At 35.5% G+C, this 102,680-nt stretch carries 88 protein-coding genes and 8 pseudogenes (1 of these 96 cut by a window edge); 21 read left to right on the top strand and 75 right to left on the bottom strand.

Features of this window, described 5'->3' with window-relative positions; all coding sequences use genetic code 11:
- The 9 genes from coaE to ACPLOV_RS01715 form a co-directional block, all read right to left on the bottom strand.
- Positions 1 to 163 carry the start of a dephospho-CoA kinase gene (gene coaE, locus ACPLOV_RS01675; protein WP_424908943.1) on the bottom strand. Its footprint begins 443 nt before the window's first position, so 163 of the gene's 606 nt are visible here — the first part of the coding sequence; the start codon lies at positions 161 to 163; its stop codon lies off the left edge, out of view.
- Positions 164 to 181: 18 nt separating this feature from the next.
- On the bottom strand, positions 182 to 2,818 hold the full coding sequence (polA, locus tag ACPLOV_RS01680) for a DNA polymerase I (protein WP_424910434.1): 2,637 nt from the start codon (positions 2,816 to 2,818) through the stop codon (positions 182 to 184).
- 12 nt (positions 2,819 to 2,830) lie between these two features.
- Positions 2,831 to 3,847 (bottom strand): SPL family radical SAM protein, encoded by a 1,017-nt coding sequence (locus tag ACPLOV_RS01685; RefSeq protein WP_424910435.1) that lies wholly within the window; start codon positions 3,845 to 3,847, stop codon positions 2,831 to 2,833.
- Complete coding sequence (locus ACPLOV_RS01690) at positions 3,816 to 4,649, bottom strand: purine phosphorylase (protein WP_424910436.1); 834 nt, start codon at positions 4,647 to 4,649, stop codon at positions 3,816 to 3,818. The genes ACPLOV_RS01685 and ACPLOV_RS01690 overlap by 32 nt, the downstream gene beginning before the upstream one ends.
- A gap of 79 nt (positions 4,650 to 4,728) precedes the next feature.
- Positions 4,729 to 4,935, bottom strand: coding sequence for a hypothetical protein (locus tag ACPLOV_RS01695; RefSeq protein WP_424910437.1), 207 nt, complete (start codon positions 4,933 to 4,935; stop codon positions 4,729 to 4,731).
- Positions 4,905 to 5,888: a UDP-glucose 4-epimerase GalE gene (gene galE, locus ACPLOV_RS01700; protein ID WP_424910438.1), complete on the bottom strand. Its 984-nt coding sequence runs from the start codon at positions 5,886 to 5,888 to the stop codon at positions 4,905 to 4,907. Before galE ends, ACPLOV_RS01695 begins: the two co-directional genes overlap by 31 nt.
- A 63-nt stretch (positions 5,889 to 5,951) precedes the next feature.
- Entirely contained in the window at positions 5,952 to 6,902 is a 951-nt protein-coding gene (locus tag ACPLOV_RS01705; protein ID WP_424909642.1) for a hypothetical protein, read from the bottom strand.
- A complete protein-coding gene (locus ACPLOV_RS01710) occupies positions 6,899 to 7,396 on the bottom strand; it encodes a PTS sugar transporter subunit IIA (RefSeq protein ID WP_424909641.1) in 498 nt (165 codons plus the stop codon). Before ACPLOV_RS01710 ends, ACPLOV_RS01705 begins: the two co-directional genes overlap by 4 nt.
- Positions 7,396 to 7,515 (bottom strand): CAT RNA binding domain-containing protein, encoded by a 120-nt coding sequence (locus tag ACPLOV_RS01715; protein WP_424910439.1) that lies wholly within the window; start codon positions 7,513 to 7,515, stop codon positions 7,396 to 7,398. Before ACPLOV_RS01715 ends, ACPLOV_RS01710 begins: the two co-directional genes overlap by 1 nt.
- 213 nt (positions 7,516 to 7,728) lie before the next feature.
- Here ACPLOV_RS01715 and ACPLOV_RS01720 point away from each other — a divergent pair, with 213 nt between their 5' ends.
- Complete coding sequence (locus tag ACPLOV_RS01720; RefSeq protein ID WP_424909639.1) at positions 7,729 to 8,685, top strand: aldo/keto reductase; 957 nt, start codon at positions 7,729 to 7,731, stop codon at positions 8,683 to 8,685.
- Positions 8,686 to 8,707: 22 nt separating this feature from the next.
- On the opposite strand, the gene ACPLOV_RS01725 is transcribed toward ACPLOV_RS01720, so the two are convergent.
- Complete coding sequence (locus ACPLOV_RS01725; RefSeq protein ID WP_424909638.1) at positions 8,708 to 10,720, bottom strand: methyl-accepting chemotaxis protein; 2,013 nt, start codon at positions 10,718 to 10,720, stop codon at positions 8,708 to 8,710.
- Positions 10,721 to 10,947: 227 nt separating this feature from the next.
- On the opposite strand from ACPLOV_RS01725, the gene ACPLOV_RS01730 reads away from it, so the two are divergent.
- Entirely contained in the window at positions 10,948 to 12,582 is a 1,635-nt protein-coding gene (locus ACPLOV_RS01730) for an HD domain-containing phosphohydrolase (protein WP_424910440.1), read from the top strand.
- A 269-nt stretch (positions 12,583 to 12,851) separates the two neighbouring features.
- Here the strand turns inward: ACPLOV_RS01730 and ACPLOV_RS01735 are convergent, their stop codons facing one another.
- The 19 genes and pseudogenes from ACPLOV_RS01735 to ACPLOV_RS01825 all read right to left on the bottom strand — a co-directional run bounded on the left by ACPLOV_RS01735 (position 12,852) and on the right by ACPLOV_RS01825 (position 35,572).
- Positions 12,852 to 18,008, bottom strand: coding sequence for an S-layer homology domain-containing protein (locus ACPLOV_RS01735; RefSeq protein ID WP_424910441.1), 5,157 nt, complete (start codon positions 18,006 to 18,008; stop codon positions 12,852 to 12,854).
- Between the two features lie 420 nt (positions 18,009 to 18,428).
- Entirely contained in the window at positions 18,429 to 18,962 is a 534-nt protein-coding gene (locus ACPLOV_RS01740) for a permease (RefSeq protein WP_424910442.1), read from the bottom strand.
- Positions 18,959 to 19,438, bottom strand: coding sequence for a permease (locus ACPLOV_RS01745; protein ID WP_424909298.1), 480 nt, complete (start codon positions 19,436 to 19,438; stop codon positions 18,959 to 18,961). Before ACPLOV_RS01745 ends, ACPLOV_RS01740 begins: the two co-directional genes overlap by 4 nt.
- 4 nt (positions 19,439 to 19,442) lie before the next feature.
- Complete coding sequence (locus ACPLOV_RS01750) at positions 19,443 to 19,823, bottom strand: helix-turn-helix transcriptional regulator (RefSeq protein WP_424909297.1); 381 nt, start codon at positions 19,821 to 19,823, stop codon at positions 19,443 to 19,445.
- Between the two features lie 147 nt (positions 19,824 to 19,970).
- The gene (gene gap, locus ACPLOV_RS01755) at positions 19,971 to 21,011 is read right to left on the bottom strand and encodes a type I glyceraldehyde-3-phosphate dehydrogenase (RefSeq protein ID WP_424910443.1); all 1,041 of its coding nucleotides are present in this window, start codon (positions 21,009 to 21,011) and stop codon (positions 19,971 to 19,973) included.
- Between the two features lie 185 nt (positions 21,012 to 21,196).
- A complete protein-coding gene (locus ACPLOV_RS01760; RefSeq protein WP_424909296.1) occupies positions 21,197 to 21,592 on the bottom strand; it encodes a HEPN domain-containing protein in 396 nt (131 codons plus the stop codon).
- Entirely contained in the window at positions 21,585 to 21,896 is a 312-nt protein-coding gene (locus ACPLOV_RS01765; RefSeq protein WP_424909295.1) for a nucleotidyltransferase domain-containing protein, read from the bottom strand. Before ACPLOV_RS01765 ends, ACPLOV_RS01760 begins: the two co-directional genes overlap by 8 nt.
- A 42-nt stretch (positions 21,897 to 21,938) precedes the next feature.
- Positions 21,939 to 22,130 (bottom strand): hypothetical protein, encoded by a 192-nt coding sequence (locus tag ACPLOV_RS01770; RefSeq protein ID WP_424909294.1) that lies wholly within the window; start codon positions 22,128 to 22,130, stop codon positions 21,939 to 21,941.
- A gap of 122 nt (positions 22,131 to 22,252) precedes the next feature.
- Positions 22,253 to 22,384: pseudogene (locus ACPLOV_RS01775) on the bottom strand (HEPN domain-containing protein); the annotation flags it as partial.
- 131 nt (positions 22,385 to 22,515) lie between these two features.
- A complete protein-coding gene (locus ACPLOV_RS01780; protein ID WP_424910444.1) occupies positions 22,516 to 23,148 on the bottom strand; it encodes a cyclodeaminase/cyclohydrolase family protein in 633 nt (210 codons plus the stop codon).
- 35 nt (positions 23,149 to 23,183) lie between these two features.
- Positions 23,184 to 24,083 (bottom strand): glutamate formimidoyltransferase, encoded by a 900-nt coding sequence (ftcD, locus tag ACPLOV_RS01785; RefSeq protein ID WP_424909292.1) that lies wholly within the window; start codon positions 24,081 to 24,083, stop codon positions 23,184 to 23,186.
- Between the two features lie 35 nt (positions 24,084 to 24,118).
- Positions 24,119 to 25,348 carry a sodium/glutamate symporter gene (gltS, locus tag ACPLOV_RS01790; protein ID WP_424909291.1) on the bottom strand — a complete coding sequence of 410 codons (1,230 nt, stop codon included), beginning with the start codon at positions 25,346 to 25,348 and terminating at the stop codon, positions 24,119 to 24,121.
- A 200-nt stretch (positions 25,349 to 25,548) separates the two neighbouring features.
- Complete coding sequence (locus tag ACPLOV_RS01795; protein ID WP_424910445.1) at positions 25,549 to 26,919, bottom strand: sigma-54-dependent transcriptional regulator; 1,371 nt, start codon at positions 26,917 to 26,919, stop codon at positions 25,549 to 25,551.
- Complete coding sequence (locus tag ACPLOV_RS01800; protein ID WP_424910446.1) at positions 26,916 to 28,544, bottom strand: transporter substrate-binding domain-containing protein; 1,629 nt, start codon at positions 28,542 to 28,544, stop codon at positions 26,916 to 26,918. The genes ACPLOV_RS01795 and ACPLOV_RS01800 overlap by 4 nt, the downstream gene beginning before the upstream one ends.
- A 199-nt stretch (positions 28,545 to 28,743) precedes the next feature.
- Positions 28,744 to 30,159: a 2-amino-4-oxopentanoate thiolase subunit OrtB gene (gene ortB / locus ACPLOV_RS01805; protein WP_424909288.1), complete on the bottom strand. Its 1,416-nt coding sequence runs from the start codon at positions 30,157 to 30,159 to the stop codon at positions 28,744 to 28,746.
- A complete protein-coding gene (ortA, locus tag ACPLOV_RS01810; protein ID WP_424909287.1) occupies positions 30,152 to 30,475 on the bottom strand; it encodes a 2-amino-4-oxopentanoate thiolase subunit OrtA in 324 nt (107 codons plus the stop codon). The genes ortB and ortA overlap by 8 nt, the downstream gene beginning before the upstream one ends.
- 118 nt (positions 30,476 to 30,593) lie before the next feature.
- On the bottom strand, positions 30,594 to 32,045 hold the full coding sequence (locus tag ACPLOV_RS01815) for a Na+/H+ antiporter NhaC family protein (protein ID WP_424910447.1): 1,452 nt from the start codon (positions 32,043 to 32,045) through the stop codon (positions 30,594 to 30,596).
- Positions 32,046 to 32,199: 154 nt separating this feature from the next.
- Entirely contained in the window at positions 32,200 to 33,558 is a 1,359-nt protein-coding gene (locus ACPLOV_RS01820; protein ID WP_424910448.1) for a sigma-54-dependent transcriptional regulator, read from the bottom strand.
- The gene (locus ACPLOV_RS01825; protein WP_424910014.1) at positions 33,548 to 35,572 is read right to left on the bottom strand and encodes a transporter substrate-binding domain-containing protein; all 2,025 of its coding nucleotides are present in this window, start codon (positions 35,570 to 35,572) and stop codon (positions 33,548 to 33,550) included. The genes ACPLOV_RS01820 and ACPLOV_RS01825 overlap by 11 nt, the downstream gene beginning before the upstream one ends.
- Before the next feature lie 369 nt (positions 35,573 to 35,941).
- Here ACPLOV_RS01825 and ACPLOV_RS01830 point away from each other — a divergent pair.
- Positions 35,942 to 36,238: pseudogene (locus tag ACPLOV_RS01830) on the top strand (ISL3 family transposase); the annotation flags it as partial.
- Between the two features lie 242 nt (positions 36,239 to 36,480).
- Here ACPLOV_RS01830 and ACPLOV_RS01835 read toward each other — a convergent pair.
- The 6 genes from ACPLOV_RS01835 to ACPLOV_RS01860 all read right to left on the bottom strand — a co-directional run bounded on the left by ACPLOV_RS01835 (position 36,481) and on the right by ACPLOV_RS01860 (position 42,676).
- Positions 36,481 to 37,650, bottom strand: a complete 1,170-nt coding sequence (locus ACPLOV_RS01835) for a M20 metallopeptidase family protein (RefSeq protein WP_424910449.1) — start codon at positions 37,648 to 37,650, stop codon at positions 36,481 to 36,483.
- 4 nt (positions 37,651 to 37,654) lie between these two features.
- Complete coding sequence (locus tag ACPLOV_RS01840) at positions 37,655 to 38,761, bottom strand: mandelate racemase/muconate lactonizing enzyme family protein (RefSeq protein WP_424910450.1); 1,107 nt, start codon at positions 38,759 to 38,761, stop codon at positions 37,655 to 37,657.
- A 13-nt stretch (positions 38,762 to 38,774) separates the two neighbouring features.
- Entirely contained in the window at positions 38,775 to 39,551 is a 777-nt protein-coding gene (locus ACPLOV_RS01845) for a serine hydrolase (protein ID WP_424910451.1), read from the bottom strand.
- Between the two features lie 11 nt (positions 39,552 to 39,562).
- The gene (locus ACPLOV_RS01850; RefSeq protein ID WP_424910452.1) at positions 39,563 to 40,372 is read right to left on the bottom strand and encodes a carbon-nitrogen family hydrolase; all 810 of its coding nucleotides are present in this window, start codon (positions 40,370 to 40,372) and stop codon (positions 39,563 to 39,565) included.
- 74 nt (positions 40,373 to 40,446) lie between these two features.
- Positions 40,447 to 41,751 carry a Na+/H+ antiporter NhaC family protein gene (locus tag ACPLOV_RS01855; RefSeq protein ID WP_424910453.1) on the bottom strand — a complete coding sequence of 435 codons (1,305 nt, stop codon included), beginning with the start codon at positions 41,749 to 41,751 and terminating at the stop codon, positions 40,447 to 40,449.
- Positions 41,752 to 41,830: 79 nt separating this feature from the next.
- Positions 41,831 to 42,676 carry a MurR/RpiR family transcriptional regulator gene (locus tag ACPLOV_RS01860; protein WP_424910454.1) on the bottom strand — a complete coding sequence of 282 codons (846 nt, stop codon included), beginning with the start codon at positions 42,674 to 42,676 and terminating at the stop codon, positions 41,831 to 41,833.
- A 185-nt stretch (positions 42,677 to 42,861) separates the two neighbouring features.
- Here ACPLOV_RS01860 and ACPLOV_RS01865 point away from each other — a divergent pair.
- A pseudogene (locus ACPLOV_RS01865) lies at positions 42,862 to 42,956 on the top strand (ATP-binding protein); the annotation flags it as partial.
- An 84-nt stretch (positions 42,957 to 43,040) separates the two neighbouring features.
- Positions 43,041 to 43,169, top strand: a pseudogene (locus tag ACPLOV_RS01870) (zinc transporter ZupT); the annotation flags it as partial.
- A gap of 106 nt (positions 43,170 to 43,275) precedes the next feature.
- Here the strand turns inward: ACPLOV_RS01870 and ACPLOV_RS01875 are convergent.
- From ACPLOV_RS01875 to ACPLOV_RS01895, 5 genes and pseudogenes are all read right to left on the bottom strand, one after another.
- Positions 43,276 to 43,488 (bottom strand): annotated as a pseudogene (locus tag ACPLOV_RS01875) (adenine phosphoribosyltransferase); the annotation flags it as partial.
- A gap of 218 nt (positions 43,489 to 43,706) precedes the next feature.
- Positions 43,707 to 45,161, bottom strand: coding sequence for an ATP-binding protein (locus tag ACPLOV_RS01880; protein ID WP_424910455.1), 1,455 nt, complete (start codon positions 45,159 to 45,161; stop codon positions 43,707 to 43,709).
- A gap of 204 nt (positions 45,162 to 45,365) precedes the next feature.
- Positions 45,366 to 45,638, bottom strand: a complete 273-nt coding sequence (locus ACPLOV_RS01885) for a tripartite tricarboxylate transporter permease (RefSeq protein ID WP_424910505.1) — start codon at positions 45,636 to 45,638, stop codon at positions 45,366 to 45,368.
- Between the two features lie 237 nt (positions 45,639 to 45,875).
- Positions 45,876 to 47,420, bottom strand: coding sequence for an AAA family ATPase (locus ACPLOV_RS01890; RefSeq protein ID WP_424910456.1), 1,545 nt, complete (start codon positions 47,418 to 47,420; stop codon positions 45,876 to 45,878).
- 160 nt (positions 47,421 to 47,580) lie between these two features.
- Positions 47,581 to 48,690, bottom strand: coding sequence for an AAA family ATPase (locus ACPLOV_RS01895; RefSeq protein ID WP_424910457.1), 1,110 nt, complete (start codon positions 48,688 to 48,690; stop codon positions 47,581 to 47,583).
- A gap of 373 nt (positions 48,691 to 49,063) precedes the next feature.
- On the opposite strand from ACPLOV_RS01895, the gene ACPLOV_RS01900 reads away from it, so the two are divergent.
- Entirely contained in the window at positions 49,064 to 50,713 is a 1,650-nt protein-coding gene (locus tag ACPLOV_RS01900; protein ID WP_424910458.1) for an AAA family ATPase, read from the top strand.
- 23 nt (positions 50,714 to 50,736) lie between these two features.
- Here ACPLOV_RS01900 and ACPLOV_RS01905 read toward each other — a convergent pair.
- A pseudogene (locus ACPLOV_RS01905) lies at positions 50,737 to 50,988 on the bottom strand (PD-(D/E)XK nuclease domain-containing protein); the annotation flags it as partial.
- Between the two features lie 3 nt (positions 50,989 to 50,991).
- Positions 50,992 to 51,132, bottom strand: a pseudogene (locus ACPLOV_RS01910) (AAA family ATPase); the annotation flags it as partial.
- Positions 51,133 to 51,389: 257 nt separating this feature from the next.
- Between ACPLOV_RS01910 and ACPLOV_RS01915 the strand changes: the two are divergent.
- Entirely contained in the window at positions 51,390 to 51,629 is a 240-nt protein-coding gene (locus ACPLOV_RS01915; protein WP_424910460.1) for a type II toxin-antitoxin system Phd/YefM family antitoxin, read from the top strand.
- Entirely contained in the window at positions 51,613 to 52,017 is a 405-nt protein-coding gene (locus ACPLOV_RS01920; protein WP_424910461.1) for a putative toxin-antitoxin system toxin component, PIN family, read from the top strand. The genes ACPLOV_RS01915 and ACPLOV_RS01920 overlap by 17 nt, the downstream gene beginning before the upstream one ends.
- A 29-nt stretch (positions 52,018 to 52,046) precedes the next feature.
- Here the strand turns inward: ACPLOV_RS01920 and galU are convergent, their stop codons facing one another.
- The 18 genes from galU to ACPLOV_RS02010 all read right to left on the bottom strand — a co-directional run bounded on the left by galU (position 52,047) and on the right by ACPLOV_RS02010 (position 72,827).
- Positions 52,047 to 52,913 carry a UTP--glucose-1-phosphate uridylyltransferase GalU gene (galU, locus tag ACPLOV_RS01925; protein WP_424910462.1) on the bottom strand — a complete coding sequence of 289 codons (867 nt, stop codon included), beginning with the start codon at positions 52,911 to 52,913 and terminating at the stop codon, positions 52,047 to 52,049.
- Entirely contained in the window at positions 52,910 to 54,424 is a 1,515-nt protein-coding gene (murJ, locus tag ACPLOV_RS01930; protein ID WP_424910463.1) for a murein biosynthesis integral membrane protein MurJ, read from the bottom strand. The genes galU and murJ overlap by 4 nt, the downstream gene beginning before the upstream one ends.
- 152 nt (positions 54,425 to 54,576) lie before the next feature.
- Positions 54,577 to 55,692: a glycosyltransferase family 4 protein gene (locus ACPLOV_RS01935; RefSeq protein ID WP_424910464.1), complete on the bottom strand. Its 1,116-nt coding sequence runs from the start codon at positions 55,690 to 55,692 to the stop codon at positions 54,577 to 54,579.
- 95 nt (positions 55,693 to 55,787) lie between these two features.
- Complete coding sequence (locus ACPLOV_RS01940; RefSeq protein ID WP_424910465.1) at positions 55,788 to 57,092, bottom strand: glycosyltransferase; 1,305 nt, start codon at positions 57,090 to 57,092, stop codon at positions 55,788 to 55,790.
- Complete coding sequence (locus ACPLOV_RS01945; protein WP_424910466.1) at positions 57,067 to 58,005, bottom strand: glycosyltransferase; 939 nt, start codon at positions 58,003 to 58,005, stop codon at positions 57,067 to 57,069. Before ACPLOV_RS01945 ends, ACPLOV_RS01940 begins: the two co-directional genes overlap by 26 nt.
- A complete protein-coding gene (locus tag ACPLOV_RS01950; RefSeq protein WP_424910468.1) occupies positions 57,998 to 59,443 on the bottom strand; it encodes a hypothetical protein in 1,446 nt (481 codons plus the stop codon). Before ACPLOV_RS01950 ends, ACPLOV_RS01945 begins: the two co-directional genes overlap by 8 nt.
- A 109-nt stretch (positions 59,444 to 59,552) precedes the next feature.
- On the bottom strand, positions 59,553 to 60,524 hold the full coding sequence (locus ACPLOV_RS01955) for a GDP-mannose 4,6-dehydratase (RefSeq protein WP_424910469.1): 972 nt from the start codon (positions 60,522 to 60,524) through the stop codon (positions 59,553 to 59,555).
- Positions 60,521 to 61,873: a UDP-glucose dehydrogenase family protein gene (locus tag ACPLOV_RS01960; protein ID WP_424910506.1), complete on the bottom strand. Its 1,353-nt coding sequence runs from the start codon at positions 61,871 to 61,873 to the stop codon at positions 60,521 to 60,523. Before ACPLOV_RS01960 ends, ACPLOV_RS01955 begins: the two co-directional genes overlap by 4 nt.
- Before the next feature lie 49 nt (positions 61,874 to 61,922).
- Entirely contained in the window at positions 61,923 to 63,107 is a 1,185-nt protein-coding gene (locus ACPLOV_RS01965; RefSeq protein ID WP_424910470.1) for a LegC family aminotransferase, read from the bottom strand.
- Between the two features lie 6 nt (positions 63,108 to 63,113).
- On the bottom strand, positions 63,114 to 63,749 hold the full coding sequence (locus ACPLOV_RS01970) for an acetyltransferase (protein ID WP_424910471.1): 636 nt from the start codon (positions 63,747 to 63,749) through the stop codon (positions 63,114 to 63,116).
- A gap of 23 nt (positions 63,750 to 63,772) precedes the next feature.
- Positions 63,773 to 64,399, bottom strand: a complete 627-nt coding sequence (locus tag ACPLOV_RS01975) for a sugar transferase (protein ID WP_424910472.1) — start codon at positions 64,397 to 64,399, stop codon at positions 63,773 to 63,775.
- A gap of 29 nt (positions 64,400 to 64,428) precedes the next feature.
- Entirely contained in the window at positions 64,429 to 66,318 is a 1,890-nt protein-coding gene (locus ACPLOV_RS01980; protein WP_424910473.1) for a polysaccharide biosynthesis protein, read from the bottom strand.
- Positions 66,319 to 66,434: 116 nt separating this feature from the next.
- On the bottom strand, positions 66,435 to 67,160 hold the full coding sequence (locus ACPLOV_RS01985) for a CpsD/CapB family tyrosine-protein kinase (protein WP_424910507.1): 726 nt from the start codon (positions 67,158 to 67,160) through the stop codon (positions 66,435 to 66,437).
- Positions 67,156 to 67,875 carry a YveK family protein gene (locus ACPLOV_RS01990; RefSeq protein WP_424910474.1) on the bottom strand — a complete coding sequence of 240 codons (720 nt, stop codon included), beginning with the start codon at positions 67,873 to 67,875 and terminating at the stop codon, positions 67,156 to 67,158. The genes ACPLOV_RS01985 and ACPLOV_RS01990 overlap by 5 nt, the downstream gene beginning before the upstream one ends.
- A 25-nt stretch (positions 67,876 to 67,900) precedes the next feature.
- On the bottom strand, positions 67,901 to 68,437 hold the full coding sequence (locus ACPLOV_RS01995; RefSeq protein ID WP_424910475.1) for a hypothetical protein: 537 nt from the start codon (positions 68,435 to 68,437) through the stop codon (positions 67,901 to 67,903).
- A 58-nt stretch (positions 68,438 to 68,495) separates the two neighbouring features.
- The gene (locus ACPLOV_RS02000; RefSeq protein ID WP_424910476.1) at positions 68,496 to 70,886 is read right to left on the bottom strand and encodes an S-layer homology domain-containing protein; all 2,391 of its coding nucleotides are present in this window, start codon (positions 70,884 to 70,886) and stop codon (positions 68,496 to 68,498) included.
- 82 nt (positions 70,887 to 70,968) lie between these two features.
- A complete protein-coding gene (locus ACPLOV_RS02005) occupies positions 70,969 to 72,027 on the bottom strand; it encodes an S-layer homology domain-containing protein (RefSeq protein ID WP_424910477.1) in 1,059 nt (352 codons plus the stop codon).
- On the bottom strand, positions 72,024 to 72,827 hold the full coding sequence (locus ACPLOV_RS02010; RefSeq protein WP_424910478.1) for a tyrosine-protein phosphatase: 804 nt from the start codon (positions 72,825 to 72,827) through the stop codon (positions 72,024 to 72,026). The genes ACPLOV_RS02005 and ACPLOV_RS02010 overlap by 4 nt, the downstream gene beginning before the upstream one ends.
- A 264-nt stretch (positions 72,828 to 73,091) precedes the next feature.
- Here ACPLOV_RS02010 and ACPLOV_RS02015 point away from each other — a divergent pair, with 264 nt between their 5' ends.
- Positions 73,092 to 73,214, top strand: a complete 123-nt coding sequence (locus ACPLOV_RS02015) for a hypothetical protein (protein WP_424910479.1) — start codon at positions 73,092 to 73,094, stop codon at positions 73,212 to 73,214.
- 16 nt (positions 73,215 to 73,230) lie between these two features.
- Here ACPLOV_RS02015 and ACPLOV_RS02020 read toward each other — a convergent pair whose 3' ends face one another.
- Both ACPLOV_RS02020 and ACPLOV_RS02025 read right to left on the bottom strand, forming a co-directional pair.
- Positions 73,231 to 78,741, bottom strand: a complete 5,511-nt coding sequence (locus tag ACPLOV_RS02020; protein WP_424910480.1) for an S-layer homology domain-containing protein — start codon at positions 78,739 to 78,741, stop codon at positions 73,231 to 73,233.
- A 273-nt stretch (positions 78,742 to 79,014) separates the two neighbouring features.
- Positions 79,015 to 79,185 (bottom strand): annotated as a pseudogene (locus ACPLOV_RS02025) (HTH domain-containing protein); the annotation flags it as partial.
- A 146-nt stretch (positions 79,186 to 79,331) separates the two neighbouring features.
- Here ACPLOV_RS02025 and ACPLOV_RS02030 point away from each other — a divergent pair.
- From ACPLOV_RS02030 to ACPLOV_RS02040, 3 genes are read left to right on the top strand one after another with little or no spacing between them, the layout of a single operon-like run.
- Positions 79,332 to 80,186, top strand: a complete 855-nt coding sequence (locus tag ACPLOV_RS02030; RefSeq protein ID WP_424910481.1) for a sulfurtransferase — start codon at positions 79,332 to 79,334, stop codon at positions 80,184 to 80,186.
- Between the two features lie 23 nt (positions 80,187 to 80,209).
- A complete protein-coding gene (locus ACPLOV_RS02035; RefSeq protein WP_424910482.1) occupies positions 80,210 to 80,503 on the top strand; it encodes a nucleotidyltransferase family protein in 294 nt (97 codons plus the stop codon).
- Positions 80,500 to 80,964 carry a DUF86 domain-containing protein gene (locus ACPLOV_RS02040; protein ID WP_424910483.1) on the top strand — a complete coding sequence of 155 codons (465 nt, stop codon included), beginning with the start codon at positions 80,500 to 80,502 and terminating at the stop codon, positions 80,962 to 80,964. Before ACPLOV_RS02035 ends, ACPLOV_RS02040 begins: the two co-directional genes overlap by 4 nt.
- A gap of 70 nt (positions 80,965 to 81,034) precedes the next feature.
- Here ACPLOV_RS02040 and ACPLOV_RS02045 read toward each other — a convergent pair whose 3' ends face one another.
- Genes ACPLOV_RS02045 through ACPLOV_RS02055 form a run of 3 tightly spaced genes read right to left on the bottom strand, consistent with a single transcriptional unit; the run spans position 81,035 to position 82,297 of the window.
- The gene (locus ACPLOV_RS02045; RefSeq protein ID WP_424910484.1) at positions 81,035 to 81,448 is read right to left on the bottom strand and encodes a hypothetical protein; all 414 of its coding nucleotides are present in this window, start codon (positions 81,446 to 81,448) and stop codon (positions 81,035 to 81,037) included.
- A 25-nt stretch (positions 81,449 to 81,473) separates the two neighbouring features.
- Positions 81,474 to 82,004, bottom strand: coding sequence for a toxin-antitoxin system HicB family antitoxin (locus ACPLOV_RS02050; RefSeq protein WP_424910485.1), 531 nt, complete (start codon positions 82,002 to 82,004; stop codon positions 81,474 to 81,476).
- A gap of 14 nt (positions 82,005 to 82,018) precedes the next feature.
- On the bottom strand, positions 82,019 to 82,297 hold the full coding sequence (locus tag ACPLOV_RS02055) for a hypothetical protein (protein WP_424910486.1): 279 nt from the start codon (positions 82,295 to 82,297) through the stop codon (positions 82,019 to 82,021).
- A 217-nt stretch (positions 82,298 to 82,514) separates the two neighbouring features.
- Here ACPLOV_RS02055 and ACPLOV_RS02060 point away from each other — a divergent pair, with 217 nt between their 5' ends.
- Together ACPLOV_RS02060 and ACPLOV_RS02065 are read left to right on the top strand one after the other, a co-directional pair.
- Positions 82,515 to 83,075: a hypothetical protein gene (locus ACPLOV_RS02060; RefSeq protein WP_424910487.1), complete on the top strand. Its 561-nt coding sequence runs from the start codon at positions 82,515 to 82,517 to the stop codon at positions 83,073 to 83,075.
- Complete coding sequence (locus ACPLOV_RS02065) at positions 83,072 to 83,359, top strand: hypothetical protein (RefSeq protein ID WP_424910488.1); 288 nt, start codon at positions 83,072 to 83,074, stop codon at positions 83,357 to 83,359. Before ACPLOV_RS02060 ends, ACPLOV_RS02065 begins: the two co-directional genes overlap by 4 nt.
- A 307-nt stretch (positions 83,360 to 83,666) precedes the next feature.
- Here the strand turns inward: ACPLOV_RS02065 and ACPLOV_RS02070 are convergent, their stop codons facing one another.
- From ACPLOV_RS02070 to ACPLOV_RS02100, 7 genes are all read right to left on the bottom strand, one after another.
- Complete coding sequence (locus ACPLOV_RS02070; RefSeq protein WP_424910489.1) at positions 83,667 to 85,916, bottom strand: O-antigen ligase family protein; 2,250 nt, start codon at positions 85,914 to 85,916, stop codon at positions 83,667 to 83,669.
- Between the two features lie 75 nt (positions 85,917 to 85,991).
- A complete protein-coding gene (hepT, locus tag ACPLOV_RS02075) occupies positions 85,992 to 86,414 on the bottom strand; it encodes a type VII toxin-antitoxin system HepT family RNase toxin (RefSeq protein ID WP_424909775.1) in 423 nt (140 codons plus the stop codon).
- Positions 86,411 to 86,869, bottom strand: coding sequence for a type VII toxin-antitoxin system MntA family adenylyltransferase antitoxin (gene mntA, locus ACPLOV_RS02080; RefSeq protein WP_424910490.1), 459 nt, complete (start codon positions 86,867 to 86,869; stop codon positions 86,411 to 86,413). Before mntA ends, hepT begins: the two co-directional genes overlap by 4 nt.
- Before the next feature lie 12 nt (positions 86,870 to 86,881).
- Positions 86,882 to 88,105 (bottom strand): Wadjet anti-phage system protein JetD domain-containing protein, encoded by a 1,224-nt coding sequence (locus ACPLOV_RS02085; protein ID WP_424910491.1) that lies wholly within the window; start codon positions 88,103 to 88,105, stop codon positions 86,882 to 86,884.
- Complete coding sequence (locus ACPLOV_RS02090; protein ID WP_424910492.1) at positions 88,095 to 91,463, bottom strand: ATP-binding protein; 3,369 nt, start codon at positions 91,461 to 91,463, stop codon at positions 88,095 to 88,097. The genes ACPLOV_RS02085 and ACPLOV_RS02090 overlap by 11 nt, the downstream gene beginning before the upstream one ends.
- 98 nt (positions 91,464 to 91,561) lie before the next feature.
- The gene (locus ACPLOV_RS02095) at positions 91,562 to 92,191 is read right to left on the bottom strand and encodes a DUF4194 domain-containing protein (RefSeq protein ID WP_424910493.1); all 630 of its coding nucleotides are present in this window, start codon (positions 92,189 to 92,191) and stop codon (positions 91,562 to 91,564) included.
- A gap of 2 nt (positions 92,192 to 92,193) precedes the next feature.
- Entirely contained in the window at positions 92,194 to 93,576 is a 1,383-nt protein-coding gene (locus ACPLOV_RS02100) for a Wadjet anti-phage system protein JetA family protein (protein WP_424910494.1), read from the bottom strand.
- Positions 93,577 to 93,815: 239 nt separating this feature from the next.
- Here ACPLOV_RS02100 and ACPLOV_RS02105 point away from each other — a divergent pair, with 239 nt between their 5' ends.
- Complete coding sequence (locus ACPLOV_RS02105; protein ID WP_424910495.1) at positions 93,816 to 95,210, top strand: ATP-binding protein; 1,395 nt, start codon at positions 93,816 to 93,818, stop codon at positions 95,208 to 95,210.
- 104 nt (positions 95,211 to 95,314) lie between these two features.
- Positions 95,315 to 95,905, top strand: a complete 591-nt coding sequence (gene prxU, locus ACPLOV_RS02110; RefSeq protein ID WP_424910496.1) for a thioredoxin-dependent peroxiredoxin — start codon at positions 95,315 to 95,317, stop codon at positions 95,903 to 95,905.
- A 49-nt stretch (positions 95,906 to 95,954) separates the two neighbouring features.
- Here the strand turns inward: prxU and ACPLOV_RS02115 are convergent, their stop codons facing one another.
- Positions 95,955 to 97,958, bottom strand: coding sequence for a methyl-accepting chemotaxis protein (locus ACPLOV_RS02115; RefSeq protein ID WP_424910497.1), 2,004 nt, complete (start codon positions 97,956 to 97,958; stop codon positions 95,955 to 95,957).
- 284 nt (positions 97,959 to 98,242) lie between these two features.
- Between ACPLOV_RS02115 and ACPLOV_RS02120 the strand changes: the two genes are divergently transcribed.
- The 5 genes from ACPLOV_RS02120 (at position 98,243) to ACPLOV_RS02140 (ending at position 100,128) form a co-directional block, all read left to right on the top strand.
- Positions 98,243 to 98,467: a DUF1659 domain-containing protein gene (locus ACPLOV_RS02120; RefSeq protein ID WP_424908981.1), complete on the top strand. Its 225-nt coding sequence runs from the start codon at positions 98,243 to 98,245 to the stop codon at positions 98,465 to 98,467.
- 39 nt (positions 98,468 to 98,506) lie between these two features.
- On the top strand, positions 98,507 to 98,728 hold the full coding sequence (locus ACPLOV_RS02125) for a DUF2922 domain-containing protein (protein WP_424910498.1): 222 nt from the start codon (positions 98,507 to 98,509) through the stop codon (positions 98,726 to 98,728).
- Between the two features lie 94 nt (positions 98,729 to 98,822).
- Positions 98,823 to 98,978, top strand: a complete 156-nt coding sequence (locus tag ACPLOV_RS02130; RefSeq protein WP_083947333.1) for a YvrJ family protein — start codon at positions 98,823 to 98,825, stop codon at positions 98,976 to 98,978.
- A 14-nt stretch (positions 98,979 to 98,992) separates the two neighbouring features.
- Positions 98,993 to 99,517, top strand: coding sequence for a peptidoglycan recognition protein family protein (locus tag ACPLOV_RS02135; RefSeq protein WP_424910499.1), 525 nt, complete (start codon positions 98,993 to 98,995; stop codon positions 99,515 to 99,517).
- A gap of 68 nt (positions 99,518 to 99,585) precedes the next feature.
- The gene (locus tag ACPLOV_RS02140) at positions 99,586 to 100,128 is read left to right on the top strand and encodes a competence protein ComK (RefSeq protein WP_424910500.1); all 543 of its coding nucleotides are present in this window, start codon (positions 99,586 to 99,588) and stop codon (positions 100,126 to 100,128) included.
- Here ACPLOV_RS02140 and ACPLOV_RS02145 read toward each other — a convergent pair.
- Complete coding sequence (locus ACPLOV_RS02145) at positions 100,108 to 101,154, bottom strand: protein-glutamate methylesterase/protein-glutamine glutaminase (protein ID WP_424910501.1); 1,047 nt, start codon at positions 101,152 to 101,154, stop codon at positions 100,108 to 100,110. The two genes, ACPLOV_RS02140 and ACPLOV_RS02145, sit on opposite strands and share 21 nt — an antisense overlap.
- A gap of 102 nt (positions 101,155 to 101,256) precedes the next feature.
- Positions 101,257 to 102,606, bottom strand: a complete 1,350-nt coding sequence (locus ACPLOV_RS02150; protein ID WP_424910502.1) for a sigma-54-dependent transcriptional regulator — start codon at positions 102,604 to 102,606, stop codon at positions 101,257 to 101,259.
- Positions 102,607 to 102,680: the final 74 nt, after the last annotated feature.

Raw genomic sequence — 102,680 nt, forward strand, 5'->3', positions numbered from 1 at the left:
GACCGAAATGCTTCACTATCTCAAGATAAGCCGGTTTTCCCGGTTCAACGAGGGCCTTTGATATCTCATCGGCATCTATTATATATGCCCCTTTTTCGCGTAAAATCCCGGAAACGGTGCTTTTACCGCTGGCAATTCCCCCGGTCAAACCAATGACCTTCAAAGCCCTCTCCCCCTTTTTTTATTTTAGCTCCTCCCAGGTATAACCTTCCTTTACATCCACAATGAGAGGAACCTTAAGTTCCACCACCTTTTCCATATGGTACTTCACCAGATTTTTTACAGCATCCAGCTCCTCTAAAGGTACGTCAAAAATCAATTCATCATGTATTTGAAGCAATAGCTTGGTTCTATAACCCCTTCTTTTCAATTCCCTGTAAATCTTAACCATAGCGAGTTTTATTATATCAGCGGCGGTCCCCTGAATGGGGGAATTCACCGCAGCCCTTTCGGCAAAAGACCTTAGATTGAAGTTCCTGCTCGTTATTTCCGGAAGGTAGCGCCTCCTGTTAAAAAGGGTGGTAACGTATCCGGAAACCCTCGCTTTTTTAACCGTATTTTCAATGAATTCCTTAACCTTTGGATATCTCCTAAAATAATTTTCTATATACTCCTTTGCCTCTTTTGTGGGTATGTTAAGGTTCTGAGCAAGGCCAAAATCGCTGATTCCGTAAATAATACCGAAGTTTACCGCTTTTGCCCTGTTTCTCATCTCGGGGGTGACCTTTTCTATCGGAATTCCAAACACCTCGCTGGCCGTCCGGGCGTGTATATCCTCTCCTTTGACAAAGGACTCTATAAGTTTTTCATCCCCGGACATATGAGCAAGGATCCTGAGTTCAATCTGGGAATAATCGGCGGACAATAAAAGATGATCGGGGCCATCGGCAACAAATACCCCTCTTATTTTCCTGCCGATTTCGGTTTTTACAGGAATGTTTTGGAGATTGGGCTCGGTGCTGGAAATCCTTCCGGTAGCCGTAATTGTTTGGTTGAAGGAGGTGTGAATTCGCGATGTTTTTTTGTCTACCAGGTTCAAAAGCCCATCCGCATAAGTGGATTTCATCTTCATCAAAAACCGGTATTCCAGAAGTTTTTCAATTATCGGGTGTGCACCCTTCAGCTTTTCCAGAACCTCCGCATCGGTGGAATAACCCGTCTTTTTCTTCTTTACGGTCGGAAGCTGCAGTTTCTCAAAAAGTACTTCTCCCAGCTGTTTAGTAGAGTTTATATTGAAAGAGGTACCGGCAAGTTCATAGATTTCTCTGGTTAATTCCATAAGCCTCTCTCCGAATTCTGCGGAGAGCTTTTTTAATTTTTCCCGGTCCACCTTAAAGCCGGTCATTTCCATATCTGCCAGTATATGGCAAATAGGAAGCTCAATGAAATACAAAAGGCCTTCCATTCCGTCATTTTTTATTCTCTCTTCAAGAATCCCTTCTAAGGGTATCAAGGTAAAGCATTTTTCTTCGTCAGGCTTATCCTTTAGCTCCACCCCTAAGTACTCATAGGCAACGGTCTTTAAATCGTATCTATTTCGAGAAGAGTTTAAAAGATATGCGGCAATCATCGTGTCAAACTCATAGGAAAAATCGATTCCATTCCTTGCAAAAAACTGTATTAACCCCTTGCCATCGTGGGCAATCTTTTTTATACCGTTCATGAGAAAAAGCTCTCTTAGTATATTTTTTATATCCTCCTCTTTAAGGAAAGACTTTTCCAGGGAAAAAACCTTTCTCCCTTCGGAAAAAAGCACCCTTTCGGGAGTTAAAAACACGGAAACAACCCCGGCGCTTTTTGCATCTTCTTTCAACCGGTATATATCCTCTATATCCTTTATCACATAGGCTATTTCTTCCCGCTGTTCATTATTGCCTTCTTCTTTGTAAATCTCTTCTATTTGTAAAACCTTCTCCAGCTGTTTCCTTTCTCCGGAACCGTCGGCAGATTCCGCCAATCTTTTTATCAGGGTGTTAAATTCCAGCTCCCGGAAAAGATTTATAAGTTTTTCCCTGTCCGGCCCCTTTATTTTTAACTCGTTGAAATCTAAATTTAACGGTACATCCCGTATAATAGTTGCTAAACGCTTTGACTTTAAAGCCTGCTCCTTATAGGCTAACAGGTTATCCTTTAACTTGCCCTTAACCCGTTCATCTTTTTCTGCCGAAAGCGCATTATAAAGATTTTCCAGATTTTGATATTCTTTCAAAAGCTTAATGGCGGTTTTTTCACCCACACCGGGCACTCCCGGGATATTATCCGACGCATCCCCCATAAGACCTTTCATATCGGGTAAAAATTGCGGGCTGAATTCGTATTTGTTAACGAACTTTTCCGGGTCGTATACTTCCATTTCCGTAATCCCTTTTTTAGTAAGCATAACATGGGTTTTTTCGCTTACTAATTGAAGGGCATCCTTATCTCCAGTAACTATGAGAGTAAAAAGGCCTTCCTCTTCGGCTTTTTTCGAAAGAGTCCCCAGCACGTCATCCGCTTCAAAACCCTCTATTTCCAGGAATTTTATGTTCATGGCCGATAAAATCTCTTTTAAAATAGAAAATTGTCCTAAAAGTTCCTCCGGCGCTTTTGCTCTTGTCGCCTTATACTCTTCAAACTCCAAGTGTCTGAAGGTGGGAGCCTTTTTATCAAAAGCCACGGCTACAAAATCCGGCTTTTCCTCTTTTAATAGTTTAAAAAGCATGTTGGTAAACCCGTACACGGCATTGGTGGGAACCCCTTTAGAAGTCGTAAGGGTCGGAATGGCGTAATACGCCCGGTGCATCAAGCTGTTTCCATCTATTAAAAGAAGTTTACCCATAAAATCCCTTCCCTATAAATAAAAAATTTTTTCCTGCGGTAAAAACTTTGATAACTCTCGTACTGCAAAATCAACCATTTTTTCTTTTATACTTTTTTCTACGGAAAACACCTTTTTTCCTTCTTCGTAATAAAAATAAAAGATTTCGTCATAGATTCCGCAAGACCTTATATTTTTCAAATAATCCTTCGGTATGCGGAATACCCCGATACCTGCATCCATTACCCATGATTTATCTATATAATTAAATACGTATTCTAAAAGTTTACTAAACTCATCTTCAAATCCCTTGTAATATATTAACGGGTCAAAGCAAAGCCTCACCCTGAAACCCAACTCTTGCGCCTTTTTCATCGCCATTACCCTTTTTTCTATACCGGGCGCATTTTTTTCATAAGTTTCGGCAATAAAAGGAGTGGATATTGTCCAGGAAAGTACAGCATTTTCCGCCGGTAACACATCCTTTATAGTGTCAATGTTGGCGCTCTTTGTCCTTAATTCTATAATTAAATCCTTTTTTCCCCGGCAAAAATCTATAAAACGCCGGGAATACGGCACGATTCGCTCCATCGCTAAAAGATCCGTCTCATAAGAGCAAGCGATATATAGATTTTTCTTCTCCCTCCACAGTTTTTCTATTTCCTCCAAATAATCTTCAATATTAACGAAAATCACTATATTTGAAGAAGGATACATGCCCTTTAAAAAGCAGTAGCTGCAGTTGTAGGGGCAATTCAGTACGGGCGATGTGTAGTAAAAATTACTAAAACCGAAATCATGACATAATTCTGGTGCTTCAAAGAGAAATTCTCCTTTTTTTACCGCAAGGATAAGTTTGACTGCTTTTTTTTGAAGGTTAAAGTTCTGCCGGGGTCTTGTAAAGACCTCCCTGTAATCGCCTATTAAAACTTTATTAGAATTTAAAAACCTGGACGTTATTTCCCGGGTAATAGGATATTCTAAGGCTTTTTCTTCTATATATAAATGGGAAAACGGACTAAACCGAAAGCCGCTTTTTAATGAGCTCAAAGTAGTATTTCACTTCCCTCTTGGAATCTGGTTTTATATTTAAAAATTCTTTTAAAAAACTCAGATCCTTATCCTTTTTAACAATTTTATAGGCTAATGCCAAATTGTAGAGCCTCCGCTCCATTGTAAAGGTTAATTTTAAATTTTGGGCTATCTTTTTTAATATTTTCTCATCCTCAAAGGATAGAGGATTTTTAATAAGTTCATTGGCTTCCACTAAAGCCTTTATATAATAATCTATATTTTCCAGGTTATCCCGGATTATCCCGTAAATTTCTTCTTTATTAATACTCAAGTCATCCAGTAAATCGTAAACCACCTTTATTAACTGAATGTTATGCACATATAAAAAAGAAGAAGCCGCTTCAAAAAAGCCCGCCCCTTCCATATCCACAAGATCGCCCTTATTAAAGACCTTCTCCTTTCCCCTGACGGGACGGGGATATGTAAGCAAAGTTCCCTCTATAAAAGGATGCTTCACCAGAATATCCGGGTAAAAACACCTTTCGGAAAAAGTATTGACTACCTTGTTGCAGAGAATGGCCTCCCCTTTCCGGTAATTAGGATTCACCGCCCCGGCTATCCCTATATTAAGAGCCACATCGGTTTTTTGCGCGGAATAACCGGTCAAAATGTGAGAAACCGCGGCGGAGGTAATTACCGTTCCCATGCCGGTAATAATTAAAATTATATTTTCTCCCTCGTATATATCGAATTTTGACGCATAATGATTTTTTTTCAAACCGTAAAAATCTATAACAGGTTTTGCTTCGGCGTAAAACGCACAGCAAATAAATACCATCTTTTACAGTTTCCCCTTTTTTATAATTTATAATATCACAAACGAAGTAGGAGGGCAATTACCTCCTACTCCGTAACTTTTACAACTCCGTGGCTTTTAATTCGGAAGCTACAAAAGCTTGAGAAACCGTTGCCACCTTAACCCCTGAAGGAACCGATAAGGGTGTAACCCTTAGCTGGTATCTCACCGGTGCAGGTATTACGCCGCCCCCGGCAAGGGGATTATCGTCCAAAAAATAAAGGCTCGCAGAAAGCCTCAGCTTTGCGAGCCTATTTTTTTCTCCCATTCGAAAGCCGTTTTAATAATAAAGGATAAATCATCGTATTTGGGAACCCAGTTTAATACCCTCTTTATCTTTTCGGTGTCCGCCACCAGCTGAGCAGGATCACCGGGTCTTCTTTCCCTGTATTCTACTGGAAAGTCTATCCCCGTTACTTTTTTTGCCTCATTTACCACCTCTAAAACCGAAAACCCCCTGCCGTATCCGCAGTTTAAAATCTCACTTTTGCCGCCTTCTAAAAGATAATCCAAAGCCTTTAAATGAGCCTCCGCTAAGTCCATGACATGTATATAATCCCTGATACAGGTGCCGTCCTTTGTAGGGTAATCCGTTCCGAAGACAAAAAGTTTATCCCTTTTACCGCAGGCGGTTCTTACACACATGGTAATCAAATGGGTGGCGTCCTTTTTTGTTTCTCCTATTTTGCCCTCCGGATCCGCACCCGCTACATTGAAATACCTTAAAGATACGTAGCTAAAATCCTCGGTAAAAGAAAGGTCCTTCAGGATGGTTTCTACAAAAGCCTTGGATCTGCCATAGGGGTTAATAGGGGAAAGGGGAAAATCCTCTTTTATAGGCATTTTTTCCGGTTGACCGTAAACGGCGGCGGTAGAAGAAAAAATAAACTTTTTAACTCCGGTTTCCCGCATCGCTTTTAAAATATTCATGGCTCCTGCCGTATTGTTCTCATAGTACAAAAGCGGTTTTTCTACCGACTCGGGCACTATAATCTTTGCTGCAAAATGCATCACCGCATCGGGTTTAAAATCCATCATAGCTTTTTTTAGGGTTTCGTAGTCCAAAATATCCCCTTTTATTAGCCTGCCGTAAAGTACAGAAGAAGAACTTCCGGTAGAAAGATTATCGAAAACCGCCACTTCAAAACCCTTTTCCCCGAGGAGTTTAACCGCATGGCTCCCAATGTACCCCGCTCCTCCGGTCACAAAAACCCTTGCCATAACACCTCTCCCTTAAATCGTTTTTCTTTAAAATCATTTTAACATATTTTTACAATAATTTCTTTACTTTCTCGAGGAATATCCCATTCTCCTGTAGGTGTGCCTTTTCCCCCTGATGGTTATGGAAAGCTCCATTATATTTTCAGGAAAGGCCATTCCGGAAAAACCCGCATCTCCGATATGCTGAATATCAGCACCGGCCATCTTTGCTAACAGCGCTATATTTTTGATGGTCTCCCTATCCGCACCTTCCTGGGAGGTGCCTATGGCGGTCATGGCAAGGGCTCCCTCGCTATGGATTTCCCGTATTAGCCTTTTTGCCGTATCCATATCCATGCCGGGAACGGTGCCTGGAGCCGGAATTAATACCACATCTGCACCGTTTATCGCAAATCCTTTTACGACCTGAGGTTCGAAAATGTTTTCCCTTCCCGCTGCATGCATTTTACCGGCGATTATGATAACTTCCTCCCCGAGAATTTCCCGGCATAACTCAAGGCTTTTTACTATGTCTTCGGATGAAACACCCGTATTAGGATTGGCAGTTATTACCACATAATCAAATCCGTAAAATCTTACTTTTTCCAGATTCTCCTTTGAAACCCTTCTACCGTTGGGGAAATTTTTAACGCTTTCGGGTACCGGCTCCAAATTTACGCCTATGAACCTGCCCGTTATGCTTTTTACCCTTTTTATGTAATCGGCGTTCATCCTGTTTTCTTCAATTTTTTTAATATAATTTTTAATAAAATCCTCTGTATCAGAAAGCGATATTCCTTCATCGTCAATACCGAAAATAAATGGCTTTTCAAAATCAAAGGTGTTTAATGTTATCATATCCGCTCCAAAGGAGGCGGCAAGTTCAGCATTGCTCACCCCGTAAATTAACGGCGGGCACGATATCACGCACTCCGCCATCACCGTTCTACCTTCCGAATGTCTTATGGTTTCAAGAATTTTCCTCTTTCCCATGTTAAAAAAATCGTTAAAAGTAAGTTCAAAAATCCTTTTCATAGAATCACCTCTAAAATCACGTTTTCTCCCCTTTTTACCTCTTCCAGTTCCGCCTTAATAATCCTTCCCGCGCCTTTCATATCCGGAATAATAACGGGTGTTAGAATACTATATCCCTTTTTCTTTATAAATTCCCTGTCGAAGCTCAAAAGAACCTGCCCTTTTTTTACATTTTCCCCTTCCTTTGCGTAAAGCTTAAATCCCTCCCCCTTTAAGTTTACGGTATCTATTCCCACGTGTATCAGCAGGGGAATACCCATAGATTCCAGTACAATGGCATGCCCGGTGGAAAAAACCTGTTTTACCCTGCCGTCAAAAGGGGAGACTAGCTCCCCTTCTGACGGTTCCAAGGCAATACCATCTCCCAACATTTTTTTCGAAAAAACCTCGTCTGGAACCTTTTCAATATCCAAAACTTTTCCTGTAAGTGGAGCAAACACCAGTAATTTTTCATTTTTTGCTTCTTTTTTTTCTTTAAAAATATTGAATATCATTAATATGCCTCCTTTTCAAACCCTATTCCCCTTCCCAGCAGGACCGCTTCCCTGTTTCTTTCTTCATCTATTGCCATAACCGCGTTGTTATTTAATACTTTGAGTATTTTAAAGCCCATATCATCACACCTTGTATTTTATATAAAATTTTCCAATCAATTTTCATTATACGTTCTTATTACCATTTCCTCAACGTATTTTTACAAATACCTCAGATTCAAAAATATTTTTCTTGAGAAAATATTCTATTTTAAAAGGAAATACCTTGAAAAAATAGAATATATAATTAAAATATCATAATATACAATTCTGTAATGGAAGGTGGCAAAGCGATGAAGAAGAATTTTCTTGGAAATACTGGTCTGGAAGTTACGGAACTTTGTTTTGGAGCCCTGCCGATGGGCCCTTTGCAGAAAAACATGGATGTGAAAGAATGCACCGAAGTGATAGCTCATGCTTTGAGAAAGGGCATTAATTTTATCGATACCGCTCAAATGTACAGGACCTATGACCCTATTAGAGAAGCCATAAAACAAACCGGAATTGATCCTGTAATTTCCACTAAATCCACTGCCTCCACCTATGAGGATATGGATAATGCCGTAAAAGAAGCCCTGGAAAAGCTTGATAGAAAATACATAGACATTTTCTTTCTACATGCAGCCAGGGCTGAGACCGATGTATTCGAAGTCAGAAAAGGAGCCCTGGAATGTCTTTTGGATTACAAAAAAAAGGGCATAATTAAGGCCGTAGGAATTTCCACCCATAACGTGAAAGTAGTGGAACTTTCCGCTTTAAGGGAAGATATCGATGTAGTTTTCCCCATAGTGAATAAAAAGGGTATCGGCATTCTTCAGGGCACCGTCGAAGAAATGATTGAAGCAATAAAGCTATGCCATCAAAAGGGAAAGGGCGTTATGCTGATGAAAGTCCTGGGCGGCGGGATAATGATCAATGAATTTAACGAATCCCTTAAATTTGCCAGGAGCATTGAGGGTTACCACTCCATCGCAATCGGAATGGTAAGCAAGGAAGAAGTTGATTTTAACGTGGACTACTTTAATGGCCTTTACGACGAAAAAAGAACACCATCCCTATCCGGATATTCCAAAAGGTATTCAGTAGTAGATGTACTTTGCAAAGGGTGCAGGTCCTGCGTAGCGGTATGCCCGGGAATGGCTATGGAATTTGACGAGGAAAGAAAAAAGGCCTATATCGTTCAGGAAAAATGCCTCACCTGCGGTTACTGCACATCGGCCTGCAGGGAATTTGCCATAAGGGTAATATAAAAAGGCGGTTTTAACCGCCTTTTTATATCTTAAACTTCTTTACATTTTCAATTAAGTCATTTGCAATAGAATTTAATGTCTGAGAAGATGCCGCCACTTCCTCTGAAGAAGCGGAAAGTTCTTCGGAAGATGCGGAAACTTCTTCCGAGGCAGCAGAATTTTCTTCCGCCACAGTGCTTACCTTTTCCGCTTTATCGAGAACATCATCCTTTGATCTTGTTATGTTGTTCATGGCTTCATAAACTCTCTCAATTAAAGGTGCTACTTTCAAAGCTGATTCCAAAATTTCATTGAAAGATTGTACCGTACTATTGACAGAATTTGTCTGCATTTCTATAAAGTCATCCACATTCTTCACAGTCGTAATAACCTCTTGTGTTTCTTTTTGAACCGCACCCACCAGTTTATTTATTTCCTCAGTGGATTTTTTCGTTTCTTCTGCCAGTTTTCTAACTTCTTCCGCTACTACTGCAAAACCCCTGCCTGCTTCTCCCGCCCTTGCTGCTTCAATTGCGGCGTTCAGTGCAAGGAGATTGGTTTGAGCAGAAATTTCGCTGATAGTCCCGGTAAAAGCCTCTATGCCCTGTATGCTGTTTGTCAATGTGTCGATTTTTTGTATTACCACTTTAAAAGCATTTTTCACATCTTCTATAGTTTTTATCAATTTTTCCATTTCCTTTTTGCCCATATCTGCCTTGCCGGAAGTGTTCTCGGTTTCATCTTTTACACTGCTTAGCTCTTTAAAAGCATTTTCGATGTTATTACTCAAAACATCCATGAGTTTTACTATTTCCATCAGGTCATTAGCTTGAGAGGTAGCACCCTCCGCCACCTGCTGTACTGTTTTGGCAACTTCCTGGGAAGAAGCTGCCATTTCTTGGGAGACCGCCGAAAGGCTTTCCGAGTGAGCGGCAAGCTCTTTGGCCCTCTGTGTAAGGTTACCGATAAGAAATCCAAGGGAACTTTTCATCTCGTTCATGGCTCTGGCAATATCTCCTATTTCATCTTTTCTATCTAAGTACCTTTTATCTACTTCAAAGTTTAGCTCTCCTTTTGCTACGCTTTTTAGTCTTTCCACCGCAAGTTTAAGAGGATTTGAAATCCTTTTCACTATAAAGGAAAGAAGTATAACCGAAAGTAAAATCATTAATACCGTATAAATTACCGAGCTAAAGAGCATTCCTTTCAGCACACCGGTAAAATCATTTACAGGTACCGTAGCGCCAATTATATACCTTCCCGCGGTTTTATATCTCATAAAATATAAGGCATTGTCGTAATTGTATTTAAATCTTCCTTCCTCCCCTGCCAATTGCTTGCCCCAGGGAAGTTCATCGAGTTTTTTACCTATCATATTTGAATCCCTGTGACTTAGAATAGCACGGGTATCTTTATCCGCAACCAAAATAAATCCGTTCTTGCCAAATCTGTAAATTTCAGACACTTTTTTAATATCAGCCTTTTGTAGTTCTTTTTGTAATCGCTCGGGCTTCACCCCAATCTGAACTATTCCGGGCTTATCCATACGGGATACACCTATGTACTGAAAAAGCACTTTGTCCGTTCCCCTCTGCTGGGGCTCCTGAGCGAGTTCAAAATTTTTATCTTTTAAACCCTGTAAAAAAGGTTTAGTTTGTTCCGAAGTGTTAAAATCAAAACCGTAAAATTCCGGTACAGTTCCCCACTTTAAAACCCCATCGGAATCTATTACGTGGATTTCCTCCACATCCATGCTCTTTGCCAGGTTTACGAGCTTTTCCCTGGAGTTTATAATTTCAGGTTTTTCAGCAATTATAAAGGCCACCGTCCTTGCTTTGGTAATGTAAAGGGCGTTCAATTCTTCCTTTAATTCCTTTATTCTCTCATCCTGATTTTTTACGTAATTTTCCACTTCCTGCACCTTTTGCGCAGCAAATTCATCCATTTGCCCCGATACCATATTAGTCGTAAAATAATAAGAAATTGCCGTAAGTATTAGAGTTGAAAGTATTACTATAATCGCAACGGGTATTGTGATTTGTTTTCTTATATCCATAAACATCCCTCCAAACAAAGTTTTTTGTGAATTTTAAACAATATTTGGACTCATTTTTTTGTAATATTTTAACTATATTTGTTATTTTTTAATATGTTTAAATTATATTACAAAATTCGACAAAAAATCAATAATTTAGTTTTTCTACATAAAATTTGAAGGATATTTGTCATAATATGTAGAATTATATAAAAGCTATTCTTTACTTTCTGAGCGGCGGTGATAGGGTGAATTTTAAAAAGTTTTACATAATTTCAACCGTCATTTTATGCATATTGCCCATGATTTTTTTATTTTTATACGTTGTAAGAATACTCATCCCTGGCTATGAAAGGACAATTACCAATTACCATATAGTTGAAACCCAAAAAAATTTAGAAAAAATCATCGGCAAAAACCTGGAAGATTTAAAAATAACCGCCCGGGATTATTCTGTTTGGAGCAATATGTACGAAGCCTTTCAGATAAAAGATATAGAATATATTAAAAGAAACTACAGCGGTTATCTCCCTGATGAACCCTATAACCTTTCGCTAATACTGGCGGTGGATCTAAATAAAAACCCCCTTGATTTTTATTCCGATCAGCCTTATTCCGTTGATTCCCTTCTTCAAAATAAAGAAATAGACATCCTATATAAGAAAACCTTAGAGGATTTAAAAAATGGCGGGTTGAATGCCGCTATAAAATCAGGATACATAAAGTTAAATAATTATATTTACGCCTTCGGAATATCCCCGATTCTCGACGATCGGGATTTTTCAAAACCTCCTATGGGAATACTGCTGATAGGGCGTGAAATTAATGAAAATTTTCTCGGAAAGGTAAACTCTTATATAGAATCCCCTTTAATTTTCTGCAATGAAGATAAAGAGCATCCTCCATTAATAAAAGGTTTTTTAAAAAGAGAAATCCCTGTCTTTGACATCTGGGGTCATCCCTTGGGGCGATTTATCTCATATTTCAACCTGGGAGTTTTAAGAACCATATACCGCAACTTCTTTCTTTTCTTTATTATCTTCTGCATATTTATCTTTTCTTTAGGAGTATTGTTTGCCATTTCTTTTTCCTCATATTTTGCCAGACAGTTTTATGATCTTGAAGTAAATGCTTTGAAAAGTTTATCTATAAATAATAGTGAACGCATCTCCGGAATAATTGCCCAGAATATCAAAAACCCTTTCAAAAAGGTCTCAATGGTGGTCGATATTCTTTCAAGGGAACTAAAAGAAAAAATAGCGGTTCTGGAGGCACAAAGAAAAAGACTCCTTACCCTTTACGAATCGGAAAAAAGGCAGTTTGAAGACACTATAAAAATGCTTGTCTCAATAGTAGAATTAAAAGACCCTTACACCAAAGGCCATGCAGAAAGGGTAAGTAAAATAGCCGTAAAAATAGGCGAAAAGCTCGGAATATCACCTTCCGAGCGGGAAAATCTTGAAATAGCAGGGCTTTTACATGACATAGGCAAGATAATCATCCCTGAAAACATACTAAACAAAACCGGAAAACTTTCCAGGGATGAGTATGAGTTAATAAAACTGCACACCACTTACGGATTTCATATATTAAATGAGAACCAGACCTTCCGGCACATTGCAAAAATAGTTCTTTTCCACCACGAAAACATTAACGGCACGGGCTACCCCAGAGGCATTAAAGGAGAAGATATTCCCTTAGAGTCAAAAATTATTTCTATTGCCGATGTTTACGATGCCCTTACTACGGACAGGCCCTATCGAAAAGCTTATTCCAAAGAAGAAGCCCTAAAAATTATGGAACAGGATGCGGGGAAAAAATTTGATGAAAAGATTTTTGAGGTGTTCAAGGAAGTAATAAGGGAGGGCGATATCCATAGTTAGTTAAGTCTATATAATTGTGTAAAAAGGGATTGAGCCTCTCCCACCCTCTGGTTAGAAGATTCAAAAATATTTCATCACCTTCTTTTAAAAAAACTAAAGATGAAGGAATGGCTAAACTTTTGGAATTAAAGCCGAACCTTAAACTGGATTTGAACAAACTAAAACGTGTTGTATAAAATAAAGGATATATTCATTGCACTGTCCTTTAAAGCCTTGGAGCCCCTAACTCTCACTAAAGAGGCAGGCTTTTAGCCTGCCTCTTTTAGTCCCTATTCTCCATTAAAACTTCCCATAATATATAAGCTCTCTTTTGTTAATATTGAAATATTTTCTTTTACATCGATTAAGTTAATATTAACTCTAAATAATCCCTCTATGTTACATATTATATAAACTTGAGTAGTTGATTCATAAACTGCAGGTAATTCAAATCCATTTAACGGTCCCCATCCAGTTTCAACTATATTATACCAATTCCCTGCAGTATCCTTTGCCCAGAGCTGTATTTTTTCAGAAGCATCTGTCCAACCATAATTTTCATCATATACTTCAACTGATACCGTCATTCTTACAGCATCATAACCTAATAAACCTTCTTTAACAGTTTTAAGCGTTATATTAATAGGCGTTTTGTCATATACAAATTGTTCTACAATTTCATTCGAAATTGGAATCCCATTATTTTCAGGTAATAAATCACCAGAATAAAATGTGATATTATCAAGTAACTCTATTTCGTATTGAGAATGTTCATCTATCCAAAAATCAAACCAAGTTAATGATAAATCTATTTTACTTTCTCCATCCTTGCCATATAAGTTCCCCTCTATTTTAAACCTTCCTGATTCAGCTACAGCTATATAAACATCCCAATAATTAATATAATTTGGTGCAATTTCTTCGTTTATTTGAAATTCATAACCTATTAGATTGTACCATTGATCATTATCTTTCAACCATACTTGAACTTTTTCATTAGCTAAAACCCAATTATTCTCTCCAGCTTCTTGATATGCTTTTACTTCAACAACAGCACCATTATAAGGTAAATTACCTAAACAATTTGGATCTGATTCGATTATTAATTTGATTGGCAAAATATTATTAGAAGTTAAAATAGTTTTAATTTCGTTTTCTTTAATTAGTCCTTTATTTATTATCAAATTGTCTCCCCAATCGAACCCCATTTTATATAGCGAATGAGCATTTAACGTTAATTCTATAAACTTCTCATCTATTGTTTTATTTGTATTTAAATCGTATAACTTTGTTTTAACTATATATTTTCCTGGTTTTTTTACGATTACATGTATTGGTAAAGTTATTTCCTCTCCAGAAAATAATGCTATACCTTCTTGAGGTCCCCACCCATTGGTAATAATGTTTTCCCAATCTCCTGCCGTATCCTTTGTAAAAAGCATCAATTTATCTTCTCCAGGAACATAATTTTCTCCATCTATTTCATAAACATATTCTATTACAATTCGCGCACTTTTATAATTTTTTTCAGATATTATATCCCCATAATCCGACATAAATATAGGTTGTATTTTCAAATTTATTGGAGAATATCCTGCAGATAATTCATTCATTAATCTATTTAATTCATCTTGATTTTTATAATTATTTTCAAAATATGGTTCTATAGCAAAACTTACAAAACTATCTAAATTTGCTATATTAAATTCTGGATATTCTCTAAAAGAATAATTTACATTTTTGGAAATTATTAGGAATTTATGGCTATTTATAGGTTCTTCCCATAATTCAAATTGAATCTGATAATTACCGTAATCTTTAATAATAGGATATATATACATAGTTACTGTCGTTTCTGCCCCTAAGTTGCCAATATTATACCAATTTGAATTTTCATCATATTTTTGAGCAATATCTATCCACCCTGCTTCTTCATTATATACCCAAAGTTGAACATCATTATATGGTTCAAAATTTTCATTAACCACCATTGCCCTCATTGAGACATTATTATATGGATTCCCTGATCCTATTCCTTTAATTGTGATTTCGATTGGTTTAATTTCTTCTAAAATATTTTCACTAAAATCTTCAGGCACTGGCAATGTTTCAACCTTTTTGAATGAAAAGTTATTATTTATCTTAATATCCGGCTCAATATATATTTCATTTTGAACTGCTGTCACATTAATTTCTATTTCATTTGATGTGATTTCAGCATCATTATTCTGTGTATCAACAAGCGTAAACTTTATTTTACACTGACCTGCTTCTTTAAATGATACTGAAATATTGGTGTTGGGATTATAATCCTTTAATATAAATGTATTTTGGTTTCCTCCTTCCCTCCACGGTTCCCAATACCATATTCTATTTTCTTTGATTACAGTTCCCGGAGCAAAAATTTCTACAGTGTCCTCAGCTATTCCTTCTGGTTTTTCAACCTCAATTTTCATCTTCGGATTTATATATCCAAATTCTCCTCTGTTTTCCAAGTCACAGTATAAATAAACATTTATATCTTTATATTCATTTACTTTTACATCATTTGGCCCTGAAATTTCAATTGTATATTTTGGTTTTTGGAAGTATATAAGCAAGCCTTCTCCACTGGATATTCTTTCTGGTAATGCCTTAGTATCTATGAGATACGCTGAAAATTTATCAAAATATACATTGTCTTCTATAGTATCTTTATCATAGTATAACCTATACGGTATCTCGATTTTTTCACCATATACATAGTCTCTTATATCTAAGTATTGTATCTTTGATTCATTATTAAATATCATCCTTTGTTTTTCATTGTTATTTTTATCGTATACAACAAATATTACATTTAAATCATCAGGTAGTGTTTCCCATAATTCTAATTCTAATTTTACATCACCACTATTTATTAAATCACTTAATTTTATTTCACCTTCTTTATAAGGTCCACCGATAAGTGTCCTTATTTCATTATTTTCAATAGTACCAAAATGATAATATGGTACCGTATCAAATTTTATAGTATAAACTTTACCGATTTTATTTGTATATTTATTTTTTACATTAATTTTTATTTCATTATTATTAAAATCTTTTACTATTTCTGCATATGTATTTGGATCCTTTGTAACAATTTCTTCTATGTTATAATTGTCTAGGGTCAAATATTTCCCGATTAAATTATTATTTTCATGAAATTCTTCTATATAAGGTATATGAATTGTAATGTTATCAGGAATATCTCCGCTATAAAGTTTTTCGAAAGTTCTCTGTTCGTTATACCAAATAAAGTTAGCGGCAATTTTAAATGATTTTAATGTATAATCAGTATTATCAACAACATTAAGCGTAAATGTTACCTCCTCATTTTCGTTCCCAGCTATGTCCTTTACCGCACCTGCTGCTACTTTAAATGTAAATGTCCCTACCAAGCCGCATACCTCATTACCTGTATCCGGTGTCACTATCAATGTCTTCTTTGTCGTGTCTGAATTGTCAAGGGATAGAACACCGTATCTTACGTATCCATTTCCAAGATTTACTTTAACAATCGGTGTGCCTACTACTTCCACTGGCTCACTTACTTCTACTTTTATCGATGTTACTTTATCCCCTAAGTTGCAGGTTAATTTTCCATCTGTCGATGTTATTACTTTTCCACCTTCAAAAGTAGCGGTTAGAATCTTCATCGTGGGTTGTGTTAAATCTACAAATCTCGCTTCTATTGTATGTTTCTCTTTTATATTGCTGAATGTGTAAGTCATTGTCGTATCATTCGTAATTTCGATAGGTGAACTATCTACAAGCACCTGGGATATCTTGTATCCGCTGTTTGCTGTAATTGTAAATTCTTTTGAACCACCATTGGCTACGGCTATTTCTCCAGATGGGGTTATGGTTCCGCCCTCTCCTGCTGTGGCGGTTATGGTATATGTAGTAGGTGTAGAAGGACCTCCTCCAGTGCTACCTCCTCCTGTTCCCCCTCCACCACCTGATCCACCGGTTTCTGATTTTTGCGGCTGACTTTGGGTTGTGCTTGTTACTTCCGTTCCACCTACAACAGCTTTTACATCGTTTTCGACAACTACATTTTTAACTTTTTGCTCAATTACTACCTCATTAGCCTTTACAACAGCTTTTTCAATTGTTCCCTGACCCTCTATGTTTGCCTTCGCATTTACTTCCACAGTTTTAACTACAACATCTCCAGCAAGGACTAACTTTGTTTCCTTAGCCGTTTCGGCAACAACTAAGTTTTCTATAACAGTATTTTGCACCACAACTTGAGCGCTTTCAGCCTTTACTTCTACATTTTTAATTTCAACCTTTTCAAGCGCAACCAATTCTACATTTTTTACCTGTTCAGAAATAAAAAGATTTGTTATGGTACCATTTGCAATTTCTATTTTAACACCTTCTGTTTCTACCTTAAGGGTTTCTACTTGTGTAGCTATTACAGCTTTTTCCTCCGTTGCAACGAATACATTTTTTACAACCGCTTCCTGAGTATTTTCAGCTTCTATCTTTGCTCCTGAATTTAATTCCATATTTTCAATAACAGTTTTACCCTGTATTGCTATTCTAATATTTCCGCCTTCTTTTTCTATAGTTACATACCCAAGATTTGAATCTTTTATAATAATACTATTTTGCCCACCGCCAAAGACTAAGGTTTTCCCTTTTACCACAACGTTTTCTAATACAACTTCTCCTTCACCTATGCCATGGGCTAAATATAAGTTTCCATTAATTACGGCATTCTTAAAAGTTACATTAGGTCTATTTATTATTACATTTTTATATTCCGTTTTTTCGTTTTCTTTCCCATATACTCCTTCTTTATTTATTACATAGCTAAATGCATTATCAAGAACCTTTATAACCTCAGCTCTCGTAGCTTTACCTTCTGGCTTGAAAGTGCCATCGGTATATCCATTCATATAACCTTCTTTCACTATTGCACATACAGCACCCTTAGCCCACTGTGCAACCTTATCTTTATCCTTAAAATTTTCTAATAAACTATCATCGTTTATCTCGTTTAATTTTACAAGCCTACCTATTATAGCGGCCATTTCCTGTCTTGTAATCTCATTATTGGGTTTAAAAGTATTATCACTATAACCGTTTACAATTTTTGCTGCAAAAGCTTTTGCGATTTCATCATAATACCAGGAATTCTTTTCAACATCTTTGAAATTTATTTCCGCTTTTTTATAAAACCCGAAAACCCTATTTATTAAAGTTACAAACTCTGCTCTTGTAATAGTTTTATCCGGTTTTATTGTTCCATCGGAATAACCAGATAATAAACCATTTTGATTCCATTTTATTAAAACATCTTTCGCCCAATGAGTTTTTAATTCAGGATAATCTGCCGCTCTTGCTGTAAAGGAAAATAAAAATAAAAATACTAAGGTAAACATTGCTGTAATTTTTATAATTTTGCAGTTCAAATAAAAACCCCCCTTTTGTTGTATATTTTCTAATGAAAAATATTAATAAAAATAATTCAACACACCCCCTTAAGGCTAAAATAAAAAACTGCCGTAATAACGGCAGTGCAAAAAATCTTATTAAGAAAAAATACGAATTAAAACGACAAATTTTTACATTAAATGACAAAAATATGTTGCCAAGATTAAAATAATATATTAAAATAATATATTATTATAAAAACAAGGGTATATATGCACTGCCCTTATCTTTTGACCTTTGGAGGCCCCAACTCCAAGGGTCTTAATATTTTTAATTATAGTTACAAATATAACAAAACAATTCACAAAAACACATGTATAATATTCTTCAATTTTTTTTAAAATCCTTCTGTAAAAATATAATATTTCTAATTTTTACAATAAATAAAACAAGGGCTTCTATGCCCTTGTTTCATATCTTTCATAAATCATCCTTTTCTCTTCACCGCTTATAATTCTATCTATTAAGGCCGCGATTAATATTATACCCACCACATCCACTATCCATCGAGTTATCGCAAACCTGCTTCCAAGAGAGGTCATTTCAAATAAAAACATAGGAATTTTAAGCGTGGACCAGGCTCCAAGAAATATCAATATGTTTGATAGCTTGGCGCCTTTTTTAATCATAACCTCCGCTACCGGAAAAGTTCCGTATAAAGGCCCCGCTGCGGCCGATCCTAAAAATATGCTGAGTATTATCCCCTTTATTCCCGACCCTTCTCCAAGGAGTTTTATAATCGTCTCTCTGGGCACCCAGGTGTCAAGAAGACCCAGAAGAAGGAATATTGGCGGTATCACGGCCAGCATATTTAAGAAGTTATTTTTAGTACTTATAAAAATCTTTATTCCGAGTTTTTTATCCATAATAAAAATTGCAATATCAATAAGCATTATAAATATAAACAGGGCGTATTTTTTTATGAATTTCATTTTACCACCATCCCTATTATTAATGCTACGATAAAGGAAAATATATAACTTAACGCATTCCTCAAAAATGCTATCCTCTTCCCAAAATAGCTTATCTCAAGGGGCAATGTAACAAACCCCACCATCATTAATGTAGATATAAACACCGCTATCTGCATAACCCCGGCTCCCTTTTGGAGAAGGGAAGCGGCGAGGGGAAAGGCCACAAATCCGGGTATCAAGGTTATGGAGCCAATAATTGATGTTAAAAACATTCCTAAAAAACCCGTATTGGCACCAATTATCTTTGAAATGATATCCGGAGTAAGTACAGTCAAAACAAGCCCAATTAATGCAAGTACCCCCGCAAAAGCCGGCAAGATGTTTTCAAAGGATTTCCATGCTTTTTTGAGAGCCATTTTCGTTTTTTTCCTGTCTTTAAAAAAGGAAACAATCAAAAATATTACAGCAAGGATGTACATAACTACCGTAAACAATATTTCACCTTCCTTCACCAAAATTTTCATTAAACCTTTTCAAAAAATATTCCATCCGTTTAATCTGCCTTTTAACGTGTTCAGCCCAGGTAAAAAGGACTTCCTCGCCCTCACCGGTAAGTTTGTAAAGTCTTTTGGCAGGACCCTTGCCTTCTGTATCCCACTCGGAGATAATAAGCCCTTCATCTTCCATTTTTCTTAAATTACGGTAAACCGCCCCCGGATCAATGCATTCGTTAAATCCAAAATCCGAAAGCCTTTCCATCAATTCGTAACCGTGAGAAGGTCTTTCCTTTAATAACAGCAAAAGGCAGGGCATCATAAATCTTTCTAACTTAAAGCCGGGACATCCTCTCTTTTCATGGTGTCTTTCTTCATCGCACATAATTTCACCCCTATTATGTTTTTTCATATATATGTTTATAACATATATATGTTTAATATTAATTATACTTTATAAATATAAATTTTCAAGAAGAATAAAAAAAACCGCTCTCAGGTTTTATATCCTAAAAGCGGTTTTTATCATTTATTATACCATCACCTCATTATTTTTACTTTCAACGATTAATTTTCCCACTAACTGCGCAAGTTCCAGAGCCCTCATGGTATAGCCGTATTCGTTATCGTACCAGGCGACCACCTTAACAAGTTTATTGTCTATCACCATTGTAGAAAGCCCATCTACGATAGAAGAATGCGGATTTTTGATAAAATCGGTGGAAACAAGGGGCTCCTCTATATAATCCAGAATCCCTTTTAGTTTTCCTTCCGCTGCTTTTTTAAGGGCTTTATTTACTTCTTCCTTTGCAGTTGGAATTTCCACACTCGCGGTAAAATCTATTATAGAAACCGCTGAAGTAGGCACCCTGTATGCACAACCGTTTAGCCTTCCTTTTAAGCGGGGAATTACAAGACCTATAGCCTTTGCCGCACCGGTGGTGGTGGGAATGATCGACATGGCAGCAGCCCGGGCTCTCCTTAAATCCTTATGAGGTTTATCCACCAGGTTCTGATCAGCGGTATAGGAGTGAACTGTAACCATGGAGCCGTTGATGATATTAAAATTTTCATCAAGGACCTTTACAATGGGTGCTAAACAATTGGTGGTGCAGGAAGCATTGGAAATGATGTAATCCTTTTCAGGGTCAAAATCCTTTTCATTCACCCCCATTACTATCGTCCTGTCCGCATCATCCGCCGGAGCAGTGATAATCACCCTTTTTGCACCGGCTTTCAAATGTTTTTCTGCATCACCCCTGTTTTTTATCTTGCCGGTGGATTCAAGGACCACATCCACATCAAGCTCCTTCCAGGGCAATTTCTCCGGGTCTTTTTCTGCAAAAAAAGGAATTTCCCTGCCATCTATAATCAGCCTGTCATCAGAGGCATCCACCGTTCCCGGGTAGATTCCATATATGGAATCGTATTTAAAAAGATGGGCATGAGGCCTCGGCCCGCTGGTGCTGTTTATTGCCACAATTTCCACATCCTTTGCTTTCCCTTCCAGCCAGATTCTTAAAGCGTTTTTCCCAATCCTTCCGAAACCATTTATAGCGACCTTTATCTTCATTAAAAGTAACCTCCTTGTGTATAATGTATTCTTACAAACGAAAATATTATATCATATTATTATCTATTGTGCTATATTATATTTTATTTGTTATTCTATTGTGTTATGATATATATGAATTTTTCTATTTTTTGATATAATGTTTTGCAAAAATTCAAAATAAAAAACCCGCTAAAGCGGGCTTCTTAATCTTTTTCTTCAATTATTGAATTTATTAATTCCATAATCCTCTCAGCTATTTTTATGCTTTCTATTACATCCTCTTCATCGACTATAAGAGGATCCTCTGCCGGATACCTGGTTTCAATATAAAATTGATTTAAAAAAGCACAGTCCTTGATAATATTTTTAAATCTATTATCGAATTGATACGCTTTTTTACAAAGTTTTGTTAAACTATGTCCGTCATGAAGCATGCCAGTTTTATATATTAAATAACCCTTTAAATATTTTTCCACCGCCTGCTGACAGTGAAAGCATATAATCCCTTTATCTCCTTCATATTCGTATAAAATTTTTGCCGCGTCGAAATCCTTTTTTGCCCTATCAAACCATTCTTTATACCTCGCCGTGTCAATCAAGTAAACTCACTCCAGTCCTTTTTATTAGACCAGCAAAAGTAGAAGGGTCCTCACTGTATTTTTTCCACTCTTCCAAGGTATAAACAACTACATCCAAATCACTTTCACATTCCACTTCAAGAATTATCCTTCTTGCCATTTCTCTTTTTTCTTCCTTTTTTATATCCATTATTACGCATATATCTATATCGCTTCTTTTGGTTATCAATCCTTTAGCGTACGAACCAAAAAGAAATATATCTACCGGTTTAAATTTCTCCATTATTTGCTTTTTTATTTTATCTATTTCTTCGGTATAAATCATATTGTACCACTTCTTTAAAATTTTATTTTAGAATAGAAAAGCTCAAGGATATACCCATTTTACCTCTTCCTCTACAATTTTATAAAATTTTGCATTGCTGTTTTTCATTTTTTCAATCTCGTCCTCGGTATATATTAGCAAATCAACCGGAACAGGTATTTTGCTTAAATCCCACTTTTCTGAACGCTTATCAAAAGGAATTTCGGTATTTTTCATTACTATAATAACATCCACGTCGCTTCCTACTCCCCAATCGCCTCGAGAGTAAGAACCAAAATATCCTACTTTTTTTTATATCTCGCTGGCTTTTTGCAATTTCTTCTACCCATTCCTTTAATGAATTTACCACACTTTTTTCATCGGGCCATTTGAGCACGGACGAATTCAAGGATCTCACCGGCATATTTTACAGCCTCCTCACTTTGCAAAAAACTATAATGTTCAAAAGGCGCACCTTCCGGATTACTATCAGGATACCTCGCCGGTATAATTTTACCATTTTTAAGTTAAATGGGTCAATGCACAGGATTATACTTTAAATTATAATAATTTTGGGTATAATTATACCTTGCAAAAATTGGATATCTGCTTTAAAGGGAAAAAGTGGGAGGTGTGATTCTTATCCAATAATACCACAAACTTTATCATAAATTTTTTCAGACAGTCTAATTCCTTCTTTCAGCAGTAGATCTCCTTTTTCATTATATTTTCTTACAAAGTCCGGATCTTCTATGGAACAGATATTTATCCTAACGTTTAGCCAAGCGCCTAAAATTGCAGCCTTCAAGCACAGGATCCCAACTCCTATATCACTTGCCGCATTTTTATTGAAATTATCCACTATCCTTTCATAAAGTCTTATCAAATCAACGCAGGCTTCGATTACCGAAAAAGGAACTTCGGCAGCAATTTTTAGCGCTTCCTGAATCGCTTTTTTCCTTTCAAGTTTTTGTTCTTCTTTTTCCTTTGGCATCTTATATGCTTCTGATACTTTGTTAAACGCTTCTGTATCTTCATCCACCTTTTCTTCCAGAATATGAAGTAACCTTTTTGATTCATTTATAATTTCTTTCAATACAATTTCTTTTTCTTTAAAATTTTCTTTTCCTACGGTCAATTCAGCCACCATTGACAAAAGCGCCGCCCCGGCAGCGCCAAAAAGTGCAGAGACCGAGCCGCCGCCGGGTGCAGGTGCCTTTGATGCTAAAAGTTCAAGGAATTCGTTTATTTTCATCTCTGATAATCTCATCATGTTTTTCCCTCACATCAAAATTTTTCTATGGCTTTTTATACTTCATCTAAATTCAATTCCAATACCTGTTTTCTATTGAAATTCTCAAGCCGCAAGTAAAAATCAGCCACATCCAACAAAGCATCTACTGGTACCAATCCCACTATCTCGCTGCCAACAACATTTACTCCGTACCTTGCCGCCTCAGACTTTACTGTTTCGAAAACCCTATAAAGCGGCGTTCCAGTGTAATTTGTCATGTTTATAGAGACTTGGGCTTGGTTTCTCTCTTCAATCATTACACCCATAGCTCTAACATACTTATATCCGCCCTTAGCTTCTCTTATCGCATTGGCTATTTTTTTTGCAATAGTAACATCATTAGTATCTAAGTTTATATTATAAGCTATAAGGAACTGCCTTGCACCGACCACAGTTGCACCAGCTGTCGGATGCATCCTGGCCGGACCGTAGTCAGGTCTCCTTTCAGGTTTTGTTATCTCATCTTTTAACCCTTCGTATTCTCCCTTTCTTATGTTAGGCAAGCTTCTCCTCTCCGGGGTTCTTGCCGCCTCTTCATATAGATACACTGGTATTTCCAATTTTTCTGCTATCTCCTGCCCAAGCTCGTTAGCAAGATGAACACATTCTTCCATAGTTACTCCGCTCACCGGAATAAAGGGAATTACATCTGTAGCGCCTATACGCGGATGTTCCCCCTTGTGTTTTTCCATATCAATTAATTCAGCAGCTTTTGCAGTGAGGTTGAAGGCAGCTTTTTTTACTGCCTGAGGTTCTCCAACAAAGGTTATTACCGTCCTGTTATGGCTTTCATCGGACTTTACGTCAAGCAGTTTTACCCCCTCAACCTTTCTTACTTCATCTACAATGGCTTCAATTACTTCTTTTCTTCTGCCCTCACTGATGTTTGGAACACATTCGACAATTTTTTTCATGTCTTAGTCCTCCTGTCAATTAAAATGTTTTACTTTCATTTTACTAAGTAATTTATAAACCACACTATGTTGGGAATACCAACAAGGTCAATAAGAGCTGCACCGCAAAGGGGCACAATTAAGAAAGCCTTTTTAGATACAACACCATATCTTTCGCAAACCGCATTCATATTTGCTAATGCATTTGGCGTAGCTCCTAAACCGTGACCTACTAAACCTGAACACATTACTGCTGCATCGTAATTTCTGCCAAGCAAGGGAAAAAGCAAAAATGCTGCATAAAGCAAGATGAATATAGTCTGAACCACAAGGATTATTACTAGAGGTAGTGCTAATGAAGCAAGCTCCCAGATTTTTAAAGACATCATGGCCATTGAAAGGAAGATCCCCAAGGAAAAGTCAGAAATAACATCAACCGTATTCCATTTAATATTTACTAATTTCAAAACATCGTTTATATTCCTGAATATCACCGCAATGAACATTGCGCCAATATAGCCTGGAAGTACAAAATTGGTAATGTTTTTAATATATCCTGCTATCAACTCTCCCAGCACCATAATAACCAATATGAGGCCCGACATGTTAATTAGGCTGTTGCTTGTGACGGGTTCGGATTCACCTTTGTCAATTTCGTAAGAAATTCCTTCTTCCTCGTCAGTTTTGATTTCAAGATTAAAGCGCTCTATAAGCCACTTTGCGAGAGGTCCACCCAAGAGTCCTCCTGCTATTAATCCATAAGTCGCTGAGGCAATAGCAACGACAAATGCTCCATTAACACCCATATTTTCTACAGTAGGGCCAAAAGCCGATGCCGCTCCGTGACCTCCTTCCAGCGAAACAGCCCCAGCCATTACGCCTAAGACAGGATGTATCCCAGTAAATTTGGCCACTGTAGATCCTATCAAGTTTTGCGAAATTGCCAGTATCCAACATCCAACCAGATACACTATAAGGGTTTTGCCGCCCTTTTTGACAAGTCCCAAGCTTCCCGCAAGTCCTACCGTAGTAAAAAATGCTATCATCAACGGTGACTGGAGAGTGGTATCAAAGCTAAAACCCAAAATCCCAGAAGATCTTAAAAGCCATGCCAAAAGGGCAAAGCTAAATCCACCAATTACTGGTGCAGGTATACAAAATTTGACAAAAAAGGGGACTCTTTTCCTTATTAAATTTCCGAATAAATATAAAACAACTGCCAAAGCAGTAGTCCCTACAAGCGAAAGTTTCAATGTCAATAAACCCTTTATCACTTCAAACGACATATTCACCATCCTTCCATAATATTATTGACTTTAAATTTCAAAAAACTTTTAAAGTTTTTGGCATCACCTCCTGTTTACTAACCAATAACTTATCCAACTAAATACGCAATTCCCATACCAAATTAAAAAACCTCCAAATAAACGTCTTGGAGGCTCACAATAAACGGATATTTTTGCCGCACCTGCAAAATTTGCAGGATTTAGTTTTTTTCTTCCTCCTCATATTCCTTCAATTTGTATCGTAGGTTTCGCTCACTTATTTTCAGCATTTTTGCTGTTTCCTTTCTACTCCCTTTGCAATACTTTAATGTATAAAGTATTACCTTTTTTTCTACACTCTGCAGATCTTCTCCAACAAAAACCGGAATTAGATTTTTAAACTCATCAGAAAATTTTTGGGATAAAAGTACAACTTCCGTAGGAAGGTCTTCAACTCCAAGGATTTTTTTATCTGAGAGTGCAACCGCCCTTTCTAATATGTTTTGGAGTTCCCTTACATTCCCTTTATAATCGTATTTACAAAGTATTTCTAAAGCTTTATCATCAATACCTTCTACGTTTTTACCCATTTCCTTGCTATATTTTTTTATAAAATAACCAGCTAACTGCGGAATATCTTCGCGCCTCTCCCTTAATGGCGGAATGTGAATGTTTATCACATTTAGTCTAAAAAATAGATCTTCCCTAAACCTTCCTTCTTTTACTTCTTTTTTTATGTCTTTATTTGTTGCAGAAATTATCCTCACATTTACCTTTTTCCTCTTTTCTGAACCCACAGGCATTATTTCTTTTTCCTGGACAACACGAAGCAGTTTTGCCTGTAAACTTATATCCATCTCTGTAATCTCATCTAAAAATATTGTGCCTCCATCCGCTATTTCAAAAATCCCTTTCTTTCTGTGTTCTGCTCCAGTAAATGCTCCTTTTTCATACCCAAAAAGCTCCGCTTCCAGCAGATTTTGCGGTATGGCTGCACAATTCACAGCTTCAAAAGGTTTGTCCTTTCGCCTCCCGCAAAAATGAATGGCTCTCGCAACAAGTTCCTTACCCGTTCCGCTTTCGCCGGTTACCATTACATTAGAATCTATTTCTTTTACCTTTTCTATAAGCTCAAATACCTTCTGCATAGCTTTTGAAGAACCAACCATACCTGATAATTGGTACTCATAAATTAATTTTTCATTTAAATATTCTACCCTCGATTTTAAATTAATGTATTCTAAGGCTTTATTTAATAAAGTTTTAAGCTGAATTAAATCTATCGGCTTTGTGATGTAGTAATATGCTCCATTTTTCATAGCTTCCACCGAAGATTCTATGCTTCCGTATGCCGTCATTATAATTATTGCACTTTTGGGACTTATCATCTTCAATTTTTTTAGTGTCTCTAATCCGTCATTTTTCCCAAGCCTCAAATCAAGGAGAATAATACCAAAATCCTCAACTTCAGCAAGGGAAAGTGCTTGTTCTTCACTATTTGTCGTATATATGAGAAAATCATCCTCCAAAGCAAATTCCAGTGAAGAACAGATAGCATCATCGTCATCGACAATTAAAAGTTTTTGCTTCATCGATCACCCTCCTCATTTGCCGGTAAACCTATAAATACCTTTGTCCCTCTTCCCAACTCACTTTCAATCCATATATTTCCCCCATTCTCCTTTAAAAGCTTGTAACTAACCGAAAGCCCCAATCCGGTTCCCGCTTCTTTAGTCGTAAAAAAAGGATCAAATACTTTCTTAATATTATCCTCATCAATGCCAATTCCATTGTCTTCGAAAACCACAATTACTTTTTCATGATTATCTATAGCAGAAATTTGTAGCTTACCATCTTTTATGCTGCCTAAAGCTTCAATAGCATTCATAACTACGTTCATAAAAACTTGAAGTATTTGATTTCGGTCTACATAAACTTTTAAATTCGGATCTACAGTAGCAACAACATTGATTTTTTTTCTCTTAAAAATAGGATCAAATAAAATTAGCATATTCTCGATTATTTCATATAAATTTTCATTTTTCCTCACCGGTTTTTGGGGCTTAGCGTAATCTAATAAGGAATTCAATAATGAATTTATCCTTTCTATTTCCCTCGGCAAAAAATAACTTATTTTTTCCCTGAATAAAGGGTTTTCATATTTTTCCGGCAGAAGTTCTACAAATGTCTTGATTGATGTAAGGGGAGTCCTGATTTCATGAGCAATACCCGCAACTAAATTCCCTAAGGCTTCCATTTTATCTTTAAATGCAATCTTTTCCATGAGTTTCTTCTCTATGTCCATCCGCCTTTTAACTTCCTTCTGAAGAAGGTAATTTAAATAAAACATAGCTGATGCAATTACAAACATTAGACCAAAACCATACAACATTAAAATAGCCTGCTTTTTGTAATATTGCAGGGGATAATCCAGTGGCTTCCCAAACCATTTTTCATAAATCTTATCGTAAATTCCATTCTTTTTTATCTCATATAGCCCTTTGTTGAAAATACTGAGCAGCTCTATATTTCCCTTCCTTACTGCAATAGCATACGCCTGTGGATCTATCTCCTGACCAGCCAACTTTACCATATCTATTTTCCTTTTTTGTTGCAGTATATACTGCCCTACAAGTTTATTCCCCACCACTGCATCAACTTTTTTTGAAAAAAGCATCTCAAAAGCCTTTTCCTGATCTTCAACCATTATTAATTCATATAAGTTAGAATTTTGCAGTTTTTGAAAGGCTGCATCCCCTTCTTGAACCGCTACTTTTTTCCCTACAAGATCCGTCATCCTCACCACAGGCGAATCCTTCAAAACGAAAACCGCTGAAACGTTCGTTATATAGCTATCCGAAAACTCATATTTCTTTGCTCGCTCTTCACTATATTTCATTCCCTGAATTGCATCTATCTTTCCTTCATCCAATGCCTTTATAGCATCAGCCCAAATCATGGGACGAAACTCAATTTCAATTCCGGTTTGCAATGCAATGGCCTTCATTATATCGACATTAAAGCCACGATACACCTTTTGGCCGTTTATATCTATCATAAACTCATATGGAGGGAAATTTACATCCCCGCCAATGATATACACCCTTTTTTGCTCATCCGCCTTAGCAGTACAATCGCAAAAACATATTCCATATAATATAATAAATATAAAAAGCAAACTAAAAAGAAAAAAGCTTTTAAATTTATATCCATCCACCAAGATTCCTCCGTTATTGAGGGTTATATAATATATCTTCTATTTTTTCAAAAAGAATTCCTTCAAAAATTAAACAGAAGTTTTAGGTCGCGAGCATGCCACGCACACAATAAAAATAGCCCGCTTTTATAGGCGGGCTAAAGCTTATATTTATAAAATCCATTTAAAATTAAGTAAGAATAGAGCTTATTTACTTGATCTATTTCACTTTTACACTAAATTCATTTAATATTTTTATAACATTTTCTTTTGTCCACTTTATATCCTCAGCTAAAAATTCCACATCTACTTCTTCTACTTCTTTTACATCATAGGTATTTACCGCATTTCTTATATAGGATTTCCTGAGCTCATTAAGGTCAATTTCCTTATATCCCATCTGCCCCAAGTTTTCGGGTATTACTATCGTCTTTCCCGGAATGTTTTCTACAGGGTTTCCAATTTTTACTTCAATCCCGTTTTTTCTTGCAAAACTAAGCTGTGCAAGAGGATGCTTCCCTGCTCCTGTATATTCGGTCTCCTGCACTACGATAATTTGATCTTCATCCATTTCTTTTGCTAAGGCAATTGCCGCAGCAAGCGAAGTATTGCCAGCAGGCCCTCTTTCCAACCCTTCCAATTGAGCTAAAAGTTCAGTAGTATAAAATACCTCCCCTTGAGTTACCGTAACATATCTATCAAGATACCTTAAAGGCCTTGCCGCATTTCTCGGTACATCAGACCTATCGGGCCAAACGGCAAAAGGTACGCCAAATCCCGTGTGCCCGGTGGTGAATGACTTTTTATTAAAATCATTATCGGATGCCATGTGAAGACCGGTCAAATCCACAGAAGCTCCTATAATCTTAGTATCCTTCGCTCCCGCTTTTAATACACCTCTTGCTGTCCCCGTTACATTACCTCCACCTGCATGGGTAATTACTACCGCATCGGGAAATTTTCCTTCCCTTTCTTTAATCTCAGCAGCAACCTCGTAACCTAAGGTTTCAATACCTGCTATACTGTAAGGCGTATATAGCGAAGCGTTAAAATACCCTGTTTCTTCAAGAAGGGTCAAGAATACATAAAAAAGCTCAGGCCCTACCGTAAGCTGAACAACTTCAGCACCGTATGCCTCGCATTTTCTCGCCTTCTCAAGAATTTCTGGCTGGCCCACTTTTCTAGAATCGTATACTTCTTGTACCACTATACATTTTATTCCCCTTTGGGCAGCCTGAGCTGCCACCGCAGCACCGTAATTTCCTGAAGTCGCAGCTATAACTCCTTTAAAACCTATCTTTTTAGCATGGTATACGGATAAAGATGCTCTCCTGTCTTTAAATGAACCCGAACAGTTTGCCGCTTCATCTTTTATAAAAATCCTTGCACCCTTACCTTTGGGAGCATATTTTCTCACAAGTGCGGTTAAATTTTTTAGTTCAAATAGTGGTGTTTTACCCACCTTGGTTTCCGATTGAATTTTTGCAATATCCTCGAGGTCATAAGGGACATTTTTCATCAGCCCTTCGTAGTCAAAGGAAAGTCTTCCATATTCTAATACTTTATAATCTATACCTACCGATTTTTTCATTATTTCATTTTTTCTGCTCATTACAGCTTGATAAGATTTATTCATTACATCCTGCCCCCTTTATAACCTCTGAAAGCTCCCTTTTTACATTGTATCCCGAGACCAAAAGCTCTTCCACACAATTTCCAAAATCGTGAATATGCCTTGGATTTATCTCTACAAGAGTTCCTTTCACAATTCTATCCGTCAAAGTTTTTATCATCACTTCGTCGCCAATTTTAGCTCGTTCGTCGATCAAAAATCCTCTTACCCACATTTTGAGCGGAACCTTCTTAGTATCCTCCGGCAGATGAGGTGCCCTCTCCTCAGGTGTCAAAACAGTATTTTCTATTTCTACCCACATCCCTTTTTTAGCCTCCAATTTTTTTACCTCCTTTGCAGAATTTTACAATTAGCGTATCTTAAAACCAAAGTTTAAGAAAATATAAAAAAATTTATCAGAAAAACTCTCCTCTCTATTAAGAGGAGAGCTTTTCTATTTAAGCTGTTTTATAAACTTTATTTTCCTTTGCTTTTTCCATATTATCGTATCTTCCTATTCCGAGAATTATGCTTATAAACATTACAGCTAACATTGCGTAGGCATACAACACATATGGAGTTACATCTAACGCTGCAAGAGGATGTGCACTATCCCTTGCAAACCCTATTGTAAATATAACAGCCGGCGTCCACGGTAATGAGTAAACCAGTGTACAGGAAGTAGCATCAAGAAGGTTTGCCGTTCTATAAGGACTTATACCATATTTTTGTGAAAGAGGTTTAGCAAAAGATGCACCTACTGCAAGTATGGCCGGGGCATTAAGTCCCATAAGTGAAGATAGTATAATTACCATTATTGATATAACTATTTCAGTGCCAACCGGCCCTTTTGCGACCTTTTCAAGAGCATTGAGAAGTTTTACGTCACCATGGCCTGCTCTCATAATGGCTATGGAACCAAAGAGTAGAAGTGCAAGTATGCTAACCTGAATCATGCTGTTAATACCCGTATAAATAACTCCGCCCACCGTTCTGTCAAGACCGGAGCCTGTAACCTTTATAAGAGCATCTTTAACTACATCTTGCCCCGGGTCAATTTGTATAAAATCGATTAATCCTGCGGCAACTGCTGTAGCCCCTGCAATAACCGAACCTATAGTAGTAGCAATTATAATATCTCCTGTTTTTATTGCAATCCATACCGTTATCGCAACGGGTATAAGCATGAATAATGTGTTGGGATTATATGAAATGTTCTGAACCGCTCCCACTTGTCCTTGTCCGGAATATCCCATACCGATTATTATTATACCTATTATTGTTAAGATTCCTGCTGCAGCAGCATATTTAAAACGCGAACGCACTACACCAGGAACATCGACTCCCTGGGATGTTGCCGAACATATTGTTGTGTCTGATACGGGAGCTAAGTTGTCACCAAAGGCTCCACCGGAAACTATTGCCCCTGCTAATAAGCCCGGATGCGCACCAAGAGCAATTCCTGCAGGATAAAGGACCCCCATTCCTGCCGCTATAGTACCAAATCCAGTACCGGATGCTGTTGCAAATAATGCAGAAGCTATAAAGGATATAACTATAAAAAGTGTACCGCTGATACCCATTGAAGCAGCAAGGCCTGCAATTCCAGCTGCTAAGCCTGAGGCTCTAAGTATCCTCGAAAATACACCGGCAAAAATCCAGCATACAACCGGAATTATTGCTTCCTTGCTTGCCATACCGTTAATTATTGTCTCGGCATAAAGAAACTTGTCCTTTGCAAAGAAGAATGCTACCACTAAAGCTGTGAAGGCAGGCACCCATAGAGCACCATCGGAAATTGAACCAAAAACAAAGGTTGTAAGAATAATTAATGCGATAAAAACGGCAAAGGGAAGAAAAGAGACCCACTCACCACCATAAAATTCCAGTTTTTTTGACCCGTTAGACAATTTTTAGTCCCTCCTTTTGTTTAATTTTTGTTAAATCCTATAACGCAATAAACATGCCAAAATAAAAAACCGCAAAAATGCGGTTTTTCGGTTAAAATTAAATTTTATGAATAGGAAATATATTTCATACCATTGGAAATAAATTTCTCAAATCTTATTTTAAAGAAAACTTTTTTACTTTATTGAATACCTGCCTCCTGCTCAATCCCGAAAGCTTTGAAATTGCACTTAGATTCCCCTTTGTATATTCATAAAGCCTTTTGAAATATTCCCTTTCAAAGTTTTCTTTTGCCTCTTCAAAGGTTAGTATCTCTTTTTTCTCATCAAAATCTTTTATTTTATTTTGGTTTTTACTTTGAATGCATCTTAATATATCATCTCTTGAAACATTTTCTTCACATAAAATAAATATCCGCTCAATTATATTTTTTAATTCCCGTATGTTTCCCGGATACTCATAATTCATTAATATGTCAAGTACATCGCTACTAAAATCTAAAACTTTATTCATTTTCCTTGAAAATTTATCTATAAAAAAATTTATCAAATTTGGCAGGTCATTTTTTCTTTCCCTTAGCGGAGGTAAATGCATAGATACGGTGTTTATACGATAATAAAAATCGAGCCTGAAATCCCCTTCTTCTATTGCTTTTTCCAAATCTCTATTCGTAGCACTTATTAATCTGAAATCAATTTCCCTTTTTTTATTAGCCCCCAATCTCTCCACAGTTTTTGTTTCAAGAACCCTTAACAGCTTAACTTGAATTTCCTGATCCAATTCCCCTATTTCATCGATAAAAAGTGTTCCCCCATTGGCTTCTTCAATTTTTCCAGCTTTGCAGGCTAAAGCGCCGGTAAATGCCCCTTTTTCATAACCGAAAAGCTCGGATTCTAATAATGTCACAGGATAGGCCTTACAGTTTATGGGTACGAAAGGCGCTATACTTCTCTTACTCCTTTTATGAATATACTTTGCAATAACCTCCTTGCCTGTCCCCGATTCTCCTGTTATAAGTACGCTGCAGTCACTATTTGCCACCTTATCTATAATATTATAAATTTCTATCATCTTGGGATCGGTGGTTTTTAAAAGGACATCATCCTCCGAAAGTCCGCTTTTAAGGGTAAAATTCTCCTCTTTTAACTCGTATATTTTTTTTGCTTTTTCAATTTCAGAAATCAATGACTCGGGATTCGAACTTTTAATATAATACGAAAAGGCACCCAGTTTTATTGCGTTAACGGCATTTTCGATTGTACCGAATCCAGTTACAATTATTACCTCTACACTGTTTCCAAACCGGGATTTTACCTTTTTCAGAAATTCAATTCCATCCATTTCCGGCATAACCAAATCCACCATTACCAGAGGATAATACTCATCATTCAAAATATCAATAGCTTCTATCGGAGAAGTTACACCCTTTACTTTATAACCTCTTTGCTTTAACAGCAAGGAATATACCTCTACAAATTCATTTTCATCATCTACAATAAGCACCTTAAATTCCATTTCTTATTTCCCTTCCCTTTGCCGGTATAAATATTTCCACTTCAGTTCCTATATTCTCTTCGCTTTTTATAGTAATACTCCCGTTCAATTTTTTAATTTCAGTATAAGTAATAAAAAGCCCAAGCCCAGTCCCTTTCCCGGGAGATTTGGTAGTGAAAAAAGGGTTAAAAATATGTTCCATATGCTCCTTTTTGATCCCTTTACCTGTATCTTTTAAGTAAACTTTAAATCCATTATCCACATCTTTAATTGCGATACTTATTGTTCCTCCCTTATCGCTCATTGCATCTACAGCATTCTTGATTATATTGGTCAATATATGATTTAAGCTGTCGGGATTCGTTAAATAATCATGTTTTGTTTCGTTATTAATTTCTACAATAATGTTATTTCTTTTTATATAAGTATAAAGCACCTCAAGGATATCCCTGATAAATTTTTCCAAATTTACAAATTCACAATTTTCTCCAGAAATACGGGAAAAGTTTAATAAATTGTTTACAATCCTATCTGCCCTTTGAACAGCTTTATTTATTTCTTCTAAAGCTTTCTTAAATATCTCTTTATTAAAACCTGACTGCTCAAGTAAATATGTATAAGTACGGATTATACCCAGAGGATTTCTTATCTCATGCGCTACTCCCGCTGCCAGTTGCCCAACAGCCATCATCTTGTTTGCCTGTAAAAGTTGTATTTCATTCAATCTCCTTAAAGTAATATCATCGATAATAAATAAAATTTTCTTCTTGTCCAAGTTTTCTTTAAGAAAATAGGTATTTAAAAGATAGATATAATCCCCTACCTTAATTTCATGATTTTTAACAGGCTCGTTTATAGCCTTTATAAAAATACAGCTATCACAATTTTTTTTACATAAAAATGAAAGCGCATCACACAGTTTTATATTATTAAAATTGAAGTGAGGAAAAAAATTATTTAAAACATATTCTTTAAATTTTTTATTCCCTTCTTTTATACTTAAATCCTCATCAACTACAAAAAGCATTTGTTCTATACCATCTATGATAGTCTTCAACTGATTCTTGCCATCTTCAATTTCTTTTGTTCGAATTTCTACCTCTTTTTTTAGGGAATAATTTAATAAACCCAAAAATAATACTATTATTGCAAAAAATAACATTAAAAGTAAAACGAAGTTTTTTAGTCGGCTGTTCAAGTCTTTTCTAATTATAATGGTTGTTGAAAGCCCGAACCACTTTTGCTGTATTTTTTCCAAAACATTTTTCTGATTTATTTTTTCTATACCTTTGTTTAAAATAGAGACCAATTCAGGTTTATTTTTCGGCACTGCAAAAACTACGGGTTTCTCGTACAAAGGAGTCTCCAAAATTTCAATATAATCAGAAAGTCTCATTTTATTTATAAAATAAAGTAAAACGGGTTCGTCCCCAGCAACCACTTCAACCTTTTTATTAATAAGCAAATTTAAGGCTTCTCTTAAATCATTAACGAAGAATATCTTTGCATCCTTATAATTCTGATTAAAGTATTCGTTAGTATAATCTCCTTTTTGAAGCGCTATTTTCTTTCCTTCAATATCTTTTAAATCATTTATATTTGAATTTCTCAATACCGCAACGGTACCCCTTAAATTGTATATGGGCTTTGTAAAAAGATACTTTTTTGCTCGTTCCGGGCTTTCAAACATATCACACATATCTGTTTCGCCTTTTGACAATTTTTCCAGTGCAGTTGCCCAGACGAAAGGCTTAGTCTCTATATTTATGCCAAGTTCCAATGACAAAGCGTGAAGATAGTCCAAAACAAGGCCTTTATACTGTCCATCCTCTGTGTCAAGGTACCTCAGAGGAGGCGCATTTATATCAGCTCCGTAAATTATTTTTCCTTTATTCTTTAAATAATTCATTTCTTCCACGCTTAAATTATTGTATTCCCCACCTGTTATTTTCAGTATCTGCCATATTAATACAGCAATTAAAAATATAAACAAAATTACATAAATATTGAGAACCTTTATTTTTGGCTTAAACATAATATCCACCTTTATAAAAAAGTAACATCATATTTAATATTTTATCATATCTAAAAGCTATTATGTTGGGGTAATTGACAAAAAAAATATCCCCCGAGCAGTTATAATGGAATTTAAGGTATCTGAAGAAGTATAACTATCTAATCCTTAGAAAACGAAGATCAGTTTGTCCTTCTTGGGGGAAACGCTTCTATGAAAAATTGGATTTCCTACCCCGTTATCATAGAATGACTAACCGCTCAGCTTCTTACATAATTCATGAATTAGCCAATGTTAACAGTATGTCTTTCGTCGCTTCTAAAGAAGCAGAAAGTTATTACTTGCAAAGTATGATACCTTAGATGAAGATTCTAAAAGAAAGCTGATATTATGCTTCTTTACAATGATGAGTTAAGACAGGCACATATTTTAAAAGAACAGTTTTACAATATTTCTAATACTAAATCTTCTTCCGAAGCAAGAAAGCTCCTTAAGGATTGGATTAATTCTGCAATAAATAGTGGAATTTATGAGTATGTAAAATGTGCTAAAGTTTTATGCAATTGGTTCATCGAAATTGTTAATTCTTTAAATGTCCCTTACACTAATGGATTTGTTGAAGGATTCAATAATAAAATTAAAGTCATTAAAAGAAATGCTTTTGGTTTAAGAAATTTTGAAAGGTTTTAGGAACAGAATTCTTCTTTGTTGTAATAATTAACATCTGTAATTTTTCTATTAATTCTATAACTATTTTAACAAGCCAACATTAGTTGGTGTTTTTGTGATGCTCTTTTTTATGGTTTTCCATTACGTTAAGTTTTTTTTATTAAAATTTGCCCTAAATTAAGTAAGGGTAGGCATTTGAGTAAAATGCCCACCCAACTATTGACATAGCGCCAAAATAATTAAGTTGTTTTATATCATTTTTATATATTACCATTTAAAATAAAATTAGATATAGCCTTTATACCTACTGGTATACATTTTTCATCAGGCAAAAATAAGCTTGAATGTAATGGTATTTCACTTTCACATCCAAGGAAAAAGTATACTGCTGGAATCCTTTTTGCATAAAATGAAAAATCTTCTGAAATCATAGTAGGTCTAATATCAGTCAAAACATTATTAATCCCTAATATTTCCTTCGAAGTTTCTATAAATTTTTCTGTCATTAATGGATCATTTTTTAATACGTCATAGCCTTTTATTATATCTACCTTACAATTTCCATCAAAACTTTTTACTAAATTATTTATTACTACCGGTAATTTTTCTTTAATATAAACTCTTGTGTTTTCACTTAATGTTCTTATAGTTCCATCCATAAATATTTTGGGACATACAATATTATATCTACCTTCAGATTGAATTGATCCAATAGTCATAATCACATTTTCATAAGGATCTATATATTTAGCCCTAAAAGAACTTATTAAATTAATGACCTGTCCTGCAATAAAAATTGAATCTATACCCTTTTGAGGTTCTGCAGCATGAGATGATTTCCCCTCAATCAATATTTTTATTCTATCTGAAGCCGCCATTGCATTTCCCTCTATTGCCCCTATTGTACCAATAGGTAAGTCAGGCCATACATGCAACCCTAAAATAGCATCAACATCATCTAAAACTCCATTTTCAATCATTAATTTAGCTCCACCCTCAGGGCTACATTCTTCAGCAGGTTGAAAAATGAATTTTATATTGAATTTTAAATAGTCCTTTAAATTTGATAATAAGTTTGCAACTCCCATAACTACAGCAGTATGTATATCATGTCCACATGCATGCATTACTCCATCATTTTTTGAAGCAAATTGTACTCCTGTTTCTTCTTGTATAGGTAAAGCATCAATATCTGCTCTAATTGCTAATGTTTTAACTGCCCCCGGTACTTTTATCAAACCAACAGCACCTGTTTCTGAATATTTAGTTTCAACCTTAATTCCAAGATTTTTAAGAAATTCTACAATTAATTCTGTGGTTTTATATTCCTGATATCCTAATTCCGGGTTTTGATGAATTTCTTTTCTAAGATTTATTATATTAGGTAATATTTTGTTTAAATTATCTTCTATGATCTTACATTTAATCATTTTTTCAACTCCTAAAAATCTCTGTATCCACTTCCACTCCTAATCCGGGAAGTTCAGGGCATTTTACTTTGCCATCTACAAAATTAAATCCTTCCTTAATTATATCATTTTCATGTAAGTCTATGCCAATATATAAATCATGAGGATAGGATAAAACCTTTGAACTTGCAACAAAATGTATGCTTGCAGCTATACCAATTCCTAATTCCAAATTACTCCCAGCAGTTGCCCTTAATTCAGCAGATTCTAAAACATTGCTGATTTTTTTTGCAGGCAAAAGCCCACCTACTTTACCAACTTTTATATTTACTATGTCCGCAGCATTATTTGAAATAACATTATACACATCATGAAAATTGGATACTGCTTCATCTGCCATTATTGGAGTATTTAGTTTTTCTCTAAATTTCCTTAATCCTTCTATATCCCATCTTTTAACGGGCTGTTCTATGCTTTCTATATCAAACTTCTCCAATTCTTGAAAAAGTTTAAGAGATGTAGGATAATCGTATCCTTGATTTGCATCCAGCCTTATTTTAATTCTATCTCCAAAATAATTTCTTATAGTTTCAACTAATTGATAATCTTTCTCGGGCGAATTGCCTACTTTTAATTTTATAACCTTATAACCCATATTGACGTAATATTCGGCTTCTTTAACGGCATCTTTTAAGTCTTCTTTTATTCCTACTACCCATGTAAGTTCAATATCCTCTCTAACCTTCCCGCCTAACAATTCATAAACGGGTAAATTTAATGTTTTACCCATTGCATCATATACAGCCATATCAATACAGGCTTTGGCTGCATAATTACCGTATATGGCTTGGTCCATAATTTCGTGTATCTTTTCTATATCGAAAACATTTTGGCCTATTAACCGAGGTTTTATATACTTTTGTATGATTAGTTCAATTGTATATGCTGTTTCTCCCATAAAAGCAGGAGCCGGTGAAGCTTCCCCGTATCCTTTTATCCCATCTTCCGTAATTACCTCAATAATTGCATGAGGCCTGGTTTTCGTCCCGTAATATGATATTTTCCATTCATTTTTTAAAGGTATTTCTACAACTGTCGTATTTATATCTTTTATATTACTTTTTATAACCATGATGCATTACCTCCTATTTTGATGAAAAATAATCATAAATAATAGAGCCTAATGTGTTATGAGTTTTTATCCCTTCCAAATTATTTTTAAGATTACTCATCATTACAACAACAATGACCTCTCTATCATTAATATAAAGAATACCAGCATCATGCTCTACCGAAGGTAGATCTCCAGTTTTATGAGCAAATTTTATACCTACTGGCATTAATAAGGGTAATTTATTATTACACTGCTGTTTTAAAAGTATATCTATCATTTCCTTTCTCGAATCTGATAACATATCTTTACTCTCTGCCATATTTTTTAATATCATATATGTATCCTTTGCAGAAGTAAAATTATCCAACCCTTTTGCCTTTGCTTCCAAATCCATCATTTTTCTTTGAAGAACAGTATCATTCATTCCTAATTGTTTTATTTCTTCATTAATATGCTCCATGCCTAATATATTAATTAATATATTTGTTGCAGTATTATCGCTTAAAATTATCATCAAAGTAGCTAAGTCTTTTATTGATAAATTTAATCCGGCATGAAGATATTGAATAACTCCAAAACCCGGTGCTTTATTTTCATCTTTTAATATTATTTCTTGATTGAGATTTATTTTCCCTTTTTCAGCTTCTTTGTATAATTTCCATAAAATCCATAATTTAATTATGCTTGCAGCAGGATAAATTTTGTCTTCATTAATAAAAACTTTTTCATCATCTTTCAAATCATGAATTATTATACTACATTCACCTTCAAGCCCTTCCAAAGTTTTCTTTATCTTATCTTGTAACATACTTATTCACCTCATGCTTTTAATATATCATCAGGATAATATTGGGGTTTCCTATCATAATACATAGGTATTAAGGATCGTACTTTGTCTAATGCTGAAAAATCTATATCAGCTAATATAATGTTTTCCTCCTCTTCTGCTTCTGCCAATATTTCTCCCCAAGGATCTATAACTATTGAATGCCCAAAATAACTATTAACACCAGCAGAACCAACCCTGTTGCAAGCCGCTACAAAAAGTTGGTTTTCAATAGCCCTTGCTTGTAATAATGTTCTCCAATGATGAACTTTTGGTTTAGGAAAGTTAGCAACGGTTATAATAATCTGTGCTCCTCTAACTGCATATGTCCTGCTTAATTCAGGGAACCTTATATCATAGCAAGTCATCAATGCTATTTTCCCAAACTCTGTTGAAAATACCGGCATTTCACTTCCATTTTTAAAACCTTTATCCTCTCTCATTGCACTATAAAGATGCATTTTTCTATATTTGCCTATAATTTCACCTTTTTTATCTATAAAAAATATAGTGTTATACGTATCTTTCCCATCAAATTCCGGCAGTGAACCTCCAACTATATATACTCCGTTTTCCTTTGCCAAATTTCTAAGCAATGTAACAGAAGGGCCATCTTCTTTTTCAGCATAATCCATTATATTATCAAAGACCTCTTCAGAATAACCTGTAGTCCATGTTTCAGGTAAAACTAATATATCAGTATTTAACTTACTTGCTTTTGATATTAAATCTTTTACTTTTTCTCTATTAGCTTCTGGATTTTTATATTCTATAGCAAACTGCAAAATCCCCAATCTAAACATTAAAAATTCCCTCCTTTTTTGTTTTTTAGCCTATATAGCCCTGCACGAAATTATCGGCAGGGCTATATGATTAATTAAAACTTATACAGGAAAGCTCTGACAACAACATAGAGCACTGTAAATATTGTTATCAAAATACCATTTTTTATCATGCTCTTTAAATCTTTGGACCTAGCAAGACCCATTTGTCCGACCATATCACCAGTTGGATACGCAAAAAATGTAATTTGAGAACCTACTAAAAGTACTAAAGCCCATAGGTGCATCGGGAAATTAAGTTGATTTACAATTGGTAAAAATAGTTCATGAATAACCTTTTCTTGAGCCACCGCAGCACCAGTTACTCCAAATACACCAACTAAAGTGCTTATAATCATGAATAGTTTTGGTCCACCAACATCTATTAAAGGTTTTAAATATCCGGCCAATGCATCAAAAGCTCCAGATTTTGTTATAAAATTAAGGAACGGATCGTATAAGACAAATAGGAAAAACAACCAATACATCCTCGAACTGCCTTTTATTAAAGCTTTTAAGACATCTTCAGCTTTCAATCCTGCAACAATACCTGTCAAAAATCCAACTATACCCATTACAACTATTACATAAGCAGCACCTGCTTTGGCTATTATACCGTATATTATTAACGCAAGCATGGAAACCAAAAAAACATTGGTTGCTTTTACTACCTTTTCATTAGGTTCAAAATTGATAATGTTAACCTTATCTTCTTCTGAATAAGAGAATTTGCCTTCTGTTGCCTTCTGGGTCTGTTTTGCAACGAGAAAAGTAATTATCCAGACAATTATAGATATGGGTATACCTACATGCAACAAGTATTGACCATAAGTTATACCTGTTAACCCTAATGTTGTAACAACAGGTGGTACAAAGGGTCCTAAATATAAACCCGTAGCACCTGCACCATGTAATAAAACCCCTAATGTATTTGGAGTTATATTAAAGCTAGCAACGATTGGAATAATGATTGGGGCAAGTATTGCATTAGACCCCGCCATAGAACCTAGTAAAGAAACTAAAATTACGGAAGATACCATAGTAGCTATCATTGCTTGTTCTTTATTTTTCACACCCATTTTTGTTATTACTAGCCTAACAATGTTTTGAGCAACACCCGTTTGGCTTAATACTTCTCCAACCCCTGCTCCCATCAAAATAATAAAACCGATTAAGCCTAAAAATGAACCTAAAGCGCTAGATATAGCTACACCCAATGTTACCGGAGTCTGTTTTGTAAGTATCGCACCTAACACAACGCAGTATAAAACTACCATTAAAATATCCTTACCTCTAAACGATAAAATAATGTAAAGCAATAGAGGTAAAAAACCAAGAATTGCAGGAAGACCAAAAATCATTCTTTTCTCTCCTTTCTTTAATTAATTCGGATTTTACTATTTATCAAATATAAAATTTAATCACAGCCCCCTTTCTTGTTTATTCATAAACCTTATTCTCAAGAAGAATAGCTTCCTTTTTCTTCATTTTCTCTAAACTATAATCTTTATTTTTAGCACCGCAGGCGACAACCAAAGCATTGCAAACAGTCATAGCAGATACGAAAGAAAAGGCATTTGAAACGTTTTTTGCTATAAGGGTTATATCCGAATTTACAGCGATTGGCGAGGAAATATTGTCTGTTATTCCTATAACCTTGATTGACCTGTTTTTGCAGTATTTTGCAACTTCCACAGTAAGAGCAGTATACCGGGAATACCCTATTGTTATTAATAAATCATTTTTATCTGCATCTGCTAAGTGATCGTAAATATCCCAAGAAGAAGTATTTAATAATATTACGTTATCCATAAACTGTTTCAGCATAAAATACAGGTAATAAGCGGGTGAAAAAGAGGATCTAAGCCCTAAAATATATACTTTTCTTGCCTCCATAACAGCATTTACTGCTTTTGAAAATGATTCTATAAGATTTTCCGTAAGAGAAACTTTTAAACTCTCTATATTTGCATTAAAAATACTTTCTAATATGTTGTATTCTTTATCCATTATTGAAATTGAATCTCGTATCTCTTTCATTGGCATAACTTCATTTTTTACTAAAACTTGAAGTTTTTGCTGCAATTCAGGGTAACCGTTTAATCCTAATTCCTTAGCGAATCTAGTTATACTTGCAGGACTGACATTAATCTTTTCACTTAATTCTTTTATCGAAATAAATGAAACAGTTAAATAATTTTTTGTAATATAATCAGCAATAACTTTATTTGTTTTTGAAAACTCTTCATATTTTTCAACGATTTTATTTATGATACTTTTCTCCACTCTTTTTCCTCCTGCATTGAATATCTTTTTTTAGATTTTTTATTTTCTTTAAATTTATAATTCTATATGTTTTTGAAAATTCCTTCTCATTTTTTATGATTTTTGAAAAATTTTTTTCAATAATTTTTTTTAAAAACATGCCTAAAATAAAGACCTCAAGAAGGCACATAAAGAAAACCGTTTGGCTTGCAACTGCAGTGTTTGACAGCTATTACACCATGCCCATATAATCAACATAAGGAGCAACAGCTATCGCTTGAAGGACAGGCTAAAAACCTAATAATTCACATAACAATACTTAGATCTTAAAAAAGCCGGAGTGGCTCAATTTAAATCTGTTGATAATGGGTCATTTTAATTCGCTATTGACATATTTATTTCTTTTGACGAACTACTCCCCTCAGCTCATGAATACGGCGAACATCATCTTTCTATATATGGATTTGTTGCCGGAATGGCAGTCATGGCGTTAAGTTTATTGATGTTTGTATAATTAGAATATAAGGGATAGGCACAGTCTAAAGTAGCTATGCCTATCCCTTTAATTTAATATTAGTACTCTATTTATATTCTTACCTGTAAGACAGTTTTGTAAAAAATTATTTATTATAGAAAAGAGGAAGTTCTTTTATATAAATGATATCATCTCGCTTAACAGCATCTCCTTCTGCAAGAATAGCTGCCTTTGCAACAACTATTCCGCCTACCTTTTCAACAAGTTTTTGTGTTGCAGCAATTAATTCACCAGTACTAACCACATCATCAATAATCGCTACTCTCTTCCCCTTAATTTTAGCAACATCATTGCTATCCAAATATATAATCTGCAGCACAAACCAGTTCGGTATCTCCCAGAATAACAAAACTTGCTATCTACTTTCACTATCAAGGACGCAAGCATGCTCCGCGCACATATGAAAAGCCCGCAATTACGCGGGCTTATTTTCATTTAATTTTAAGTTTTATCTACATAGTAATAAGGTTTACCATTTATAAAATTTAAAACAATTTTTTAAAGAAAAATCCTTTACTAATTACATGCAAACTTTATTTTTTCCAAATAACCCAAAATATACAAAAATGCAAAAGCAGGTATGCGCATTACTGGGACTTTTGTATCTACAGGTAACTTCCCGTAATCTTCCGCCTTTTTGGTAATTATAAATGATCCGATTACTTCACTGCTATTCTTAGACATTTCTATAATCGCATCGCTTTCCTTAATCACGGGGTTTTCTCTAAATTTCACCTCAAAAAGAACCTTCCCCTGGGGAAGCTCAACAACAGCATCCACTTCCTTTTCATTACCCCCTGTCTTTCTATAATATCCAATCTTCGCCCTTACTCGGTTATAATAAGAAACTAAGTGCTTATAAACCGTGGTTTCAACCATTATTCCCATCTCTTCCGGTTCGATCAGCACATTATCCAGCATTAAAACTGCGCTTCTTATTGCAGCATCAGCAATATAAATTTTTGGTTTTGCTTTTAATATTTGCTTTCCGTCAAGACTAACCGGGTAACTAATATATATAAGATTCGCTTTTTCCAAATACTCTATATAATTAGATAAAGTTGCTGAAGGTGTATTGTCAAGCTCCTTGCTCATAGTAGCTATATTTATTATATTTGATGAATTAAAGCAAAGATATAAAAATACCTTTTCCAATACCGAAGCATTGCGAATATTAAATAAGGATGGTATATCCCGCTTCAAAACTTTATCAACTACATCCTCCCTCAAAATCCTTTGAGCAAAAAAATCATCTTTCGACAAAGCCAATTCGGGGAATCCCCCAACAATTAAATAACGAAAAAAATACCTTTGCAGCGGAGAAAGAGCATTCATAATATTATTTATCTCATACCTGTTCAGTTTATTTAATTCTAATATGTCATTTACAAACTCAGTAAGCTTACTCTCTACATTTAAAAGTTCACAATATTCATAAAAAGAAAGCGTAGGAACATGAAGGACGGTCCACCTTCCTACACCGCTTTCGCTGGCACCTTGAACCAATACAGGGCTTGCAGAACCTGTCGCAACAACTCTCCAATTAGGTTTTGTGTCATAATATACCTTTAACCAATTTCCCCAGTCTGGAGCATATTGAATCTCGTCAAAAAATAGAAAAGCATCCTCCGATGATGATATATTTGTTTCATAAATTTCAATTATATCGTCTAATCTACAAAATTTTAAAAGCGGATGATCAAAGGAAATATATATTATTTTTCTTGGTTCAATCCCTTTTTCCAATAAAGTTTCAATAATTTGATAAAGTATCGTAGTCTTTCCTACACGCCTCGCCCCCGAAAGAATTACGAACCGTCTTAATTCGGGATGTATAAACATTTTCATGGCTTCATAATATGCTATCCTTTTTACAGGCTTTACAAAATCTCCGGGTATCTTTCCATTTCGCCACCACGGGTTATATGAATAAAGCAATTTAAGTATGTTATCAGGAGTTACAATTGCCAATATTATGCACCTCCTATATATATTATAACCGTATTTATGATTTTTACAATAAAAATATAAATTATAGTTATTATTTTTTTGCTTATTTTATGAAATATATTTCATATTTTTGAAAATGTAGCCTTTTGATAAGGCAGCTTATAAAATTTTTAAATTATCCGAAGAAGAAAAAATAGAGGCTTTCATAGCCTCTTTTGCCATAAACTAAATATGATAAAATTTCCTCTGGACATTATGATTTTCAGCCATAGGGCCTAGGATGAGTGCAAGAACGATAGGAGATGCCGGGAAGTCAAGTTTCATAAAAATATACCCTATTACTCCGCTCACCAGCATGACTCCCACATCGAAAAAGCTATTGTTCATCGCATATGATCCCACAATGCACAATATGAAAATAAGCGGAGTAAGGATATTTTTAGGCACAGAAAGCACCTTTATAAAAAGCCTTATTCCAAGCAATCCAGTTATCAACATTATGATATTGCGTACTAAAAGGCTTTGATTAACAATATCTGTCACAAATCCCTAATAACTGTAACTATTGGTTCTTATATACTTTTAGGTTCTGCTAAAACTTTAGAAGGATTTATCACCGCCGCCTTTTTTGAATTTATTGTAATGTATTTTCAAAAAATGGGGTTTAGCATCGATATTATAATTATTTTAGGAATAGTGCTTTAATATAAAAAAGCCCGCCAATGCGGGCTATTTTCATTTAATTTTTTCCACATTAAAACTCACTATATTCCTTTCATCCTTGCTAAACTCCACTCCAATAAGATATATCTCCTCATATTCCCCCAAATACTTCTCAAAATATCTTTTTTCCTTCAATTGAGCCAAAGCACTACCCTGTGGAATATATTCTAAAACTTTAAACTCAAATATATAAACTTTTTTATTAATAATAACGCTCATATCTATTTTCCCATAATTTGTTGCATCTTCAGCAATTACTTTAAACCCTAAGGATGAAAAATAACAGTAAAAAACACTCGCATAATATCCTTCATACCCGGCTATATCATTTTTCCTATACCATTCCGCAGGTATCGAAGCAAAAAATGAGTAGAAAACTTCCTTCATTTTTTCAAAATCGTTTTCTAAAACCGATTTAAAAAGAGCGGTTCTATTTATTTCCTTCCTCCTGTAGTCCTCCACAAGATAATTCAATAAATGATTTGTGAGGCTATACCTTACCTCTAAGTTTGGAAAACCGAGTCTGTATCTTATTAACCCCTCGTTCCCAAGCTTTTCTTTAATCGTCAAATATCCCGCTTGAAATAAAAGATTTTCAGCATAAATTTGTTCCACATCAAAGCTGCCTATAAGTTCCTCTCCGGCTTCTAAATCTTCCATGGAAGGTATGTAATATTTATTGCCAATCATTAGTTTGATCAAAAAAGTAGGAGTGCCCGTCTCAAACCAGAAAGGGCGGAAGTTTTTTTCGCTTAAGTACAAAAGAACATCGAAAGGATTATAAACGGATTCTCCCAGCCATTTGTAGCCATTGTACCATTCCCTTACCTTTTTTAAATCAACCCCTTGCAATCTATCCGAAAATACCTTTTCAAATTCCTGCTGCGTATAACCGCAAATGACAGCATATTCGGGATTTAAAGTTATATCCTGCAGATTGTTTAAGCCGCTGAATAAGGATACTTTAGAAAATTTGCTTACCCCCGTTATGAAAACAAATTTAATATATTGATCCGCATCTTTTATTACGGAATAGAAACTTTTAAGCTCTTCCCTGATTGCCAAAGCCGATTCTTTTTCTTCAATACGGTCCAGAATCGGTTTATCGTATTCGTCTATAAGTATAACGACCTGAGCATTATACTTTTCGTATAATTTTTGTATTAGTTCAAAAAACTTCCCCGTAACGGATTCAAATTCTAATTCGATTCCGTACTCCCTGCAGTTTCTCAGTATTATTTCTTTTTCTATTACCTTTAAATCTTCAACATTACTTACACCGCTGCTCCCAAAGCTGATAGATATTACGGGGTATTTTTTATCCCAATCCCAATTATTTTCAAGGTAAAGGCCTTCGAAGTATTCCCTTTTGCCAAGGAAAGCCCACCTTAACGTATCCACAAATAAGCTCTTCCCGAATCTCCTGGGTCGAGATAAAAAGTAATACTTCCCATTGTCAACAAGTTTTTTGACAAAAAAAGTTTTATCAACATAGTAATAAGGTTCTTCCCTTATTACCTTGAAACTTTGAATCCCGATGGGCAACTTTTTATTCATTATATCCACCCCAGAAGCCGAATTTTTGCTGTCTTTTATACTCCTAAAAATAGGTAAATGGTGAAATAGCGCAGGTGTAATATAAGTTTAAATCCTCTCTATACTACACTCCCTTAAATTCCGCTTTTCCTCGTCGATCGCTATTCCTACTAAATTTACATTACGTTCCCAGCATAATAAGCTTAGAAAAACTATCCTTTACTTCCTTATTTGGAAAATCAAGTAAATATCCTTTCTTTTCATTTCTATCCTTAAATGTTAAATACCCCGATTGAACGAAAAAAATACTCGGGGGTGCATTCTCTATCTCATACGTCGTCAAATCATAGCTTTTGACATACTCTCCTATTATATCATCTATCTTAACCTTATTTTCTTTAATATACTCAACCAAGAACGATGGTGCTCCACTTTCAAACCAATAATTGTCAAACCTCCTTTTGCTAAAAAAATTCAATATAGAAAAGGGATTATATACAAAATTTTCCCCATCAAAGGAAAAACCATTGTAATTATGCTTTATCTTCTCCAATAATTCATCTCTTGTAGCCCTCAATTCTTCCGATACCTTGTTTATATATCCTTCAAAATACCTTTCAAGCTCTTCCTGCGTATACCCCATCATTTGAGAGTATTCTCTATCTATGGTTATATCATTCAAATTATTCAAAGAAGAGAATATCCCCGCCTTCGTAAATTTTGATATCCCCGTTATAAACACAAACCTCAAATACGGGTCCAAATCTTTTATCGTTGAATAAAAAAGCCTCAGTATTTCCCTTACCTTTTTTGCTATCTCTGGTTCCATTATATGATCAAGTATGGGTTTGTCGTATTCATCTATTAATATGACTACTTTCCCCCTCTTTGATAACTCATACACAAGGTCACTAAACCTCACTATTATATCATCCGTGCGAACTTTTAAACCATACTCTTCATATATCCTTTCAAGCTTCAACAATAACGTTTTTTCTACACTATCTGCATCCGTTGAGTTTATCTCGGTCATACTTATCTTTATAACGGGATATTCTTTCCATTCCCATTTATCGTATATATAAGTCCCTTCAAAAAGCTCCTTTTCTCCCTTAAACAAATAAAAAAACGTTGACACCGTCAAACTTTTACCGAATCTCCTTGGTCTTGATATGAAATACGGCGTTGACGATGAGGCCAATTCGTATATAAATTTAGTTTTATCTACGTATATATAGTCCCCTTCAACCAGTTTTTTGAAATCCTGTATCCCTATAGGAAGCTTTTTCACTCTTTTCACCTCTATTTATACAGTTCATCCATTTAATAAAAAAATTCTCTTAGTATAATTTTACCATTTATAAAATTTAAAACAATTTTTTAAAGAAAAATCCTTTAATAATTGTACTGACCCCCGGTTATTTGGACTTAAACGACCAAAACACCTCGACTCGCAGGAAAAAGCAAAAAAGGTCAAAATAAATGGGAAAAATAATGAAAACTATAAAATTCATTATTCCCTTTTTTCAAAGAGAGGATTTTCAAAGGAGTTTATAGAATATGCTAAAGAAAATAAAAATATCTATCTTTTTACATTAGAAGATATAAAGTGATGAATAATATTGTGATATAATAATCTCAACCAAATATTAAGGGGTGATAAATTGCTTTTACCTTCAGGTATAGATGATTTTAAAACCATAATCGAGGGAAATTATTACTACGTAGACAAAACCGGGCTCATTAAAGACCTGCTCCTTGACGGTGCAAACGCAATCCTAATTACCCGCCCCAGAAGATTTGGAAAAAGCCTCAACTTTTCTATGATAAAATACTTCTTTTCCAATGAAAAAGACTACTCCTACCTTTTCAAAGGCATGAAGATATACAATGACCCCATCGCTTCAAAACATATGAATAAATACCCGGTAATACATATCACTTTTAAGGATGCTAAAGCAAATTCCTGGGAAGATACTTTCGAAGTTTTAAAAAGTGCTATATCAAAAGAGTATGATAAATTTAGCTACCTTTTAGAATCAGAAAAGCTAAAAGACCATCACAAAAAATATTTTTTAAAAATACTGCAAAAAGAAGCAGAACCTGCGGACTACCGGGAAAGTCTTTCTAATCTATCGTATTACTTAGAAATCCATTTTCAAAGCAAAGTAATCCTCCTCATTGACGAATACGACGTTCCTATAGAAAGCGGATATGTAAACGGATACTATGAAAAAGCGGTTGACTTTATGCGGGGTATGCTCACCGCCGCCCTTAAAGGAAACACATCTTTATTCAAAGGTCTCTTAACAGGTGTCTACAGGGTCGCAAAGGAGGACATCTTCTCGGGCCTGAATAACCTCGTAGTATACACAGTCCTCGACGACTTTTATTCCTCTTATTTCGGCTTTACCGACGATGAAGTAAAGAAAATGCTCTCAGACTTTAACATGCTGGATAGATATGAAGAAATAAAGGAATGGTATAACGGATACAAATTCGGTAATACCGACGGCATATACAACCCATGGAGCGTTATAAACTACATTTCTCTTAAACAACCCCAGGCTTTTTGGGTAAACACTTCCAGCAATGATTTGATAAGAAACCTTATTGTAAAAAGTAGTACGGATATAAAAGAACAGATATCAAAACTTATATCCGGAGAAGTCATAGAAAAGGATATAAAAATCTCTACAGCCTTAAGGGATATAACTTACGACAAAGAGGCTATATGGAGCTTATTCCTATTTGCGGGATATCTTACCGCACAGGAAAAGTCTATAAAAGGATTAAAGGCCTATTGTAAAATTTTAATACCGAACAGGGAGTTAAAGGAATTATACGTTGATATATTTGAAACATGGCTAAAAAGCATGAATCTTGAGCCTAACAGCGTTGAAAGGCTTATTGAACACCTTTTTTCCCAAGATGAAAAATCCTTCGAAAGGGAGTTTAATGAAATCCTTATAAAAGTTTTAAGCTACCACATGTTAGGAAATGAAGCGGAAAGGGTGTATCAGGCTTTTGTCCTCGGGATGCTGAGCGTCCTCGGCGACAGGTTTGAAGTAAAATCCGAAAGGGAAAGCGGATTTGGGCGATATGATGTTGTTGTGATAGATAAAAAATTGCCAAGAGCTGTAATAATAGAGTTTAAAGTATCAGAAGATGAGGATTTAGAAAAAACAGCTTTAAAAGCCCTGGAGCAGATTGAAGAAAAAAGATACGACGTAGATTTAAAGGAAAGGGTTAGCGAAGTTGTTAAAGCCGGTATTGCTTTAAAGGGAAAAAGTGGGAGGTGTAAGATAGTGTAAAAGCCCGCCAATGCGGGCTATTTTCATTTAATTTTTTCCACATTAAAACTCACTATATTCCTTTCATCCTTGCTAAACTCCACTCCAATAAGATATATCTCCTCATATTCCCCCAAATACTTCTCAAAATATCTTTTTTCCTTCAATTGAGCCAAAGCACTACCCTGTGGAATATATTCTAAAACTTTAAACTCAAATATATAAACTTTTTTATTAATAATAACGCTCATATCTATTTTCCCATAATTTGTTGCATCTTCAGCAATTACTTTAAACCCTAAATATAAGCTTTCCCCGAATCTCCTGGGGCGGGATAAAAAGTAATACTTCCCATTGTCAACAAGTTTCTTGACAAAAAAAGTTTTATCAACGTAGTAATAAGGTTCTTCCCTTATTACCTTGAAACTTTGAATCCCGATGGGTGTTTCTTATACACTCTCCTAAAGCTATGTATTTAACATTATTTACAGTATAATTTTACCATTTATAAACAATTTTTTGCAAAAAATCTTTCTAACCAAATACCGCAAATCACATCAAATTATATATTATAGTTTTAACCATTTATTCGAAAATAAAATAGAATAAATCAGACTCTACATAATGGTTATTTATATATTGATATAAATAGTCAATTTGCATATAATAATATTAACCAAAATAGGAGGTGTGATTGATGAGAGTGACCTCATCAGAATTTAAAATGCGAGCGGGTAAGTATTTGAAACTCGTCGAAAAAGAACCTATTATAATCACCAAAAATGGTAAAGAAATAGCCAAACTCGTCCCAATAAATCAAAAAAATAAAAATAAAACCGATTTTTTATATGGACTTCTAAAAAATTACAAAGAAAAAGATTATACTTTGAAGCAGATCCGAAATGAAAGGATAAAAAAATATGAAAATAATGATTGACACAAATGTAGTCCTCGACCTTCTGCTAAAAAGAAAACCTTTTGATGAGGCAGCTTATAAAATTTTTAAATTATCTGAAGAAGAAAAAATAGAGGCTTTCATAGCCTCTTTTGCCATTACCGATATTTATTATTTTATAAGAAAAGAACTCTCTCATGAAATTTGTATAGAAGCTATAACTACCTTAATGGAAATTGCAAAGCCGGTTAGCATCGCAAAAAAAGACATAGAAAAAGCGCTTAGATTTTCAGAATTCAACGATTTTGAAGATGCGCTCCAGTTACAGTGTGCAAAAAAAATAAAAGCTGATTATATAGTAACAAGAGACGAAAGATTTTTAAAACTAACTAATAAAGCAATTACTCCTGATGAGTTTTTAAGACTCTAGGAAAAATAGCCCGCTTTAAAAGCGGGCTTTTACTTTCCAAGCAGATTGATCAAATAATCCCTGAATATTCCGTTTAAATCCTCCCTTTTTAACGCAAACTCCACCGTTGCCGCAAGGTATCCCATCTTGTCCCCCACATCATATCTTTTCCCTTCAAAATTGTAAGCGTACATCACTTCATAGTCCAAAAGCCCTTTTAGGGCATCGGTGAGCTGTATCTCCCCGCCCCTGCCTGGCCTGGTATTTTCGAGGATCTCGAAAATCCTGGGTGTTATTATATACCTTCCTAGTATCGCAAGGTTTGACGGCGCATCCTCAACGGAGGGCTTTTCCACCAAGTTTTCCACCTTATAAATCCTTTCATCTATGGGCTTTGCATCTATTATCCCGTATTTTGTAACATCCTCCCTTTTTACCTCCTGCACCCCTATAATACTGCAGTTATATTTTTCATAGACCTTTATCATCTGCTTTAATACGGGCACTTCTGAATCTATCACATCATCACCCAAAAGCACCGCAAAGGGTTCATTTCCCACAAACGTTTTTGCACAGTAAACCGCATGCCCGAGCCCCCTCGGCTCCTTTTGCCTTATGTAGTGGATATCCGCAAGGTTTGATATATCCTCAATGAGTTTTAAAAGCTCGCCGTTTCCCTTTTTCTTGAGCTCAAGCTCCAGCTCCACATTCCTGTCAAAGTGGTCCTCAATAGCCCTTTTATTCCTGCCTGTGATTATAAGTATTTCCTCTATGCCCGACTTTACCGCTTCCTCCACAATATACTGTATCGTGGGCTTGTCTATGATAGGAAGCATTTCTTTAGGTTGAGCCTTGGTTGCAGGCAAAAACCTCGTCCCAAGCCCCGCAGCGGGAATAACCGCTTTTTTTATCTTCACGAAAAATACCCCCTCACCTTTGATAAAATAAAATCTACCTCTTTTATCCTCATAAAAAGGATAATTATAAAATACACAGCCGCCCCAACAAAAATGGCAGATAAAAGCGAAAAAACCCCTCCGAGTATACTGTAACATTTAACATAAAATAACTTTGCAACTGCCCCCATCACCAACGAAGCAGTAACTACTTTTAAAAAGGTAAATACCATATCCTTCATTCCATAAGAGCCTATCTTCTTTTTTAAACTCAAAAACAAAAGTCCGGTGCAAAAAAGGTTGGAAATACTCGTAGCAAGGGCTATACCGCTTATCCCCATAAACTTAGAAAGGGTAATGTTTAATATTATATTCAAAACCACCGCATACACCGAATTTATCATCGGGGTCCTGGTATCCTGCAGGGAATAAAAAGCCCTTGAAAGAATAGTCCTTGCCCCTACCCCGGTCATCCCCAAAGAGTAAAAAAGAAGCGCTCCGGAGGTTAAAACCAAAGCCCTATTATCAAAGGCTCCCCTGCCGTAGACAAGCTTTGTTATGGGAACGGAAAAAATAAAAAGCCCGACGGTAGCAGGTACGAGGAAAACATTTATCAAATTTATATTCTCCCCTATAACCCTCTTAAATCCTTTTATATCCTCCGATGCCACCATCTTAGTAATCAAAGGGTACATTACGGTAGAAAGGGAATTTACAAAAATATCCTGTATAAAGCCGTTCAACCTGTTTGCATAATTTAAAGCAGATATACCGCCCACCACTATCCCCGATGCAATGGTCCTGTCTATTAAAACATTCAGCTGGCTTACCGATGTGCCGAGCATAACGGGTATAGAAAGGCTTATTATCTTTTTTAAATATTCATCCTTAAAATCCAAAAAAAATCTATAAAAAAAACCCTTTTTCAAAGAAAAAATAAAGACCAGAAGAAACTGAGAAGCAATGGCAATAACGCTTCCGAAAGATAGTATATATAAATAATTCAATTTTTTACTCAAAAATATGGATAAGATAACCAATATACTGTATGGAAAACCAACAAGGGCAGGGATTACAAAATTCCCTTTAATCTGCAAAAAACTGCTGAAAATATATGTAAGCCCGGTAAAATAAACTCCGAATACCGCTATCTTCGTGAAAGCAACTGCCATTTTAAAAGTTTCCTCTTTAAAACCCGAAGCAAAAAGCCTTACCACCGGTGCGGTAAAGGATAAAACAAATAATGCTAAAATTGTTGCAATTAATATAACAAAATTTACAATGTTATTCGTAAACCTTAAGGCTTCCCTTTCGCCTTTTTCTTTTGCAATACTTCCCATCAAAGGAATATAACTTGTCCCAAGGGCACCACTCAAAAAAGAAAAAACCACCGCAGGGATGGTTAGGGATATCAAATAAGCATCACTTATGTTTGACGCCCCGTAAAAATACGAAAGCACCGTTTCCCTTGCAAAACCCATAAACTTTGATGTTATAGATATTATAATTAATATAAATGCTGTTTTTTGCAATGGTAGACACCTCGAATGTTTATTTAAATACATTTTCTATAGTAAATACTTAATTAATTAATTTACAACTACTTCTCGCTTAATATATTGTTTAAAAATATATTTTTTTATCTTAGATAAAAAATATAAAATTTAATTTTCTCATTAACAATCTAAATTAACGACATTGTCTTTAAAATAATATTATTAACCGTATTTACATCATATTTCATTTCCGCAATTTTCCTACTTTCTTTTCCCATTGAAATTATTAAATCAGGGTTTTGAATAAATTTTTCCATTGCTCTTGCAAGTGAGTATGGGTCTTTTGTAGGAACTAAAAAACCATTAACTCCTTCTTTTACTGTTTCCTTGCATCCTGGTGCATTCGTAGTAATTATAGGCCTTCCCATAGCCATAGCCTCGAGAATAGAACGCGGTGTACCCTCTCTATAATAAGATGGCAAAACGTATACACTTGAATTTGCAATATATGGCCTAACATCTTCTGTTTCTCCTAAATATTCTATAATACCTTCAGAAATCCATTTTTCAACATCATTTTTTTTAATAGCCGCTGGATTACTATCGAAAGGCCCAAGTAGTTTAAAAGAAACTTCTGGATGACGAGATTTGAGCTTTCGAGCAGCTTCTACATATACTCCAATTCCTTTATCCCATATCAATCTGGCAATAAGTAAAAAAGATAAAGGTTTAATTGGTGGGCTCACGTAATAAAACCTATCTATGTTTACTCCTGAACCATTTATCAACACAGCTTGTGTACGATTGTCTAATATTTTCTCGCTTCTAAAAAATTCCATATCGTCAGGATTTTGGAAAAATACAGCTTTATTATTTTTCAAAGCTTCTTTGTATAAGATTTTTACAACTTTCTTTAAAATACCCTCTTTTCCTTTGTCTCTTGTAAACACATAACCTAATCCAGTAATCATTGAATAGACTGCCTCAACCTTTAAAATTCTTGCGGCAAGAGAACCGTAAATTACAGGTTTAATTGCATATGATAAAACAATATCAGGTTCAATTTTATTAATTACTTTTATCAAACTTAATAATGTCTTTAAATCTTTAGCGGGATTACCTCCAGTTCGATCTAAGGGTATTTGAATAAACTCTGCTCCCAGTTTCTTCAATTCATTTTCATAACCTTTTTCCGGCCCTAAAGCAATTACATCATGCCCAAGCTTTGATATAGATTTAATTAAATCCCCTCTAAAATTTATCAAAGATTTAGTATAATGGGATACTACTATAATTTTTGCCAAATAGAAATCCCCCCTCCCTACAAGACATATAAAATTTATCATGTGTAAATCGAAGGACCAAGAAGATTTAGTAAAGATCCTTCCGAAAATAACTACTAATAAGGTTCTTCCTTCTTAATAAATTGCTGGACAATTTCTGAAAACTTTTGAGTAATTCGAGACCATGCATATGGCGAGTCATATCCTATACCTTTTAATCTTGAGATCACTCTATGCCTAGATAATACACTCCGCAGAGCTTTTAAAATCTGTTTTTCATCATTCATAACTATTATAGAATCCTCTGTACTTAATGTAATTTTCACAGTGGGATCTGCTTCAAATAGCTTTATCATAAAAATCGGGCGTCCTGATCCTAAATATTGGTAGATTTTACCAGGTATTTGCACACCACCTCTGTTGCCAAAAAGCAACAGAAAATCTGCTGCCTTCATCCATGCGATGCTCTCCCGGACAGGTACCCAGGGGATAAATTTAATTACATCTTTAGCTGGCAATGTTAACATATATGCTTTAATAGAGTCTTCCACCTCACCCACAAAGTACACCTTTATTTTATTGCGGACATTAGGATCATCTTGCAAGAGAATTGAAAGGGCATTTACAAAAGCTTTAGGATCTCGAGCCTCTGAATAAAGTCTTCCTGTATGGACGAACCAAACTAGTTCTTCTTCTGCTGCTGGGCGTGGTTTAGGTGAAATATTTTCAAAGTCTTCAGGATCAAAACCCATAGGTAAGACTTCTATTCTTGATGATAAAAAAGGAAATAAACTTAAATAAAGTTCCTTGGTGGCGTCTGTAGTAACTGTTACTATATCACACAAATGAAGGAGCACACGTTCTAGTTGATAATCTATCCATTTGCGCCATACTGGTCGCGGAAGCTCACTTATAGGGCTTCCAGACCAAGGATCACCATAATCAGCAACCCAGCATATTTTAGGATAGCATCGTTTAAGCAATGCTCCTACTATATGAATTGAAAACGGGTATCCAAATGTCAGCAGCACATCTGGAGCAAAGCTTTTAATTTGATGAACCCCTTCACGAAAAAAATTTAGGATGCTATCTATATGAGGATCTGGAATCAATAGAGACAAAAAGAGATTGTTTTTAGCATTTTCTTTAATTTTACATTTTTCTTCATAGCTTCCAGCTTTTTGCCTTAGAATCCATTTTCGCAGAGGTCCAGGTGAAACACGCTTAACTTCAACTTCTAAAGGTACTTTTTCACTCAATGAAACATCAGGAGGCGAAAAAACAGTTAGAGTATTTGTATCATAAGTTATAACGTTAACTTTATGTCCTTGCCGCTTAAGATATTTAACAAAATTAACTGGCCGAATAGCAGAAGAAGCCCCTCTAGGTGCAAAATTAGCAGTGATAATGAGGATTTTCATGCTTTGCCTCCTTTAAAAATAGTTTAACAACGAGACCCCAAATAAATCCAAAAAACCTTGATGCCTGAATGCAAAAAGCAATTGTATAAGCTAATGGCAAGTTAGTAATCTTTATAACTTTGCGGCGGATTATCCAAATAAAAGGGTATAAAAAAATTGGTAAAAGTAACCACCATTCCAAAATTAGGGATGAAAAGATCGCGGTCCAGTATATACCCTGGAGCACAAGGTGAGAACTTGAGAAACGCGCGGCTAGTCCATCCCCAAAAGCATAGCGAAAATGCTGCTTGATTGCAGCTCGAAAACTAGAACGTACCTCCCAATAAACTACTGCATCAGCTACTACTACATATCGTGCACCTGTTTTAAGACATAAGCAATCAAATAGTGTATCTTCCCCCCACGGAAGCCATTCAGGATAACCACCAACTCGCTGCCAAAGTGTTTTAGTGAAAGCTACCGAGCGACTAGATGGTAAAAAATTAGGTGTTGGATGAGTAGATGTAGTTAGACTAGCTAGCACTTCCTGGAAGCGAGAATGAGCCACAGGTCGATAAAATCCACCTACAAAATCCGCTCGGCCTGCCTCTAATGGCTCTACTAGTCGTTCAATCCATTTAGGATCCAAACGGCATCCAGCATCAGTAACAACTATATAAGGTCCTTTAGCTATTGAAATGGCCTCGTTACGACCGCGAGCGATGTTTGCTCCTAGCAGTACTTTTATCACTATGCGAATACCAGCCCACATTAACAATTCTGAATACTCGCGTATTAAATCTACTGTCCTGTCGGTAGAACCCCCGTCTACAATCACTAGTTCATCCGGCTTCCTTGTCTGCATAAGAATATCTTTAAGCAAAAGAGTAATTGTTTGCTCTTCATTTAATGTAGTTAAAATCAAACTAACCATAAGTCCTCCGCAATGTCCTCCTCAATTTAAAATTATTATAAAGCCATATAAACATTTTAGTAATAAGACTAAATATCCAAATAACTAATGCAGATTGTTGTATTGCCACTAATGGAACTGCTGCATTCTGTTCAAGACCCAGCAGTAACCGTACATAAACGGATGCTAAAAAAAAGAAACCCCAGTTACCCAAGCTAAATCCTAAACGATAAATCAAAAATACTACTAAGATCCAAATAATCTGAATAATCAGGACTCCCAATATCCCAAAATTCATCATAGCATCACCCCACAACGTAATAGCCCCTTCTGACCGGGTGTTGTATGTCCATCCTAGTACTGTACGACCATACCAATTCCCAACTGACACCTGTGGTTTTTCAGGCCATACTGCTCTTGGAATCCACCAGAAAAAAATCGGTAGATAGCTTCTACCATACCACTTCTCTTGTAAAAGTGTAGGTTGTTCTAATAAAGCTCCGTAATAATAAGCCCAGTTCAACCGATCGAGCACATTATCAAAAATTTCTCCTAAATTACTAACTAAGTTAGTAATTATATTTTCATCTTCTAGAGTTGATTTAAATGCTACAATAATTAACTGAAATGAAAGCCCTTTCCCTAAACTATATTTCTGCACTACAATACGATAATCTTTTACCATTTGAAAAAATAGAATCATTAAAAATAATAGGCTGATTATTATTATTAAAGATTTCCATCCAACACGATATTTACTTTTATAAAAGTAAATAAATATTATTGGTAGTAACACATAAAATATAGCAGCTTTAGACCCAGATATTAGCATCCATACAATTTCTCCTATTATCATAATAAAAACTATCAAATTAGGCTTTCGTCTACTACTAAATATAGCATATCCAATCAATGCTAATAAGCCAATATTATTTAGCTGGCCTATAATATTGCTAAAAGTTGTAATCATCAGCTGCGTAGCAAAGAAAGTACCATAAAATAAACCAGATGACAATGAATAAACACGAAATAGCCAACCCATAAAATATATAACTACAAAAAAGTAAGAAGATACTGGTGCGCGATTTCGAGTGAAATCGATTACTGGAATATTCATAACTTTTGGAATAAAATATGCCACAATATCCATTGTTATAAAGAATGAAAGTACAGTGAGCAAAATAGTAACATAAGTTTCTTCTGAAAAGTTGATCCCCTTTATAAGTGATCTAGGTATCTGTAATACCATAGTTACCATTAGTACCAAACGATAAGCAATATAGGGATTAAATGGGTTGCAAAATATATTATGCCGACCTAAAAAAGAAGTAAATATTAAATATATAGATACAAAGAGATAAAGAAAGCGAATAGTTAAACTGCCTGGAGTAACTAAAGTAATTATTATGCTTCCGTTTAAGCAAATAAATAAAAATAGAATTCTATCATAAACATTCATATTTCTTTGTCTCCTTATTATAAAAAAACTATGTCTTTTTCATTCTATCTCGGTAATTAACAAAATTGAGAGATTAGAATTACGATTGATCTCCAAATCTTTGAACATTTTAAACTAAAAATTTTTTATGATTCATATGATTATTAAACCATTCTATAAACCTTCGGATCCCTTCTTTATAGGATATATTTGGAATAAAACCTAAAATTTCTTTAGCCTTCTCCACATCTGCCCATGTCTGCGGAACATCTCCCGGCTGTGGAGATAAAAATTCCAGCTTTGCTTTAATTTCAAGAGCTTCTTCTAATGCTTTTACCATCTCCAACAGACTTATCGTATGGTTGTTTCCCAGATTTATAACTTCGTATATTGTCCTATCATAATCCATTGCAGATCTTATACCCCGAATTATATCATCAATATAAGTATAATCCCTCCTGCTTGACCCATCTCCATATATGGGAATGGGTTCGCCTTCTATTATTTTCCTTGCAAATTTATGTATCGCCAAATCCGGGCGCTGGCGTGGGCCATATACTGTGAAAAACCTGACAGCGATAAAACGAATACCATACAAATGACTGTAAACATGGCCCATAAGTTCGCCACTTACTTTGGTACTGGCATATGGGCTTATGGGCATCAGCACATGGTCGTCTTCCTTCCATGGTACATTTGGATTTATACCATAAACGCTACTAGACGAACCAAATATAAACTGCTTTACCCCCAAGTTCTTTGCAAGTTCCAACAAGTTCTGTGTACCCTTAACATTTACTTCCTGATAAGTTATAGGATCTTCAATTGACGGTCTTACACCTGCTTTAGCAGCAAGATGTACTATTACATCATAATCTCCAGTTAATTTTTCCTTTAAAGCATCAAAATCCCTTATATCAATTTCGATTAAAGTATAATTATTATAATCGAAATGCCCCTTTATATTTTCTTCTTTTATTGTCCTATCGTAGAAGTTATCGAAGTTGTCTATATTTGTTACTTTCCATCCTTCAGCAAGCAGCTTATCAATAAGGTGGCTTCCTATGAAGCCAGCTCCTCCTGTAACCAGTGCATGTTTCACCTTCCTACCCCCATGTATGTAAATCCTGCTTTTTTAACTTCTTCAGGCTCATAGAAATTCCTTCCATCAATAAACAGCCGTGTTCTCATCTTACTCGCTAATTTTACAAAATCCAAATTTGCCCATTCGGGCCATTCAGTTGCAAAAATTGCCGCATCCACGCCTTCTACCGCCTCATAAGGATTTGTGAAAAAATTGATTTTTTCATTTATTCCAATAGCTTTTTTAGCGTTTTGGAGGGCTACCGGATCGCAAGCCTTCACTTTTGCTCCTTCATTAAGAAGAATTTTTATTATATCTAATGCAGGTGACTCTCTTACATCATCAGTTCCAGGTTTGAATGCAAGCCCTAATACTGCAATTGTTTTTTCTCTTAAATCACCGTAATAGGTTTTTAATTTATCAATTACTGCTTTCCTTGCCCTTTGATTTACTTCTCTTGCTGCAGATACAATTGGCATGTTATATCCTATCTCCTTTGCAAATTCCAAAAGTGCTAAAGTATCCTTTGGAAAACAGCTCCCCCCCCAACCTATTCCCGCATTCAAAAAGCTAATCCCTATTCTTTTATCCGTACCGATTCCTCTTGCAACATCCTTTATATTTGCACCAACTTTTTCGCATAATCCAGCAATTTCATTAATAAAACTAATTTTCAATGCAAGAAAAGCGTTTGCAGCGTATTTTATCATTTCACTACTTGTAGGATCTGTAATTATTAGATGTGGTAAGTTAAATGCATTAGGTTTATTTATAAATGAAGGTGGAGTAAACGTTTGCTGTAAAATAGGTTTATATAATTCTTGTAAATCCGATATAGCTTTTGCTGATAAAGAACCAATTACTATTCTATCAGGATATAACGTATCATATAATGCCATACCTTCTCTTAAAAATTCCGGGTTCGATGCTAAATGAATTTTACTTTCAATTCCTTTTTCTCTATAAAATTCTTTAATTATATTATCTATTTTATTATTTGTCCCAATAGGAACTGTAGATTTTATCGCAAGTGTATAATCTTTCTCTAAATTTATTTTTTTTAATATATCTCTTATAGCATCTTCTAAATAACTTAAATCCGCTTCTCCGTTTTTTTTAGGTGGAGTCCCTACTGCAATAATAACAATTTCTGCTTCTTTAATTACTTCATCAGGTTTTTCCCAAAAATTTATATTATCTTTTACCAATTCTATTAGCTCTTGTACACCTTTTTCGTAGATTGGACTTGTTTTAGACTTCAGTTTGTTTAATTTCTCTTTATTCTTTTCAATAACATCGACCTTATGTCCAACATAAGCTAATGCAAGGCCTGTAGTTAAACCTACATAGCCTGCGCCAATAATCATTACTTTCAAATTGCATCCTCCTTAAATCTTCTCCCCTCAATCTAAGGAATTACATTTCTCCGTCTTTTATATCCTTCAAAGCTTTTATTACTATCTCCACATCTTCTTCGGTTAAATTACTGCTACACGGTAAATTAATCACATTCCTTTCATAAAACTCGGCTTTTTCTATCTTATATGCCTCATTTTCTTTATAGGATTTTTGTTTATGTATTAATCTCCAAAGAGGTCTTGTTTGAATGTTATTTCCATTCAACTTTTTCAAAAGTTCATCTCTATCTATCCCATATTTTTCTTTATCCACTACAACAGAATAAAACCAATAATTTGGTCTTGTATCTTCCCTAAAAGGAAGAAGGGTTAAACCTTCTATATTTTCAATTTCTTTTTTGTATAAATTATAATTTCTTATTTTTGTTTCAATAAATTCTTCCAATCTGTCAATTTGTTCTACTCCAAAAGCTGCTTGAATGTTTGTCATTCTATAGTTATATCCTACTTCATCATGCACAAAGTATAACGGATCAACTTTGGCTTGAAGGGATAGATGTTCGACTTTATTAAGCAATTCCTTATTTTGAGATACTACCATTCCTCCGCCGCCGGTAGTAATGATTTTATTGGCATTGAATGAATATACTCCTATATCTCCAATTGTTCCGCAAAATTTTCCTTTATATTTTCCTTCTTTATAGTAAGATCCCAAAGCTTCGCAGGCATCTTCTATGAGTTTTAAATTATATTTTTCTTTTATTTTCATCAATTTTTCCATATTTGCCGGATTTCCAAAAACATGCACTACAATGACAGCTTTTATTTGTCTTTTTGTCTTTTTATTTATCACTTTTCCATCAATAAAATGACATTCATTTTCTAAAAATTCCTCAAGCTTATCCATATCCATACAGAGAGTATCATCACAATCCATAAATACGGGTTCTGCTCCCATGTATTTTACCGGATTTACAGTAGCTATAAAAGCTAAAGTAGGAACAATTACCTCATCTCCTGGCTTTATACCCATTACCCTCAAAGCAAGATGAAGTCCTGCAGTTCCGCTTTGGCAGGATACTGCTTTTTCAACTCCCACATATTTTGCAACTTTTTCTTCAAATTCCTTTATAAACCTTCCACCCGTTGAAACCCATCCGGTTTCTATGGTTTCTTTTATATTTTCAAGAATTTTTAAGGAAAGATTGGGTACCGAAAGGGGGATAAATTTATTATTATTCACTTATTATCACTCCACATTTTTCTTAAATATTGCTGGAATACCAGCAACCATAATATTATCAGGTATATTTTTAGTAACTACTGAACCAGCAGCAATTATTACATTCTTTCCAATGGTTACATTATTAATGATTTTTGAACCTATACATACCCATGTGCATTTACCTATATTTACAGTACCTCCAATATTCGCCCCAGGAGATATATGGACACCGTCTTTTAAAATACAATCATGATCGATGCTGGATGAGGTATTTATAATACATCCCTTACCTATTATCGTATTTGTATTTATTACTACTCCTGGCATTATAACTGTCCCTTCACCAATTTGCACGGTATCACTAATATATGAAAAATTATGCTTAATAACAGGTATTTTATATCCTACTTTTTCCAATTCTTCTAATATTGACAATCTGTATTTATTGTTACCAATTGCTACAAAAGCATAGGTAAAACTTTCTTTAAATTTTTTATAATCATCAAATCTACCAATTACTTTAAAACCATTAATTATTGAATTTAATTTTTTTATGTCATCATCTAAAAAACAAATCTCATCCCAATAATTCATAGATTTTGCGATATCTGCTACTACTTTTCCATGTCCGCCTGCGCCTAATATAAGTAATTTTGACATTAATTTTCACCACTTACTTTATATTAATTAAAATTTGCATTGTTAATGCTTCCAGTAAAAAAAGGCATTGTATCAAATTTAGAATTATTTATTCCTTCCCTTTTTAAAACATTGTATATTGTCATAAATAATATTTTTAAATCCACTAAAAAGGATAAATTGTCTACATACCAAATATCGTAATTAAATTTTTCCTCCCAAGTAATGGCATTGCGTCCATTTACTTGTGCCCAGCCTGAAATTCCGGGTAATACTTCATGTCTCCTCATTTGTTCCTTCGAATAATATTTTAGATAATCAACTAACAGAGGTCTTGGGCCTATAAAACTCATTTCGCCTCGTATTATATTAAATAATTGGGGAAGTTCGTCGATACTGGCTTTCCTTAAAAAAGATCCGACTTTTGTCATTCTTTCAAAATCAGTTAATTTTCTCCCATCTTTTTCGGTTTCCACTTTCATTGTTCTGAATTTATATATTGTAAATATTTTTGCATCCTTGCCTGGACGTTTTTGTGTAAATAATACAGGGCCTTTAGGATCTTCTATTTTTATTGCAATCGCTGCCAAAAGCATAATAGGAGAAGCAATAATCAACAAAATTACTGCAAATATAAAATCCAATATTCGTTTTATATATTTTCTATACATCCTGTATACCCCCCTATTGCCCAAAACCATCACATATTTCTCAAATTTATTACCTTTTCATCTATTTCATAAGAAAAATACTGCTCAACTCTGTTGAAAATCTTTTTTATATTTGGATCGTGGGATAGGAATATGTTTTTTAGGTTTTCTATCTCTTTTTTGAATTCTAAGTAGTTATCGCAGGGTTTTTCAATATATATTTTTTCATTCTCGGTCTTTAATACCCTATCTTTATCATAAAATAATTCTTCATGTAGCTTTTCTCCGGGTCTTAACCCGGTAAATTCTATCTTTATATCCTTTTCGGGTTCTAAACCGCTTAATCTTATCATTTCTTTTGCAAGGTCGAGTATTTTTACCGGCTCTCCCATATCGAGAACGAATATTTCCCCGCCTTTTGCCATTGACCCTGCCTGAATGACAAGCTGAACGGCTTCGGGTATTGTCATGAAATACCGTGTTACTTCAGGATGAGTTACCGTTACGGGCCCACCGGCTTCAATCTGTTTCTTAAAAAGCGGTATTACGCTGCCTGAACTGCCGAGCACATTACCGAATCTTACCGCTGCAAAACAGGTTTTGCTTCTTTTTGCCATCATCTGTATTACTATTTCCGCTGCCCTTTTGGAAGCACCCATAACGTTTAAAGGATTTACTGCTTTATCCGTTGATATAAGGATAAATTTTTCTACATCGTATTTATCAGCTGCTTCGGCTAAATTTATAGTCCCGAATATATTATTTTTTATTGCCTCCGACGGGTTTATTTCCATAAGAGGTACGTGTTTATGAGCCGCTGCATGAAATACCACATCGGGCTTATATTCCATCATTATGTATTCTACTTTTTCCTGGTCCCGTACGCTCCCTATTACCGGAATGTATTCTTGCTCGGGATAATTCATTTTTAAGTAATTCTCAAGTTCAAATATGTTATTTTCATTTATATCAAAAAGTATTAATAACTTCGGATTAAAATTTACTACCTGCCTTACAAGCTCAGAACCAATAGATCCCCCTGCCCCCGTTATAAGAACCGTTTTATTTTCCAGATATTTCTTAGCTTTATCCAAATTTAGCTTTACGGGTTTTCTGCCAAGCAAATCTTCTATTTTTACATCGCGGATTTTTTTAACGTCTACATTCCCGTTCAAAAGCTCATAAATCCCGGGGACTATCCTAATTTTTCTTTTTGTTCTCCTGCAGATATCCACTATTTTTCTTATTTCGTTTCTATCCACGGAAGGCATAGCAATTATAATCTCTTCTACACCGTAATTATTTACTACTTTTTCAATCCTATCTCGTCCTCCTAAAACTTTTACTCCATATATGCTCATCCCATGTTTTAACGTATCGTCGTCTATAATACCTATGGGGTGCATTTTAAGTTCTGGTTTTGTTTTGAATTCTTTTATAACCATAGAGCCCGCCGAACCCGCACCGATTACAAGCACCTTTTTTTTGCCTTTAATGCCGTTTTTAACAGCACCGTTTATGTTTCCGTATATCCTGAGAAAAAGCCTTGTAAATCCTATCAAAATTGTTGAAATCATCCAATATAATATGTATATGCTTCTCGGATAGTTTAAATTAAAAGCAAATGTATAAAATATCATTAATAACGTAGAAAAAGTGGTCCCAAGGAAAATACATATTAATTCATCGATGCTCGCAAATTTCCATATCCTGGTATAAAGATTAAATAATACGTACGAAAAGAGGGATGTAAAAGTAATAACAGGCCATGTTTTTAAATATATTAATAAATACTGCTTTGGGATAACTCCTTCAAATCTCAAATAAAGAGACATATGTAATGATATATTTACTATCAATGAATCTATTAAAAGCATCAGGATTATCACTAAATCGTTTTTTCTGCTTATCCGCCTTATAAGCGAGAAATATTCACTCACCCCACCCACGACCTTCCCAAGGTTTTAGAATAACCTTTTACACTTCTTTTTGCCATAAACAGTTAAGATTTCTACACGAATAACGATAATCCTTCTTTTATAAAGTTTTTGTAATATCAATAATTTTTCCTCTTTTTCCTTATTTTGTGGCTATCCTCACCGTAGTAGTAATAATAGTAATAATAGCTTCCGGAGTTTTCTTTAACCTTATTCAGTACTACACCGAGGATCCTTGCGTTTACTTTCTCAAGCTGGTTTTTTGCTACTATTAAAGCTTCCCTTTCGGTTTCGTGGCAGGCGGTAACCAGTATCACCCCGTCCACGAGGGTGGATAGTATGGAGGCATCCGCAACGCTGTTTACGGGTGGTGAGTCGATTATAAGGTAGTCGTAGTTTTGGCTTACTTCTTCAAGGAAGTTTTTCATCTTTTTTGAGCTTAAGACTTCTGCCGGATTGGGTGGGACAGGGCCGCTGGGTAGAATATAAAGATTTTGTATTACGGTGCTTTGTATTACGCTATCAAGCTCAATGTTTTCCGCAAGGAAATTGGAAAGGCCTATATGGTTTTCTATGTAAAATATTTTATTTTGCTTGGGGCGCCTTAAGTCCGCATCTATTAAAAGCACGCTTTTTTCAGCACTGGCAAGGGTAACCGCAAGGTTTGCCGCTACTGAGCTTTTCCCTTCCCGGGGCACGCTGCTTGTGATGAGAATTTTCTTTAAGGGTTTATCTATGCTTGCAAATTGAAGATTTGTCCTGAAGACCCTGAAAGCCTCCGATACTACGGATTTGGGATCGTCAAGGACGTATATATCATCAAGTAATTTCATATTCATATTAATCCTCCTTTTCCACCAAAGGTATGGAGGCTAAGACCGGGATTCCGAGGTAGCGCATGACTTCTTCCGGGGTTTTTACCGTATTATCCATGAATTCTGCCATGAATACAGCAAACACGCCCAGCATAAGTCCCAGCACCGCGGAAAGGGTAATGTTTAATGCGGCTTTGGGCTTTACCTTATTATATATAGGTATCGCTTCGTCTATCACCTGCACGTTTTCCACATTCATAATCCTTATAACCTGTTTTGAGAAGGATTTTGCCGTTTCATTGGCAATGGTTGCCGCAAGCTCGGGTGAGGTATCCTGCACCCTTATTTCAATGATTTCGGTGTTTTTTACAAGATTTACGCTGACCTTATTTTTTAACTGTTCGTAGGAATAGTTCAATTTTAAATTTTTAGCTACTTCCTCAAGCACAGATCGGCTCTTTGCGATTTCTCCATAGGTGGACACAAGGAGCCTGTTTGTCTGCACCTCCTGATAGGTTATAGGTACTTCCGGGTCGGTGATATTGTGCTTGGGTTTCCCCACCATTATGGTAGTGTAGGATTCGTATACGGGTTTTACTATGAAAAAGGTATATACTGAAGATATAAGCAAGCATATAAGAAGGGATATTATAATGATCTTTTTCCTTCTTTTTATAATATCAATCAATTCCCTGAGGGAAATCTCTTCCACCGGTTCATCAAAATAGTTTTCCTGCTCGGTCACATTATTTGCCCCCTATTAGTCATATTTACTTTACTAAATTCCTGTATTTTTCGTATAGCCTTTTTATCTCTTCTATTTCTTCTTTAGTAAACCTTTGATAGGCTAAGGCTTTTGCCCTTTCCTTTTCTTCCTCGGTTAATCCGTCTTTTGCAAGGTTTAATAAAAAACTTATATCATCCCTTGAAAGTTTTCCTAATACAATTTTCATTATCTCGGCTTTATCCTGATTTTCTATTTTTGTAATATTGTCGGTTATAATTGGTTCGTTTTGAATTTTTTGCTCAATTAGTTCTTTTGTATTGTTTTGCGAATCTTTACCTGTTTTTTCTTTTGGCTCGGTATTTTGTATTTCTTCTTCTTCTTGCTTTTTAATATCATTTGTTTCTTCTTGATTTGTTTCCTGCTCTTTAACGAGGTCTTTTATATTCTCCCTTTCGCTGCCTTTATCGAACATTGATAATATTTTTATAAATAGATAATCGGATTTTTGGTAGATTATAAAGATGAAGGAAAATAAAATTAACAATATAATTAATAATACGCTAAAATACTTTTTTCTCATTGTTTTTCTCCTGTATTATTTAAGTAGGCCGGGTGCCCTTTTGAGGCACCCGGTATTTTTATCTATTATAGATTTCGTAAATTAATTTTGCTGCTTCTGCTCTCGTCGCATTGTTTTTGGGTCTGACCGTCATGTCTTCGTAGCCAGATACTATTTTTTGCTCAATCAAAGCTGCGGTGTATTCTTTGGCGTAATCCGCAATATCTTTATAATCTTTAAATATATATAGTTTTTCTGCAGCATCCTTAGAAGGTGCTAATTTCATAGCCCTTGCGAGGATCGCAAAGATTTCCTGTCTTGTGATATAGCCGTTCGGGTCAAATACCTTGCCTTCAACTTTTCCTTTTATTATTCCGTATCTATAGGCGGTTTCGACATAATCGGCATACCAGGTGTCTTTTTTAACATCCTCAAAAGAATTGCTGTAGGGCACTTTATCAATTTCTAAGGCATTTAAAATCATCTTCGTAAATTCTGCACGGGTCACTTTTCCTTCGGGATCAAATTTCTTTTCTTCTTTGCCGTTTACTATATATTTTGATGCAAGGGATTCTATATAGTTTTTGGCCCAGTGCGATGTTATATCATCAAAGGTCTTATTGTATTCCATTACAGCATAGGTGCTAAAGTGTGATGTTTTTGCGATTATTTCGCTGTTTTGCTTATCTACCTTGCCACCGATAAATTGAAGGGTGCCTTTTTCTTTGTCAACAAAGTATAACCCGAGTTTATCTATATTTGTGGTAAGTCCTTTTATGCTGAACCTCAGTGTAACCTTTCCATTAATATTTGCCTGTTTGTCGTCAATTTTTATAACAATATCCTTTGGTGTGCTTATAAGTTTGTAATTTGTGAGGGTATTTATCACTTGTGACACATCGTCGGGTTTAACTTCAATCTTGACGTTGGTGCCGATAGAAACATCCAGAACGTTCTTCGGTAAATCCATGGTTAATTCATTCAGCATTATCTTAACCGTTGCGCCTTTTTCAAAGGCTTTTGCAAATATTTCTTTTGGGATATTCGCTTCTATATTTGCCGTTTTAATATCGGAAGAAGCAAGATTAAGGGTCATGGTAAATTCTTTTCCGGAGGCTTTTGCCGCTGTGTTTTCAAAGGCTTTTAGAATCTCATTAACTGCGGAAGAGTCAAAGGTAATAATGGCTTTGCCCTGGGATTCAGTTATTTTTGCGGCTGTGATATTTACCTTAAATTCTGCCTTTTTATCATCAATGGTTTCTTCGGTTTTAGATGTAGAAGGAGCACCGCCGCCTCCACCCGTGCCACCGCCAGGCTCAACAGTCGATGTGGGAAGGCCAACGACATTATAACCCTGGGCTTTGAAGTATTCGGCTATGGCTTTTGCATCATCTCCGGTGAATTCTGCCAGGACGGCGTTGAAGGCGGATAGGATATTCGTTATATCAGTTGAAGAAATTGTCGCAATACCCTTCGGAGTTAAAACCTGGTTATTAATAAACGTAAGTAAATCATTATTATAGTATATCTTCACTGTGTTGTTTTCATATTTAATAGTCATTGAGTCTTTATAATCCGAAACAAAGTAATTTTCTTTTTCCCTTACATATCTTAAAAAGTCCGTTAGCGTACCAAACTTTTCGATAATTTTATTATAAAGCAACTTTAAAGGTGACCAATCTTGTTTGAAGATCTCATTAATAGCCGTATTAGCAGCACCTATGAAAGCTTCATTTTCGCTTAATTTACCTTTATTAATTTCTTCTTTAAGATATGTATAACCTATATCATCTTTAAATAAGTTATGAGCAATAATTAAATTCCTTTCATTAATACCTAAATTATTTAATCTTCCTTCAATATCAGTACCTTGAATAGCATTTAGAAATTTTTTCAAAAGCTCGTTCTTATTCTTTTGATTTAATATATCGATTAATTTTATGGTAAGGGCCTTATTTTTTGTTATTCTTGAATCTATATTTTCCAGTGCTTTTACAACATTCCCCAATACTTCTGAAGGAATTATTTCTTTGTATACATAATTATTAGAAATCTGCCCATCCTCAGTTTCTGCTATACACAAAAAGTAAACTTTATCGGTATTTTTGTCAAAGCGGCTTGATATTTCTTGTTTATCAAAAGGATAATAGAATGGATTATTAGAAATAATAGAATTAAAATGACCTTTCATAAATATTCCTTCGTAAGGAGGATCATTACTTAACAAATAACTTTTAATAAAATCATAACCCTGAGACATTAATTCATTAAACACTTGTTCATTCATTAAAATATAGTGCAATTTTTTAATATTAATATTATTGTTTGTAGTTATTTTAAATGTGACATTTTGATCGTCAATTATTTTTTCTAATGTAATTTGAAAAAATTCATCTTGAGCTAACCCTGCAATCGGCATTAGCGAAAACAGTAATATAATTACTAATAATAGTGAAATGACCCTTTTCACCTTTATATACCCCCTTCTTTAAGAAATCATAATAAATTAGGAATGTTTTCCTCTTCCACCTCCATCAATTTATTTCAATACATTATTGATTCAGATAATTGTAGAGATTATATGTTATGGTCGCTGCCTCGGCTCTTGTGGCATTTGATTTCGGTGAAAAGATATTTTCAGCCTTTCCTCTAACAAGCCTTATCTTTAAAGCCACTGCAATTTCGGTTTTTGCCCATGAAGATATTTCGTTTTTATCCTTAAATCTCGATAACAAATTGTTTTCCTCGGTTAAGTCTACGAAGGTGGATTTATTTTTTAATGATGCCGCACGGGTTATAAGCACTACCATTTCTTCTCGCGTTATTAATGCATTTGGCTCGAAAGCATTACCCTTCCCTTTTACGAGGTCATTAGAGAAGGCTATTTTTATTACATCATAATACCAGTCGCCTTTTTTTACATCGATAAATTCCATAGATTTTTCTTTTTCCTGAAGGCCAAGAAGTCTTACCAGCATAGCGGTGAATTCGGCCCTTGTTACATTTTTTTCCGGTGCAAAAAGCCCATCCCCTACTCCCTTCAATATCCCCCTTGATGCCATTTCTTCAATATAGGTTTTAGCCCAGTGATTTTCTATATCTTTAAAAGTTACTTTTATAAATTGTTGATCACTTCCCGGCAGCAAAACTGAACCGCTCCCTGATCCCCCCGATGATAAATTAACATCATTATATTTTTCATAAAGATTCTTTACTCCATCCGCATTTCCGGACCTGGCAAATTCTATAAGTTTCATTCTATCTTCTTTGGTCCAGCGCTTTAAGTTATCTATCTCATTATAAATATCGTTTAAGGAAATACCTTCCTCCGAAAGCTTTTCTTTGTAATTATCCCCGACGACGAAGGACAGAATCCCAGGTAAATCGGTTTTCAAATTTTCAAGCGATTGAGAGCTTAGAAAATAAGATTCTAATAGACTAAATGCCTCCTCTCTTATTTCAGGGTCTAACGAGTTAATTTTATCAAAAGCTTTGGTGAAAAATTTGTCGTTTAGTGTCATGCTGTAAAAATTTTTTTGAAACATCATTACAAATAATAGTATAATTATTGTTATTATTCTGATTTTATTAGAAACAAAAAAAGAATTCATTCTTCAACTCTCGCCTCCTTCAGGCTATTTAAAAATACGGAGAACCTTTTTAATAAACCCATTTTCTTTTGTTCTAAATCCTTTACCTCTATTTTTATCTCTTCATTTTGCTTTACTTTCAGGGGATTGTCCACCGTCAGGGTATTTAAAAGAGCCGGGGAAATGGCTTTTTCTAACTTTTTTATTCTCGGGGACCTCGCTCTCGGGGTATGGCAATCGGTACCAATAAACTGGGCATAGTTTAGGGCAATAATCCTTTCGGCGGTTTTTTTCACTTCGGAGCCGAATACACCAAGGAGGCTCAGAGAATTCACCTGAACAAGGGCTCCTATCTTCAAAAAATCCACTAATTTATTTATATTTTTTGCTATCTCTTTATTCCTTTCGGGATGGGCAATGATGGGGGTTATTTTCCTGAGCTTAACAGCCCATAGAATTTCGCTCGTGTACTTTGGTAAGCTCATCATGGGAAGTTCGATAAGGATATACTTTTTCTGGTTAAAAAGGGTGAGGATTTTTTCTTCATCCAATAATCGAGGGATATCGAGGGATAAAAATACTTCTTCTCCCGGATATAGGGTAAGATTTATTTCGTTTTGCAAAAAAATTTCGTTTAACTGGTTTACTCTTTCTATTATAGTTTCTTTATTTATCTCTTTATCTACGGGTATGAAATGGGGCGTAGCCACCATTTCGGTTATTCCTTCTTCTACGGCGATTTTCGCCATTTTTATAGAAGTTTCTATATCCGGTGATCCATCATCCAAACCATATAAAATATGTGAATGGAGATCTATCATCAATTTTCCTCCTTCTTGGCCCCCCAAGGTTTATTTTACCAAAAATTTGTCGAAATGTGAATATGATGGTAAAATAAAAAGTGTTTTATTTTTTTGTTTTTGAAGGGAGAGGATTTTTGGTGGAAGAAGAATTAAGTTTAAGAGAATTAATAGAAATTGTTTTAAAAAGTATATAATTTTTGTAGGAGCATATATTAAATTGGTTGCAATAAAAGTTACCCTCCGGTATTGGCCGATACCGAAGGGTAACGATGGTGTGGTTAAATGAATTTTTTTCCGATTCCCGGTTTTGATAGTGGTATAAAAAGGTTGGTGGATAAGGAATATCCATTGGTAAAAAGAAGAATAAAAAAGACCTTCGGTACAAAGCCGAAGGTCTTTTTATAAACTTTTTATTTTTATTCTATTGATTAGACACTTTCTTAATTATAAATCTGTACGTACTTGTGGTTTCTCCATCCGGTGCTACAACTGTAATTTCAATTACTTGCCCATCAGTAACTGTAATTGTATTTCTTGAACGATATCCAACTTCTTGGTCATTTATTTTTATAGATTTTACTTTTGTTGACATTGTTGTTGGAATAATTGTAATGGTATTTTTTTCCTCAGGCACTTCAATCGTATAATCAAAAGACCACGGATTGAACTTATTAGGTAATTCAGGTGGTACTGTTATGGTTTCCCCTGCCCATGTAAAAGATGCAGGAGTTTTTGCCCATTGAACAGTCTTTCCTACAAGTTTTCCACCTTCAATTTCTATATTGGAAAGTACTGAATATTTTGTATGTCCGCCGAAATTGTAATTAATTCCGCCTAATTCTGCCATTTCAGACATATAGGGTAATGTTTGAATATCCGTTGTGGAAGATAAATATTCCGTATTATCACCCATTTTTCCTGCAAGCCTTAATGCAATCCAATTAGTTTTATCCTTCCACATATCGCCAATCATTGTTGTCCTGGTATAAGCAGGATCATTACCACCTCTCAAAGTAGGTCTACATGCTGCTTCTCCATTATCTATTACTTGCTGCAAAGCTGCTTCGAATAATTTGAGATTAATTTCTTTTAATGGGGTTTCATCATGCCCGGTAAATAACCAGTTTATTTTCCCTCCATCCTTTTTATAATTGGAATACACTTGCTGCGTAAATGAAAGCAAAAGATCCACTCTTAATCCAGACACATTAACATTATCCGCAGATCCTGCCCTTGTGCATCCATAAATGTCTGATGCAAATATTAATCCGTTTTCTTTATCCTGAAGAATTATATTATCATTTGCATGGCCCGGCAAAGCATAGACGTGGAGTTTGAAATCTCCCATATCAATTACATCGCCTTCATCAATATTTTTAACCTTAGCTTGATCGGCAGGATCGGGTAAATACGATCTTAAACTACTCCAGCCTCGTTTATTGCAATATACTTCTATTCCTGCTTTAACAAAATTTGCTATTTGAGCAACATGATCTATATGCGAATGGCCTATCACTAAAATATAGGGTTTTGTGGCTATATTTGCATCTATATATTCTTTAAGATTTTTTATTGAAGCATTGGTCTGCAATGCATCAAACAATAGTCCTTTTTCGTTTCCTTCAATATACCAGGCCATTGGCCGCACCGACTCTGAATCATTATAAATTGAATATACTGCCGGACTTGTTTCGGTCTTTTCCAAAATAAGAGTGTGTCCAAAATTTGCATTCTCGGGCCTCGGGCGATATAAATGCCATACAAAGGTTTGTACTGGGCTCATAACCATTCCATCTTTTACTGCAACTGCTTTATACATAACATAAGTATGTTCATTTTGGGGATAATCTTCTTTAATATGTCCATCATCTTCAACTGTATAAATTTGATCAGGATTATTAATATCCGGCATTGGTGGTTCCACAAGTGAAGACAAATCTGTAGCAACAGATTTTGTGAAATAAATGGTTGCACCTGGTGTAGGACAATACAATTTTATATAGCGTCTTGGAGCTGTATAATAAGCTTTTGGCAATGCTTGCACGGGACTTACCATGGTGCTCGTTATAGCGTTAAATATCTCATCCACTTCTTCTCTCATTATAGGGGCATTTGGTTTAAATAATTTTTGAGTTCTTCCCTTCATGTATCCCAATCCTACTAACGTTTTAACACTTGATAATGCATCCTCGCTTATTTCATCAACATCCTCAAAATTTAATTCAATATCGGTTTCAGGAAGTTTAAATGCTTTAACAAATATTTTGGCAGCTTCCTGGCGAGAAATAGTGCTTTCCGGGTTGAAATTACCATTTTCATCCGGAGCAATAAGATTTTCTTCATAAGCACATTCAATTTCTTTTCCATACTTATCGGTAGTCTTTACATCATTAAATTGTTTCAACGGCGGATGCCAAATATCGTTGTATTCACTTGGATGCGGCCAATCAAAATAATCTGCTATTTTGGCAATAAACTCCGCTTTAGTAATTGGTTTAGTTTTTACTTCCTTTACATTGTTTTCAGATTCAATATATAACAATGTTTCTTCATCTTCTCTTATCCATTTCGAAAACCAATCTTCCCAAAGTTTCCACAAATCTGATACCACACAGTTGTGTGCTCGGCCTGCACTTTGCGTCCATACAAATAACGGAATTCCATTTTCATTAAACCAGGTAAAAGTCTTGTATCTATCACCGGGATATATCTGCGAATTAGGCTTGACTATATACATAATTGAATTATCTTTATTTTGAGGTAAGTTATTTTGATGAGTAATTTCGTAATTATCGATTGAACCTAAAACATTTCTGTTAATCCAATATTCCTGTGTGAATAAGCTATATCCAGCCTGTGCTGCCCCCATAGTTCCTAAGAAATCGCCTTCTTCTAACTGACCTACCTTCCATGGCCAATAATCATATTCTCCAAATACTAAATATACAGGCAAAATATCATTGGAAGCATCAGAAGGTATAGAATTTTGACCCATAATCGGTCCTGAAGTTCCACCAATTGCGGCAAATTTTTCTGGGATTTTCATTGCAAGTAATTGTATAAACATACATCCAAGGGATTGTCCAGTAGCATAAATTCTCTTTGGATCTGTATTGTATTTTTCATTTATTTCATCAATTAATGTTTCTACAAATTTTATATCATCGGGTTGAGTTTTACTTGCGGCTCCTCTGTTCCATCCACATACAACCGTACCTGTAGAACAGGGGACAACAACGATAAAACCGTATTTGTCGGCAACTTCCCACCAATGCGTGCAATCGAAAAATACATGATCGGGTTGTGTATTCCCTGCAAAAGCAATTACTACGGGTGCACCATTGGGCCATAAATCCTTTGAATTCTTTGGTACATATATTAAATATTCGCGTTTCCATGTTTGACCAAATTCATCCTTCATATATATATAATTTCTTTCTACTCCCATTTCTTCGTAATTTGGTCTATACCCGAGAACATTTCCATAGACAGAAGTATTATCATAACGAGTATACTTGCTTAGGAATTCATAAATATTATTTGTTATCGTTTTATTTTCATAAGATACTGCATTTTTAAGAACCATTACCTGGGAGACTACATCGCTAAATGAAGTGGCTATTGCATTAGAATTTTCTTTATCCTGAAAATATACGGTGCTTCCTAAAAAATTATTATCTGTTATTTCAGATTCTGCACAATCATTTACCTGCTTCCAATAAGAAATTACATCATTATCTATTTGTTCCCCAATTAACCATGTAGGAATAGGAACATCTTTTTTAGGAACATTTTCAAAAGTAGTTATTTCAGAACCATATTCTTCATTACCAGCTTCATTTAATTTCTGAGCATTGATTTTTGAATCTATATATACCTGGCTTATTACAAACAATGGATTGTGAGCAGCCCAGGTTTGTAAAATATCTCCCCCATCTCCATAACCTACAAAGTAGTGAACTCCAAATACTGAATACCAATTTCGATTAGATCCGGCCTGATTTAAAACATAATCTAAATAAGCTTTTTCGCTTTCGTAATCCCCCCACTGATTTTCTTTTGGCACAAGTATCATTAAACATACATTGTTTTTATCTGCTATATCCTTCCACCCACTATTAACTAAAAAAGAATCAATGTCGGTACCGCTTTCAAGAGCTAAAACTACAAAATATTCACGCATGCGAGCGTTCTGAGGAATATAAATTTTTACCGTACGATTAAGATTATTGTTTGTTATATATTGCTCATAATAACCCGTTACAGGAAGTTTGTTCCCTTTTTCGGGGTTAAAGGTGGGACTTGGAATTTCATTTAAATTTTTCGCACTAAGAGCAATCGCAGGAGTTGGAGCACTAATTACTGTTCCTTTATATTGTCCAGTCCCTGTGACAGACACTTTTATGAATTTCCCGACATCACTTTCTGTTGGAGTATAGGTATTACTATTAGCACCAGGTATGTCTACATAGACTCCATCAATTTTATCACTAATTTTCCATTGATATATTACAGTAGCACCAGATGGGGATATTGCTCCTGCTGTAAGTAGGGATCCCACTTTAGGTATACCGATTATACTCCCAATAGAATTTAATGAAATTTTGGATGAGGTACTCTCGCTTCCACCAGTTGTACCAGAAGTAGAAATTATTATAGCTTTTCCTTCACTGTTTGTCGGCGGTTGCGATACATTACTTTTAACAATAATTTCTTGGGGTTTATTACCATCGATTATTACCCCATTAGCATTGATCTCAGTTTTTGCAATAGTCCCATTGTTTTCAATTTTTATTTTAGAATTTATTACAAAATTATTTATTTTACCCAATGTTACAATAACAGCATTTTTTGCATTTTCATTAAAAATTAATGTAGATATTTCTGTATCTTCACTGACTTCCAAGCTTGAGTTTTCCGAATTAACTTCTAATTTTTCAATCTTACACTTTGTTAATGTTATATTCTTTCCATTAGAAATATTAATATTATTAAAATTACCTTCTAAAATCACGTTATTTTTTGTATCTTCTACAACCGTTGAATCTATTATAGCTCCTGCCGACGTTTTTATTCTTATTGCTCCTTCATCGGTTTTATCAATCAATAAATTCGATATTTTACTATTTCCTTCTATATGAATTGATTTGTCTCCTCCACCTCGTACGATAGTGTTACCTAAAACGATAGTATTGTTTAATACTACATTTCCATTGCCAACGCCCTCTGAAATAATCAAGTCTCCTTTTATTTCCATATCTCTAATTGTTACATCAGATGTATTAATTATTACCGTGCCTGAAACATTCCCACTATATTCCTTAGGTTCATTGCATAATTTTTTAATAGCATTATCTAAAATTGTAATCACTTCAGCTCTGGTGATATATTTTAAAGGATAAAATTTACCATTATAACCTTTGATATAATTTCTTTCTACCATAGCATTTACATAACCTATTGCCCATTCCGAAATGTCTGATGTATCTAAAAATTTTGTTTGTATGTTCTTTTCTTCTTTAAGACCTAATGCTCTACCCAGCATTACAACAGCTTCCTGACGAGTTATATAATCCTTGGGTCTTACTTTTATTCCATCACCTTTGATAACTCCTGCAGCATTTGCTTTCAAAATAGATTCTGTATAAAAATCTTGATTTAAATCTGCAAAATTATTTTTAGCTGTATTTTGATATTTCATAATGCGATTAATTATTACAGCCATTTCTCCCCTGGTAATTGGATCATTGGGTCTAAAAAATCCATTGAATCCCTGAATTATACCCAAACCACTCCATTTATTTATTGAATCTTTTGCCCAATGTTCTTTTGTATCAATAAAATCAGCAAAAACATTTTTATAAGAGAATATCTGAAGTAAAAATGTAATTAACAAAAACAATATAAGGTATCGATTTTTCGTTATTTTCATATATACCCCCCTTTTTCTTTTAATTTTTGTAAATATTGTGTAATTTTTTGTTATCATCCCCCCTTACAAATTTTTCATGTTTAAAAAATCCCTCCTTTAATTCAAATATTTTATTTTAATTTTTTTGATATATAAGTGATATATCAGCTTAATTCCTTCAATATTATTATAATTAAATTTTTAATTGTGTCAATAATAAAATATATTATATTTTTCGACTTTTTTCGACTTTTATTATTTGTGAAATATTAGCAATAATCGGGTAGGAGATTACTTTCTAATCAATGTTGGTAATTTGTTTTCTTTTAAAAATTCATCAATTTTGTCAAGATCATATCGTATTGTCCTCGGACTAACATTAAAATTTTTTGCTAATTCATCAATTTTTACCGGTTTTTCTGATAAAATAATCTTTGTAAGAATCTGTGCACACCTTTCATTCATAAAAATTCACTCCATCAATTTTAATTTTAGTTCGTTTAAATTATTATGAAAAGTTCAAATTTATTCAAAAAGATTGTGGCAAAATTAGATTATATTAAAAATTATATGTTAAAAATATTTACAGTAAAAAACGAGGAGGTATTAGAATGAAAAATTTTGTTTCTGTTGACTGGCTTTACGAAAATCTAAATAACGAGAATGTAAAGATTTTTGATGTTAGGAGCGACCTTTTCGACAGAGAATACGGGAGAAAGGCGTATGAAGATGGTCATATTAAAAATGCTGTTTTTGTCGATTTAGAGAGGTATTTATCCGGGCCCAAAGGAAAACACGGAGGAAGGCATCCTTTACCGGATTTGAAGGAATTTGAAGAATGGGTTAAGAGCTTAGGAATCGGTAAGGATACCATTGTTGTGGCTTATGATGAGCAAAAAATTGCGTCCGCAGCAAGGTTTTGCTTTATGCTCAGGCTCATAGGTCATGAAAAAAATTTTATCCTCGACGGCGGTATAAAAAGATGGATGGATAAAGGATATACTTTGGAAAAAGGAAGCGGTGAAAATGCACATAAGGATGTATCAGACTTTTCCACCGAATTTCATTTGGAATTGGTGGCGGATGTAAATGACGTAAGGGCGGCTATTGGAAGAGAAGATGCAGCTATAGTTGATTCCAGGATGCCTGATAGATATAAAGGATTAATTGAGCCCATCGATTTTAAAAAAGGCCATATTCCCAAGGCGGTAAATTACTACTGGAAGGAAAATTTGAAGGAAAACGGGGAATTAAAGGACTTAAAAGAGCTTGAAGAAAGGTTTAAAGAAATCAAGGGTAAAAAGGAAGTCATATTATACTGCGGTTCCGGAATAGATGCTACCTTTAACTTTTTCACCCTCGATGAGCTTGGGATAAAAGCAAGGGTATATATCGGAAGCTTCAGCGACTGGATTAGTTATGAGGAAAATGAGGTGATTGTAGAAAATTTTACTGAAAAGTGTTAAAAAATATTCTTGGAGGTTATATTATGAGCGAATTGGATATTATTATAGAGAAAATAAAAAGCAATAAGGATTTTTTAAAAAATCGTTTTGGCGTTAAATCAATCGGCATATTCGGTTCATACGTCAGAGGAGAGCAGAATAGCAAAAGCGATGTCGATATATTAATAGAAACAGAGAAACCCGTTAGTTTGTTCGATTTGGTTGAATTAGAAGATTTTCTTTCAGAGCTACTCGGTAAAAAGGTTGACCTTGTCTTGAGGGATGAGTTAAAACCAAGTATAGGCAAAAATATACTTAAAGAGGTCGCATATGTATGAAGCAAAGGGATTATTGGGATTACGTTTATGATATAAAAGATGCTATAAATGCAGTTCAGAATTTTGTTGAAGGGATGGATAAAACATCTTTTACCCATGACCTAAAAACAATTTATGCTGTTAGAAAAGCTTTAGAAATTATTGGTGAAGCTGCTAAAAACATTCCCCAATCTTTTAAAGACAAATACCCTGATATACCTTGGAGACAGATGTCGGGTATGCGTGATAAATTAGTCCATAAATATTTCGGTGTCAAAATAGATGTGTTATGGGAAACTGTGCAAAAAGATATCCCTTCGCTAAAATCTTTGTTTATTGATATGATTAAAAAGAAAATGAATTACGAGCTAATAAGGAATAATTGCCTCCGGCTTCCTTCAAATTCCACCTCTTGCGATGGACCCCCTTGCCTTCAGCTAACGGTTGGTGCTATCAACCCCTGTAATGGACTTTCACCATAAAGGTCGTGAGCATGCCGCGCGCACATCAAAAACCCCCGGCTTTACAGCCGAGGGTAAAAAACCTCTTTTATTAAATATGCTTTTCTTTTTCCACTTTACTTACCTTTAATGTAGGCGGTAATATTAGATACGATCCGAGCATCTCTTTAGTTATTGAAGCAACAATATAGCTACTTACTCCTCCTACAGGAGTTATCATTTCATTAATGTTATCTTCTATTTCTTTATCCGTTATCTCTTCGTTAAGCTCAAATTCTATTATATACTCTAATTCTATCGAAAATAAAGCTTCCGGTTCTACAAAAAACTTCGTATTTACTTTTACGGAAAGCCTGTCTTTTGATTTTTCTAAAATTGAATATGATGCATCTTGATTTATACTTATTGTATTATCACTGGGTTCTTTATTTATTTTTATTGCATTAATTTTATTGAGGTAAAATCTTTTTCTTTTAATTTTATGAAAAATATCGCTTTTACTCATTAATCATCATCCTCTCCCTTAAAAATTAAAAGTTTCTGTCCCTTACTGAATCGAAGTCATTTAGGGCTAGCAAATCTATTCTTTTGTTATTTTTACCAATATTATTATATTTCTCCCATTGATCTTTTATTAATCTTTCAACTATATAAGGAGAAGCATCAATACTAATAGATACTTGACTTTTACCAAATTCATTACCTATTCCTAAAGAAATATATGTGGTAATTAATTGATTAATACTACATCCTTCTTTTTCGGCCTGTAAAGATAACATCTTGTGTAATGTTTTAGGGATTCTTAAAGTCAATTTCCCACTATATTCTTCTTTAATTTTATATCGTTGAGGAATAGGAATCTCTTTCCCATCTTCTTTAGCTATTTTTATTAAATTTTCTGCTACCTCTATCACATCGTTAATTGCTTCTTCTATTGTATTACCATCTCCTATACAGCCTAACTCTGGAATAGTAGCAATATAGCCACCACCTTCATCATCAGTAACTTTTTCAATCTCAATTTTATAATCAAGCACATTTATATTTTCTATCTCTTTCATGTAAAGTCAACCTCCTAATCGTTCTCTACCCTTTCTACAAAATCTGGATTCGCCAATTCAAATTTTTCTAAAGCTTTTTTTATATAACAACTCTTTATATGTGGTCTGTTATAAGGAATATTAACATAATCATCTATTCCTTTTAAATCCGGATGACTATAAATGAAATGACTTCCTCCTTTATTCCTTCTCTTAAAACCCCCAACATTTGTCAACAACGTATCAATTTCTTCAAAGCTCACATTTTTAGGATTATTCTTAATTTTTTTGTATAATTTTTCATAATGACCCATTATTATGTTTCCTCCATAATTTTCCCCTTTATTCATCCAAATAATTATGCCTATAAAACCATCTATTATATATTATGCCTATTGATACCATATATGATACCATTATTTTTTATTTCTGTAAACCCTTTTATTCAAATCAAAGATGTTATCCGTTTGTGATATTGTCAGGGTGAAATCCATCTGAGAAAATGTCAGTATGAGCAGGGAGATGATTGTTTTGTCACAGACGGAATTAAATAGACTTTATCTCTTGGAACAAGTTCTGGGAGGGATGATCACAAATAGGCAGGCGGCTTTCCTCCTCGGAATCAGCGAGCACAACGTATATAGGCTCAAAACTAAACTAAAAAAGCATGGACCTGCTTTCATGGCCCACGGTAACCGGAGCCGCAAACCAGATTATTCTATACCTGAAAATATACGACAGCAAGTAGTCCAGCTCGCTCAAACTAAATACAGGGGGTGTAATTTTACTTTCCTCAGCAAGCTGCTTCATGAAAATGAAGGTATCACTTTAAGCCCTTCTTCCGTATCTCAAATTCTCAAAGCCGTAGGTATTTCTAGCGGCCAACGTATGCCTCAAATGGGTCTTTTCCTCCAAATCGATGGCAGCGACGCTTCTACTCTGGATGAGGCTAATGCTGTGCTTAATGAGTTCACAAAAGAATATAACAGCAAGTTCGCAGTGCAGCCTATAACCCTATACCCGCTTTCCGCCCCATACCTTCTCATCTGCGCTTGGATCATATTTTCTGCTGGAAGGAATACAGTGTTTTGAATCCTGGTTATGTGATTCATTTTGAAGGCAAAGTCTACAAAGTGGTTAATCCTAAAGATGCTCCTTTTATACCGCTGCGTTCTGTTGTAGAAGTGCATAAATTCCCGGATGGAAGAATGTTTGTAGTTTGGAAAGGATACATTTACCCTTTGGAGTTCCTAAATGTCCCCAATCCTTGTGGCCAAAACTCTGAAAATGAACCTGTTGTTGGAACGGGCAAAAAGGCGGGCACTACGCCCGTTCGCAAGCCCACTCCGAATCATCCATGGCGTAAAACATGGTAAACTATTCAGCGTAATTATACCACTACTACCCTGACAAATTCACAGACGAGCTTTACCTGACATTTTCATTGACGCTTGACATTTAATATGCAAACTCGTCCGGCTTACATATGCCTTATATGCAGTTCCTGTTCGTCGGACCGGGATTTTGCTTCCGGCTTCCTTCAGATTCCACCTCGCGGTGGACACCCTTGCCTTCAGCTAACGGTTGGTGCTATCAACCCCCGTAATGGACTTTCACCATCAAGGTCGCGGGCATGCCGCGCGCACATAAAAAACTTCGGCCAAAGGCCGAAGTTTTTTTACGCTATTCCCAATCTTTTTTCCCGTCTTCATCCAGGTCTAAAGAATAATCCTTTACTTTTGAAATATCGTCTATTTCTTTTAATTTTACTACATTTTCTTTTGTCATGTCGTTTAAGAGCTTTTCCGATTTATATGTATAAAGGGCAAGCTCTTTTGTTGCGGTGAGTTTAACTACCGACGGGTCGTTTTTGGGGGCTTTGCTGTTTAATTCTTTTATTTTTTCGGGGATCTTGGCGCATTTTTCCAAAAGCGCTTTTGCCTTATCCTTATTGTCCTTCACTATATATATTTCCGCTACCTTTTCGTAGGCTTCCGAAAGGGCCTGCCACATCTCTATGTTGAACGGATTAAATTTGACCGCTTCTTCCAAGATATTTATACCTTCATCGAGTTTTCCCCTCTTTAAATAAGCTGCGCCCAGCATTAACTTGTACTTTGCATTATAGGGTTCTAAAGCTGCGGCTTTTTCTTTTAATTCCAGGGATTTTTCCAGCATCGTTTTATTATTTTGATTTTCCCCTATTACCTCGTATATCTGCGAAAGATCTGCGATGAAAGAAACGGTAAGGGGGTCGTATTTTTTTGCCTTTTCAAAGTATTCTATGGCTTTTGCCCCATCACCCTGTTCAAGGCTTCTTACTGCCGCCTGTCCGTAGTTGTAGCCCGTAAAAAGGGTAGAGGAAACAACAATTAATAAAAGCGCAATAACTGCAAAAACCGGCTTTTGCAGAGAAAATGCTTCCTGTTTTATCATGCCCGCTTCGTCCTTATGGGAGAGGTTTTTTGCTACAGCTAAAAGCACCCACAAGAGCATTGCCACGGCTCCAAGGGATAGGTTAAAGTCTACGGAGCTATGTCCCAGGAGGGCTACCGCCCCCGCAAAGGATGCCCATAAGTAGGATTTTTCTTGCAGTGAGAGGAAGTCGCTTTTTAAAACCTTTATAGTTTTAGCAGCAATTGTAATAAACATTGCTGCAAAGGATAAAAGACCGATAATTCCGGTTTCAACGGTGAGCTGCAGGGGGAAGCTGTGCACTTCCGTTGTGAAATACCTGTAAGATTGGAAGGCAAAGTAAGCGGATTTCCAGCCTCCACCGCCATATCCGAGTATTGGCCTTTGTTTTATCATTTTTATTGCATCGCGGTAATACGAAAGTCTTTGCTGTACACTGAGCTGATTAGGATCAATCTGTTTTATCCTTTCCTTAACCACATCGGGAAGTATTTCCCCACCGGTGAAATATACGGAAAGTCCGAATAAAACTAAAATAATTACGGCAAAGGCCACCGCTTTTTTGAAGTCTATATAAAGTCCCTTTTTTTCGATTAAGAAATATATAAGATATGATAGTGCCAAAGAAGCTATGAGCCCGGTAAAGTACCACAGCCAAACTTGAGCCCCCTTCCCTGAAGAGATGGCATTCCCGAGTCCTATGGAGGCTATCAGTGAAGCAATAAAGGATTCAGCGAAAAACAAAATCCCCTTTGATTTGTTTTCCTTAGAAAGCCCGAGGAGGAATACGAGGTAAAATAACGGGAATAAAAGCCACGCCGCCCGGGAAAGGGTAAAAATAAAGGTAATAAGGTAAGTATAGTTTAATGCCGAAAAGATTATGTTTTCCGTTAAACTTTTTGAAGCGGATTTAACGCCGAGCCCGATGAAAAAGGCTGCGGTCAGGTATGCCGCTAAGGTATTGGGGTATTGCAGGCTGGAGTTTATCCTCCCACCCACAAAAGCACCGTTGTAGTTTATGGTGCCAGCAGCAGCGCCGAGACCTATTATTGATACCCCCAGGGCTGAAATTAAAATCGTCCAGAGTAATCCCTTCACGTCCTTTTCGGATTTTAAAAGGTCTACCGTCAATGCGTAGGCAAAAAAGTAATTTAGATACCTTAAAAATTCGCCCACGGCAAAGCGCAGGTTAACGGAGACAAACATAGATAAAAGGTACGAAATTACTACGGCAAATGCCGCATAATCGGAAATCCCTTTAAAAAGCACGCTTTTTCTGCAATTAAACCCTCCCGATATTGCCCAGAGAAAAATAAGTATTCCCGTGAAAATATGGGTAGGTAAAAATTCCTTATCAAAGAACATCCCCCTGAAATAGGGCGGGTAAAATATTAGGATTAAAAGTCCGAAGTAAATTATCCTTTCAAAGGAAAATCCCGAATCATTGATTTTTTTCTGGGCTTTATTTTTGCTTTTCATTTCGCTTTTTTTATCATTTTTCTTATCCGGCTTTTGCAAGATAACTACCCCCGTTTTATAAAATACACCAAAATTAATTTTAGCAGGAAATTTTTTATTTTGAAATTCCCTTTTTCAGTTTTCTTTTACCATTTCTTCCAATATTATTTGCGCAAACCTTTCAAAGTCCTCCAAATTATTTTGTATAATATCATAAACCTTTTTTATATCTATATCCCAGTAAATATGTACAAGCCTATTCCTGAATTTAGCCATTTGCTGCAGGCTTTCGGAAAAATCATGAGGTAAAATTTTTTCTTCTTCAAGCACCCTGAATATATCGGCATAGTCTTTAGGATTCCTGTAACCCCTGCTGGCAATTATATGATTACCTATATTTTGGACGGTTTCTATAGCTACCTGCAAAAGCCTTTCAGCTGCTGCCCTTGTAATCGAATTTTCTTCAAATTCATCAAAAGGAATATTTTTTAAGCTGTTTAATTCTTTTAGGTACTTATTTAATAGGGATAGCTGCCTGAAAATTTTCTCTTTATTCAAACTATAAACCTCCCTTCTTTTATCCTTTTTTTCAAATAAAAATTATACTCATCATAAATATGTTTCACATCAAAATACTCCTCTAAAGCTCTTACCTGGAAATCGCACCTTGCTTCTTTATCCTTTTCGTAAATTAATTTATTTGATGAAATTACTTCGTATTTCAGATACGGAGGACAATTGTTGAGTATAACAAGGTCGAATTCATCCGTTTCAAGGGCATCGGAAATATCTCCTATAAGTTTGAGTTCCATATAGAAAATTTCTTTATCCGTTGCCTTTGTTTTTAAAAGCACTGCGATGTCAATGTCGCTTAAATCCGTGGTTTTACCTGTAGCATAGGAACCGTAAATGTACGCTGCTATTATTTCCGGATAGTTTTTGAAAACTTCGGGAAGCTTCTCCAAAGCTCTATTTAATATGTCCTTTGGAAGCTTTTTGCCGTATTTAATCATTTTTGTTCCTCCTCACGAAATCACGGCCTCCTGTTCGAGTCTTATACCCAGTTTCAGCATCTCTTTTATTACATCATGGAATTCTTTAAAATCCTGTTTTTCTAATAAGTTCCTCAATTTTTCTTCGTAAACCTTTTCCAAAGGCTCTCCTAAGTCTTTATACTTTATCAGGGTTTCTCTATCCATATATAAGGGAATTAAATCCGGTATTATTTCCTTTAATTTTAAAAAGATTTTAAACCCGCCCAGGTCTATGTCTCCCCAGTGGAATATTTTTACGGGTTTATTTTTTTCTTTAATAAACTCGTAAAGCTTTTCTAAAAAAAGCCTTTTTGATGGGCTGTAAAAGCCTCCAAGGTAGAGGATGAAATCTTCTCTTAAATCCGCATCCTTTAGAAGGTAATAAAAATTTGCCTTGTTTTCGACGGTAATTATTTTTTCGCAGGATAAATCGATTATTTGAAGTTCCTTGATAGACAGGCTGTTTAAGGATGCACCGAAGGGAAAAAGGGAAAAATCCAAAATATTACCCTTTAAGCTTACCTTCAACGAGCCGAAAAATAATATTTCTTCTATGGTCTTTACTATGCCTATTTTTTCAAAGGCTTCTTTCTCTTCCACATCCTCCTTTAAAAAAAACTCTTTTAATACGGCAAATACCTTTGCCCTCACCTTCTCAAATTCCTTGCTCCCTTTTAAATATCTTTTGCTGAAAACCCTCTCCAAAAGCTCTTCATCCCCTTTTTCGTCTATGCCCTTTAATGCTTTTAAGGTAAGTTCCATTAGGTCTTCTTCCTTTGGAAGGTATGCGGGGTAGTTTTTAGCCTTAATATTTTCTAATTCAAAATCTATAAAATCCGAAAGCCAATTTTCTTTAACATCTTTTTTTAAATTCAAAAGCTTTTCTGCCATCCTGTTTAAAATGGACTCTTTCGGCTCCCTTTTTGCAATTTCATAGGCTTTTTCTAAGTTTTGCGTATTTAAAAACACTTTTTCTACTATATTCCCTTCTTCGAATTTTGCCCATTTGATTTCAATGACTCCTTCACCTTCTAATTCCTTTAATGCATAATGTATATTCTCCTTTGCTTCCACATTTTCCAGGTCGTAATGGGGAAATTCTTTCTTTGTAAAGTCTATCTTTATCCTTCTTTCTACTTTAGATTTGCCGGAAAATATTTTGCTTTTTTCGTATTTTTCAAGGAGTTTGTTTAACAGGGCTTTTTTATAATCCAACGCTTACCTCAGCCTCCTCCAGAACCTCCCTCGGGTCGAAGGCGCGCACGATAATCCTGTTTTTGCTCCTTATGACGCAAAGGTTCCTGTCCACCAGAGTGGCTATGTCCTGGATTTTTTCCGTAGGTGCGGATATAATCGCCTGAAAACCCATGTTCCTCAGAAGTTTTATGCTTTCCTGCACCCTCTGGTGGTCCATTTTGCTGAAGGCTTCATCGAAGATTATGAGCCTCAAGGTATTGTTTTCCCTGTACATATTCCCCATCCTGTATATCCTGCCGAAGGATGCAAGAATGGAGATGTAAAAGGGGGTCTGGGTCTCGCCTCCCGATTTTTTAAGGAGGGTCCTGGAAAGCCTCGATTCCCTTCCCTGTTCATCGGTGACTACGAGGTCAAAGTTAAGATACGTCCTGTAGTCGGTGAATTTTTGAATGTTTTCCTCAAGCCTTACCCTCTCGTCGACGGAAAGGTTTTGTTCACCCACGTAGACTATCTGGTTGAAAAGCTCTTCTAAAGCGTCCCGGTGCTTGTTTTGAAATTCTATGGAAAATATGGTGTATCCCTCAAGCAGCATCCCGTCCATTATCATGTCGTAAAATTTTCTGTAAGCGGGATTGGGCTTTACCTCGAATTTGTATCTATCCTTTCCGAAGGAAAACTGCTTTAAGGCGGTATTTAGTTCCTCTATCTGAGCGTAAACGGTATCGATGTTTTGCTTTAGCTTGCTTATAAAGTCGTCCTGAAACTGCATCCTCGCCTTTTCCTTGGCATCCTTTATTTTTTCTTCGTATAAAGGAAGTTCGGTATTCAAAAGCCTTTCCAGTTCCTTTTTGTATTCGCCGTTATCAAAAGACGAGATATCATAGGGCATTTTGTACTCCCTGTTGTAGTCCGACCTTTTGTTCAAAAGCTCGCTCCACCTTTTTTCCTTCTGGCTCCTCGTCCTTGCCACCTGGCTTAAAAAGGCGCTTATAATGTTTTCTGGAAGTTTCCTGTTTTCAAGCTCCCTTAAAAATCTTGGCTCACCCGTTTCCTTTACAAATTCGGGTTCAAAGGAAAGTTCTATCTCCTTTTGTTTTTCATTAAGCTCCATTTCGACTTCCCTTAACCTGTAGCTATCAACCTGAATTTCTGAATTGATTTTGTTTATTTCGCCGGTAATTTTTTCCCTTTCCCTTTTTATATTTTCCATTTCCCTTTCCGTTTTTTGTATTTTTTCATCTATTTCTAAAATTTTTGAAAGGTCAAGGTTAGAAAGCTCCCTTCTTACACTTTCCAGAGCCTCTTTTAAGGATATATAATCTTGCTTTTCCTTTTTTGCGCCTTTTGCATTCTCTATAAAAATCTCCGTTATGGGCTCTATATTTTTTATTTTGCTTAAGGTTTCGTATTTTTCCTTTATTTTATTCAAAAGCCCTTCCTTTTCATCTTTTTCGGCCAATTTTACCTCTAATAGTTTTTCTAAGGACTTTTTACCTATATAGGGAGTCTTGTACCTTTCGGGACTGAGCTGCCTTGCAACGTAATTTTGATACAGCATGCAATCGGGAGTAATGGCAGTAGCGTAATTCCTTAATTCTTCCACCCTTTCGCATTTTACTACCCTGCCCAGGATGTAGTCCACAAAAAGGCGGGCGTATCTATTCTCGGTCACCACTTCAAAGGCTAGGCTATTTTTTTCTACCTTGATGTTTTGCCTTTCCAGTTTTCCCGTATCCACAAGCCCTATGTCGTAAAAACCTTTTTTAAACTTTTGTTCATCGTAAATTTTTAAGGCATCGACAAAATACCTCGGCTCCGCAATAAGGTAAAACTTCTGGGTGTGAAGGTATGCCTCAACTGCATTGTGCCATTTTTTATCCTTTACCTCTATAAGGTCTGCCAGTATTTCAACTTTGACATCCCTTCTATATTTATTTTTTAAAGCCGTCTCTATTTCACTTTTTAGTTCTAAAAGCTTTTTGTCATAGGGCTTTATTCCCTTTTTCAGGTTTTCAATTTCACTTCTTAGTTCTAAAAGAAGGGCTTCCAAAGCCGATTTTTCCTGTTCTAAAGAAAAGTATAGTTTTTCAATCTTATTTTTAAATCCAAAAGTGAGCTCTTTTAAAAGGGACAAATCTTCTTCCTTTATATTTTCAACATTTTCAAAGGAAAGGGCTTTTAGTTCCTGTATACCTTTTTTTATATTTAAGGCTAAATTTTCGCCAAACTCTTCTTCTGCAAAGGTAGAGAAATCTTCAACGGTCTTTTCCCAATTTTTTAAAAGCCTTGAAAGGAATTCCAAAAAGCTTGATATGCTTGCCTTTTTGCCATTGATATTTTCTAATAAGCTTTTTTCTTCCCTTTCAAGCATGTCCTTTTTCTGGTAGGCCTGTAAGCTGTATTTTTCCTTTATAAGTGATTCCCTCTGCCCTTCGAGGGTTTTTAATTTTTCCTCAAGGGAAAGCTTGTATTGTTCTTTTTCTTTTATTGTATTCTCTTTTTCCTTTATCGCCTTCAGCAAATCCTGCTTTTCGTTCTTCTTCTTTTCCACTTCAGCTCTTTTTATGAGGTATTCCTGCTCTTTTAACCTTTTTTCTTCGTTTAAAAAGCTTTCAAAAAGCTCTTCTATTTCCTTTAAGGCTTGGACCCTTTTTTTGACCTGCTCGGCCTGGTACTCCAGCTCTTTGTAATACCTCAGGTTTTCCTGCATGCTGGAAATATCTATCTTATTTTGCACATCGCAGACGTACTCGCTTATGAAATTTTCTATATCGATAATGGGAGAAAAGGGGACGGATTTTCTAAAAACCCTGTAAAATTTTTCGTTCAAACTCCCCATTTTTGTTATAAAGTGAAGCTGGTACTCCCGATTGGAATCGAAGATTTTATACCTTTCTTTGTATTTAGAGCTTAAGTATGTCCTTAAATTCCTTATATTTAAAGGAAAACCTCCCATTACGAATTGATTTTCGGGTAATGCAGAGTCCAAATAAAAAAACTTATGGTTAATTTCCCCATCCTCGTAAGCGTCAAATACAACTCCGTAAGAAAAGCTTGTTTTTTTCACCGTATCGTAAAATTCTCCCGCAATGTAGCTTGTAAAATTGCCGCTTCTTAAAACTACAAAGCCGCCTTCCCCGTCGTCAGCAATTTCTCCCCTTAAGTAGCTTTTCAGGGTCCTTTTGGATTTATCGTTGGCAGCTTTGTTGAAAAAGTCTCCTTTTGTATCACCGAGTATGAGCACCTGTAAGGCATCTATTATTGTGGATTTTCCGGCACCGTTTTTCCCGGTGAGGAAATTTATCATTTCAAATTCGATTACTTCATGGTAAATGTAATGCCAGTTGATAAGCAAAAGTTTTTTTAAAAGCTTCAATTTATCTCCCCCTGCGGTTTAAAATCTATCTCAAAATCTTCGAATATGCCCATTTTAACTTTGCTCGAAAAGGTAACTAGCCATCCTAAAGACATTTTTTATTCCTCCTCCGTAAGGTCGTTTTCTTCATCGGAAAAATCCTCACCCAGCATATTGTAAATTGAGTTTATCTTTTCATTGGTAATAATAAACAAAATGGTGGGGTATATAATTATCTTGCTCTCGTAGTCGTCCGCTGCATTATCCATTTTTTCTATTATCTGATAATTTTTGAAAAAATTCAACGCATCCTTTAAGTCCCTTTCCGCCGGTTTTTTATCTATGACACCTATGTTTAAAAGTTTTTTTACCACATCCCCCTTGGTCACTATTACCTCTTTCCTTAAGGACAGCTTTTCCCTTTCTTCTTCGTACAACAGCCTTAGTGCAAAGAGCGCTAAGGTGTCGAATTTCTTCAATCTCGCCCGGTTGAGTTCAAACCTGTTGTAAAGGGATATTACCCCGTAGTTGTTGTCCTTTTGCAGTTCCCATCCGGCGATGGAAAGATAGTTTGTAAAAATCTCGAAGTGGCGCTCGATAAATCTGTAGTCCGGGTTTATCCTGAGGCTCATTAATTTTGTATCGAATTTTTCCCTTAATATAAAATTGTGAGAAAGCAGGAAGTTTACGAGCCTTGTAAACTCCCTTTTATCGGCATCGCTTAAATTTTCGTATTCTTCATACCACATCTTTACACCTTCTTTTTTATCCTCATTTGCGGGATTTTATATCCGTTTATGAAAACACTTCCTTCTTCGAACACCACATCGTAAAAGGAGCCCTTTTCGTCGTGCATAAATACCCCGAGGATGAGCATTATGAATTCTTCATCGTTTTCAATTATTATATCCTTTGATTGAATTTCGCTTTTCCCTTTTAAAAGCTCTTTAAAAAATTTATAAATCTTCTGGCGGGTGAAACTGTTTTTTAGCCTCTCCTTTAAAAAGTCCATTTCCCTTTCAAAATCGCTCGCATCATCGCCGATTTCGGGGATTTTAATAAATTTATCGTCGGGTATTTTCCTTTCAGGCTTTTTAATGTAAAGGGAATTTTCGTCGACGTAATTTTGTAAAAATATGTTGATATTTTTATTCACTGCTTCGTATATGTTTTCCCTTTCGGGCAGGGCTTTTAATATCTCAACAATTTTCCCCTTAATGCTCAAATCCGCATTTAAGAGGTACTGCATCCTTTCCACCGAAGCCCTGGTGTAGGAAGCCCTTTTCTTGTCTATTTCGTAAAGCAAAAGGTCGATTTTATAGTAAATTTCCAAAATATCGTTTATCATTCCCGTTATTTTTGAAATAGCCTCTCCTTCGTCTTTGTATATCCTTCTTTTCAACGATGATCTTACAAGGAGGTCCATCATCTCCCTGTCGGTGAGCCACGAGTTCAATATATTAATTATGGGGGTTTTATACCGGGGAATGGAGTCGAAGGTCTTTAAAGGGTGGTATATCCTGTCATCTACCAATTCTTTAAACTCGTCGAAGTGCTCTTTTAGAATCTCTCTTACCTCTTCCTTTTCATACAGCATCTGATGGTATTTCCTCAGGTTGTTTAAAAGGCTTTTCAGTTCATCTATAAGCTCTCTTGTCTTTTTGTGGGCTTCCAAAAGGGCAAAAATGGCATCTTCGCTTCTTTCCACATCCTGATTTTTCAAATTGTTGTATGCCGAGTGGACAAAGGAATTGTAGTCCTTTACCTCCTGATTTTGAAGTTCGTAAAGGGTGTTCAATATTTTTATGGAGTAGTCGTGAAGGTACACCAATTCTTCAAAAAAATTTTCCGCGTAATCCCGGTAAATCCACCCGGTTTTTTCAAGCTTCCTTAATATAAAATGGGCAATGGAGGAAAGATTGTTTTCCTCGGGAAGTTCTTCTTCCTCACCTTCGGGTGAAAAGTTGGAAACCTCGAGAAAGCTCTTTAACCTTTCCACAATGTCGTCCTTTCTTAACAGCACTTCCTCCCTGTAAGCCTTAAAGATTATAAAAAGGCATTCTACATAAATATGTTTATTTTTCGATGAAAGCACTGAAAATAGGTTTTCGGGTATTTTATCGAAAAAGGCCATGATTTCTCCTCTTTTTGTTTTTTTCTTTAATTATATCAAAATTTTTTATGCCAATTTGGATTAATTCAGTTTCTATCATAATTTTGCATCCTTTTTTATTACGCAAGAAAAGGTATAAGGTATAATGAATAATAATATGGAAATAATTTTAATGATATGCTATAATTTTTGTAACTTTAGAGTTAGTAACTTTAGAGTTAGTAACTTTAAATATACTAATATTTTGAGGTGATTCTTTTATGTTTATTGGTAGAGAGCAGGAACTCAGCGTATTAAATAAGCTTTATAATGAAAATAAATTTCATTTTATTGTTATGTATGGAAGAAGACGAGTTGGAAAAACTACATTGCTTACAGAATTTTGTAAAGATAAACCTTCTATTTTTTATGTAGCAGAGGAACATAACGATAAGATAGCTCTTGAGTCATTTTCGAATAAAATACTCTCCTTTTTTGGGCTAAGTGGATTTGTTAGTCGGTTTGAATCCTGGGAAAAAGCATTTCTTTTTATAGCCGAACAAGCAAAAGATAGGCGTATAGTACTTGTTATAGATGAGTTTCCCTACATTGTAAATGCAAATAAAACCATACCGTCTTTATTACAAAATCTTATTGACCATCATCTAAAAAATACTAAACTATTTTTTATCATATGTGGTTCTTCCGTTAGCTTCATCGAAAAAGAAGTTCTAAGTTATAAAAGCCCCCTTTACGGCCGCAGAACAGCTCAAATGTCAGTGGAACCTTTTAATTTTTATGAAAGCAGAAAATTTTTCCCAAATTACAATTTTGAAGATCAAGTTACTGTTTACGGAATACTGGGCGGTATCCCTCAATATTTGAACAACTTTGATGATGCAAAAGGAATATATGAAAATATTAAAGAAAAAATTTTAGATAAAATATCCTACCTATATGATGAACCAAAGTATCTTCTAAAACAGGAACTAAGGGAACCGGTGATGTACAATTCAATAATAGAAGCCATTGCCAACGGCAGCAGCAAATTAAACGAAATAGCCACAAAGGTAGGAATGGATACGGATAAATGCTCCAAGTATATTTCGACACTAATCGATTTAAAGATAATAGAAAAATTAACCCCTGTCGAAATTAAAGAAAAAATCAGAAAAAGCATTTATAAAATTAAGGATAACTTTTTTAGATTCTGGTACAGATTTGTATTTCCAAATAAGGACCTTATCGAAATGGGGCTTTTGGATGAAGTTATTGAAAATAAAATAAAGCCCTATATCAATGAATACTTGGGCGGGGTTTATGAAGAAATTTGCATGGACTACCTTAAGTTATTAAATAAAAATAGAAAACTGCCCTTCGTATTTGAAAAAATAGGCAAATGGTGGGGGAATAATCCTTACAAAAGGCGAGAAGAGGAGATAGATATAGTAGCTTTTGACAAAGAAAACATTATTTTTTGTGAATGCAAATGGAAAAATTCAAAAATGGATAAGGACACCTTAGATAGCTTAATTGAAAAAAGCATGTTATTTGATTACAGCAAAAAATTTTACTTTTTATTTTCAAAAAGCGGATTTTCTGAAGAATTAATAAAATACGCAGGTGATTTTAAAAATGTTTTTTTAATAGAAAAGGATGAAATTATTAAAGAATAGTCTTATAATTTATATTTTTGTTTAATTTGTGAAGGATTATACCGATTTTTGTCGAATAAAATATTAACTTAAATAAAATTTATGTTATAGAAAGGAGTGTTCATATGTTAGTCGGAAAAAAAGCTCCAAACTTTACTGGAAAGGCTTTCTATAAAGGTAAAATCACAAACATAACCCTAGAAGACTATAAAGGAAAATGGGTGGTTCTGTGCTTTTATCCCGGAGACTTTACCTTTGTTTGACCGACAGAACTTTCACACATAGCTGTAAGCTATGATGAACTTCAAAAACTAAATGTGGAAGTGATATCAGTAAGCGTAGACAGCGTATTTTCTCACAAAATATGGAATGAAATTGAACTTTCAAAAATGGTTGAAGGCGGAATTCCTTATCCCATGGTATCAGACCAAAATGGAAGTATTGGAAAGCTGTATGATGTATATGACGAAAACTCAGGAACACATGTTAGAGGAAGATTTTTGATAGATCCAGAAGGCACTATAGTTGCAATGGAAGTGCTAACCCCACCTGTAGGAAGAAATCCAAAAGAGCTATTACGCCAGATAAAAGCATATCAGCACCATCAAAAAACAGGAGAAGTAATGCCTTCAGGATGGCAGGAAGGGGATAAAACCCTGAAACCATCTACTGCTCTAGCAGGTAACGTATGGAAAGAATGGCAACCGAAAAAATAGAAATCCAGTATAAATTTAAAAGCGGGACAAATAATCCCGCTTTTTTTATCTACTCCACCTTGAACTTATTTACCGATTCCGTCATTTCCCGGGCAATGTCGGTAAGACTCTGTGCCGTGGCAGCTATTTCTTCCGTGCTGGCGCTCAACTCTTGTGCCGAGGCGGAGACCTCCTCTGCTGAAGCGGATATTTCTTCAACCACCGAAGTGATGCTTTCGGCTTTTGACAGCACCGTATCCTTGGATTTTACGGTTTCATCTAAGGCTGTATAAGTATCTTTTATAAGAGGTGCGATATTGCTAATAGAGTTCAGTATATTATCAAAGGATGTTAAAGTATCCTTTACTGCAGATACCTGGGAATTCAGCATATCGTACACCCGATCGGAAGTGCTGGATACTTCTTCTGTTTCTTTTCCTATATCGTTTATTAATTTTTTAATTCTCACCGATGAGGATTTGGTTTCTTCTGCCAGCTTCCTTATTTCCGAAGCTACTACTGCAAAACCTTTCCCTACTTCTCCCGCCCTTGCAGCCTCGATAGCCGCATTTAACGCCAGTAAATTTGTCTGTTCCGCAATTCCGTTAATAATTTCGTTTATTTCCCCCACCTGGGATACCGAAGAAATCAGATTTTTTACCCTTGATGTCACTTCTTCGAAAGCCTTTCTGATATTTTCTATGCTTCGGATCAATCCATCCAGTACATTCTTCCCTTCATCTGTTATTTCCTGAGCTTTTTCCGAACTTTCTTTTACTGCCTTCAATTTCCTGTACACATTATCAATGTTATCGGTAATGTTTTTTATTAACGCCACAATTTCCTGACTGTCCGAAGCCTGGTTTGAGGTGCCTACCGATACTTCCTGGATGGTTTTTGCCACTTCTGCCGAAGAAGCTGCGATCTCTTCTGCTGCGGCACTTAAAGATTCGGAGCTGTTAAGCAGCCGGGATGCGTTTTCCTTTATATTTTTTACAACACTGCAGACATTTTCTCTCAATATTTCCACTGCATGGGAAAGTTCTCCAATTTCATCTTTATACCTTAAAAATCTTTCCTGTAGTTTTTTAGAATAATCTCCGCCGGATAACTCTTTTATATACTGCACAATTTCAATAATTGGATTTGAAATGCTCCGGCTTACAAAATATGTAATCAGGGCGGCTAATATCAAAAATATCGCGGAAATAAAAAGGAGGGTTTTCCTTAGAATTCCTACGGAACCAAGAATTTCAGATTCGAGGACATTTACCCCAATTATCCAGCCCGTGTCGGGCATATAGCAATATCCCAGGTATTTTTTCTGGCCTTCGAAGGTGTATTTGCCAAATCCCATGGATTTTTCGGAAACTGCTTTTTGAATAATACCTGCCAATTCGGCGTATTCAGGCTTTGTTTTAGCCATTTCAATGTAGTTTTCCCTGTTTTGCACCCTCTGAAAATCCTTATGAGCTATTATTGTCCCATCCCCGGAAAATATCATTCCGTATCCTGTTTCTCCGTATTTTACATCGGAAATAATGTCCGAAAGTTTTTTGGCATCTACCGTTCCTATTACCGCTCCGGCTATCTTGCCCGATAAATCCTTCAGCGGAACGGCATAAACCACAACAATCGAACCGTCATCCCTGCTAATTAAAGGCTCGGTGACCACCCTTTGCCCCGAGAGGGCTTTTTTAAAATAGTCTCTGTCGGAAACGTTTATTACTTTTCCATTATTTAAATATAAATCTCCATTTTCTAAAGTTACCCCTACTGTTTTAAAATCTGTATCTCCTATTTTTCTTTTAATTATTTCAACCTTTTCCGTCATTGATATTCCAGTATCCCTAACTTTTTCATCCGTAGAAACAGTCGTTAGCAATGTCAACCGGTGCTCTATCCTCTGGGCTATCGTTTTTGATACTTCATATGAAATATTGACCAGGGCTTTTTCTACTTCTCCGGTAAGGGATTTCATGGCAAAATAATAACCAGTGAATGAAAGGGCTGCCATTCCGACAAGGATGATAAGCGTGAAAAGCAAAATCATCTTTGTTTTTATGCTTTTCATAAATATCCCCCTTTATGTCGAAATCTGTAGTTTATTTTACCAAATAATATTTTTTATGTAAAATTTTACTTATGAAAGCACTCTTTCAAATATATGAAAAAATTATTATTTATAAAAGAGCAACTTCAAATTTTAAAATTTTAAATGTTTGTTAATAATTGAATTACAAACATTTGTTCTGTCTCGAACTTCGACCGGGATTCCCCCGGCTTTTTCTTTTTCCTTTTAATCCCCTTATAATTAGAATTGTCGCGCGGCAATAAAAAATACTGGAGGTGAATGGCATGGTAAACGTTACCCCTATCAATGCGGTCCTGGAAATCCACGTGGAAACCGGACTTGATGAACTGGGAAAGCCCGTGGTAAAAGCAAGGTCTTTCAGAAACTTAAAGACCGATGCACAGGATCAGGATGTAATGGATGTGGCCAAGGCTTTAGCGGGGCTTCAGGCTTACTCCCTTAAAGCCGTAAGAAAAACGGTGGAAGTCGAACTTACAGAAAGCAATTAACGGTAATCCAAACTTTAAAAAATGATGGAGGTGAAAAATATGACCAGCAACTTAGAGCTTTCCTTTCAAAATGCCGCCGGTAAAACCGTAAGGTTTACCGTACCCGATCCCAAACAGGACCTTACTCCCGAAAACGTGCAAAGCGCTATGAACTTAATTCTCTTAAAAAACGTATTTTCCTCGACGGGAGGCGACCTGGTAAAAGCCTTAGGAGCGAGGATTGTTGTAAGGGATGTCATCGAAGTTATACCAACGGCATAAAAAAGCGGGGTTACCCCCCGCTTTTTAAAATCCTTTTAATTTATTTAACAAAATGAATGAAATTTTCATAGTCTTATAGAAAGGAAGGGTTTTTATGGAAGGACTGGTGGCTCAGGTAGCCAATGTAGGCTTTCCCATAGTTGTCTCAATCTACCTTCTCGTAAGGATCGAGTCAAAAATGGAGAGCCTTACATCGAGCATTTTCGAGCTGGCCAAAGTTATAGAGGGAATAAAAGAACAAAAAAATTAGCAGGAGGGAATTACATGGATAGGCTTTACCCACGCTTTATCGTTTTGCACCATACTGCCGGGTCTGACATGTCGGCACTGGAAATTAACAGAATCCACGCAAAAAGAGGTTTCGGTGTGAAAATTACTTCTCCGGATTACCTGGTCAAGGAATATATTGAAAAAGGCTATACAGCAACTTCCGACGGAGGGGTAATAATCAGCATTGGATATCATTACCTCATCAGGGCGGATGGCAAAGTAGAGCCGGGAAGACCGGATTTCGCTCCGGGAGCTCACTGCAGTGCCGGTGATATGAATGTTAGGTCCATCGGGATTGCGCTTACAGGAAATTTCTCCTCAAAGGATAATCCTGACGGCAAAAAAGGACACATGAAGCCCACCGATGCCCAGATAAAGGCCTTAAAAGAGCTCCTGATATACTTGATGGATGTTTATAAAATACCGAAAACCGGAATATTGCGACATAAGGATGTGGTTGGTGCGGCTACCGAATGTCCGGGTGATCGGTTTGACTTTAATATTTTTTCCCTTGCTTAATTTTTAATTTCTATTATATAATTATAATAGAACATGTGTTTGGTAATTTGTATAAAGGGGGACTATTGGTGGCAAAAGAAAACTTCGAAGCTTTAATAAATGAGGGCATAGCCGCTCTTATTCCCGTATATGAAAAGGACCTGGGGAATACCAGTATAGTTATTTTAAAAAACGGAAAGGAAATACGGGAAAACAGAACGGTAAAAGCCCTGATTTCCCGTATGGCAAGGCATTTTGGAAAGGATTTGACCTTAATTAGAAAGGAATACGGAAGGGTTATCCACAGAAGAAACGGGGTCCCCCTCCCTTTATCCTCTTCTTACATAATGATCCCGGTAAAATTCAGGGAAAAGCCCTTTTCGTTAAACGACGGCACCTTAGGCTATATTTCCTTTTATGAAATAGAAAAGGTTAAAGAAAAGGATAAGAAAAGGTCGTTAATCCTTTTCCGCTGCGGTAAGGAGGTAGAAGTATATTTATCCCTTTCCACGGTAAATTCTTACCTGAAGGATGCAAGACTTATCTCAAAAATTAATGAGGATAAAGAAAACAAGGAAAATAAATTAAAGGTAATAGAACTCCTTTCCGAACTATTTTCTAAGTCCGGCTAATTCCACAATTTTTTCCGCAATTTTGTAATTTGGGAGGACAAATTCCGCTCCTCCCTTTTCTATTGCAACTCTCGGCATGCCAAATATAACCGCCGTTTCTTCCGATTCCGCTATTGTCCTTCCTCCGGCTTCCCTTATTTTAACCATTGCTTCTGCTCCATCAGAACCCATGCCCGTCATCAAAACTCCTATGGTATCTTCCCTGAATATTTGCAGTATTGAATTCATGGCCACATCTGCGGAAGGCATAAATCGGTGTTTGGGATAATCGGTAAGGTTTATCCTTGCATCGCGTTTGTCTCCTTCTAATAAAAGGTTGTATCCTCCCTTCCCTACATAGCAGACACCCGGTTCCACCCTCATGCCGTCTTCGGCTTCCACCACTTTTATCTTTGAGTTTTCGTCAAGCCTTTTGGCATACTGCAGGGTAAATGCGGGGGGCATGTGCTGTATCAAAAATATTGCAGCATTTATTTCCGAAGGAATATAAGGTAAAACTTCCATTATATTTTTCGGACCTCCCGTGGATATTCCTATGACTACTGCTTTTAGCGAATTAGAAGCAGAGGTATTATATTTTATATCCGAAAAATCTCTCTTTTCGCGAATTGTCGTGGAAAGCTCCCGAGATCCACTTTTTGCCGCAGCTTTTACTTTTTCAATTATTTCTTCGGAAAGGTCCTTTAAATTTATCGATATACTGCCTCCAGGTTTTGGTATAAAATCAAAAGCACCGGATTCCAATGCTTTAAGAGTTATCTCTGCCCCTTCCCTGGTTATAGAGGAAAGCATTATTACCCTGCCGAGGTTCTCCTCTTTAATAATTTTCAGGGCTTCTAATCCATCCATTTCGGGCATGTTAACATCCATCGTTATAACATCGGGCTTTAATTTCCTTGCTTTTTCAACCGCATCCCGGCCGTTTCTTGCAGTCTCTATCACTTTTATTTCCGGATCGCTTTCGAGAATATCCTTTATCATAAGCCGCATCAGTGCAGAATCATCGGCTACGAGTACTTTTATCAAATTTCTCACCTCTTTTCTTGCCATATTACCTTATATTTATTATATATAATTTTAGATTTAGATTATATAAAAAAATACCCTTCCTTGTTGCGAAGAAGGGTACTAATTGCTTTCAAAGTATTTTTTTATCCTCCTTTGAAGAGCAAAACGGCTAATTCCCAGGAGTTTTGCCGCTTTTGATATATTCCCTCCGGTTTTTTCAAGGGCTAATTTAATATGGTATTTTTCCATCTCTTCCAGGGGCATTATGTTTAATTCTCCGGAATCATTAAGAACCTTAATTTCAAAATTATCCCTTACTTCCAAAGGCAATTCTTTTTCGGTTATATATTCCCCTTTTGTTAGTATTACAGCCCTTTCAATAATGTTTCTCAATTCCCTGACGTTCCCCGGCCAGTGATAATTTAAAAGGATTTCCTTTGCCCTTTCGGTAAAACCTTTTATATTTTTATTGAACTGGGCATTAAAGATTTTTAAAAAGTGCTCCGAAATGGGCAAAATATCTTCCTTTCTTTCCCTCAAAGGCGGTATCTTAAAATATGCTACACAGAGCCTGTAATATAAATCCCTTCGGAAATTTCCCCTGTCAATTTCCTCTTTCAAGTTTCTGTTTGTGGCGGAAACAACCCTTACATCTACGGGAATATTACTTAACCCTCCTACCCTTCTCAAGGCTTTTTCCTCAAGAAAGCGCAAAAGTTTAGCCTGAAGTTCCATGGGAAGCTCCCCAATTTCATCGAGAAACAATGTACCACCATTTGCCAGCTCAATTAAACCCTTTTTTCTCTCCGAGGCCCCGGTAAAAGCGTTTTTCTCATATCCAAAAAGCTCACTCTCAAAAAGATTTGCCGGAATGGCACTGCAGTTAATAGGGATGAAGGGTTTTGTCTTTCTTTCGCTGTTTTCATGTATGATTTTTGCCATTACCTCTTTGCCGGTACCCGTCTCTCCCTCAATTAAAACCGGACAATCAGTGCTGGAGATATTTTCAATTTGAGAAAAAAGGTTTAAAAGCTCCTTATTTTTTGTAATAAATATACTTTTTTCCTGCAAAGATTTTAAAAGGCTGTTTTCTTCCAGCAGAGCTCTTTCTTTCAGGGCTTTTTTTATTGAAATTTTTAGCTCATCTAAGTCAAAGGGTTTTGTAATGAAGTCGTAGGCACCTTTTTTCACCGCTTCCACCGCTGTTTTTGTATCACCGTAAGCGGTTATTAATATAATAATTGTATCTTTTTCTATAGCCTTAATCGATTCCATAACCTTTATGCCGTCCGAATCGGGAAGGCGAAGGTCGAGAACCACCACATCCGGTAATATTGCCTTGAATTTTTTTATTCCTTCCTTTGCAGACAGGGCCGTATCCACTTCAAAGCCTTCCGACTTCAAGGAAATCTGTAAAGCTTTACAGATGGCCGGTTCGTCGTCTATTATTAATATTTTTTTTGCTTTCAACTCTAACCACCTGCTTTTTTAAATTAACCATCCATGTTTAGTAAAACACAACCATTGATGAAAATAGATTTTGA

It is taken from the genome of Thermovenabulum sp. (assembly GCF_049723235.1).
GTDB lineage: Bacteria > Bacillota > Thermosediminibacteria > Thermosediminibacterales > Thermosediminibacteraceae > Thermovenabulum.

What these genes read in the sequence shown, in the direction of transcription:
- polA (WP_424910434.1), bottom strand. Translation starts at nt 2,818, where the DNA reads ATGGGTAAACTTCTTTTAATAGATGGAAACAGCTTGATGCACCGGGCG.
- ACPLOV_RS01690 (WP_424910436.1), bottom strand. Translation starts at nt 4,649, where the DNA reads ATGGTATTTATTTGCTGTGCGTTTTACGCCGAAGCAAAACCTGTTATA.
- ACPLOV_RS01695 (WP_424910437.1), bottom strand. Translation starts at nt 4,935, where the DNA reads ATGGGAGAAAAAAATAGGCTCGCAAAGCTGAGGCTTTCTGCGAGCCTT.
- galE (WP_424910438.1), bottom strand. Translation starts at nt 5,888, where the DNA reads ATGGCAAGGGTTTTTGTGACCGGAGGAGCGGGGTACATTGGGAGCCAT.
- ACPLOV_RS01705 (WP_424909642.1), bottom strand. Translation starts at nt 6,902, where the DNA reads ATGAAAAGGATTTTTGAACTTACTTTTAACGATTTTTTTAACATGGGA.
- ACPLOV_RS01710 (WP_424909641.1), bottom strand. Translation starts at nt 7,396, where the DNA reads ATGATATTCAATATTTTTAAAGAAAAAAAAGAAGCAAAAAATGAAAAA.
- ACPLOV_RS01715 (WP_424910439.1), bottom strand. Translation starts at nt 7,515, where the DNA reads ATGGGCTTTAAAATACTCAAAGTATTAAATAACAACGCGGTTATGGCA.
- ACPLOV_RS01720 (WP_424909639.1), top strand. Translation starts at nt 7,729, where the DNA reads ATGAAGAAGAATTTTCTTGGAAATACTGGTCTGGAAGTTACGGAACTT.
- ACPLOV_RS01725 (WP_424909638.1), bottom strand. Translation starts at nt 10,720, where the DNA reads ATGGATATAAGAAAACAAATCACAATACCCGTTGCGATTATAGTAATA.
- ACPLOV_RS01740 (WP_424910442.1), bottom strand. Translation starts at nt 18,962, where the DNA reads ATGAAATTCATAAAAAAATACGCCCTGTTTATATTTATAATGCTTATT.
- ACPLOV_RS01750 (WP_424909297.1), bottom strand. Translation starts at nt 19,823, where the DNA reads ATGTGCGATGAAGAAAGACACCATGAAAAGAGAGGATGTCCCGGCTTT.
- gap (WP_424910443.1), bottom strand. Translation starts at nt 21,011, where the DNA reads ATGAAGATAAAGGTCGCTATAAATGGTTTCGGAAGGATTGGGAAAAAC.
- ACPLOV_RS01765 (WP_424909295.1), bottom strand. Translation starts at nt 21,896, where the DNA reads ATGATTTATACCGAAGAAATAGATAAAATAAAAAAGCAAATAATGGAG.
- ACPLOV_RS01780 (WP_424910444.1), bottom strand. Translation starts at nt 23,148, where the DNA reads ATGATGAGATTATCAGAGATGAAAATAAACGAATTCCTTGAACTTTTA.
- ftcD (WP_424909292.1), bottom strand. Translation starts at nt 24,083, where the DNA reads ATGAAAAAAATTGTCGAATGTGTTCCAAACATCAGTGAGGGCAGAAGA.
- gltS (WP_424909291.1), bottom strand. Translation starts at nt 25,348, where the DNA reads ATGTCGTTTGAAGTGATAAAGGGTTTATTGACATTGAAACTTTCGCTT.
- ACPLOV_RS01795 (WP_424910445.1), bottom strand. Translation starts at nt 26,919, where the DNA reads ATGAAGCAAAAACTTTTAATTGTCGATGACGATGATGCTATCTGTTCT.
- ortB (WP_424909288.1), bottom strand. Translation starts at nt 30,159, where the DNA reads ATGAATAAATCTTATCAAGCTGTAATGAGCAGAAAAAATGAAATAATG.
- ACPLOV_RS01820 (WP_424910448.1), bottom strand. Translation starts at nt 33,558, where the DNA reads ATGGAATTTAAGGTGCTTATTGTAGATGATGAAAATGAATTTGTAGAG.
- ACPLOV_RS01825 (WP_424910014.1), bottom strand. Translation starts at nt 35,572, where the DNA reads ATGTTTAAGCCAAAAATAAAGGTTCTCAATATTTATGTAATTTTGTTT.
- ACPLOV_RS01835 (WP_424910449.1), bottom strand. Translation starts at nt 37,650, where the DNA reads ATGATTAAATGTAAGATCATAGAAGATAATTTAAACAAAATATTACCT.
- ACPLOV_RS01840 (WP_424910450.1), bottom strand. Translation starts at nt 38,761, where the DNA reads ATGGTTATAAAAAGTAATATAAAAGATATAAATACGACAGTTGTAGAA.
- ACPLOV_RS01845 (WP_424910451.1), bottom strand. Translation starts at nt 39,551, where the DNA reads ATGTTACAAGATAAGATAAAGAAAACTTTGGAAGGGCTTGAAGGTGAA.
- ACPLOV_RS01850 (WP_424910452.1), bottom strand. Translation starts at nt 40,372, where the DNA reads ATGTTTAGATTGGGGATTTTGCAGTTTGCTATAGAATATAAAAATCCA.
- ACPLOV_RS01855 (WP_424910453.1), bottom strand. Translation starts at nt 41,751, where the DNA reads ATGATTTTTGGTCTTCCTGCAATTCTTGGTTTTTTACCTCTATTGCTT.
- ACPLOV_RS01885 (WP_424910505.1), bottom strand. Translation starts at nt 45,638, where the DNA reads ATGTTGATAACTGGATTGCTTGGAATAAGGCTTTTTATAAAGGTGCTT.
- ACPLOV_RS01890 (WP_424910456.1), bottom strand. Translation starts at nt 47,420, where the DNA reads ATGAATAAAAAGTTGCCCATCGGGATTCAAAGTTTCAAGGTAATAAGG.
- ACPLOV_RS01915 (WP_424910460.1), top strand. Translation starts at nt 51,390, where the DNA reads ATGAGAGTGACCTCATCAGAATTTAAAATGCGAGCGGGTAAGTATTTG.
- ACPLOV_RS01920 (WP_424910461.1), top strand. Translation starts at nt 51,613, where the DNA reads ATGAAAATAATGATTGACACAAATGTAGTCCTCGACCTTCTGCTAAAA.
- ACPLOV_RS01940 (WP_424910465.1), bottom strand. Translation starts at nt 57,092, where the DNA reads ATGAAAATCCTCATTATCACTGCTAATTTTGCACCTAGAGGGGCTTCT.
- ACPLOV_RS01945 (WP_424910466.1), bottom strand. Translation starts at nt 58,005, where the DNA reads ATGGTTAGTTTGATTTTAACTACATTAAATGAAGAGCAAACAATTACT.
- ACPLOV_RS01950 (WP_424910468.1), bottom strand. Translation starts at nt 59,443, where the DNA reads ATGAATGTTTATGATAGAATTCTATTTTTATTTATTTGCTTAAACGGA.
- ACPLOV_RS01960 (WP_424910506.1), bottom strand. Translation starts at nt 61,873, where the DNA reads ATGATTATTGGCGCAGGCTATGTAGGTTTAACTACAGGCCTTGCATTA.
- ACPLOV_RS01970 (WP_424910471.1), bottom strand. Translation starts at nt 63,749, where the DNA reads ATGTCAAAATTACTTATATTAGGCGCAGGCGGACATGGAAAAGTAGTA.
- ACPLOV_RS01975 (WP_424910472.1), bottom strand. Translation starts at nt 64,399, where the DNA reads ATGTATAGAAAATATATAAAACGAATATTGGATTTTATATTTGCAGTA.
- ACPLOV_RS01995 (WP_424910475.1), bottom strand. Translation starts at nt 68,437, where the DNA reads ATGAGAAAAAAGTATTTTAGCGTATTATTAATTATATTGTTAATTTTA.
- ACPLOV_RS02005 (WP_424910477.1), bottom strand. Translation starts at nt 72,027, where the DNA reads ATGAATTCTTTTTTTGTTTCTAATAAAATCAGAATAATAACAATAATT.
- ACPLOV_RS02010 (WP_424910478.1), bottom strand. Translation starts at nt 72,827, where the DNA reads ATGATAGATCTCCATTCACATATTTTATATGGTTTGGATGATGGATCA.
- ACPLOV_RS02015 (WP_424910479.1), top strand. Translation starts at nt 73,092, where the DNA reads ATGAATTTTTTTCCGATTCCCGGTTTTGATAGTGGTATAAAAAGGTTG.
- ACPLOV_RS02020 (WP_424910480.1), bottom strand. Translation starts at nt 78,741, where the DNA reads ATGAAAATAACGAAAAATCGATACCTTATATTGTTTTTGTTAATTACA.
- ACPLOV_RS02030 (WP_424910481.1), top strand. Translation starts at nt 79,332, where the DNA reads ATGAAAAATTTTGTTTCTGTTGACTGGCTTTACGAAAATCTAAATAAC.
- ACPLOV_RS02035 (WP_424910482.1), top strand. Translation starts at nt 80,210, where the DNA reads ATGAGCGAATTGGATATTATTATAGAGAAAATAAAAAGCAATAAGGAT.
- ACPLOV_RS02040 (WP_424910483.1), top strand. Translation starts at nt 80,500, where the DNA reads ATGAAGCAAAGGGATTATTGGGATTACGTTTATGATATAAAAGATGCT.
- ACPLOV_RS02045 (WP_424910484.1), bottom strand. Translation starts at nt 81,448, where the DNA reads ATGAGTAAAAGCGATATTTTTCATAAAATTAAAAGAAAAAGATTTTAC.
- ACPLOV_RS02050 (WP_424910485.1), bottom strand. Translation starts at nt 82,004, where the DNA reads ATGAAAGAGATAGAAAATATAAATGTGCTTGATTATAAAATTGAGATT.
- ACPLOV_RS02055 (WP_424910486.1), bottom strand. Translation starts at nt 82,297, where the DNA reads ATGGGTCATTATGAAAAATTATACAAAAAAATTAAGAATAATCCTAAA.
- mntA (WP_424910490.1), bottom strand. Translation starts at nt 86,869, where the DNA reads ATGATTAAATACGGCAAAAAGCTTCCAAAGGACATATTAAATAGAGCT.
- ACPLOV_RS02095 (WP_424910493.1), bottom strand. Translation starts at nt 92,191, where the DNA reads ATGTGGTATGAAGAATACGAAAATTTAAGCGATGCCGATAAAAGGGAG.
- ACPLOV_RS02100 (WP_424910494.1), bottom strand. Translation starts at nt 93,576, where the DNA reads ATGGCCTTTTTCGATAAAATACCCGAAAACCTATTTTCAGTGCTTTCA.
- ACPLOV_RS02105 (WP_424910495.1), top strand. Translation starts at nt 93,816, where the DNA reads ATGTTTATTGGTAGAGAGCAGGAACTCAGCGTATTAAATAAGCTTTAT.
- ACPLOV_RS02115 (WP_424910497.1), bottom strand. Translation starts at nt 97,958, where the DNA reads ATGAAAAGCATAAAAACAAAGATGATTTTGCTTTTCACGCTTATCATC.
- ACPLOV_RS02120 (WP_424908981.1), top strand. Translation starts at nt 98,243, where the DNA reads ATGGTAAACGTTACCCCTATCAATGCGGTCCTGGAAATCCACGTGGAA.
- ACPLOV_RS02125 (WP_424910498.1), top strand. Translation starts at nt 98,507, where the DNA reads ATGACCAGCAACTTAGAGCTTTCCTTTCAAAATGCCGCCGGTAAAACC.
- ACPLOV_RS02130 (WP_083947333.1), top strand. Translation starts at nt 98,823, where the DNA reads ATGGAAGGACTGGTGGCTCAGGTAGCCAATGTAGGCTTTCCCATAGTT.
- ACPLOV_RS02135 (WP_424910499.1), top strand. Translation starts at nt 98,993, where the DNA reads ATGGATAGGCTTTACCCACGCTTTATCGTTTTGCACCATACTGCCGGG.